Genomic DNA, 108,939 nt, shown 5'->3' with positions numbered 1-108,939 from the left:
CCAAGGTTCAGGGCATGCAGGAAACCCTGGAGTCGCGCAAGAAACTGGTCGACGAGCTTGAGGCCCGCACCAAGGACCTGAACGCGCAGTTGGCCAGCGCGCAGTCCGACTTGCGCACCACCCAGGCGAAACTGGGTGACGAGAACAATCAGGTGCTGATGCGCTACATGGTCTATGGCGGCAGCATCGCCGGCGCGGGCCTGTTGCTGGGCCTGATCCTCCCGTCCCTGACCAAGGGCCGCAAGCGCAACGATCGCTGGTTCTGAAGCAGACTCAGCGCTGTCCTGCATCTACGCGCACCGAGCCCGGCATTCACCCTGCCGGGTTTTTAACGCTCACTGGCAACTTTCCCCCCATGCGCTAGTTTAGTGCGGGGCACCCTCTGCCCACGCTGTCCCCCCATCACAAGAAAAAGAGAAACCGCCCATGAAGTTCGAACCCTTCGCCCAGTCCCTCGTTGCGACGGCGCTGATCCTAGGTCTGCCCTGCGCTCACGCCGCTTCCGTGGCCCCGGCTGCCGCTGAAAACGGCATGGTCGTCACCGCACAACACCTGGCCACCCACGTGGGCGTTGACGTGCTCAAGTCGGGCGGCAACGCAGTCGATGCGGCAGTCGCCGTGGGCTATGCGCTGGCCGTGGTCTATCCCGCCGCCGGCAACCTGGGCGGGGGCGGTTTCATGACCATCCAGCTGGCAGACGGGCGCAAGACCTTTCTCGACTTCCGCGAAAAAGCGCCGCTGGCGGCCACCGCCAACATGTACCTGGACAAGGACGGCAACGTCGTGCCGGACCTGAGTTCCAAGGGGCACCTGGCCGTCGGCGTGCCCGGCACCGTGTCCGGAATGGAAATAGCGCTCAGCAAATACGGCACCAAAAAACGCGCCGAAGTCATTGCCCCGGCGATCAAGCTCGCTGAAAACGGCTTCGCCCTGGAGCAGGGAGACGTTGACCTGCTCGGCACCGCCACCGACGAGTTCAAGGCCGACGCCAAAGACCTCGGCACGATCTTCCTGAACAAGGGCCAGCCGCTTCAAGTCGGCGATACCCTGGTGCAGAAAGACCTCGCCAAAACCCTCAAGGAAATCTCCGCCAAAGGCAGCGACGGTTTCTACAAGGGCTGGGTGGCCAAGGCCATCGTCGATTCCAGCCAGGCGGGGAAGGGCATAATCACCCAGGCGGATCTGGACAAGTACGCGACCCGCGAACTGGCGCCGATCGAGTGTGATTACCGCGGCTACCACGTGGTCTCGGCGCCGCCACCGAGCTCCGGCGGCGTGGTCATCTGCGAGATCATGAACATCCTCGAAGGCTACCCGATGCAGGAATTGGGTTATCACTCCGCCCAGGGCCTGCATTACCAGATCGAAGCCATGCGTCACGCCTACGTCGACCGCAACAGCTACCTGGGCGACCCGGACTTCGTCAAGAACCCGATCAGCCATCTGCTCGACCGCGACTACGCCGCCAAGCTGCGCGCCGCCATTGAACCGCAGAAAGCCGGCATCTCCCAGAACATCAAACCCGGCGTCGCGCCCCACGAAGGCAACAACACCACGCACTATTCCATCGTCGACAAATGGGGCAACGCGGTGTCCGTCACCTACACCCTCAACGACTGGTTCGGCGCAGGGGTGATGGCGAGCAGCACCGGCGTGATCCTCAACGACGAGATGGACGACTTCACCTCCAAGGTCGGCGTGCCGAACATGTACGGCCTGATACAAGGCGAAGCCAACGCCATCGCGCCGGGCAAGTCGCCGCTGTCGTCGATGAGTCCGACCATCGTCACCAAGGACGGCAAGACGGTGATGGTCGTCGGTACTCCGGGCGGCAGCCGTATCATCACCGCCACCTTGCTGACCATGCTTAACGTCATCGACTACGGCATGAACATCCAGGAAGCAGTCGATGCGCCTCGCTTCCACCAGCAGTGGATGCCGGAAACCACCAACCTGGAAACCTTCGCCGTGAGCCCCGACACCCAAAAGATCCTGGAAAGCTGGGGCCACAAATTCGCCGGCCCCCAGGACGCCAATCATCTGGCTGCCATTCTCGTTGGCGCGCCTTCGCTCGGTGGGAAGCCAGTGGGTAATAACCGTTTCTACGGCGCCAACGATCCGCGTCGCAGCACGGGGTTGTCGCTCGGCTATTGATCTGCGCGACAGCCGAGTCACCGGACGGGGCAGGGTGCTCATGGCCGGTGGCGAGGCATTGTGGTGGTTTCGGGCCACACCCTGCGCGTGATTTTGGTTGCGCGCAGGACACCTTGAAGTGTTATGTTATAACTCGCTTTTTACAGGCCTGACATGGGCCTGTCGGTTATCGCGCTTCGAGAGTTCACTGCGTATGCAAACCTTGTCTGTCCCTCTGCAATCTCCCGCCACGTCCATCGCCCACCCCGGCCGCCTGCAATCGATCGATGCCCTGCGTGGGCTGATCATCATCTTCATGTTGCTGGACCACGTGCGCGAGACGTTCTTTCTGCACCACCAGGTCAGCGACCCGATGGATATCCCTAACACCAGCGTCGACCTGTTCATCAGCCGCACCCTCGCGCATTTCTGTGCGCCGCTGTTCGTGTTCCTGACCGGGCTTTCCGCCTGGCTGTACGGCGAACGGCATGCGGGCAAGGGCGCGGTGGCGGGCTTTCTGTTCAAGCGCGGACTGGTGTTGATCGCGCTGGAACTGACCCTGGTGAATTTCGCCTGGACGTTCCAGTTTCCACCGACGGTGATTTACCTGCAGGTCATCTGGGCAATTGGCCTGAGCATGATTGCGCTGTCGGCGATGGTGGTATTGCCGCGCGGTGTGCTGGCGGCGCTGGGGCTGGCGATCATCGCCGGGCATAACCTGCTGGACGACGTGCATTTTACTGTGGGCTCGGCGATGCACATTCCGTGGGCGATTCTCCATGACCGCGGCTGGATCGAGGTCGGCGACAGTGTGCGCTTGCGCACCTCGTACCCACTGCTGCCGTGGATCGGCGTGATCGCCGTGGGTTACGCCGCGGGGCCGTGGTTTGGCCGCGACGCGAATGCGGAGAAGCGCGAGATCAACCTGATAGCCTGGGGTTTTGGCGCATTGGCGCTGTTTCTCGCCCTGCGCGGCATCAACGGTTATGGCGAAAAGCCGTGGGTGGAGGGTGACACAACGGCCCACACGCTGATGAGCGTCCTCAACGTCACCAAATACCCGCCGTCGTTGCTGTTCATCAGCCTGACCCTGGGCGTCGGCTTGCTGGTGCTGGCCTGGCTTGAGCGGCAGCAGGGAAGGCCATGGCTGCGACCGCTGGTGACCTTTGGCGCCGCGCCGATGTTTTTCTATCTGCTGCACTTATACGTGCTGAAGCTACTGTATATCGGCGCGGTCGCAATCTGGGGTAACACCCAGGGCCAATACTTCGGGTTTACCTCGGTACTGGGCCTGTGGGGTTGCGCCGCGGTGCTCACTGTCGTGCTGTTGCCGGCAGTGAGCTGGTTCGCGGCGCTCAAGGCGCGACGCCGGGACATCGCCTGGCTGAAATACTTCTAAGCACGGCCATGCAGGACCGGCTTTAGCCGGGAAGGCGTCAGGCGCGGCGCAGGCTGCGTTCCATACGCGCCAGGCCTTCTTCCAGCATCGGCCGCGGGCAGCCAAAGTTCAGACGCACGAACTGGCCACAGTCCTCGCCGAATTCCAGCCCGTCGCTGAGCGCGACTTTGGCGTGTTCGAGGAAGAACTGCTGTGGGTTTTCCAGCCCCAGGCCGGAGCAATCCAGCCACGCCAGATAGGTGCTCTGGGGCAGGTTCATCGTAATACCGGGAAAGCGGGTTTTGATGGCCTCGGCCAGGTAATTCCGGTTGTCCTGCAGATATGCCACGACCTGTTCCAGCCACGGGCCGCCTTCGCGATAGGCCACTTCGGTGGCTTCCAGGCCCAGGGCGTTGACGCTGTCCACCAGCCCCAGCCGCCCGGCATTGAAACGCTGGCGCAGCTCGGCGTTCTGCACCACGGCGAACGCTGTTTTCAGACCGGCGATGTTCCAGGCCTTGCTCGCCGACATCAGCGTCACGCTGCGCGCCGCGATCTCCGGGCTCAGGGAAGCGATCGGCGTGTGCTGACGGCCGTCGAACAGCAGGTCGGCGTGGATCTCATCGGAAATGATCAGTGCATCGCGCCGCACGCAGGCTTCGCCGATGGCCAGCAATTCGTCGCGTTCGAAGACCTTGCCCAGCGGGTTGTGGGGATTGCTCAGCAGCAGCGCGCCATGGTCAGGCAGCGCGCGTTCCAGCGCCGCGACGTCGGTGGGGTATTCACCCTGAGCGTCAGCATGGAAGGGCAGATCAATGCGCGGCAGTTTCCAGTTGGCCGGCGCGTGCAGCAGCGGCGAGTAGTTCGGCGTCTGGACCAGCACCGCGCTGGATGGCGAAACCAGCGCGTGGAGCGCCATGTTTACCCCAGGCTCGACCCCGGGCAGAAACACCAGATCCTGCGCCTCGATCTGCCAGCCGTAACGGGCGGTGAGATGCTTGACCAAGGTTTCCCGCAACGCTTGCTGGGGCACGGAATAGCCCAGCAGCGGATGCTCCAGACGGTTCTTCAGCGCCTGCACAATGGGCGCTGCCACCGGGAAATCCATGTCCGCCACCCACATCGGCAGCACGTCTTCAGGGTACTGGCTCCACTTTTTGCTGCCGGTGTTCAAGCGCTGAAAAACGTTATTCAGATCCATGTTCTGGCCTGTCCTGCTCGAAAAAAGGGGGATTGTGCCAGAGAATGGCGGCCTGGGTTTGCTGTCGATTTGCGGTTTGTAGGATTACTCCGTAAATGCCGCTGGAACCGTCTCCTTCGTGTCTCCCCCTCTGGAGTCACACTTTGAAATGTCGCATCTTCGCCCGCTTCAGCCCTCTCTCATGGACGAGTTGATCCGGTTTTCTGCAGACCGGTCAGGGGCGCTTTCTCCTGCCAGGGACGCTCATTCATGATCACCGTATTGCCGCCTTTCTTCGATCACAGTCGCCATAAACTGGTTGTCCATCGCCTTCCTTTCTCGCTTGATGTGCTGGCGTTTGAGGGTGAGGAGCAGCTGAGTCAGCCGTTTCTGTATCGCGTGGAATTTACTTCGGTTGAGCAGGACATCGGGGCTGAACGTGTGTTGGGGCGGGACGTGCAGTTCAGTACGCATGCGGCGGCGCATACGTTGCCTGTTCCGATTCGTGGGTTGCCGGTGCCTTCGGTTAAACCGCTGCGCACGTTGCATGGGGTGGTGACGGGTTTCAAGCGGCTTTCCTGTTCTGCTGACGAAGCCAGATACGAGATTACTTTGCAGCCGCGCCTGACGTTGCTGGGTCGAGGGCGGCAGTTCCGGATTTATCAGCATCAGTCGGTGCCGGAGATTGTCGAGAGTATCTTGCGGTCGCGGCATGATTTTGAGGGGCAGGATTTTCTGTTTTCGTTGGTGCGGGAGTACCCGACGCGTGAGCAGGTGATGCAGTACGGCGAGAGTGATCTGGTTTTTATCTCGCGGCTTCTGGCGGAGGTGGGGATCTGGTATCGCTTCACCAACGATGAGCGATTGGGTATTGCGGTCGTCGAGTTTCACGATGATCAGCGGCATTACGTTCGGCCGCGTGTGAGCTTGCCGTTTCGGCCGCAGTCCGGGTTGGGCAGCAGTGGCGCGGACGGGGTCTGGGGGCTGCAGTCCAGTCATGGGGTTGTGGAGCAGAGCGTTCACTTTCGTGCTTATCACCATCGGGATGCGAGTGCGTGGCTGGATGGGGATGTGGACCAGACGCGGGGGGATTCCACGACTTATGGCGAGGCGTATCACTATGCGGAGCCGTACCGGGTATTGGGCGACAAACTGGATCAGGACGAGGATCTGCTGGGGGAAAGCGGGTTTTTCTATGGGCGGTTGCGTCATGAGCGATATCTGAATGATCAGACTCGGCTGAGTGGCGTCAGCAGCAGTGCTTCGTTGGGATTGGCGCAGGTGCTGGCGATTTCCGGTGGGGCGCCCCAGGCGTTTGAACCGGGGGCGGTGATCACTGGATTGAAGCTGCGTGCGGCGCGGGACCGTAGTTTTGATTTGAGCTTTGAGGCGATTCCGTATTCCGAGAGCGTGTGTTTCCGCCCGCCGTTGCTGGCCAAGCCTGAGATCGCGGGCACTGTTCCGGCGCGAGTCACCAGTTCGCTGGCCAACGATCCGTATAGCCACATCGACAGCGAAGGTCGTTACAAGGTCAGCTTTCTGTTCAACCGAGACAGCTGGGAGCTGGGTGAGGAAAGTCTGTGGTTGAGGTTGGCTCGGCCGTATGCAGGCGATACCCACGGCATGCACCTGCCGCTGATCTGTGGGACCGAGGTGGCTGTTGCCTTTGAGCAGGGCGACCCGGATCGGCCGTACATCGCTCACGCGCTTCATGACAGCCGACATCCTGACCATGTGACGCTGCTGCGCAGCGATTACAAACGCAATGTCCTGCGCACGCCGGCCAATAACAAGCTGCGCATGGAAGATGATCGCGGCAAGGAGCACATCAAACTCAGCACCGAGCACAGCGGCAAGAGCCAGCTGAACCTTGGGCATCTGGTGGATGACGAGAAGCTGAAACGCGGAGAAGGGTTTGAACTACGCACCGATGGCTGGGGCGCGATTCGGGCGGCGCGTGGGGTGTTTATCAGTGCGGATGGGCAGACCAAGGCGCAGGGTAAACAGCTCGACATGAGTGCTGCAGTGGGTCGATTGCAAAATGCCGGCGATCAGATGGAAAAGATCTCGGCGGATGCCGCCGTTAGCCAGGCAGACACAGCAGACGTCCTAGCTCAACTCGATCTGCTCAAACAGGATCTGGACGCGCTCAAATCCTCGGTGTTGCTGCTCAGCGCTCCGGACGGCATTGCCCTGACCAGCGGCAAACATCTGCAACTGGCCGCGCAAGACAACCTGATGCTCAACGCGGGCGGCCACACCGACATCAGCGTGGTCAAGAAACTGTTCATGGGTATCGGCCAGGGCCTGAGCCTGTTCGTTCGCAAGGTCGGCCTCAAGCTGATTTCCAACGAAGGCCCGGTTAGCATCCAGGCACAGAACGATACGCTTGAACTGCTCGCTCGCCAGGGAATAAACATCACCAGCACCGAAGATGAAATCCACATCACTGCGAAGAAGCGCATCGTCCTCAATGCTGGCGGCAGCTACGTCGCCATCGAGCAATGCAGCATTGAATCCGGCACCGCCGGCGACTATCTCATCAAAGCCGCGCACTTCGACTTCAGACCGAAAGCCGCGCAGGAGGTTGAACTGCCTGCTTTGCCACCGTTGTTGGATATACCGCCTGAATTGCACGAATTCTGGCCCAGCTTCAGCGGCGGCAACATTCACTACGAGCGGAGCATGATCAAAAATGCTGCGCCAGTTAAACAGCCCGAGCCACTTGAGGAGGAAGAAGAGGAAGAGGAAATCACTGAAGGCATCACTCTGCGCATCGGGCTGTTCTTTGACGGTACGGGTAATAACCAGAGCAATGCGGCGGCGACTGCACAGTGCCGACAATCGGATTTGGACAGCTTCAGCCGTGAAGAGCTGGAGAGCATTGCTGCGACGTGTAAGCAGTATGGGTTTGGAGAGTTTGACGGGAGTGCGTTTAACAGCGCGCCGAACAACAGTTACGGGAATGCGCCGAGTAACGTGGCGCATTTGTATGACTTGTATCCGGATAACACTGCAACTCCCGTCAATAAGGACGCGGAAATCGGTTATATCAGAGCTTATATCGAAGGCATTGGCACCCGCAGCGGTGGCGAGGATGACGTGCTGATGGGGCAAGCTTTAGGGCAAGGAGAGACAGGGGTGGTTGCTCGGGTGAGACAGATGCCAACATCCATCAAGACGCAACTCAGCTTTTTTGAACAAACCAATCCCGGTGTTTCAATCCATAAGATCGAAGTCGATATCTTCGGTTTTAGTCGTGGCGCTGCGGCGGCGCGTCACTGCGCAAATGAATTCCTCAAGGCGGAGTCCGGCATATTTGCCGAAGTGCTCAAGGCTGGAAACTTCGGTCTTATGAGGGGATTTGACGCTTCGACGGGCGTAGCTATCAACTTGATCGGCCTGTTCGATACCGTTGCAGCCATCTCAGATCCTCTACATGGTGACTTCAGTCCTGGCAACGACCTTAATCGTGGCGTTAATCTCTACCTGCCACCCGACTGCGCTCGGCAGGTTATCCACCTTCAAGCACTCGACGAGTATCGAGCCGACTTTTCTCTTAATAACGTCCACCACACGCACCTCCAGATCGGACTGCCGGGAGCGCACTCCGATGTCGGCGGGGGCTATCTCCCACGAGCACGAGAAAAGTTGTGGATGACGCAGCCCTGCAAGGCCAGCGTTCCGACCGGCCAAAGCGTTGAGTCCCACGCGGCCTGGGCCCGTGCAGAGGCGGACGCCAAGGCATTGCGCGAATCAGGCGTTGCCCGCGATGGCTACGTTGCGGTGAAAGCCTGGCCTGCAGCAACTAACCCTCGCGGCAAAGCTGAGCCAGTGATGCAGGACTACTGGATAACAGTGCTGCTCGAACGCCCTGTGCATGGCGAACTGAGCCTGATTGCACTCCGTGTTATGCGTGAACTGGGGATGCGTCACGGCGTCCCGTTTAAGAGCCTGGACGGGCGGCCTGAGCTCGCAATGCCCGACGAGCTCAGGCCTATCGCCAAGCGAATCTTGCAGCGGGTGATGACGGACCGGCTCGTAAGACTCGAACCTGCGCAAGAGGCGTTGCTACGAGCGAGGTACATCCACCTGTCCGCACACTGGACCCCCCGAGGCCCCTTCTTACTTAGCAAGCCGGCACCGCTGAATCGGAGGAATGTGCATCTCAACCTCCCGCAAGAGGGGTATCCAGAATGAAGCGTCTGATCTTAGTGGTTGGGATACTGATGAGTCTTAGTGCCTGTGCAATGAGCCCCTCAATCTCACCGCCCCCCAGATTGCCCTATCCAGCATGGTATGTCGGTCTGGCAGCTCCCCAACATATGGAGGTGTGGGTGGAGACGGTTGATGTGATCGATCAGCGAGGCCTGAGATTTTTTCGAGTGCATGGAGGAGTCGCGAGTTACACCGGTCAGCCAGAGGGCTGGGGAAATGGCGCGGGCAAGTCGAAGCCCATCAACAACGTCGATCTTCCTGAGCGTATCTTTCTGCGCTGGCAATCCCTGGTTGAGCCGCAAGCCTACAAGATTAGTATTCAGATACCGCAGTGGGTGCGCGATCAGATGATCAAGCCAGAGCAAGCATTTTGCTTATGGACAAGCAAATGGGAGGAGGACTATCGCGATGCGCTCACCCTCGGAATGGCACCGGGGGGGATTGTTAAGGTCTGGGTAGGTGGATCTTGTTTGGGATACAGGGAAGTCGGCCGGTACCAAGCTGAAGTCGAGCCGCTCGGTCCCTACCGTGGCGCAAGCAAAGGCAAGTACATCCCGCTTGAACCGGAGAACAAAGCCTACGTAGACCAGCACGGCATTCCCTATGGCAGTTGGTAACTCGGCCATGAGTACTAACAAGGGGCATCACAACACGCGACGGCTAGCGCATTTGCGGCGTTGTTCAAGGCTCTCATTTGCAGACTGGGTTTCCTGAATGAGGCATCTGGTCTTTGCGGTCGGATTGCTGATCAGCCTGAGTGCCTGCGCAACGGGAGGCTTAGTACCCCCTGTCAAGCTGCCATATCCGGCGTGGTATATCGGCTTCGCCGCGCCCAAACACATGGAGGTGTGGGTGGAAAGCGTCGATGTACTGGACACGCGTGGACTCGCATTCTTTAGGGTGCACGGCGGGGTCGCAAGTTATACAGGGAAAGTCGAGGGCTGGCACCAAGGGGTGTCAGGAGGTAAACCCATTAACAACGTTGACTTGCCAGAACAGATTTTCCTGCGCTGGCAGTCACTGGTGGAGCCTCAAGCTTATAGGGTCAGGATCCAGATCCCTCAATGGGTACGCAAGGATATGGTGAGACCGGAGCGGGTCTACTGCCGCGGTACAAAAGAATGGGTAGACGACTACCGTTTCGCTATTACGCTGGGAATGGCTCCGGGAGGCATTGTGAAAGTCTGGGTGGGCGGGCCATGCCTGGGCTTCAAAGAAGTCGGGCGGTATCAAGCCGAAGTCGAACCGCTTGGTCCCTACCGTGGTGCAAGCAAAGGCAAGTACGTCCCGCTCGAACCTGAAAACAAAGCCTACGTCGACCAGCATGGTATCCCTTATGGAAGTTGGTAATACTGCTTCGACATTAAAAGGCCCGGATGCGTCCTCAGTTGCAACTCCCCGAGCCGCTCACCCTAGTGCAATAACTTCACCCGAAACAGTCCCACTCGTCAGTAAGTCATTTCTCTAAACTTAATAGCGACAGCAACAATGCGGGCATGGCCAAACAACTAACCCCCCACCCAACCACCGCAATCAAAGCATCAATCACTAAAACCAGCAACGAGCCTCAAACATGAAAGATATCATTCGCCTAGGCGACCTCACCACCCACGGCGGCGTCGTGCTTCAGGCCTTTCCGCAGACCGACCTGAACGGCAAGCCCATCGCCGGGGTGGGACACAACGTCAGTTGCCCATTATGCAAAGGCATTTTCCCCATCGCCGAAGGGAGCAGCACTTACACAGTCGACGGAATTCCCGTCGCATTAGACGGCATGAAAACCGCCTGTGGTGCGGCGCTTATCGCCAGTGCCCCAAAGGGCGCCGTTACCAGCTGAAACAACCTGCGCGGGTCACCAACGGGCCTCGCTAGAACAATTCAGGGAGATCGACGGCGCAATGCCGTCGATCCTTGTGACGCCCCGCCGATCTAGACCTATTGTGGTCGACTTTCAGTAGTTATCTGAGCTCGAATGAAATGAGAAACCGCCCGTCGGCACATTATCAACCGTTATAAACTTTCAACGCGAAACCATTGGTCGGGTCTATTTCCGCTTTCCTGAATTACATCTTCAGCGATGTCTCTTTATATCTGTGCGGTCTGCTTAGTTGACAGATCGCCGCAATAGAAAGCTGAACTTGTCGTTAAAAACCCTGATACGAAATTAGCCTGAGAAGGGAGTAAGACTATGTTCCTGCACAATAAACGTCTTCAATACACGGTTCGCGTCGCCGAGCCTAATCCGGGTCTGGCCAACTTGCTGCTGGAGCAGTTCGGCGGCGCCCAGGGCGAGCTGGCTGCGGCCACTCGTTACTTTACCCAAGCGTTGGCTGAAGAAGATCCAGGTCGCAAGGATCTGTTGCTGGACATCGCCACCGAGGAACTGAGCCACCTTGAAATCATTGGCTCGATCATCGTGATGCTCAACAAGGGCGCCAAAGGCAAACTCGCCGAAGGCGTGCAAGCCGAGGGCGAGTTGTACCGTGACATCAACGGCGCCGGCAATGACTCGCACATCACCAGCCTGCTGTACGGCGGTGGTGCTCCGCTGGTCAACTCGGCCGGTGTGCCATGGACCGCAGCCTACATCGATACCATTGGCGAGCCGACGGCGGACTTCCGTTCGAACATCGCTGCTGAAGCACGGGCGAAGATCGTCTACGAACGCCTGATGAACGTGACCACCGATCCAGGCATCAAGGACGCCTTGGGCTTCCTCATGACCCGGGAAATCGCGCATCAGATCTCCTTCGAGAAAGCGCTGCACTCGATTCAGCCGAACTTCCCGCAAGGCAAGTTGCCAGGCATGCCGGAGTTCTCCCGCACTTACTTCAGCATGTCCAACGGCGAGCCGAACGTACGTGGCCCGTGGAACAGCGACGCAGATTTCGAATACGTCGAAAATCCAAAGCCGGCAGTCGATGGTGGTGACGGTACCGCTTCGGTCACGTTGAGCGAGGACGACTCGGTCACCCTGACGATGATGAAGGAGCGTCTGAAGTCTGATCTGGAAGCGGACCCGATGACCGGCGCCGACCTTGGCTCGGGTCTGGCTCAGGGTAAAGCTGAGTAGCGCGATAAGGGGAGGGCCGGTACGTAGCGGGCTCTCCGGCGATGTGATCAAGACCACGTACGACATGGAGATTCTGATGAACAAGTTATTGGAAGATTCGACGCCCAATGAAGCCAGCGAGTTGTTCAACGACAACGCTCAGCTGGACTTCACATCCTGTGTGACCCGCTTCGAAGCAGAAGCTGCAACGCTGGGGCGTGGATTCAGAACCGCGTTGTTTGTTCAGCAATTCAAGGCCGGACTGTTGCCGAAGTCCGTAAAAGGGGTTGAAAGACTCCACTAAACCCCGTGGCTTCTAAGTTAGATTCCATAGAAGTGTCCGCTGGCAGGGCTGTCTGATCCGCTACGACTCCATCGATTTTGCCCGCGAAAGCGGGCTTTTTTTTGTCCCCGATCAGGGGGTAAAGTTGGATCCCGGCGCAGCCCCGGCATGCCCCGTCACCCGCAACAGTGCGACGGGCTGGACTGATCCGCGATTACCCGCCACTGTATTGCCTTTCGCGCGTGGGCAATGCGTATTTTCAGGCCTGATGCACATCAGGAGAGGGAGCAGATTTGAATCAGCTAAAACGCCTTGAAAGCGGGATCAAGGGCTTCGACGCACTGCTCAAAGGAGGCCTTGTGGCGGGCGCTTCATACATCATTCAGGGACGTCCGGGGTCGGGCAAGACGATCCTTGCCAACCAGTTGGGGTTCAATCACGTCCGGCAGAACGGCCGCGTGCTGTTCGCCACACTGCTGGCCGAGCCTCACGACCGGCTGTTTCATTTCCTCTCGACGCTGAGCTTTTTCGATCGCCAGGCGGTGGGCCAGAGTATTCAGTTTGTCAGCGCCTTCGACACGCTGGAGAACGACGGTCTGGACGAGGTCGTCAAGTTGCTGCGCCGCGAGATCAGTCGTCAGCATTCCAGCCTGCTGATTCTGGACGGGCTGCTCAACGCACGCTCCAGGGCAGAGACGCCGCTGGACACGAAGCAATTCATCTCCGAGCTGCAGGGCCATGCCGCTTTCGCCGGCTGCACGGTGCTGTTTCTCACCAGCTCGCAACTCGACGATGGCAGTCCCGAGCACACCATGGTTGACGGTGTGATCGAGATGGGCGAAGACATGGTCGGCTCCCGTACGGTGCGCCGGATCAAGATGCGCAAGACCCGGGGGAGCGGCGCGATCCCCGGCGCCCATGAATTCGAGATCAACGACCAGGGCATTTCCATTTACCCGCGTCTTGAATGCATGCTCACCCGAACCGGTGCGATGCCCGAACACCCTCACACCCTCCTGAGCAGCGGCATTGGCGGGCTGGACTCACACATCGGTGGCGGTCTGGTCCGGACGTCGGTCACGCTGATCATGGGCCCTTCAGGCGCCGGGAAGACGTCTCTGGGCATCCAGTTTCTGAGCCAATGCTCTGCACAGGAGCCGGGGCTGTACTTCGGCTTTCATGAATCCCCGCAGCGGGCGATGACCAAAGCGCGTTCTCTGGGCGTGGACTTCACGGCGCTGCAGGCATCGGGCGCGCTGCACGTCGTCTGGACACCGGCATCGGCAGGGCTTATCGACCGGGTGTGCTACGACCTGCTCGACAGGGTGGAGCGGCTGCAGATCAAGCGCGTCTTCATCGACAGTCTCAATGCCCTGAGTCGGGCGGCCACCGATCAGCGTCGGGTGCCGGACGTTCTCGAAACCGTGCTCGGCGAGCTTCGCGCGCGCGGCGTCACGGTAATGGCGTCCTGGGAGGCGCATCGGTTGTTCGACGATCAAACGAGCATCCCGGCGCCTGATGTCTCCGGCGTGGTCGATAACCTGCTGCTCGTCCAGTTCGTTCAGCATCGGACTGAACTTCAACGCCAGGTTTCTATTCTGAAGATCAGAGACAACGCCTACGATCCCTCGCCACTTGAAGTCGTGATGAGCAACGCTGGAATCACCATGAAGAAGGTCTGAGATATGCGATTCGCAACGTGGGGATGGCCAGAACCATTGAGTTGCCTGACCAGGTGCCTGACCCTCGCGACATCGTGGGCCCGCCGGGAAATGGCCCTCTGATGCCAACCATTCTAATCATCGATGACGAATACCTGATTGCCGATATCCTCAGCTTCGCGCTGGAGGACGAGGGCTTTCAGACCATGGTGGCCGGAAGCGGGCGCAAGGCACTGGAGATTCTTGATCGCGAGCGCCCCGACTTGATCATCACCGATTTCATGATGCCCGGCATGACCGGTCTGGAACTTGCCGAGACGATCAAGTCTCGGGACGTGCACATGTCGACGCCTATTATGCTCATGAGTGGCGCCCAGGCGTACATGGGTGCCGAGCGGCCAGACCTGTTTGATGAGGTGATTGAAAAGCCCTTTGATATCGACCAGGTCATCGGCAAGATTCACGCCCTGTTTCAAGCCCGCCGCTAAGCCCGCCTGTAAGGTTCTCGCAGTCCATCGTTATTGCCGTTGAACGAATCGATTCAGCCCAGGGTCGATACTGATAACGCTTATTGAGATGGGCAGTGCAATGAATACCTGGTACAGCAAATCGTTGGGTGAAGGCACCGTCGTCTACCGCCGCTTACGTGTGTTGAACGAACTTCGTCATCAAGTTTGTCCCGACGCTTCCTGCCCCTATTCGCTATACATGGACGCCGTCAGCGCGGAAACCATCGTGTTGTTTGATCCCGAGCAGATTGTGCTGGCCACCGCTTTTGGCGCACTGCCGTGTGGGCAACCCCATATCAATGGGGTTCGGTTGATCGATCTTGAATACCGTCCGCTCCCTGTCACATCCCAAAGTGCACAACTGTTCAGCTCTCCACGCATCCACCCGCAACCCCGGTTCTACGCTGAATACCGCGCGTGACGAGTTGTGCCTTGAATATTCAAGCTGATAACCGACGCAAGCCAGTTCCAGCGTGAGCGGCTGCGTTTGCTGTCAGTGCTGACCCCAGGAGAATCATCATGGCCGTGGCCGTTGTCAGACTGGAAGGTGAAGACATCCCCCTCGAACACAGGCAGTCGGGCGCAACCGCCGTCTTCCGTGTCAAAGATGACGAGGGCGCCGTACTGTATTTCGAAGATGAAGTGGAAGCCGCAAAGTCGGCTGTTGAACTAAGCAATGCCGAGCAATCCTGAATTGGCAGCGGTCTGACAGAGACTTGTGCTCAGTGATTTCTCAACAGGCTTAATATCGCATCGGTGAATTCTTGCGGTGCTTCTTGCGGAACATTGTGGCCCACTCTCGCTATCACCTGCCGCCGGACTGGGCCTGCAAAGCCCCGTACCGCTGCACTGTCCTCGCGTTTCGATGAGACGCCATCGTCTGCTCCCCCCAGAATCACCGTGGGCACTGTGATCAGGGGCTTCTGCGCGAGCTTCTCCTGAATCGCCGCGCAGGCAGGATCGCCCGGCACCAGTCCATAGCGGTGTCGATAAGAATGCACGACCACGTCAACAAAGTCCGGGTTATCAAATGACTGCGCACTTTCAGTGAACGTGGATTCCGCAAATTGCCACGTTGGTGACCATAATTTCCAGAGCAAGTGGCAGAACTCATTTCGATTGGCCGCAAGGCCGGCGCGTCCGCGCTCACCGTGCAGGTAGTACTGATACCAGAGCCGTCGCTCTGTTTCGGGTGACGCAGGTGTGTTGGCTGCAGCGATGTCCTGAATGTTGTAGCCCGGGTCGCAACTGACCAGCCCGGTCACCCGTTCCGGCCACAGCGCAGCCACCACACACGCCGCGCGTCCGCCCCAGTCGTAGCCAGCGAGAATGGCTTTCGGGATATTCAATGCATCCAGTAGTGCCAGCAGGTCAGCGCCCAATGCGGCCTGTTCGCCCGAGCGGGGCGTGGCTGAATCTATAAAACGGGTAGGGCCGTATCCCCTCAGATAAGGCACGATGCAGCGGCAGCCGGCCTGGACAAGCTGCGTCGACACTTCGTCGTACGCGTGGATGTCATAGGGAAATCCGTGGAGCAATACCACAACCGGCCCATCGCCTGGGCCCATGTCGCGATATGAAACATTCAGCACGCCAGCAACTATATTCTTCACGGGAGTACTCCGGCAGACAGCAGTAAGGGAGCCCTGACGAATGCCGGGCTGACGTGTGAGGCGAAGAGGTTAAAACGATCCAATTGCGCGATTGGTAATTGCAGACTAACAAGACAGCAATGATCGAATCACCGATGCCGCGCGACGGGCGCGGGCATCGGGAGATCGGCAACGGAGCGAAGGTTAATCACCTGTCCCCCCGTTCACAGACCCATCAGGAAAGCCAGGATTCGACGGTGTCGGAACCGTGTTCGGCTTTCCATTCTTTCAAGGTCTTGTGATTGCCGCCTTTGGTTTCGACGACTTCACCGGTGTGCGGGTTTTTGTAGACTTTAACGGCGCGGGCTTTGCGAGTGGTCTTCTCGGGGGCAGTAGCGTTCTTGCCCTGTTTGGATCCGGTAGGGTGATCCAGAATCGAAATAATATCTTTCAGGCTCTTATTGTATTCGCCGAGCAGCGTACGCAATTTGCCTTCGAATTCGATTTCCTGTTCCAGGCCTTTATCGCCTTTCATGGCCTCAAGGGCCGCGAGCTGATCGGCAAGGTGACGTTCGAGTTGGCGGTATTCAGCAAGTTTAGACATTGGAACTCCATGTTTCGGTTTGTTGATACTGACGTGCGGCGTTAGCACTGGCGAACATTGGAGCGCACGGTGGTGACTGGTGTGACCGTGGACACTGTAGTGCGAGTGGGTGCATGGATGCCAGTACTAACAGCAAACTTTTCTGCCTTCTTTCCTGCCTTGACTGCAAAGCTGGCAGTTCAAATGGCGCAGGCCGCTTTACAACATCAACGGCCGTCACGTTTCGGCCAGGGCTGCAGGCTGCAAAGCGCTATTCAAAGCAGGCTTCAATGCCAGGCCGCCAAACGAGGTGGTGGGGTCTACATAACGCAGCGCCGATTTAATGTCTTTCCAGCCGACGTAATTCATCAGGCTTTTAATATCCCAGCCGTTAGCGGACGCCCAAGTTGCAAACCCTCGGCGCATTGAGTGACTGCTGTAGAGGTCATCAGGCAACCCGGCGTCTTTAAAGATGCGCCGCAACATCGGCACAAGGCTGTGGGAATTGATGGCTTCCATGGAGAGGTTGCCCCAACGATCAATCCGGCGGAACACCGGACCGTGGGTCAGGCCGGCCACGGTAATCCAGTTGATATAGGCATTGACCGGGCAGAGCGTCTTCAGCGCGGGGGTGCGAAACGTGGTGCCCTCATGCTGGCGGTCGCTTTTGGTGTAATGCAGATAAAAGCTGATGCCTTCGCCCGCCTGGGCCTGGGTGTTGCCGACGTCCAGTCTGGCCAGCTCATCCCCGCGAAACCCTCGCCAGAAGCCGATCAGCACCAGAGCGATAGAGCGTCGGTGACGCATCAATGACTTGTGGTCGCCGCGTGCCCAGGCAGCATCTGCCTCGTTCTCCAGCCACGTCACCGCTTGCTCGAGGTGACGCAACAGCAGCGGCGCCGCCTGTTTGGCTTGCGCCGGGTGGACGACGCGGATGCCTTTGAGCAGCTGCCGCACCGTGGGCGTTTTGGTCGGGTCCGGAAATCCCTGGGTGACGTGCCACTGGGCCAGTGCTGCCAGACGCTGCTTCAGCGTACTGATGGCGTGTTTGTCGGCGTACTCCGCGAGGTAGCGCACGATACCGTCCCCCGTGGTGGGCAGGTAGCCGCCCCAGACCACTTCGAAATGTTCGATCGCCGCCCGGTAGCTGCGGCGCGTGTTGGCGCGGGTTCCTGCTGACAGGTATCGATCTGCCTTTTCCATACATCCCTCGATCGGCGTGACACGGCCGCTTTGCTGGCTCAAATCGCGACCTGAGTTTCTGAAAAGCGATAAAGCACTATTATCGGCTGCTGGCAGAAACATTTCCACACAGCGTTTTAGCTGGTATTGTGACCTGTAATAGCGTGTTACGTAACACGGTACGAAATCGTAGGAGATGGCATGGCACGCGGTGGCATTAACAAGGCGGTAGTGGAGCGGGCCCGACAGGCATTGCTGAGCAAGGGCGCTTACCCCAGCATCGACGCGGTGCGCGTGGAACTGGGCAACACCGGTTCGAAAACCACCATTGCCCGCTATCTCAAAGAGCTGGACGCCCAGGCGCCGGCCGAAGCGTCGTCCCGAGAGCGCATGGGCGAAGAGCTCAAATCATTGGTTGAAAGCTTGCTTGATCGGCTGACGGAGGAGGGCGAGGAGGTCGTCGCCCAGGCCCAGGCGGACTTCGATCGTCAGCGGATAGCCTGGGAGGCCCGACTGGAAGCCCTTGAGCTGGAGCTGAAATCAGCCCGGCACCAGTGCGAATCCCAGCACGCCGCGTTGACCGAGCAGGGCGCCCAGCTGCAAACCACCCATTCTTCCTGGCAGTCGGAACTGACGCGCAATGCCGGTCTGAGCCAGCAGTGCCAGGACCTTGAACGGCGGGTGCAGGACAAAGACCTGCAGATCCAGTCTCTCGAAGAAAAGCATGTCCACGCCCGCGCCGCGCTGGAGCACTACCGCGAGGCCATCAAGGAACAACGCGAGCAGGATCAGCGTCGCCACGAAGCCCAAATGCAGCAGATTCAGCTTGAACAGCGAAAACTTCAGGAGACACTCGTCATCAAGCAGGATGAATCCACGCGCCTGAACCGCGATAACGAGCGCTTGCTCGGCGAAATGCGTCAGCAGGCCCGGGCGCTGGCCGATCAGCATGACCAGACCCATCGCCTCGCCACAGATCTCCGCGAAGCGCAGATGGCCACCGCGAAAGCCGACGGCGCCCGTGAGCAGCTGCAGGAGCAGTTGGCGGCGATAAAAGTGGACAGTAAATCCCTGGCGAAAGCGGTGGCACTGGCCAATGAGCAATTGGCGCACGCCAACCAGCAGATAGCTGCCTTGACCGAAGACAACGACAGCCTGCGTGCTCAGGTGCAGCTCATCATTGCCACACCGCCGCCGATACAGACGTAAGCGACCTGCCGGTCTTCAGCTTGCGGAAAACCATGCCAAACCAGCCCACCCCCGATGTCATCAAATCCGCCAGCCCCTCGACCGTTGCTTTGGCGCGGGGCTCGTTGTTCAAATTTGTGTTCCTGCTGGCAGGCGTGTTTCTGCTGGCCGCTTACCTGTTGGCGTTCCTCGCCCATGACCTCGATCACACCGAGGAGATCGAGAGCGCTTTCTACACCGACAAGGCGGTGCGCTCGCTTCAAAAAACGCTGACCGTCACGACCAAGGATTATGCGTTCTGGGGCGATGCCTACCGTTACCTGCACCTGAGTGTCGACCCCGACTGGGCTTTTGTCCGTCAGAACATCGGGCCGACGCTATTCAGCGATTTCGGATTCCAGGGCGTGTTCGTCATCGATGACACCGGCCGCACGGTGTATGCCGTGGTGGAAGGGCAACTGGAAAAGGTCGATGCCGAGCCGTGGCTGGGCCCTGCCAAGGACGCGTTGCTGGCCAAGGCCCGGGAGGGCGCCGAGACAGAAACCCCGGTTACCGCTTTCATTGACTTGAATGGCACACCCGCGCTGGTCGCTGCAGCCGCCATCACCCCCGGCACCGATCCAAGCGTCGTTCCTGATGGCCGGACGCCCTCGGTGTTGATCTTCATCGATGTGCTGGACGACGCCAAGCTGGCCGTTCTGGGCAAGGAATACGGCGTAGAGGGGTTGCACGTTGCAACGGCCGACGAGCGCGACCAGGTCTCGATCTTTCCGCTGGGCGAGGGCGGTGTCGCCGGCGCCTTGCACTGGACACCACCCAAGCCTGGCCAGCGATTGCTGGCCCTCGGTTTGCCGCTGATTGGCCTGGCCGCCGCGCTGGTGTGCCTGATGACCTGGGCGATCTTGCGTCGCACCACCGCCGCGGCGCGCTCCCTTGATGACAGTTACGCGTCCCTGCAAAAAAGCGAAAGCGCCCTCGCCACCAGTGAAGCGCGCTTTCGTGACGTGGTCGAAGCCAGCTCGGACTGGGTCTGGGAAATCGACAGCGAAGGGCGGTTCACCTACCTCTCTGACCGTTTCGAAAGCGTCACCGGCCTGCACCGCTCGCAGTGGATCGGGGCACTGATGGACGACCTGCTGCAGACCGAGCTCGGCCAGGTGTCCCAGTGGCTGGCGATCCCCAACCGTCGCCCTGACATCACCATTCAGTGCCGCTACCTGGAGACCTGCGGCCGCGAGCGCATCAGTCGTCTGTCGGCGCGTTCTATGACGGCGGGTGGATTCCGTGGCACGGCCACCGATGTCACCGAAGAAGTGGAAGCCCGTCGGCGCATCGAGTTTCTCTCCCAGCACGACGCCCTGACCGGGCTGCCCAATCGGGTCCGCTTGCAGGAGTTTCTGGACGGCAAACTGAAAGCGTTGCCGACCCTTGACCAGCCACTGGTGATGCTGAGCATCGACCTGGACCGCTTCAAGCCGGTGAACGACCTGCTCGGCCACGCCGCCGGCGACCGCGTGCTCAATGACGTGTCCAGTCGGCTGTCCGACTGCGTGCGCCATGGCGATCTGGTTGCGCGGGTGGGCGGCGACGAATTCGTGCTGATCCTCAGCGACGCCCAGACCCAGGACGAAGTCGAATCGCTGTGCCGGCGACTGATCGAGTCCATCGAACGCCCGGTGCAGATCGACGACCAGGAAATATTCGTCAGCGCCAGCATCGGCATCGCCATGGCACCCACCGATGCACGCGAGGCGGCCGAGCTGCTGCGCTACGCCGATATCGCGCTGTATGAGGCCAAGGCCAGCGGTCGCGGCACCTGGCGGTTTTATGCCGGCGACATGAACGCCAAAATCATCGAGCGCAGGCGTCTTGAGAGCGACCTGCGCTATGCGATCAAACACAACGAACTGCGTCTGCATTTCCAGCCACGCTTTCGCATTTCCGATGGCAAGATGGTCGGCGCCGAAGCGCTGGTGCGTTGGCAGCATCCCCAGCGCGGCCTGATTCCGCCGGACACCTTCATTCCCATCGCCGAAGAAAGCGGGCTGATCATCCCCCTGAGCGATTGGGTCATGACCCAGGCATGCAGTGAAGCAGCGCGCTGGCCGAAACACCTGTTCATTTCCATCAACCTGTCGCCTGCCGAATTCAAGCGCGGCAACCTGCCGGCGCGCATTCAGTTCGCCCTCAAAGCCACCGGGATCGAGCCGTCGCGGGTCGAACTGGAGATCACCGAAGGGGTGATGATCGAGGACGCTGTAGGCGCGCTGGACGTCATGCAGACGCTGAAGCAGCTGGGGGTGCGCATCGCCATGGATGACTTCGGCACCGGTTATTCGTCGTTGAGTTACCTGCGCACGTTCCCCTTCGACGGGCTGAAGATCGACCGCAGCTTCCTGACCCGCCTCAGTGAAAGCGAAGGCGACCGCTCCATTGTGCAGGCCATTGTCGGGCTGGGCCGGGCGCTTTCACTGACGGTCACGGCCGAGGGCATTGAAACCGCCGAGCATCTGGCATTGCTGAAGGCAGTGCAGTGCGAGGAAGGTCAGGGGTATTTTCTGAGTCATCCCCTGACCACGTCGGACTTCCACGCGCTGCTGGATGCGAGAAGTGCGGCAGCGGCGGATACAAACGTATAAAGTGCCCGCGCTGTCCCGGCAGCACCTCTTCCATCACACCCGCTGCCGCACCCGGCCACTGTTCATTTCTGGAGGGTTCATGACTCACCCGCGCGCTGTTTTCACCGAAGGCTCGGTGGCCCGGCACGTCATGGTGATGTCGAGCACCAGCGCGTTGAGCCTGCTCGCGGTGTTCCTGGTGGACATCTTTACCCTGCTGTACGTGTCGATGCTCCACGATCCGATGCTGCTCGCGGCGACCGGGGTGGCGAAGGTGCTGATCTTCCTTAACAGCGCGGTGTCCAGCGGGCTGATCATCGCCGCCGCCACGGTGTTGTCCGAGCGGATCGGTCATCGCGCCTCGAAAGCGTCTTCGCGGCTGGTCACTCACCTGATGCTGATGGTGGTGATCGCGTCGGGCGCGGCGGCGGCGTTGCAACTGGCGCTGTTGGTGCCGCTTACTCGCTGGCTCGGCGCGGACGCCAGCACCTACGAAGCCGCGCGGATTTTCATCTGGCTGACCCTGCCGTTCAGCGTGCTGCAATCGGCCATGCAAATGGCGGCGCAGATCCTGCGAACCGCCGGCGACAGCCGCCGCGCCCTGTGCGTGGTGCTTTCGGGCGCGGCGACCCTCGCCCTGGCCGATCCACTGTTCATCTTCGGTTTTGGCCTCGGGCTTGAGGGCGCGGGGATTTCCTATGCGCTGTCGGCGCTGGTGTCCCTGGGCCTGGGCATTTACTGGCTGCGGACGCGCCTGGCGATGCCGTTTTCCATCCGCTGGCGACTGCTGCGTCTGCACACGCGCAAGGTCATGCAGGTCGGTTTGCCGGCGATGGTCGGCAATCTGGCGACGCCCGTGGGCCTGACCTATCTGGTTTCGTCGATCGGCGCCTATGGCACATCGGCGCTGGCGGCGATGTCGGTGATGGACCGGGTCATGCAGTTCGCCTACTGCGTGTTCTTTTCCCTGCCCAGCGCCCTCGCGCCGGTGCTGGGGCAGAACATCGGCGCCCATCGACACGCTCGTGTGGCCAGGGCCATTGGCTTCAGCCGCAAGCTGGTGATCGTCTACGGTCTGTTGGTCTGGGCCGTGCTGTTGCTGGCGGCGAATCCGCTGGCGGACACCTATCAACTGGAAGGCACCGGTCGGGCGATCTTTCTTGCGTTCTGCCACGTCGGCGGCGGCCTGTGGGCGCTGATCGGGCTGGATTTCGTCGCCATCGCGATGTTCGTCACCCTGGGCCGGCCGTGGCTGGTGGCGCTGTTCGCCTGGCTGCGGGCGACGCTGGGGACGGTGCCGTTCGTACTGGGCGGGATTTCTTTGTTCGGCGCGGCCGGTGCGTTCCCGGCCATGCTGACCGGTAACGCATTGATCGCCGTGACTTCGATTACAATCGCGTCCCTGACCGCCAGACGGTTTTTTCAGCGGCGGGGCGCCGCCCAAGCCGTGGCGTGAGCAGGCCAATGCCGGGCTCTGTCAGGCTTTATCCGAATCAACGAGACAAGGTGTTATGACAGACGACGAATCAGGGAATGACTCGCCCGAGGTGGCCTCGCCGAAACGCCGCCGTGCGCCCAAGGGTGAAATGCGTCGCGCCGCCTTGCTCGATGCGGCGACGCTGATCTTCGCCCGCAATGGTTACTCCAGTGCGTCGATGAAGGACGTCGCGCAGCTCGCCGGCATCACCACCGTCGGCCTGCTGCATCACTTTCCGAACAAGGAAGCGCTGCTCAATGCGCTACTGGAGCGTCGGGATCAGCGGGTGGTGTCGCGGTTCAGTGAACTGACCATGGAGATGACGCTGGAAGGGTTCATCAAATTCGTGCGGATGAGCATGAGCTTCAGCGTCCAGGACGCGGCCGAATGCCAGGCGGCGATGGTGCTCAACACGGAAAGCCTGTCAGAGGCCCATCCTGCCTTCGATTGGTACAAGACGCGCTTTCACATCACCCACGAACATGCGCGGGGGCATCTGCAGGCGTTGATCGAGGCGGGAGAGGTGCGGCCGGACATCGACGTGAAGGCGCTCGCTCAGGAGATTTTTTCGGTCATGGACGGTGTGCAGATCCAGTGGCTCAGGGCCCCGGAAGATGTCGACGTGATGGCCGTCTTCGAGGGCTATCTGCGCCGTTTGAAAGCCGACCTTCAAGCTCGTCCCTGAGCTTGAAGTGACTGTTTGAACCCCGACCGGAACGCCGACCGGGTTACCCACTCAGTAGGTTTGCGAAGCGCTGACCTGCACTGCCTTGCGCAGTGGCAGCGGCAGCGGGTTGCTGTCGCGGGTGGTCAGGTGTTCCGGGAACAGCGTGATCAACGTGCGATCCAGCGGCAGGTCTTCGGAGTCCGGCCCTACCAGGATCTTGAACTTGCCGGCGTCGACATCCCAGCTGTCGGTCTTCTCGACGTAGTACGCCAGGGAGCGCGAATCGATCGGGATGCTCACGGTCTTGCTTTCACCCGGTTGCAGGTAAACCTTGGTGAAGCCCTTCAGCTCCTTCTCGGGACGGTCGACCGCCGGGTTGTTCGGGTGGACGTACAGCTGGGCCACTTCGAAGCCGGCCTTGTCACCGGTGTTGGTCACTTTGAAAGTGACATCGACGGTGCTGCCCGGCGCCATGACGTTGGTCGACAGCTTCAGGTCGCTGTAACCGAACGTGGTGTAGGACAGGCCGTAGCCGAACGGATACAGCGGCTTGGCGTGCTTCTTGTCATAACCGCGATAACCCATGTACAGGCCTTCGCTGTAGGTCATTTCGGTCAGCGCATTGTCGCCACGGTAGGCAGCCGGATCCGGGTACGACGCGTAGCTCGGGTTGTCCTCGATCTTCTTGTCAATGGTGATCGGCAGCTTGCCCGACGGGTTGACCTTGCCGAACAGAATCTCGGCCAGGGCCTGGCCGCCTTGCTGACCCGGGAACCAGGCTTGCAGCGATGCGCCGACCTTGTTGGCCCAGGGCTGCATGTCCATCGAACCGCCGCCGTGCATGACCACGATGGTGTTGGGGTTGGCTTTGGTGACAAAGCTGATCAGCTCTGCTTGCTGGTCAGGCAGCTCGAAACCGTGGTCGGAACCTTCGCCTTCGTGCTCGTAGTTGGAACCTGTTGCGATGACGACCGCGTCGTACTTCGACAGGTCCTTCGGTGGACGCAGCGCGGCCCAGCTCATCTGCACGCCAGTCACGCCACCCAGTGCCGGGATGAAGTTGCCCTGAATGCGTTGGTACTCAAGCTTCACCGAGTACGACTTGCCAGCCACCAGTGCGGCGGTTTTGCCCGATGTCGTCAGCGCGTTGACCACGTCGGCAGAGTACGGCGCACCGTCGCTCTGCAGGACCAGCTCATCATTGACCCAGAGTTTGTACGGGCCGTCCGCACGGACCTTGAACACCTGGGCGCCGGAAACGGTCGGCTTGATGGTGGCCGTGTAACGCGCCGAAAACGCGCCTGGGGTCGGGCTGAAACCGGACACCGCGGTGGTGCCGGCGTTGGTTTCGTTGGTGCCGGTGGTCCAGTTGAGGTTCACGCCGGGTTCAACGCGGGTCACGGCCGGACTGCCGGAGAAGCTGGTGTTGGAGAAGTACTCTGCCTTCACGCCGGCGTTGTTGACGTTATTGCTGCCAACCGCAGGCTGATACCAGGCCGAGGCTTTAGGGTTCAAGCTCAGCTCGGACAGGTAGGTGACGTTGGCGCTGCTGGACGCCAGTTGCTGCAGACCGCTCAGCTCGGTGACGTAGCTGTTGGGCGGCGAGTTGGCGGTGCCGAACGGCGACGCAGGCGCCTGATAGGCCCAGTCACCGATGACCGCGATCTTCGCGTCGCGCGCCAGCGGCAGCAGCGGTTTGCCGGCCGCCGTGTTCTCGTTGCGCAGCAGCACGATCGACTCACGCGCCGTGTTCAGCGATGCGCGCTGGCCGTACTCGGGGTGGTCCAGGGTCTTGGCGGTGTTGAGGTTTTCCTGGAAGTCGTAGCTGACGATGGCGCGCAGGTTGCGTTTGACCTTGTCGTCGATGACGTTCTGGCTCAACTGGCCGCTCCACACGTACGGCATCAGGTTGGCTTCGGTGAATTGCAGGCCCGACGGCATGTCGATGTCGGTGCCGGCCCAGGCGCCTTTGAACGCGTCATGGATTGCGTTGAAGTCACTGATCACGGTGCCCTGATAACCCCATTCACCCTTGAGCACGTCAGTGATCAGGTGATGGTTTTCACAGGCGTAATCGCCGTTGATCTTGTTGAAGCCACACATGATCGACGCGACGTTGGCGTTCTTCACCATCGACTCGAAGCCCGGCAGGTATAGCTCGCGCAGAGTACGCTCGTCGACCACCACGTTGACGGCCTGACGGTTGGCTTCCTGTTCGTTGGCCAGGTAGTGCTTGCCGCTCGCCTGAATGCCCTGAGCCTGAATGCCGTTGACCACGGCCGGCGCCAGTACGGCGCCGATGAACGGGTCTTCACCGCTGGCGTATTCCGCCGAGCGCCCGTTGTACGGCGTGCGGTACAGGTTGACGCCGGGGGAGAGCATTTGCTGACCGCCGGAGATCCGCGTCTCGTAGGCAATCGCCAGACCGAATTCCTTGGCGCGGTTGATGCTCCAGGTCGCCGCGAGGGCGGACTGCGACGGGTACTGCGCGCCAAAGGTGGCGTTGTTGACGTGTACGCCCATGGAGGAGTCATAGGCGACGGTGCCTTTGATGCCCCATTTGAGCAAAGACGGGATCATGTGGCCGTCGTTGACGCGGGTGAAGTTGATCTTCTCGGACTGATTCATGTTGTCGAGGATCGAACTGACCCGGGCTTCGACGGCGTTGCCGGTGGCAGGCGTGACCGCCGCCAGTGCCAGGTTGGCTTGCAGCACGCCAAGGGACAGCAGGCTCAAGGCCAGGGTGTGTTTGAAGGCTGACATCGGGAATGCGCTCACTGGTCGCTGACGGTGGCCGGACGGCGGGGTGCGTGGGTCGGTCATGGCTTCTGCACCAGAACCGGCGCGTCACCGGTGTCGACCGGCGCATCGAGCATGGCGGAAGAGGTTTGGGTGGTCGGCACGGCAACCTTGTCGACGCCGGACAACTGGTCGCGCTGTTTCTCAACATTTACGCGAAGTGTTTCTGCCAAGTTCGTTGTTTGGGTGGTCGTGGAGTCCGCCGCAACAGCAGCAAAACTGCAGGCGCCGAAAAGCACGACGCTGCAAACAGACAGCATGGGTCTATTCATCGATTGTTTCTCGATTGATGGGGTGTGGAAAATATAGGAACGCGCAAACCCGCCCCGTGAGAACAGGACGAACGTTAAGTCTGCGGAATCTACTGATTAGTTCAGGGTTTGCAAGATTATTTTTAAATTAGACGAGCGGTGATCGAAAAGGCGCGTTCAAGAGGGTTCCCGAGCAGGACAGAGTACTGGGTGGCAGACTATGAATCACAATTTACCGCAATAGAATCCTCATTTAATCGATTTAAGTGGCGATTAATTGCTAAGAATCACGGATAAACGTGATTTATATTGCTATGTTGAAAACCTAATTGCTATTAGGTTTAGCTTGCTGATAAGCTCTCTCCGCGCTGAGTAATCCTCGACCATTCAGACGACTGCATAGCCGCCTTAGTTGCCGATACACAGTCGCCAGCTATGGCGGTTAATAGCATTCAGTCGTTTATTTATATTCAACTAAAAAGTACGCAAGTTATACGCAAGCCGATTGAAGGCCGTTGGATGAATCATCCACGGCTTATAACGCGTGGGCGTTATTTAATAGCCGCCGTATTCATTAGTTAATCCATCATCCAGACCCATAACCGCCATGCGCCTAAACCCGCTCGACGCCAGACAGTTGCAGATTCCGGACGCCGAGCAGGTCTGCGCATGGCTGTCGGCGAACGCCGGGCTGAAGGCTGCTGATCTGGAGCGGGCGCGGCGCCTGATGGCCGAATCCGAAGGGGCCGGGCTGCTGGCCTTACTGACCCGCCTGGGGCTGGTCTCGGAAACCGAGATGGCCCGGGCCTGGGCGGCGCTGCTGCAGACACCACTCCTGACGCTCGACGCCGCGGCCGACATGCTTGATCCCTTACCGGCCCTGACCGAGCGCTTCATGCGGCATTTCCAGGTGGTGCCCCTGGCGTGGCGCGAAGACGGTCTGCACGTCGCCTCCGCGAACCCATGCGAGCAATACGCCTTCGAAGCCATCGCCTATTGCTGTCAGGTGCCGGTGTGGCTGTCGATCGGTTCGCGCAATGACGTCGACACCCTGATCGAGCGCTATTACGGCCAGGGCCGCAGCGCCATCGGCACGCTGATCGAATCCCTCGACGACCACAACGGCTCGCCCGAAGACATCGAGCACTTGAAGGACCTTGCCTCCGAAGCGCCGGTGATCCGGCTGGTCAACCTGATCCTGCAGCGGGCCGTCGAGCAACGGGCCTCGGACATTCACATCGAGCCGTTCGAGAGCCAGCTGAAAGTGCGGTATCGCATCGACGGCGTGCTCCACGAAGCCGAAGCGCCGCCGTCCAGTTCTTCGGCAGCGGTGATCTCCCGGCTGAAAATCATGGCGCGCCTCGACATCGCCGAACGGCGCTTGCCCCAGGACGGCCGGATCATGCTGCGGATTCAGGGCAAGGAGCTGGACCTGCGGGTGAGCACCGTCCCCACCAGTTTTGGCGAATCGGTGGTGATGCGCCTGCTCGATCGGCAGACCATCAATTTCGATTTCCCCAGCCTCGGGTTCGACGGCGAGCGGCTGGATGCCTTTCTGGCGGTGCTCGAGCGGCCCCACGGCATTCTGCTGGTGACCGGGCCGACTGGCTCCGGCAAAACCACCACGCTGTACACCGCGCTGTCGCGGCTCAACACGGCCGAACGCAAGATCATCACCGTCGAAGACCCGGTGGAATACCAGCTCGAAGGGATCAATCAGATTCAGGTCAAACCGGCCATCGGTCTGGACTTCGCCGGGGCGCTGCGCTCCATCGTCCGCCAGGACCCGGACGTGATCATGATCGGTGAAATGCGCGATCTGGAAACCTGCCGCATCGCCATTCAGTCTTCGCTGACCGGGCACCTGGTGCTGTCGACGCTGCACACCAACAACGCGGCGGCAAGTATCACGCGCTTGCTGGACATGGGCGTCGAGAGCTACCTCATCGCCTCGACGGTCAACGGCATTCTCGCCCAGCGCCTGGTGCGCCGCCTCGACCCGCACACCCGCGAAGCCTTCGAAGCCCCCCAGGCGCTGATCGACGAACACGACCTGGAGCGCTTCACCGACCAGCGTCCGATTCTTTTGTACCGCCCGCGCAGCGATGCGCCCGGCGGCGGTTATCGCGGCCGCAGTGCAATCACTGAACTGCTGGTGATGAACGAAGAACTGCGCAGCCTGCTGATGAGCCGCGCCGATGCCTCGACCCTGGAGCAGGCCGCGCGGCGCGCCGGGTTGCGCACGTTGCATGAGGAGGGCTTGCGTCAGGCGGTGGCGGGAATTACCTCGCTGGAAGAAGTCCTGCGCGTGACCCGAGGCGAATGACATGACGCCGTTCAAATACCGCGCGCTGGACGGTCAGGGCGCTGAACACAATGGCCTGCTGGACGCCGCCGACCGTGACGCTGCCATCGCCTTGCTGCACAAGCGCGGCTTGATGGTCCTGCAGGTCGACCCGTCGAGTCTGGGCGGTCTGCGTCAGGCCCTCGGCCGCGGCGCATTGGGCGGCGCCGCGCTGATGAGCTTCACCCAGCAACTGGCGACCCTGCTCGGCGCCGGCCAGCCGCTGGAACGTTCGCTGACCATTCTGTTGCGCCAACCCGGCCAGTCCCGGAATCAGGTTCTGACCCGCGCGCTGATCGACCGCATTCGCGAGCAGGTCAAGGCCGGCAAGCCGCTGTCCGTGGCGCTGGAAGAAGAGGGCCGGCAGTTCTCCCCGCTGTACATCAGCATGGTCCGCGCGGGCGAAGCCGGCGGCGCGCTGGAAAACACCCTGCGTCAGCTCAGCGAGTACCTGGAGCGCAGCCAGATGCTGCGCGGCGAGGTGATCAACGCGCTGATCTACCCGGCGTTTCTGGTGGTCGGCGTGCTCGGTTCCCTGGCGCTGCTGCTCGCGTACGTCGTGCCGCAATTCGTGCCGATCTTTCGCGACCTCGGCGTGCCGATTCCCTTCATCACCCAGGCGATTCTCTGGCTTGGGCAGTTCCTCAGTGACTTCGGGCTGATGCTGCTGGCCGGCACTATTGCGCTGGTCTGGGTCATCGCCTTGCGATCCCGCGATCCCCAACGCCGCTTGCGACGTGACCGGCGTCTGTTGCGCATGCGTGTGATCGGCCCCTTGCTGCAGCGCATCGAAGCGGCCCGGTTGGCGCGCACCCTCGGCACCTTGCTGAACAACGGCGTGGCGCTGTTGCAGGCGCTGGTCATCGCCCGGCAAGTCTGCAGCAACCGCGCGCTGCAGCAACAGGTCGAGCAGGCCAGTGAGTCGGTGAAAGGCGGCGGCACGCTGGCCAGTGCTTTCGGCGAGCAACCGCTGCTGCCGGACCTGGCCCTGCAAATGATCGAAGTCGGCGAACAGGCCGGCGAACTGGACACCATGTTGCTGAAGGTGGCCGACGTGTTCGACGTCGAGGCCAAACGCGGCATCGACCGCATGCTCGCCGCGCTGGTGCCGAGCCTGACCGTGGTCATGGCGGTGCTGGTGGCGGTGATCATGCTGGCCATCATGCTGCCGCTGATGAGCCTGACCAGCAATATCTGAAACCCGAATCCTTTCAATCAGAGAACCAGACCGATGCGCCCCACGCCGTTCACCGCTGTCACCCGCCGCCAGCGCGGCTTCACCCTGCTGGAGATGCTCGCGGTCATCGTGCTGCTGGGCATCGTCGCGACCATCGTTGTGCGTCAGGTCGGCGGCAACGTCGACAAGGGCAAGTACGGCGCCGGCAAGGCGCAGTTGGCGAGCCTGAGCATGAAGATCGAAAGCTACGGCCTGGACCTGGGTTCGCCGCCGAAAACCCTGCAGCAACTGGTCGAAAAACCGGCCAACGCCTCAGGCTGGGCCGGGCCCTACGCCAAGCCGTCGGACCTGAAGGACCCCTTCGGTCATGCCTTCGGCTATCGCTTTCCGGGTCAGCATGGCCCGTTCGACCTGATTTTCTTCGGTCAGGACGGCCAGCCCGGCGGCGAAGGCTACAACGCCGACCTGGGCAACTGGGAGTAATCGGCGAGCATGAACGCGCCTGGGGCAAGCCGCGGTTTTACCCTGCTGGAGATGCTGGTGGTCATCGTCTTGATGAGCATCGGCATCGGCGTGGTCGGGTTTGGCTTGCACAAGGGGTTGCAGCAGGCCGCGGACCGTCAGTTGCTCGGGCAAATGGTTCAGGCCCTGCGCACGACCCGCAGCGCGGCGATCATCAGCGGGCAGCCTCGGGAGACTTCATTTGATCTCGACCGCCGCACCTTTCAGGCCCCCGGCAAACGGCCCCAGCAATGGCCGGCTGAAGTGGGCGTGCAGCTGAACACGGCGGCGGATCTGAATGCAGCTGTCGCGTTCTACCCGGATGGCAGTTCCAGCGGCGGCAATCTGCTGGTGTTCCAGGGTGAGCGGCGCTGGCGCATCGACATCGGCTGGCTCACCGGCAGCGTCAAGAGCCGTGCTCTGCCATGAAGGCTCGCAACGGTCAGGCTGGTTTCACCCTGCTGGAAATGCTCGCCGCGCTGGTGGTCATGGCCCTGTGCAGTGGCGTGCTGCTGATGGCGTTCGGGCAGAGCGCTCGCTCGTTACAGCAGGTTGATCGCGAGGACCGGCTCAGCCAGGCAGCGCGTTCGGTGCTGGATGATCAGGCCGTCGGCGTGTTGCAACCGGGGCTGAGCAACGGCGTGATGGACGATGGCATTGAATGGGCAATGAACGTCTGGGCGTTGCCCACCGACGCCGGCCAGCCGCGAATGTTGCGGGTGAATGTGATCGTCAGCGAAGGCCGGCGTGAGGCGCGGTTCAGCACCCTGCGGCTGGTCAGTCCTTCCAGGGCGGGCGCCCAGTGAGCAGACGACAAGCGGGTTTTACCCTGCTGGAAATCATGATCGTACTGAGCCTGCTGGCGGTGCTGCTGACACTGGTCGGCGGCGCGCTGGTGGGGGCGAATCGGGCGATGGTGAAGGCCGATCATTACACCTCACGGCTGGATGAGCGGCGGGCGGCCCAGGGCTTTTTGCGTCAGGCCATCAGCCAGGCGCTGCCGCTGGATCTGGCGGAAAACGACCATTCCGGCGCAGGGCTCTTTGTGGGTTCGGCGCAACGCATGCAGTTTGCCGCGACCTTGCCGGGCAACCTGGGCGGCGGCATTCAGTTGCACACCCTGGAGATGTCCGGGCCGGAAGCGGACCGTCGTTTGCAGATCGCTTTCGCCCAGGTTCAGGACAACGTACTGCGGGCGTGGGGTGAGCCCCAGGTGTTGCTTCACGGCGTGAAAGGCCTGTCCTTGAGTTATCGCGGCGTGACGCCAAAAGGTGAGGCGACCGGCTGGCTGGCTGAGTGGCCATGGCCCAACCGTCTGCCCCGCGCCGTGCGCGTCGAGGTGCAGATGGATGGCCCGGTGAACTGGCCCAGCGAAGTCATCGCCCTGCGGCTGGACCTGTCCGGCGGGGCGTCCGGCGCTGTGGCATCTGCAGGAGCCACGCAATGAATCGGCAGCGCGGCGTGGCCTTGTTGCTGGTGCTTTGGGCAGTGGCGACGCTGAGCCTGTTGCTCGGCGGTCTGGCCGGCTGGGTGCAGCTGGAAACCCGACAGGCGTTATGGCAGCGGCAGCACACCCAGGCGCTGCTGGCGGCCCAGGCCGGGATGAACCTGGCGTTGCAGTCGTTGCTGGACCTGAATCACCGACCGCGCTGGATTGCCGACGGCCGCGCCGTGCCGCTGGCCTTCGACGACGCGCGGATGGTGGTCAGCGTCAGCAGGGAGCGCGGCAAGCTCGATCTGAATGCGGCCAGCAACGAGGACATCACCCGGGTCGCCCAGGCCTGCGGCGCCGATCGCGACGAGGCGACCCGCCTGGGCCGGGCGTTGCAGGCACGCCGCGACGGCAGTGCTGCGCCGTTGCGGGTCATCGAAGAACTGCGCCAGGTCCCGGGCATGACCCAACGCCTTTACCAGCGCATGGCCCCGGAAGTGACGCTGTGGAGCGGGCTGTCGCGCCCGGACGCCGCATTCGCCTCGCCGTTGCTGCGCAGCGCCTTGAACCTGCCGCAAGAGACAGCCACGGGCACCGACCCTGGCAGCGTGCTGAGCATCGACAGTCAGGCGCAACTGCCGGATGGCGTTGTCGCCCGGCTTCAGACCACCGTTCTACTGTCCCCATCGGAGGGTGACGCTCAGCCGTATCGGGTGCTGCGTTGGCAAGAATGAATTCACTCCTTTCAGTCCCTGCGCCGCTTCGGGCTTACCTGGGCAATGTTGAACGGCGCTGGCAGGGCAGCGTGGCGCAACGTGTCTGGCAGCTCTGGCTCGCGGAATTGCGAAGCTGCGTGCCGGTGCGTTTGCGTCATCGCTTCAGCGCCCAGGTACCCGTGCAGACCCATCGCTGGCCGATCACGATGCCCGGCCCCGAAGTGCAGGCCGGCGCCCGGCAAGTGCTGATGTTGCCGACCCCTTTGGTGATGATCCATCGCCTGCAATTGCCGACGGCGGCGCGGGATCTCACCGCCGTGGTCGGCTATGAGCTGGACAAATACACGCCGTGTCCCCGCGACCAGTTGCTTTATGTGGTGCGCCAGGACGGCCGCAGCGCCGGGTGGTTGCAAGTCACCCTGATCGCCATCCTCCGCGAGCGCATGAACGCGATTCTGGCGGACTGCACCGCCCTCGGCTTGACGCCGCAACGGGTGGACGTCTGCGCAGAGGACGGCACGCCGCTGGGCATCGACCTGCTGCCCGACGCCGCGCGTCCATTGAACCCGCGCGCAGGCATCGACCGGCGTCGTGTGCTTGGCGGGTCATGCGCCGTGCTGCTCGTGACGCTGATGGGCCTGTGGCTGCACGATCGTCAGCAACGGCTGCAAGGCATGCGCGCCACGGTGCAAGCCCAGAAAGCCGAGGTGGCGCAGGTCCAGCAGCTGCGTCAGCAACTGACCAACACCCTCGGCGCCGCCGATTACCTGAGCCGGCACAAGGCCGCGCGCCCGACCATGGCCGCGCTGATGAGTGAATTGACCGCCTGCCTGCCCGATGACACCTGGCTGGAGCAGCTCGAAATCGACGCTGACGACGTGTCGTTTTCCGGCCAGAGCGTGCGTGCCAGTGCGCTGATCAGCCGCTTGAAAGACTGCCGCAGCCTCGAAAATCCGCAGTTTCAGGGCGTGATCCAGCCCGACGCCGCCAGCGGCAAAGAACGCTTTGCCCTGCACGCACGCCTGCATCAGGAGGTCGCCGATGGGCCGAACACTGACACCCCGTGAACGTCGCGGCGCTGCATTGATCGTCCTCGCGCTGGTGATCGGCGCAGGCTACTGGCTGCTCATCGACAGTTGGTTCGCCGGCCCGCTGCGGGACATGGCCGAAGAGACCGAGCAGCTCAAGTCGCAACAGCAGCGCTACGCCAGCGTGCTGCAACAGCGCGACAGCCTGAACGCAGCGCTGGAAACCGCCGCGCAGGACCCGGCCAGCAGCGCGAGCCTGTTGACCGGCGAAGACCCCAGCGCCGTGGCCGCCGATCTCATGCAGCACGTCGCTGACGTCATCACCGCCCAAGGCGCGAACGGCGCCGGCTGCACGCTCACTCAACGGATGCCTATCACCCCGGAGCAGGACGGCAGCGAGCCGTTTCGCCAGGTCAAGGTCAGCGTCACCCTGGAATGCGCCATCGAGCCGTTGATGGCGGTGTTGCACGGGCTGGAGTATCAGCGGCCGTTGCTGTTCATCGATCACATGAGCGTGCGCCGCGCCAGCAGTGCGCCGGGCAAAGGCGGGGCAGGGCGGCTGGCGGTGCAACTGCTGATTCGCGGCTATTTGCAGCCGGTTGCGGCCAAGGCAACTGCCGAGCAACCCGGCGCCGCCCAGGCCGCCACATGATGCGATTCCCGATAACTCTCGAGCGCGCGCTGATGGCCGTCGCCCTTGTCCTGCTGGTGCTTATTGCTCTGGTGCTCAACGGCACCTGGCAATCGGCGGACTGGCTGCCCGCCGAAGCAAACCATCGCCCGGCGGTCGCAGCTAAAACGCCGGTGTTAGCGCCCGTGGCATCGCCCAGTCTGGCCAACGCCTGGCAAACCCCGCTGTTCAGCGTCGACCGCCGCCCGGACCTGCAACAGCCGGCCAATCAGGCAGCGTCCAGCCTGAGCGGGCTGACCCTGACCGGCGTGCTGCTCGACGGCACGGTGCAGCTGGCATTCATCAAACCGGCCACCGGTCCGGCGCTGAAAGTCCGCCTCAACGGGCCGTTGCCCAACGGCTGGACCCTGCGCGCGATCAGCCCGACGAGCGCCACGTTTGGCCTCGGCGAGCGCACCGAAACCCTCACTGTCCGGCGCCTGCGATTGCCTGCGCCGTCGACCTCACCACCGCTTTCCCTTTCCCGTGAAGACCTCCATGAACCTGCCCCGTAATCATTACATCGGCCGTGCCCGTAGCACCAAACCCGTCGCGACGCTGCGCTCGCCCTTACTGTCCCTGGCGGCGGCCGTCGCCTTGAGCGGCTGCACCACCGCGCCGACGACCCTTGAGCCGGACAACGGCATGCTCCGCGAGGCGCTGGACGGAACCGGAAGCCAACGCCGGCCGGTCGACCCGCGCAGCGAACAAATGCCGGTCCAGGCACAAGCCAGTCCCGCGGACAGCTCGACGGCGACTACCGGTACCCGGCAAATCATCAGGGGCACCCAGCGCTTTGTGAAAACACCGGCGGCGACAGCCGCAACGCCACGCGCGGCGGAAGGCGACATCGTCTTCAACTTCGCCAACCAGCCCATCGAAGCGGTGGTCAACAGCATCCTCGGCGACATGCTTCACGAGAGCTACACCATTGCCCAAGGGGTAAAGGGCGAAGTGAGTTTCTCCACGTCCCGGCCGGTCAATCCGCAGCAGGCGCTGTCGATTCTGGAGACCCTGCTGTCGTGGACCGACAACGCGATGATTCGTCAGGGCAATCGCTACGTCATCCTTCCGGCCAGCCAGGCGATTGCCGGCAAACTGGTGCCGGAAATGGCCGTGGCCCAGCCCTCTGCCGGGTTGTCGGCGCGGCTGTTCCCGCTGCGCTACATCTCCGCCACCGAGATGCAGAAGCTGCTCAAGCCGTTCGCCCGGGAGAACGCGTTCCTGCTGGTGGACCCGGCGCGCAATGTGCTGAGCCTGGCGGGCACCGCTGAGGAGCTGGCGAACTATCAGCAGACCATCGACACCTTCGACGTCGACTGGCTCAAGGGCATGTCGGTGGGCGTGTTCGGCCTGCAACGGGCCTCGGTCAGCGAGCTGATGCCGGAGCTGCAGAAGCTGTTCGGGCCGGACAGCGGCATGCCGTTGGCGGGGATGGTGCGTTTTCTGCCGATCGAGCGGACCAACTCGGTCGTGGCGTTTTCGTCCCAGCCCGAGTACCTGAACGAAGTAGGCACCTGGATTCGCACCATCGATGAGGGCGGCGGCAACGAGCCGCAGCTGTACGTGTACGACGTGCGCAACATGAAGGCCACTGACCTGGCGAAATACCTCAAGCAGATCTACGGCACGGGCGCGGTACAAGAGGAGAGCGCGGCGAAGGTCGCGCCGGGTTTGCGCACGCGCTCGATGTCATCGTTGACGGGGGGCACGTCTGGCGGTCTGGGTTCAGGTAGCGGATTGAATGGCAGCGCCGGTTTGAACAGCAATGGCCAAGGCGGCATGTCCCAGAACGGGACTCAGAACACAGCGACCTCGGACGACGAGCAGGAGCAAGACGCGGACACCGGCAGCGACAGCGGTTCCGACGACAGCACGTCATCGGCCACTGCCAGCTCGGGCAACGGGCAGAAAGGGCTGGACTCGACCACCCGCATCTCGGCGCAGAAGAGCAGCAACCAGCTGCTGGTGCGCACGCGGCCAGCGCAGTGGAAAGAGATCGAAGCGGCGATCAAACGTCTGGACAACGCGCCGCTGCAAGTGCAGATCGAAACGCGGATTCTCGAAGTCAAGCTGACCGGCGAGCTGGATCAGGGGGTTCAGTGGTACCTCGGACGCCTGGCCGGCAATTCCACCAGCACCACCGTCGCCAACACTGCCGGCAGTCAGGGTGCGCTGGGGGGAGGCGGTGCCGGTCTGGGTTCGACCGATTCGCTGTTCTACTCCTTCGTCAGCACCAACCTGCAGGTAGCGATTCACGCGCTGGAAACCAACGGCCGCACCCAGGTGCTGTCGGCGCCGTCGCTGGTGGTGATGAACAACGAAAACGCGCAGATTCAGGTCGGCGACAACATCCCCATCAGCCAGACCACCGTCAACACCGGCACCTCGGACACCACCCTCAGCAGCGTCGAGTATTTGCAGACCGGCGTGATTCTGAACGTCGTGCCGCGCATCAACCCGGGCGGTCTGGTGTACATGGACATTCAGCAGCAGGTCAGCGACGCCGACGACACCGTGACGGTGAACGGCAACCCGCGCATCTCGACGCGCTCGGTGTCGACTCAGGTTGCTGCGCAAAGCGGGCAGACCGTGTTGCTCGGCGGGCTGATCAAGCAGGACAACAGCGAGAGCGTCAGCGCCGTGCCGTACCTGGGCCGGGTGCGCGGGCTGGGCTGGCTGTTCGGCAATCGCAGCAAGTCCAGGGACCGCACCGAGTTGCTGGTGTTGATCACGCCGCGGGTCATCAACAGCAGCAGCCAGGCACGCCAGGTTACTGACGATTATCGTCAGCAGATGCGGTTGTTGAACGGCGCCGGCACGCCACAAGCCCTGCGCTAGACGCTCGCGCAGCTGTAACAAAGTTTTCCGGGGTGCGCAGTGTGGGCGCTAATATGCGCAGGAACGCTTGCGACGGGCGGCTCGGACGTCCCGCTTTCGCCCACTTCCCACACGGGAGCCATCACCGGCCCCAACACGGAAAACCAACAATGATCTTGAGAGTGACTGGGGTGGTGATGGCGATTTTCGCCATTGCCCTGTTGTACATGGGTGCGCAACTGGTGGCCGCCGGCGGCTCGGCGGCGTACTCGATGATTGCCCTCGCGGTATTGGCTTCGGCGGTGCTGCTGATCCTGAAAAGGAAAGCGGCGCTGACGGTGTATGCGCTGTTGATGTGGGGGATTCTGATCTGGATTGTCTACGAGGTCGGCTTCGACAAATGGCAGTGGATCCCGCGCGGCGACCTGTTCGCGCTGCTGGGTCTCTGGCTGGCGCTGCCGTGGGTGGTGCGTCCGCTGTACAAGGCGCAGAACCCGGGCGACACGCGCCGCTTTCACCCGTTTCTGGGTGGCACCGTGGGCGTGATGATGCTGATCGTGCTGGCGGTGATGTTCTACGACCCGTACCCGGTGGCGGGCAAGATCGACACCCCGCAGGCAACCCGCAGCACGGGCGAAGCCGGCAATGACTGGGTCGCTTACGGCGGCACCAACGACGGTCAGCGTTTCTCCAGCCTCGACCAGATCAATGCGGGCAACGTGAAGAAGCTCTCGGTGGCGTGGGAATACCATACCGGCGATCTGCGCGATGCCGCCAAAGACGCCGGCGAGTACACCTTCGAAGCCACGCCGCTGAAGGTCAACAACCGGGTCTATGTCTGCACCGCCCACAACGAAGTGCACGCGCTGAACCCTGAAACCGGCAAGCTGGACTGGAAGTGGGAACCGGAGAAAAACCGCTCCTACCTGCAGCAGCATCAGACCTGCCGTGGGGTCAGCTACTACGCGCCGGCCGCAACGGCTGCGGCCAAGGCCTCGCCGAGCCAGTGCGCCAAACGCATCCTCACCGCCACGACTGACGCGAAGCTGGTAGCCCTCGACGCCGATACTGGCAAACTGTGCAGCGATTTCGGCAACAACGGCGTGGTCGATCTCAGTGCCAACATGGGCGAGATCCGCCCCCACGCGCTGATGCAGACCGCCGCGCCGCTGATTGCCGGTGATCTGGTCATCGTCGGCGGTTCGGTGATGGACAACGGCTACAACGACGGCAACCCGTCGGGGGTGATCCGCGCCTACAACGCCGTGACCGGCACGCTGGTGTGGAATTTCGATCCGGCCAACCCGGCGATGACCCAACTCATCGCCGTCGATCAGACCTACCCGCAGGACACACCCGTGGCGTGGGGCACCTTGAGCGCCGACATGAAAAACGGCCTGGTGTTTGTGCCGTTCGGCAACGCCTCGCCGGACGAGCTGGGCATCAACCGCGACCCGAACAGCAACACGGAAAAATTCCGCGATACGCTGGTGGCCCTGGACTTGAACACCGGTGCGTTCAAGTGGAAATTCCAGTCGTCGAACAACGACCTGTGGGACCGCGATAACCCGTCGCAGCCGACGCTGATGGACGTGGGCAAAGAGGGCAGCAAGCAACCAGCGCTGCTCCTGCCGACCAAAGTGGGCAACATCTTTGTGCTGAACCGGCTGACCGGCGAACCGATTTTCCCGGTCGATCAGGTCAAGGTGTCGACCCAGGGCGGCGTGCCGGGCGAGCATTTCGCGCCGACCCAGCCGGTGTCGAAGATCAACTTCATCCCGGAACCGCTGAGCGAGAAGTCGATGTGGGGCCTGACGCCGTTCGATCAGATGTCCTGCCGCACGACCTTCAACACGCTGCGCTACGACGGCAATCCATGGACGCCGAGTACCGAGCAGGGGTCGCTGATCTTCCCGGGCAACATCGGGGCGTTCAACTGGGGCTCGGTGGCGGTCGACCCGGATCGGCAGATTCTAATCGCCGCGCCGGTGCGTCTGGCCTACACCTATCACCTGATCAAGCGCACCCCGGAAACCGCCGAGAAACGGCTGTTCACCCAGGACGGCACGCCGTACTGGAACGAGAACTTCAACGGTGACTACGCGATTCGCATCAAGCAGTTCGCCTCGGCGCTGGGCGTGCCGTGCATCGCGCCGCCGTGGGGCCGCATGGTCGGGGTTGACCTGACCACCGGCAAAACCGAGTGGATGCGCCGCACCGGCACCACCCAAAACCTCAAGACCAGCTTCCTGCCGGGCCGCTTCCCCATCGGCTTCCCGATGGGCATGGTCGCCCACGGCGGTCCGCTGGTGACGGCGGGCGGCGTGGTGTTCCATGGCGCCACGGCGGACAACTTCATCCGCGCGTACGACATCAACACCGGTGACGTGCTCTGGGAGAAGGAGCTGCCCGCGGGCGGTCAGGCGACGCCTTCGACGTACATGGGCAGCGACGGCAAGCAGTACGTCGTCATCTCGGCCGGCGGGCACGGCTCGCTCGGTACCACGTTGGGTGACAGCGTGATTGCGTTTCGTCTCGATTGATTTGACTGATGTGTGAGAAAGGCCGTGACGCCGTTGTGCGTCACGGCCTTTTTTTGTGATGGCATCCCGCACATTCTTGGGTGCTCACACCGGCCTGTTCCCGGCTGAAGCCGGTCCTACTAGGGATATGCGGTCACCCTGTAGGACTGGCTTTAGCCGGGAAGGCGCCGGATGTCACACCGCTGAATATGTGCCGCTCACACTAGCGTCTTCCCGGCTGGAGCCGGTCCCACTATTGGTATGCGGTCGTGCTGTAGGACTGGCTTTAGCCGGGAAGGCGCCGGATGTGACACCGCTGAATATGTGCTGCTCACACTAGCGTCTTCACGGCTGAAGCCGGTCCTACAAAACTAATATTCAGCAGCATCCCCGTCAGCCCTAAAAAACGATGTCCCGGTAGAACGCTTTCAGCGTATCAACGAACTCTTCGGACAATTTTGTCCGCGTCTGGGCCGGGGCCCACATGACGTAGGTGGGGAAGAGGATCTGCGGCACGAACGGGCGGATGACGATATCGCGATGGCGATAATCCCGGGCCACCAGCGGGTGGGCGAGGGTGATGCCCATGCCCAGTGCCACCATCTCGCAATTGATCGCGCTGTACTGCGCCTCCACGGTCATGACCCGCTCCACGCCCGCCTGCTCGAACAGACCGTCCACCAGCGCGCGGGTGCCGTCACCGTGGCAGAGCGAGACAAAGGTCTCTCCCTCCAGATCGGTGAAGGTGATCTCTTTCCGGCTCGCCAATGGATGAGCCGCCGGCAGCACGCACACCGCCGCCACTTCACTGAGCAACTCGATCTGCTGACTGTCGACATCGCCGGGGTGCACCACAATCCCCACGTCGCAGAACTGCGACTTCACCCATTGCTCGACGGTGGGCGAGGAGTTCACGTGCAGGGAAACCGTCAGCTCCGGTCGCGACTCGGTAAACGCCTTCAGCACCCGGGGAATCATGCTCAGCCCGGTCGACGGCACCGCCGCCACCCGCAAGCGCCCCGTGCCCAGGTTACGGATGTTTTTGGCCGACAGCTTGAGGCTGTCCAGCCCGACGTAGGCCCGCTCGACCTCTTGAAAAAACGCCTGACCCTCCTGGGTCGGAATCAGCCTGACGCCCGCCCGCTTGAACAGGGTCAGCCCGGTGCTCATTTCCAGTTGGGCTATCAGCCGGCTGATGTTGGGTTGCGAGGTAAACAGCACCTCGGCGGCAGCGGTCATGGAACCCAGGCGCATGACGCTGCGGAAGGCTTCGATCTGTCTCAGGTTCACGGCGCGCTCCATATCAAATATGAATAACTAAGGCGGATATCCGTATTTGACCATATGGAGGGGCGGTCGCAATACTCGAACCAGCCACCCATAGCGCACTTGAAGATGCGCCACCCCGCGATGGATTCGCCGGGAGCATGCACGCTGCATGCACGGCCTCGGTTCACGCCGAAGCGACTGACGCATTGTTCGATCTGCCCCACGCACTTCGGAGATAGTCTGTGAATAGCCTTGACCTTCCCTCAGCAGCACGACCGTTTCGTCCCTTCCATCGCAATGCCGTGGCTATTGCCCTGACGCTCGCTGCAATGAGCAGCACGCCGGCCTTCGCCGAGACCACGCTGTACGTGGCCGGGGTCGGCGGCTCTACCGAGCAGATGTACAAGAACCGCGTCATCCCGGCCTTCGAAAAACAGCACAACGTCAAAGTCGTCTACGTCGCCGGCAACTCCACGGAGACGCTGGCCAAGCTGCAGGCGCAGAAAGGCCGTCAGCAGATCAACGTCGCGATGATGGACGACGGCCCGATGTACCAGGCGTTGCAGATGGGCCTGTGCGAAAAGCTCAGCGACGCGCCGGTCTACAAGGACCTTTATCCGCTGGCCCGGCTGAGCCCTGAAGCCACGGGGATTGGCGTGGTGGCGACCGGCATCGGCTACAACGAAGACGCGTTCAAGAAACGCGGCTGGGCGGCACCGGATTCCTGGGAAAACCTCACCGACCCGCGTTTCAAGCAACTGCTCGGCATGCCGCCGGTGACCAATACCTACGGCCTGCACACGCTGGTGGAAATGGCTCGACTGAGGGGCGGCAGCGAAAAAAACATCGACCCCGGCTTCAAGGCGCTCAAGGATGAAATCGGCCCCAACGTGCTGGCGTGGGTGTCGGCGCCGGGCGAGATGGACGGGATGATGCAGAACGGCGACATCGTCATGGCGGTATACGGCAGCGGTCGGGCCGTGGCGTTGCAGGGCACCGGCTTCCCGCTGAAATTCATCTACCCGAAGGAAGGCGGCATCGCACTGCAGGTCGCCGCGTGCAGCGTGACCCCCAACGCGCAATCCGAACTGGCCCAGGCGTTCATTCAGTACGTGCTGTCACCTGAAGTGCAGGAAATCCAGGCGAGGGAGAATGGTTTTGCGCCGGTGAACCAGACCGTCAAGCTGCCGGATGACGTCGCGGCGCGCATGCCGTACGGGCCGGAGAAGGTCAACGCGCTGATCAAGGTCGATTGGGAAACCATCAACCAGCAGCGCAGCGAGTGGACCACGCGCTGGAACCGCACCGTCGAGCGATAGCGGTGGATCTACCGATCCCTTTCGCTGATCGACGTAAGCGCCGATCTTCCCGAGCACCCTTCTGGAGACGCAGGTTCGCCTGCGTGGCACGCCCATGGCATTTCTCACCCTTGAAGGCATCGTCAAGACCTACGGCACGTTCAGGGCCATTGACGGTTTGAACCTGGAGGTCCGGCATGGCGAGTTCATCGCTTTGCTCGGCCCGTCCGGGTGCGGCAAGACCACCACGCTGCAATCCATCGCAGGCTTCGTGCAGCCCACCGAAGGCCGCATCGTTCTCGACGGCCGCGACATCACCCACGTGCGCCCCGAGCAACGTGGACTGGGCATCGTCTTTCAGAGCTATGCGCTGTTTCCGCACATGACCGTGGCGCAGAACATCAGCTTCGGCCTGGAAATGCGCGGCGTGCCCAAGGCCGAGCGCGGCAAGCGCGTCGACGAAGCGCTGGATCTGGTGCGCCTCGCGGGCCTCGGTGAGCGTTACCCGAAAGCCTTGTCGGGCGGTCAGCGCCAGCGTGTGGCGATTGCCCGCGCACTGGCGATCCGTCCGAACCTGCTGCTGCTCGACGAGCCGATGTCCAACCTCGACGCCAAGCTGCGCGAAGAGATGCACATCGAATTACGGGCGATTCAGCGCGAGCTGGGCATCACCACCATTCTGGTGACCCACGATCAGGTCGAAGCCATGACCATGAGCGACCGCATCGCAGTGATGCAGAAGGGCCGCATCGTGCAGATCGACACGCCCTTCGAAGCCTACGAGCGGCCGCATTCGCCCTTCGCGTCGGCCTTCCTCGGCAAGACCAATGCCTTCGCCGGTGCCGTGCAATTGCGCAACGACCGATGCTGTCACGTGCAAGTCCACGACACGCTAATGCATGTGCCCCACGAAGACCGCGCGTTGGGCAATGACGTCAACGTCTACATCCGCCCGGAGAAAATCCGTCTGGTGGCGCTGGGCAGCGGGCGGTTTTCCGGGCGCGTCAGGCTGCGGGTGTTCCTCGGCAATCTGTGGCTGATGGCGGTGGAAAGTCGCCTGGGCCTGGTGCACATGACCCTGCCAAACCTCGGCACGCCGCCGCCGGAGGAGGGCAGTGAGGTCGGGCTGGACTGGTCGGATGACGACCTGCGCCTGCTGGACCGGGAGGTCACCCATGGCCAGGTATGATGCCGAACGGGTGGGCGTGGCGCCGTGGCTGCTGAGCGGGCCGGCATTGCTGGTGTTCATCGCGCTGTTGCTGGCGCCCTTGCTGCTGACCGCCGTGTTGTCGTTGAACCTGTTCAGCGACACCGACGGCGTGGTGCCGAGCTACAGCCTTGGCAATTACCTGGAAGTGTTCAAGGACGATTACTTCCACGAGATCTTCCTGCGCACCGGCGGCATGGCCCTGGCAGTCACGGTGTTGTGCGTGCTGTTGGGCATTCCGGAAACCATCATCATTGCGCGCATGGCGCCGCGCTGGCGTTCGCTGTTCCTGCTGGTGGTGTTGGGGCCGCTGCTGATCTCCGTGGTGGTGCGGACCCTGGGCTGGGCAATCCTGCTGGGCAACAACGGCCTGATCAATGATGCCCTGCAAGCGCTGGGAATCACTGACCAACCGGTGAAAATGCTGTTTACCCAGGTCGGCGTGGTCATCGCCCTGACCCACGTGCTGGTGCCGTTCATGGTCATTGCGGTCTGGGCCACCCTGCAACGGCTGGACCTTCAAGTGGAGTGGGCGGGTCTGTCCCTCGGCGCGTCGCGGCTGACGGTGTTCCGCCGGATCATCCTGCCGCAGATCATGCCCGGCGTGCTGTCCGGCTCGATCATCGTCTTCGCCCTGGCCGCCTCGGCCTTCGCGACCCCGGCGATCATCGGCGGCCGACGCCTGAAAGTGGTGGCCACGGCGGCATACGACGAGTTCCTCGGCACCCTCAACTGGCCCCTCGGTGCGGCCATCGCGATGCTTCTGCTGCTGGCGAATCTGATCATCATTCTGGGTTGCAGCAAACTGGCCGAGCGCCGGTTCAAGCAAGTCTTCGAGTAGCCGACCATGCACAAGAACGGATTTTTCTCGCTGCTGTTCCATGCCCTGTTCGTCACGTTCATCGTCGCGCCGCTGGTGGTGGTGATGGCCATGGCGTTCACCAGCAAGGGCTACCTGTCGCTGCCCACCGAGGGCCTGTCGCTGCGCTGGTTCCGGGCGCTGGCGGACAACCAGGACATGCTCGACGCCTTCGCGCTGTCGATCAAACTCGGCCTGGCGTCGGCGACCATTGCCGCGCTGCTGGCGATTCCTGCGGCACTGGCCATCAGCCGTTATGACTTTCCCGGCCGGGGCGCGGTAACCGGGTTTCTGCTGTCGCCGCTGATGATTCCCTCGGTGGTGCTCGGCATCGCGTTCCTGCGCTTCTTTTCCCTGGCGCAGATCGGCGGCTCGTTCTGGGCGCTGACCCTGACCCACGTGATTGTCGTGCTGCCCTATGCGCTGCGCCTGACGCTGGCCTCGACCATCGGCCTTGAGCGGGACATCGAGCACGCCGCGCTGTCCCTCGGTGCCAGTCGCTGGACGGCGTTCTACCGGGTGGTGCTGCCGCGGATTCGCACCGGTGTGGTCGGCGGCTGGATGCTCGCGTTCATCCAGAGCTTCGACGAACTGACCATGACCGTGTTCGTCGCCACCCCCGGTACTACGACGCTGCCGGTGGCGATGTACAACCAGATTTCCCAGACCATCGACCCGTTGATCACGGCGGTGTCGACGGTGCTGATCGTCGGCACCTTGCTGCTGATGCTGATATTGGACCGAATGGTCGGATTGGACCGGGTCTTGATTGGAGAAGGCAAATGAGCCAGGGCACACAGAGCGTCATTCACTCGGACGTGATCGTCATCGGCGGCGGGCTGGTGGGGACGGCAGTCGCTTACGGCCTGGCCCGCAGCGGCGCCGACACCGTGGTGCTGGACCAGGGTGACGATGCGTTTCGCGCCTCGCGGGGCAATTTCGGTTTGGTCTGGGTTCAGGGCAAGGGCCACGATTTGCCGGACTATTCGCGCTGGACGCGTTCTTCGGCGAGCCGCTGGCCGGACTTCGCCCGGGCGCTGATGGCCGACAGCGGGGTGGACGTGCAGCTGCGGCAGCCCGGCGGCTTCCACATGTGCTTCAGCGATGAGGAGCTGATCGAGCGGCAATCGCGTCTGCAAACCCTGCAGGACGCCCTCGGCGACTACCCCTTTCAGATGCTCGACGCCGCCGACCTCAAGGCGCGCTTGCCCTTGATCGGCCCGTCCGTGGTGGGCGCCAGTTACACGCCCCAGGACGGTCACGTCAATCCGCTGAAACTGCTACGCGCGCTGCACACCTCGGCCCAGGCCAAAGGCGCGCGGTTTTACGGCGGCATTCAGGTGGATCGCATCGACGGTGCAACCGGTGAGTTTTGCGTCACTGCCGGCACTCAACGCTTCATCGCGCCTCGGGTGGTGCTGGCGGCCGGGCTGGGCAATCCGGGGCTGGCCCGCCAAGTGGGCCTGCATGCGCCAGTGGCGCCGAACCGCGGCCAGGTGCTGGTCAGCGAGCGGGTGCGGCCGTTTCTCGATCACCCGACGGTCCATGTCCGGCAGACCGACGAAGGCACTGTGCAGTTGGGCGATTCAATGGAGGAGGTGGGCTTCGACGACAGCACCTCCACCCAGGTGCTCGAAGCCATCGCCCGGCGAGGTGTGGCGACCTTTCCGCTGCTGCGGGAAGTGCGGCTGATCCGTGCCTGGGCGGCATTGCGCGTCCTGAGCCCCGATGGCTTTCCCATTTATCAGCAATCGGCCAGTCACCCGGGCGCCTTCGTGGTGACGTGCCACAGTGGCGTGACCCTGGCGGCCGCCCATGCCCTGCGCATCGCGCCGTGGGTGATGGGCGGCACGATGCCCGACGAGCTCGGCGCATTCGCCGGCGAGCGTTTCCTGACTGACAAGGTGTTTTCCCATGCGCACTGATCCGCTGTTTCAACCGGTCATGAGTGAAGTCAGGTCGACGCGGACTGTCAGCCTCAGCTTCAACGATCAAACCCTCGAGGTGCCAGCGGGCATCAGCGTGGCAGCGGCACTGCTGATGTCCGGCATCAACCGTTTTCGCGCGACGCCGGTGAGCGAATCGCCTCGGGCGCCGTATTGCATGATGGGCGTGTGCTTCGAGTGCCTGGTGGACATCGACGGCGTGCCCAACCGCCAGAGCTGCCTGGTCGAAGCGGCGGACGGCATGCGCATCCGCTCCCAGGAAGGCGCGCGGGACCTGATTTTCCAACCGGGCGATGTGCAGAACGCCAATGTGCAAACCGCCAGTGTGCAGACCGTCGAGGTGCAGTCATGAATGATCTTTTTGGCGGTGTCGTCGACGCGGTGGACGTGGTCGTCGTGGGCGCAGGTGCCGCCGGCATGGCAGGCGCGGTGGCACTGGCCGGGCTCGGTTTGCAGGTGGTGTTGCTCGACGAGCAGGGCAGTCCGGGCGGTCAGATTTATCGCGGCATCACCCTCGCGCCGCTGTCGCGAAGGGATATCCTCGGCGCGGATTACGCCCATGGCAACGTGTTGGCCCAGGCCCTGGCGTCGTCATCGGTGCGTTATGAAAAAGGCGCGGCGGTCTGGCAAGTGAGCCGGGATCATCAGGTCAGCTACCTGCGCGACGGACGCTTGCACACGCTGCAGGCCAAGGCCGTGTTGCTCGCCACTGGTGCCATGGAGCGGCCGTTTCCCATTCCGGGCTGGACATTGCCCGGTGTCATGAGCGCGGGCGCCGCGCAGATTCTGCTGAAGAGTGCCGGTCTCGCGCCGACCGAGCCGGTAGTGCTGGCCGGCTGTGGCCCGCTGCTGTACCTGCTGGGCTGGCAATACCTGCGCGCGGGCGTGCCGATCAAGGCCTTGGTCGACACCACTCGGCCGGAAGATTACTGGCGGGCGCGGCGTCATCTGTTCGCGGCGCTGCGCGCCTGGCCGTACCTGCGCAAGGGCCTGGAGTTGATGCGCAGCCTGCGCAGCGCACGCATCCCGCACCATACGGGCGCCGAGCAACTGGCGATCGAGGGTGACGACGCCGCCACCGCATTGACCTTCACCGTGGCCGGGAAGGCTCAGCGGATCGACGCGCGCTGCGTGCTGTTGCATCAGGGCGTAGTCCCGAACATTCAATTCAGTCAGTCGTTGCGCGCACGCCATCACTGGGACGTCGATCAGTTGTGCTTCAGCCCGGTGGTCGACCCCTGGGGTGAATTGGACGTGCCGGGGATGTTTGTCGCCGGTGACGGTGCCGGCATCGGCGGTGCCCAGGCCGCGGCCCTGCAGGGTGAGTTGGCGGCGCTGGGCATTGCGCAACGGCTGGGCAGGTTCGATACAGGTCAGCGTGATGAACGGGCAGGGCCGCTGCGTGAAAAGCTCGCGTTAAACCTGCGCATTCGGCCGTTTCTCGATGCGCTCTATCAGCCGAAGGAAGCGAACCGCATCCCCGCCGATGAGGTCATCGTCTGCCGCTGCGAGGAAGTCACGGCGGGGGACCTGCGCAAATTCGTCGCCCTGGGCTGCGCCGGCCCCAATCAGGCCAAATCCTTCGGCCGCTGTGGCATGGGGCCTTGTCAGGGCCGGATGTGCGGGCTGACCGTCACTGAGGTGATCGCCAAAGCGCGCGGTGTGTCGGCGGCGGAAGTCGGCTACTACCGTATTCGCCCGCCGATCAAGCCCATCACGTTGGGAGAGCTGGCCGGTGAGTGAGGCGCGGGCAAGGCACAGCGACGTGCTGGTGATAGGCGGCGGCATTCACGGTCTGAGCACTGCGTTGCACCTGGCTCAGCGCGGCGTCGAGGTCACAGTGCTGGAGGCTGATTACTGCGGCCGCCATGCGTCCGGGGTCAACGCCGGCGGGGTGCGCACCCTCGGCCGTCACGACGCGGAAATCCCCCTGGCGCTGTCGTCCCGCGCCCTTTGGCACGACCTCAAGCAGACGCTGGGTGATGACGGCGGCTTCGTACCCAGCGGCCAGCTCAAACTCGCAGAAACCGCCGCCGAACTCGACGAATGCCGACGGCGGGTCGAACACTTGCAGCGCCTGGGTTTCACCCATGAAGTGCTGATCGACGCTCAACAGGTGTTCGAGATCATTCCTACGGTTGCCCGGCATGTGATGGGCGGCATCTGGGTCAAGGATGACGGCTACGCCATTCCCTACAGAACGGTGACGAGCTTTCGGCTGGCGGCGGAAAAGCTCGGGGTGAAGGTGCTTGAAATGACACCGGCCCAACGCATCGAGCAAGGCGGCAGTGAGTGGCAGGTCAGCACGCCCGCCGGGGTGTACAGCGCGGGGCATCTGGTGATCACCGCCGGCGCCTGGGCGCGGGAGCTGGCCGAACAAGTCGGCGAGACGGTGCCGGCCCATCCCGAAGGCCTGATGCTGATGGTCACCCACCGCGTCGCGCCGTTTTGCGCGCCGGTGCTGGGGGCAACCGGTCGCTCGCTGTCATTCAAGCAGTTCGCCAATGGCACGGTGGTGATCGGCGGCAAACTGATTGGCAGCGTGGATTTCCCGGCGCGCCACGGCGAAGTGGATCTGGCGCGGCTCGGCATCAGCGCAAGGACCGTCACCGACCTGTTTCCCCATCTCAAGCACCTGGGCGTCAATCGCGTCTGGGCCGGCGTCGAAGCGTTTACCGCGGATGATTTGCCGGTGATCGGCGCGAGCCGCAAGGCCAGTAATCTCAGTTTTTCCTTCGGCTTCTGCGGCAGTGGTTTTCAGATGGGCCCCGGCACCGGCAAGCGCCTGGCGCAGCAGATTCTCGGCGAGCATTCGGACATTTCGCTGGAGGCGTTCGACATCGGCCGGTTTGATGACGCCCGTTGTAAAACGCCACAGTTCGATATTCGAGCGGCGCCTCTTTAATCGTTCGATAAACCCTTAACACCCTCCCTCCCATCAGGAGTTCACATGCTGGAAATCAATCGCATCGAAACCAACCAACGCATGAGCCGTGTCGTGCAGTGCAACGGCTTTACCTTCCTCGGCGGCCAGACCGCAATGGATCGCACCCTCGACATCAAAGGGCAGACCGCGCAAGTGCTGGAGAAGATCGACAACTACCTGGCCAAGGCCGGCCTCGATAAAACACGGATTCTCACCGCGCAGGTCTGGCTGTCGGACATCGCGGCGAATTTCGCCGGCATGAATGAAGTGTGGGACGCCTGGGCGCCGGAGGGGCACGCACCCGCGCGGGCTACCGTGGAATCACGCCTGGCAGCGCCGGATTTGCTGGTGGAAATCACAGTGGTGGCGGCGGGCTGAGTCAGCCGGCTATGTAAATGCACTGCGCCGGGCCGGGTCTATCCCTGACCCGGCGTTGTCGCTCAAGGGCGGACAGACGCTTCGGCGGAGTTGGTCACCAGGTGATTCTGGGTCGCTCGGCGCTGCTGGGTAATCAGCACCTGGGGCACCGATGAACAGCGGTATTTGATGCCCTTTCTGGTCGGCATCACGGCAACGCTCTCCAGGCATTCTGCGCGGGTCGAATACGCCGTCGGCTGGCTCTCATCCAGACATCCTTCCCCACCGGAACACATAGTCATTACAACCACAAAAATGCTCTTCATTGCTCTCATTCCTTTTTGGCAAATCACGGCGCGGGACAGCGGGTGTGCGGCGATTTTGAGGGGAGGTGATGGCTTGTGGCAATGCGGCGGAGATGCATTTCGTCGGGAATATGACGCTTTCGGGATTTGCTTGAGTTTAGGTGCGGTTTTGCAGTCGGTAATTTGACGCCATCCTTTTTAAAGGGGTTTGCTTTACTCAAGTCTGGCGTCAATTCAATGCGCTGGCGTGGGTCACCAGAACCGTTTTAGAGACCGGAATCTGGCCCGGACTCAATAACGCGCAACCAGTCCCAGCGAGCCTGATAGTCCTGCGCCTTTTTGCGGAACTGCGCCGGTTGCGGGAAGTTCGGGTTCATACGCAAAACCCCCGGTTCGAGCTCATCCAGGCCATGGGGCGCGTAGAGCTCGCCCGTGTCGATGTGCAATCCGACGCAGGTCGAGCAGATGAGGAAGCGGTCAATGCCTTCTTTCGCGGACTGGAGCGGCGGGTAGTCAGTGCCAAACCGGTCTGCGAACCATAGGTGCACGCGCGCCTGATTGCGCAGCTCCACTTTGACGTCCAAGTCCTCAAAGAGCGCCTGCGCCGCGACAATGACGCGGTTCTCTGCCTCCCATGAGAGGTCCTCATCGAAATAGAACACGTCGTAATCATTCACGCCCCATTCGGCGGGACGGTCGGATAGCCGATTCCAGACCGCCTGAAACAGGCAGCCTGCGGTGAGCAGGGTCTGGTTGAGCCCCAGGGATGGCAGCCGCTCGACCAGTTGGGCGTTGATCGGGTTGGAGAGGGCGAGATCGATGAGGCCGGAGGCAGTCAGTGTCATGTGGAGTTCCTGGGTGGGGCAGCTTTGGCAGCGAGTTCAACTCAACATGTTGTATTCAAAAGGTCTGATTTATTTGATCTTGAACACCACTGGCGCCGCTGGCATGCCTTATATGACTAAATGCGCCTGATTTGAACAGCACATCTTATAGGGAGTAGCAGATGCTCATCGTCTTCAGTGGTCTGCCCGGCACCGGCAAGACGACCATCGCCAAGGGTCTGGCCGCGACGCTGGGTGCCGTTTATGTGCGCATCGATGCGATTGAACAAGCCCTTCGTGATTCGGCGGATTTCGCGCGGGATGTGGGTCGCACGGGTTATCAGATCGCCTACGAGGTGGCGGCCAGCAACCTTGGTTTGGGCGGCACGGTGGTTGTCGACTGCGTAAATCCCGTGATGGAGAGCCGGAGAGCGTGGCGCGATATATCTGCTCGCTTCGGTGCTCCCTTGGTGAATCTTCAGGTCATCTGTTCCGACATGACGGAGCATCGGCGCAGGGTGGAGACCCGGCAGGTCGATATCCTGGGGCTGACGCCTCCTGCCTGGCAATCCGTTATGAACCATGACTATGAGCCTTGGGATACAGATCCCTTCACCGTAGACACCGCACTTGATTCCCCGGCAGAGGCGTTGGCAGCGATTGTCGAGCACATTTCAGTATATGAATCCAAAGGCACCTGAATTGAAAAAAGGGGCCTCAACCAAACCGCTCAACCATGAACTCGATAAAGCTGCGGCCTTGGTCTAGGCCTGGCGGTCAGGCAGATGCAGCAGGTTCAACGGATGAGGTGATCAATTACCGTGAAGTCGCCGAGCCGGTCACGCGACAGTCATAAACCAGACGGAAGGCAGGGGGGGGTGACTCAAGTTGTGACGCGCTGGGCAGATAACCGTGATGTCAGTTACATACGCAACATTGTTCAAGGATCGAACCCATGACCCAGCGTCAATCCAGCCCCATTTCCGTTCTCCGCTCTCGGCGCTTTCTCGGGTTCACCCTCGTTCCGGTCGTGCCCGCCGTCGCCTGGATACTGTTCCAGTCAACCTCTCTCCCTAACCTCATCGCGTGCGCGGCGCTGGTTCTCGTCGGCCTCGGCGCAGGCGCCTGGAGTGCTGCTTCCCAGCGTGACGTGGTGCTGCGAGCCACTGCCCGAGCACAAGCGGATCAGTCAGAGGCAGACGCGGCGAGCAACGGCATGACCTCGCGGGTACAACTCGATGAGGTATTGCTGGGCGCCATGCCGATCTGGGCCCGGCAAGTGGAAAGCTCTCGGTATCAGACCGAAGAAGCGATTGTGAATCTGACCAATCGCTTCATCGGAATCGCAGCGCGGTTGCAGGAAACGGTTCAGGCTTCCCAGCGCGCTGCCGGCGAACTCGATGGGCAAACCGCGGACGGGGCGCTTGAAGTGCTGTCCCTCAGCGAAAGCGATTTGAGCCAGGTGATCAACTCGCTCAAGGCCGCTCAAACCAGCCGTGACCAGACCCTGGCCCAGGTGCGCGGCCTCACCGCGTATACCGGCGAACTGCGCACCATGGCCGCCGACGTGGCGGCGATTGCCGCGCAGACCAACCTGCTGGCACTCAACGCGGCCATTGAAGCGGCCCGTGCGGGTGAAGCCGGTCGCGGCTTTGCCGTGGTGGCCGACGCGGTGCGCAGCCTGTCGAGCAAATCCAGCGAGACCGGCCAGCAGATGTCGGCCAAGGTCGACATCATCAATAACGGCATCACCCAATTGGTGCACGCCGCCTCCAGCAGCGCCGATCAGGACAGTCAATCGGTGGCCGCGTCAGAGAACAGTATTCAAGTCGTGCTCGAGCGTTTTCATAACATCACCGGCCGCCTGGCCGAATCCGCTGACCTGCTCAAGCAGGAAAGCCGGGGCATTGGTGACGAGATGACCGAGGTGCTGGTCGACCTGCAATTCCAGGACCGTGTGAGCCAGATCCTCAGCCACGTGCGCGACAACATGGACGACTTGCATGGTCATTTGCGGCAGGCGAACGAGGCCCCGGATCAGGCGACGTCCATTGATGCCCGCCAGTGGCTGGCGCGCATGGACGCCACTTACGCCACTGACGAGCAGCGGCGCACCCATCGTGGAGAGACGCCCGTGCAGCAGAACTCTCAAGACATCACCTTCTTTTAGGAGCCCCTCATGGCGAAGAATGTATTAGTGGTCGACGACTCCAGCAGCGTGCGGCAAGTGGTAGGCATTGCCTTGAAAAGCGCCGGTTACGACGTGATCGAAGCGTGCGACGGCAAGGATGCGCTGGGCAAGCTCACCGGGCAGAAAGTGCACCTGATCATCAGCGACGTGAACATGCCCAACATGGACGGCATCACCTTCGTCAAGGAGGTCAAGAAGCTGGCCAGCTACAAGTTCACCCCGATCATCATGCTGACCACCGAATCCCAGGAGTCGAAGAAGGCCGAGGGCCAGGCGGCGGGTGCCAAGGCGTGGGTGGTCAAGCCGTTCCAGCCCGCGCAGATGCTGGCAGCGGTGTCGAAACTGATCCTGCCCTGAATCCTTGCGCGAGGGAGGCTGCGATGCCGATCACCATCGAAACACTCGACGACAGCACCTGCGTCAGTATTGACGGAGAGCTGACGATCTACTCCGTCGCCGAGCTGGCGGGCGCGCTATTGCCGCGGATGGGTGGGGCGCCACGCCTGAAGCTCGACCTCTCGCAGGTCACAGAAATGGATGGAGCGGGGCTGCAGTTGCTCGCGGTCATCCAGCGTGAAGCCGACAGCACTGGCACGGCGTTAAGCGTCACCGGCCAGAGCGTGGCGGTCACGCAGGCCCTTGAGCTGTGCCGCAAAGCGGCCTCATAGCCAGGGCCCGCCACGCCAGTCCCAGCCACGTTCATTGCACGTTCATTGATAGACAAGGAAGGTCCAGGTGAGCATCAATCTCGACCAGGCATTGCAGACATTCATTGTCGAGGCGCACGAACTGCTGCAGGTGATGGAGCAATCCCTGCTGCAGTTGGAAACCGAGCCCGCTGACCAGGATGCCATCGGCGCGATTTTTCGTGCCGCGCACACCATCAAGGGGTCGGCGGGCCTGTTTGGGCTGAACCCCGTCGTCAGCTTCACGCACATCGTCGAGGACGTACTCGACCGTCTGCGCGACGGCAGTGTGGCAGTCGACACCGGGCTGATCGCGGTGCTGCTCAAGTGCGGCGATCATATGCTGGAGTTGATCAATGTCGTCGCCAGCCGGGGCGAAACGCTCCAGCCTGCGGCCCTGGAGCGTGAAGCGGCATTGCGCGAGGCGTTGAGCACCTATCAGGCCCCGCACAGTACCGGCGACACCGGCGTCCAAAACACCGAAACCGGCTCTGCCGACACGTCAGCCGAGGTGCTCTGGCATATCTCCCTGCGCTTCGGTGTGGACGTGTTTCGCAATGGCATGGACCCGCTGTCGTTCCTGCGCTACCTGGAAACCTTGGGGCAGATCACGCAGGTCACGACCCTCACCGACACTATTCCGGCACTGGACAGCTGGGACCCGGAAAGCTGCTATTTGGGTTTCGAGATCGACCTGCGCTCGACAGCCAGCCACGCCACCCTCAACGAAGTCTTCGACTTTGTGCGTGACGACTGTGAAGTGCGCATCGAGGCCATCGACGAAGCGTCAGACGATGCGGTGTCCACCGGCAGCGAACTGGTTGCCCAGGCGGAGCATGGCCCATTGACGGCTTCGGTGCAGCGGTTACCGGCGGCCAGTGAGACGAAAACCCGGGACGGCAACTACGTGCGCGTCAATGCGGACAAGCTTGACGAGCTGATTAACCTGGTCGGCGAACTGGTGATCGCGAGCGCCGGTGCCAGCCTGTTGGCACGTTCCTGTCAGAACGACCCGCTGCAAGAGGCGACCTCGACGGTATCGGGACTGGTGGAGGAGATTCTTGATGGCGCACTGCACCTGCGCATGATCCCCATCGGCGACACGTTCAACCGCTTCCGCCGCGTGGTGCGCGACATCAGCCAGGAGCTGGGCAAGGACATCGAGTTGACCATCAGCGGTGCAGAAACCGAACTGGACAAGACCGTTGTCGAGAAAATCGGCGACCCGTTGATGCACCTGCTGCGCAACGCCATGGACCACGGCATCGAAAGCGCCGAGGCCCGGCGCGCTGCCGGCAAGGCGGGGAAGGGCCATCTGAGCCTCAACGCCTACCACGACTCGGGCAGCATCGTCATCGAAATCGCCGACGACGGCAACGGACTCAACCGCGAACGGATCCTGGAGAAGGCTCAAGAGCGTGGTTTGGTGGCCAGCGGTGCGGTGCTCTCTGATCAGGAGATCTACAACCTGATCTTCGAACCGGGTTTCTCTACCGCCGAGGCGGTGACCAATCTGTCGGGCCGTGGCGTCGGCATGGACGTGGTCAAGCGCAATATCACCTTGCTGCGCGGCACTGTCGATCTGGACAGTCGCCCGGGGCAGGGCACCGTGGTGCGCATTCGCTTGCCGCTGACCCTGGCGATCATCAACGGTTTTCTGGTCGGCATCGATACATCCACCTACGTGATTCCGCTGGACATGGTTCAGGAATGCATCGAACTGGACGAACACCAGCGCCAGTCGAGCCGCGACCAGGGTTACCTGGATTTGCGTGGCGAGGTGTTGCCGCTGGTGGACCTGCGCGAGCACTTCAGCCACGAAGGCAGCGCCGGCCGACGCCAGAATGTGGTGGTAGTCCGCTACGCCGAGCACAAGGCCGGGCTGGTCGTTGACGACCTGCTCGGTGAGTTCCAGACCGTGATCAAACCGTTGGGCAAGTTGTTTGGCGCACTGCGCGGCATCAGCGGCTCCACCATATTGGGCAGTGGCGCGGTGGCCCTGATCCTCGACATACCGGCCTTGCTCAACCAAATCGTACAACTGGAAGCCCGCACGACTCAGGCGGCTTATTCGCCAACCGTCGTCGCCCGCTGACGTATTCGCAACACCCTGGAGGCTCCACGATGAAATGGTTTTACGATCTCAAAATATCCACCAAGTTGATCAGCTCCTTCCTGGTGGTCCTGGCACTCACCGCGGCGATGGGCGTCTTTGCCATTCATCAGCTGGGGGCCGTGAACCAGGCGGCCCAGGACATCCGGGGTAACTGGATGCCTTCCATGCGTGCAGCGGCAGGCATGCGTTTTTTTGCCGCCAACTATCGCTTGAAAGAGTACCGCTCCATAACGACCGACGTCGCTGAAGAGAAGGCTCAGGCTGAGCGGGAAGCCGCCGAGTCCCGCCAGCAGTTCGAAACCCGCGTGGGCACCTATGAGCAGTTGCTGTCGAACGACGAAGATCGTCAGCTTCTGGCCGCTGCGAAAAGCGCATGGGCCGCCTACCTGGCAACCAGCAATCAGGTGCTTGAACTGTCCCGGCAGAACCAGGAAGACCGGGCACGCGTCTTGCTGAGGGGCGAGTCCAAAACGCGCTTTGATGACGTGACCAACCGCCTGCAAAAAATGGTCGAGCTCAATGACGGCGGCGCAACGGCTGCCGGTGACAAGGGCTCGGCGCTGTATGAAAGCGCGCGCCTTGCGATCATCGTGGCGCTGGTGGCGGCGTTATTGATCGGCTTGGGCCTGGCCGTGTTTATCGCGCGGATCATTTCGCGTCCGCTGAGACAAGCCGCCATCGCCGCCGAGCAGCTGGCCGAAGGCAATCTCAGTGCACCTATCGCACCGGGGACGAAGGATGAAACCGGCATGGTGCTCAACGCCATGCGCAACATGGTCGGCAAGCTGGGCCACATCATCGGCGAGGTGCGTAACGCCGCCGACAACCTGGCCAGCGCCTCCGAGCAGGTCAGTGCCACCGCGCAATCGATGAGCCAGGCCACTAGTGAACAGGCCGCCAGCGTCGAGGAAACCAGTGCCTCGATCGAGCAGATGAGCGCCAGCATCAACCAGAACACCGAAAATGCCAAAGTGACCGATGGCATGGCCAGCAAAGCCGCCAAGGAAGCCACCGAGGGCGGCGATTCGGTGCAGCAGACCGTGGTGGCGATGAAAAAAATCGCCCAGCGCATCAGCATCATCGATGACATCGCCTACCAGACCAACCTGCTGGCCCTCAACGCCGCCATCGAGGCCGCTCGGGCCGGCGAGCACGGCAAGGGTTTCGCGGTAGTCGCGGCCGAAGTGCGCAAACTGGCCGAACGCAGTCAGGTGGCTGCCCAGGAAATCGGCGAGCTGTCTTCCAGCAGTGTGGACATGGCCGAGAAGGCCGGCAAGTTGCTCGGTGAGATGGTGCCGTCCATCAACAAGACCAGCGACCTGGTGCAGGAAATCAGCGCGGCCTCCGAAGAGCAGGCCGCCGGTGTCGCGCAGATCAACACGGCGATGACCCAGCTCAACCAGGTGACCCAGCAGAACGCGTCAAGCAGCGAGGAGCTGGCCGCCACCGCCGAAGAGATGAGCAGCCAGGCCGAACAGCTGCAACAGGCCATGAGTTTCTTCGTGCTGGATTCAACGCCACGGCCCGCCGCTCAAAGCAACAGCGTGGACAACTCCGGCAGCAAGCCGGGCCATCAGCCGCCTCGGGTCAAACCGCAGCCGCCGCGCAAAGCGTTCGCGTACAGCATGGCCAGTGCCCCGGACGAATCGGAATTCACCCGCTTCTGATCACACGAATCGATGCGGGCCTACACGGAGAACGACATGGGCGCAGTGACGACCACTCGGCAAACCGCAGTTGCGGTGGATGAGGACGCGCAGTACCTGACCTTCATGCTCGGCGGCGAAATGTTTGCCATCGGCATTCTGGGGATCAAGGAAATTATCGAATACGGCAGCCTGACCGTGGTGCCCATGATGCCCGCCTTCGTGCGCGGGGTGATCAACCTGCGCGGTGCGGTGGTGCCGGTGGTCGATCTGTCGGCGCGCTTCGGCCGGGCGAACTCCGCGATCACTCGGCGCTCCTGCGTCATCATCATTGAGGCGAGCACCGAGGAGGGACAGGCGCAGGACATCGGTTTGCTGGTCGACACCGTGTCTGCGGTGCAGGAGATTCCGGCCACACAGATCGAGCCGCCGCCCAGCTTCGGCGCACGGATTCGATCGGATTTCATTGACGGCATGGCCAAGGTCGATGGCAAGTTCGTGATTGTGCTGGACGTGGACAACGTGCTGTCCATCGATGAAATGTCCAGCCTTGCCGAAGCCGGTCAGGCACCGTCCCTTGATCTCGACCCGCGTTGAGGCCCGAACATGGCAGACACCGCTTCCATTGATGACCGTGAGTTCGGTCAATTCCAGAGCTGGCTGTACCGCGCGGCCGGCATCAACCTGTCGCCCGCCAAGAAAGCGCTGGTGGCAGGGCGTCTGTTCAAGCGCCTCAAGCATTACGAGCTGCAGAGTTATGGCGAGTATTTCAAGCTGATCATGAAGGACGAGCGCAAGGGCGAGCTGCAAGTTGCCCTGGATTTGCTGACCACCAACGAAACCTATTTTTTTCGCGAGCCCAAGCACTTCGACTTTTTGCGTCAGCAGGTGCTGCCCAAAGCTGCGCCGGGCAAGGTGTTTCGGGTGTGGAGCGCGGCCAGCTCCTCGGGCGAGGAGCCCTACAGCCTGGCGATGACCTTGGCGGAAGGCCTGGGTACCACGCCTTGGGAAGTGGTGGGTTCGGACATCAGTACTCAAGTGCTGGCCAAGGCGCGCAGCGGCCATTACGCCATGGGCCGTGCCGAGACGTTGCCTCAGCCGCTGCTGGTCAAGTATTGCCTGAAGGGCATCGGGCGCCAAGAGGGGACCTTCCTGATCGACAAAACCCTGCGCAGCCGCGTCAATTTTGTCCAGGTCAACCTCAACGAAGCGCTGCCGGCGCTCGGTGAATTCGAGGTGATCTTCCTGCGCAATGTGATGATTTACTTCGACCAGCCGACCAAGGCCCAGGTCGTCGCACGCATGCTGCCGCTACTCAAGCCCGGTGGCTACTTGATCATCAGTCACTCGGAAAGCCTCCACGGTGTTAATGACACCCTGAAGCTGGTGGCGCCATCGATTTACCGCAAGCCATGAAAATGCCCGTCGGCGCCGCCGAAGTGGTATTGGTCCCGGGTCAGGTCAGTTTCGCGACGCGCCCGACGCGCTTGCGCACACTGCTCGGTTCCTGCGTGGCGATCACGTTCTGGCACCCGCAACGGCTGATCGGCGGCATGTGTCACTTCATGCTGCCAGGGCGCCTGCGCCACGATCAGCCGCTGGACGGCCGATATGGCGATGAGGCGCTGGAGTTGCTGCTTCAACACGCCCTCGCCAATGGGACTCACGTCCAGGACTACCAGATCAAGCTGTTCGGCGGCGGCAGAATGTTTCCCGATCAGCCGCGCGACCCGCGCACGCAGGACGTCGCCAGTATGAATATTCGCGCGGCGCTGGCCCTGGCCGAGCGTTACCACCTGCACCTGACTGCTCAGGACATGGGCAGCACCGGTCACCGCACGATCATGTTCGACGTGTGGAACGGCAACGTCTGGGTTCGGCACCAACCAATGGGAACACTTCAACAAGATGCCTACCAAAAAAATCAGCGTACTGCTGGTCGATGACTCGGCCGTGGTGCGTCAGGTGCTGATGGCCATTCTCAGCGACACGCCGGATATCCACGTCATGGGTGCCGCGTCCGACCCGATTTTCGCCATGGACAAGCTCGCCCGGGAATGGCCCGACGTGATCGTGCTGGACGTGGAAATGCCACGGATGGACGGGATCACCTTTCTCAGGAAAATCATGAGCGAGCGGCCGACGCCGGTGGTCATCTGTTCCTCGCTGACCCAAAAAGGCGCGGAAACCTCCCTGCAGGCGTTGTCGGCAGGCGCAGTTGAAATCATCACCAAACCCACGACCGGGTTGAAAAATTTCCTGATTGAATCGGCGGCCGAGCTGGTGGCCGCGATACGCGCTGCCGCCAACTCCAACGTCAGGAACCTGGGAAAGCGCAGCGCCAGCCCGGCGCCTTTGCCAATTCCGGCCGGTAAGTTGACTGCGGATGCGATCCTGCCTGCCGCCAGTGGCCACGCCATGGCACAGACCACTGAGCGCATCGTCGCCATCGGCACCTCCACGGGCGGAACTCAGGCGCTGGAAGCGGTGCTCAAGGCGCTGCCGAGGGTGTGTCCGGGCATTGTGATCGTGCAGCACATGCCAGAGAAGTTCACCGCCTCGTTTGCCGAGCGCCTCAACAGCATCTGCGCGATCGAGGTGCGCGAAGCGCGGAACAACGATCGAATCCTCCCAGGACTGGCCTTGATCGCGCCCGGTGGCAAGCACCTGATGGTCACCCGTAGCGGCGCTTATTATCACGCCCAGGTGATTGACGGCCCGCAGGTGAATCGGCATCGACCTTCAGTGGATGTGCTGTTTCGGTCGGTGGCCAAGTTCGCCGGCAAGAACGCCACCGGTATCATCATGACCGGCATGGGCGATGACGGCGCGCGCGGTCTCAAGGAGATGCTCGACGCCGGCGCCGCCACCGTGGCCCAGGATGAAGCGAGCTGCGTGGTGTTCGGCATGCCCAAGGAGGCCATCAAGCTCAACGCTGCCCAGCGGATCATGCCGCTGGAGCATATTCATCAGGCAATCCTCAACAGTTAGCCTGACCGCTGACCTTCAGCACCTGCCCAGGGAATGACCGATCACGATCGCTCTTTCATGGGCAGACGCTTGACCGAATATGCCCGCTTTTCATCCTCGGAGTTGTAGTAGACGTTCTGTGTCGTGCTGAGGCTGTTATGGCGCAGATCGACCTGCAGATCCTTCATGTCGCGGTGCGGCGCATCGAAGGTCGCCGAGGTGTGGCGCAGCCAGTGCAATGACGCCGCGCGCAGGCGACCGACGTCTTCGTCCGGCCAGTGCTCGGCCTGCATGCGCTGCAGCGCGCGATCAAATACCTCCTGCAGCAGCACGCGGATATGCCGGTCTGACAACCCGGCGCGTCCCCGTTGAGTGGCAATCAGCGGTGTGCTTTCGCGGAAGCCGGGCAGGGGTGACAGGCCCTGGTGCAGACGCCAGCGCTTGAGGTAGTTCTCGACATAGTCGTCACGCACGCTGATCTTGCCGGCTTTATTGCCTTTGCCCACCACGTGATACCACCAGTTCCCGGCGCCGTCCTTACGCAGATCGCCCATGGTGGGCTTCCAGTTGTCGCGGCCCACCAGATCGGAAACGCGGAGGTACATGGAGAATATCGTTGCCACAATGAACAGCGTGCGCTCGTACTTGGCGTCCTCGGCCGCCAGCAACTCGGCGGTTTCCAACACAAAATCCCACTGCAGCGAGGTCAGGATGCGCGTGTCCTGGTTGTCGGTGTTGCGCTCTTTGTATTTGCTCTTTTGTTTTACCGCGCGAAACGGGTTCTGCTCGCAAAAACCTTCATCGATCGCGTGCTGGAAGAAGCTGCCACACACCGCGAAGATCTGCGCGATAGAGCCTTGGGCCAGCCGATACGTGTCCTGAAGAGCGGGCCGGTTTTCTTCCTGCGCGCGCTTGCGTTCTTCCTTGGCGACGGTTTGGCTGAAGGGCCGCCAGTCGGGGTTGAGCACGTAGGTGTCCGTCGCGGTTTTCTTGCGTGCACCGAGGCGGGTGAAGCGGGATTTGACCACTGGACCCACCCACGCCGGATCGGGCGCCAGGCAGAATTCCATAAAGTTTTCAGCCTGGGTGCGGCGCATGGCGAGGAGGGGTGTCCTGGATTTGAGCAGCGTCCACAGCAGCAGACGCTCGACGTGGGTGCGGTAGGAATTGAACGTGGATTCGTTGCCGGCGTAGGACTTGAGAAAGCTGCGCACGGCGCGGTAGCCTTCGATCGCCTGGGTTTCGGCGGGGAATTGCTCCAGATAATCCCGGATCGCCGGAAGCTCTTCCTTTAAGGAACTGAAGTTCAGCTCACCGAACTTCGCGTAGGTTTCGAACAGCGGATGGGGTGACGAAGGCGCGGGCATGGAATTCGCTGGCTGTGAATGCGGAAGGTGCCGGCATGATCGTGCAGGTGACGTGCATATGCAATATCCGGGTCTGACAGTTATCGGATATTGCATTTGTGGGTTGGGGTGTGTTAGTCGGGGTGCCTGCATGGCTCTGGCTTTTGTGGCCTGATTTGGGCATCTCAGGTCATTGGGCTGGTTGTTTCTGTACCGGGGTGCGGTTTTGCGAGGTTTTGGCGAGTTTTGACAAGTTCTGGCGCGTGAATGCGACGGTTTTGCTGACTGTACGGGCGTTGTCAGTCTCGCGTGTATGGGCTGCAGGGCCTGTATTACGGGGCTTTCAGGGAATACTCGGCCGTAATCGAGCTTGGATGTTCGGCTTAAGACTGCCTGAGGTTAAGTGGTTTGGTTGGCTTTCTAAGTGGGCTGTCCTGGTTTTTGGCTGGGGACGGCTGGGCCTGTTGTGACTGGGTATCGCGGGTTCGCTCTTTAAATCCGGGTGATCAGGCACGTGATGTTGGACCGCGTCGTGATAGGTCCTAGGGACTGAGCCTGTGATGTGGTCCGCGGCGCGAGTCATCTGCGCCGGTTAGACATCGGCGCTCAATTGATGCGAGCACCGGCGGTCATTCGGGTGCCAGGCGGTTGCAATGCTTAACAGGTGCCAGTGTGAAGTCAAACTAAGACCTTGCAGGGTGGGCAGTTGCAGCGAACAGTAATCGTGATGGATACGGCCGGGAACCTGGCAATCGATGAAACGCCGAAGTCGAGGGTAAGCGTTGACGTCGCTAGTCAGGCCGCATGCAGAAAGACCAGGGACAGTGGATTCAAGAGGCGGCACATTCGTTTCTCCGTCACACCGCCCCAGCACAGTAATATCCAGTTACGCATAATTTCTGTGACGTTATGGTACTTGCGGCCGCCGGCCAGAATCAGCCGCGGGGAAAATCGCTCCGCGCCCCGCGGATGATTTAGCCATAACGTCCATTATGCGAGGCCCTACCAGCCCTGCAGCGCGCTTTTCCCACCAAACCCTCCCTCGATCCTTCTCAGGTCAAGGGCCGCGTCCCCGGCTTGTCGTGACACGCTCTACCGTCGCGTCAAACGGAGACCCGGAGCGCAGCGACCCCTTTACCAGCCCCAATCCCCTTTAACCTCCGCAAGGGTGCCTGGATGTGCTTCACCGTCCAGGCTCCCGCCGCTCAAGCAAAGGGCTTGCCCCCGGAGGGGCCCTTGATCTATTGGGTCGTGAGGATGTAGCAGGCTCCAGCTGTCTTTCGACCTTGAGCCTGTTTCAGTGCCAAGATCCGCACCATTGCCTGTTGGCACAGGGCTTCTGTGGGCTTCTCAGCGACGATCTGAGGCTTGCCCTCGATCATCATGACGAAAATCCATTTTGCGAACATTGCGCTTCCTGCGGTTTTGGAGCTGATTGGGTGGGGGTGCCTGTAACACCCCCACTTTGGTATGGAATCGCATACTTTTTATGCCACGTGCTGCCTCGATGCCTCTTCCTCGATGCTCGCCAAAAGACCCCCTACCATGCTCCTTGCGAGCGGTTTTAGGTCGTCCGGTAGATCGTTGAAGCGCCTGAACAAAGCCCTCATTTCTGGTGATACGTCCCTGTCTTGCTTCTCCAACAGTATTTCGTCGGTCGAGCATCCGAAAAGCCTTGCCATGATCACCACTTTGTCACCGGGTGGTGCGTTCTTGTCTTTCTCCCACCCTGCGACTGTGTTTTCTCCGCTCTCAATCGCTTCCGCCAGCGTTTTCTGGGACATTCCCACCGCTTCTCGTTTTTGCCTGATGTTTTCGCCGATGCTCATTGGTAGCTCTGCCGCATTGTGGTGATTCATTGACCCTAACTCCTGTATGCCTATACATGCCCGACATATGGTGGCATGTCCCACCAAATAACGCTTGTCACGGCTCCGCGAGATATCGTAGCATCCTCCACATTATTTGGGGGCTTGACAGGATTTCCAATGTTCTACGATTGGACCAAGGCATTTCAGGACTACGACTACGATCTCCCCCGGGTTGGGGAGGTCATCACGCGTCGTTTTGATGCCGGCACCGATGAGCTCTTGTCCACCAGCGTTCCCGCTTTTTTTGCTGAAGGCAGCTATTCGACCAGCTTCCGAATCCACGTTTGTGGTCGCCGCATCACAGTCGATGGCAATCCTTCCAGACTTAACCGTCTCGATAACGTTTTTGGTCTCAAATCTCTTGACGACTGCATGCGTGTAATTAACTCGCTGCTCGCTGAGTATGGTCTGCCACCTATGACCAAGTGCAAGACCATTAAACGTCTCGATGACGGAACTGCTGTTGCTGACGGAGCTGTATTTCAGCGCCTTGACCTCACATCCAATTTTTATGTAGGGCAGGGTAACGAACGAGCTTACCTTCGCGGCATATCTTCTCAGCGTTATCGCAACTCAATTGGTTATCTCTATCCAGACGGCAATACCACTGTTTGGACCCCCAAGGGTGGCGAAAAGGCCGGTCGCCTCGTTTACCCCGGTAATTACGCCAAAGCTGCTGAGCTTGATGCTCATTTGCTTCCCCGCGTTAAACGTACCTTCGGTGAAGACTCCGAAGAATTAGGTTATGTAACGGCACTTCGAGACTGGTGCCGTTCTGTTGGAATGGTCCGGTCAGAAATTAAGTGCCGGTCTGAATTCTTGAAGCGCGAACGCCTCCAGTTTTGGGGCTTGTTTGATGAATCTAAATTAGTGGAAATCCACAGGGGTTTTCTTATGCTCGGTGAAAAGTGCGAGATTAACAACTTCGACCTCCTCACAGTCGCTGATGAGCTTTTGGCGAAAAACATCGTTGACACCCGTAAAGCTGCAATGACCACAGCAGGTTATGCGCATCTTTGGCAGTCTGGACAGTCGTTCAATTTTGAGACTTCAGCCGTTAAGACCCATCGCGCCCGTCTTCGTCAGATTGGTATTGACATCAAGCTTCCTTATGACGGAACTCGTCACGGTGTTGTTTTTATCCGTAACGTTCGCGAGATCGAGCGCAAGTTTGAAAGCTCTGTTCCGGCTTTCTATCGTCATGCGGTAGTTCCCCGTCACCTTCAATTGGTGGCGGCATGAAAAAGGTTCTTCAGCCTGGTCGTGGATTGTCTGCTGTCCAGCGCCGTCAGCTCGAACTAATGGCGATTGTCCGTGCTAATACCGTTTCTCCACTTCGTGCTGAGGTGGACGAAACTTTGCGCCATATGGCCGAGCTTAAAGAGCAGGGTGTAAAGCATGAGCCGCTCAATAAGCTTATCGAAAGCAAGACTGGCACTATTTCAGTAGCTGAATGGATGGGTTTCTAATGTCTCTCTTCGACGTTCTTCTTTTCGTCCCCGTCTTTGCGATCACATTTGCTGGCTTGGTTTTCTTTCAATGAATAAATCCGACTATCAACTGCTGCGCTGGGCTGTGGAGATGCACATTGCTGAGTCCCTTGCTGAATCTAATCTTCTTCACAGCGCTGCTCATGATCTCACTAATCTCGTTATGTGCGAATTTGTACGAGCTATGGCAGCTGCACAAGTTAAGCAAGCTGCCACCAGAAGAACTTTTGTCACGTTTCGACGAGACAAACAATGTATTCCGCCCAGTTGGGCATTTCGTAAACCGGGCACAGACTCCCGACTCCCTCGACATTAAGGAGCATTAAACATGATTCTTCTCCAAGGTTTCGTTCAGGCCGTCATTACTAAGAACGAAGATGTTCAAGGCAAGAACCCGTATGCCGTAGTAGCTATTGACGACCTGTCTACCGACCGCGACGGTATCAGCCACACAACAACCCGCAAAATTATGGTCGCTGGTAACGACTATAAGAAAGGTCTTCACAACGCCTATCGGTCTCTTATCGGCAGCGAGGTTTATGCGCCGGTTCGTATCGAATGTGAACTGTTCAACGGCAAGCCACAAGAACGTTATACCCTGCAGGGTCCAGCCCTGAAGCTTACTTCCCCTGTTGCCACACCGCTTAAGGCAGCAGGAGCGTAATAAGTGTCCACTCAACCCGTTTTGGTGTGCAGCCAGTTTTCCCAAACTGCTGACGGAGTGACGAATTGCACCTCTCAAGCTTGGGTGGACACTTATGTTTTAACGCCTGATGAACAAGCTCAGTTGGAACTTGTAATTCACGGTGGTTTTGATTCGTCAACGTTCTTGCAGTTCTTTGGAGCCACTTTAACGTTGTTCGCAATCGGTTTCGCAGCAGGCATTATCATTTCTCAACTTCGCAAAGCAAAAAGAGGCTAGACCCATGAAACAAGCAATCCGCAAGTTCGCAGTTGTTCCTTCTTTCCGCAAAACCGTAGTAGTTTTCGGTGCCGCCGGTGCTGCCCTGGCATCGCAAGTGTCGTCTGCCGCTGATGACGTTGCCTCGGCTGCCACTGCTGCCATTTCCGCCGCTCAGTCCTCTGGGCTCAGCGTTGGAGGGGCTGTCGTTGCTACCGTTGCCGCGCTGGTCGTCGTTAGCATCGTTCTGGCAATGATCAAGAAAGTTTGATCTGTCGTGATCTGGTCCGCGCTGGCTGGGATTCTCATGGCCAGCGCACTGGTTACTGGTATCCGGTGCGCTGAATATCTCTAACTTCAGCCCCCGGAAACGGGGGTTTTTTTTGCGCCAAATATTCGTTTTACTCTTTCTCTTCATTCTCTCCGGCGCCGCTAGTGCAGAGGACTACTACTGGTCTTCCACTGACGGTACTGGTCACGCTAGTAGTGCTATCGCTGCTTGTAAGCCAACTATGACCAGCACTTATTGGGACGGTCCAGCTCCTGTAACTAGTCTCCAGTGGCAAAGCCCCGGTGAGGCTCGTTGTGTCTACTCCGCGCCATATGGTGCCCAATGGGGCAGCCCTGACAAATATACCGAGCTTGGCGGTGGTGTTGTTCGTCATGGTGACTCCTGTTCTGAAGGCTCCCTATATGATTCAACTACTGGTGCCTGTAAGTCCTCAAAGAAAGACGGTGAACTTTGCGAAGACCAGACCGGAGGTAGTTCTGCCGACCCTATGATTTGGAGTTCCAAGTCAGGTTCCTGTGTTAACTTCACCGACTCAGACGACAATGCTACATGTGGTTATTTGGGCAACCAATCAGGTCCCGGCTCAAGTTATAAAGTTTCTGGCACTTGGGACGGTGGTTTACCCTCTGCGCCTCCCACTTTCGCTTCAGGCGCCACCAGCTGTGAGGTCGGCACCATTTCTACTACCGACTGCGTTACTGATGTTAAAGGCGCAGTTACTTGTAATGTCATAGGCAAGTTCACCGGTAAGGTTAACAACAAATCCAACGTCGTAGATGCTAAGGACGCCGCTTGCCCTGGTGGATCTTGTGACCCAATCCTTCCAACCAGCACAACAAAAAGTGACCCCTGCGTTTACAGCGGTTCGGGCGACTCCGTTTCATGCACTTCTCACACCGAGAGCGCAAAAGAAGGGACTCAGAAATGTGGCACTGTTAACGGCTCCATGAGTTGTTTTACCGTTCCTCCATCCAGCAACGGCATTAAAATTGATTCCACCGTCAAGACAACTCCCGATCCCGACGGCGGCAAAACAGCCGTTAAAACAGACACCGCCACTAAGACCACCTGCACTGGCATTAACAAGTGCAGCACTACCGTCTCAACTACCACGACCACCACGAAAACTAATGGCGCCGGCCAGACAACCGGCACCAAAACCGACTGTAAGGGGACTTGCGGTTCATCGGGCACTGGTATAACTCCCGGCAAAACTTCTGGCAATGGAACTGGTGATGAAGCTTCAGGTGATTGCACAAGCGAGGATTGCGGCTCTGGCGGTGCAGGTGGACTGACTGACCCAGAGAACGGAAACTTTGATGGACAGTCATCTGACTGGGATAAAAAGATCGAGGACGGCAAGAAAGACCTTAAAGACCGCATTGACAAAATGAAGACTGCATTCGACCCACTTTCTCAAGCCAATTTAGGTGGAGGAGGAGGGCAGTTGTTTTGCCCGCCTGCTGTTGAATTCTATGGTCACTCAATCACTTTTTGTTTGGATCAGTTCGCTAGCTCATTGTCATGGATTGCAGCAGCTGTATACGCATCCTGCGCTCTAACCGCGTTATTCATTATTTTCCTTTGAGGACTCTTTATGGACGCAATCATTTCGTGGATGGGCCAAGTCACCCATTTCTTTCAGGCTCAATGGGACTTCATGGATTCGGGCATATACGATTTCATCAAGTCACTGCTCGTCGTTCTTACTAAAGCTGCAATATGGACCGCCATACAGGTGAAACTTGTTGCGCTCGATGTGGCCTACGAGGTTGTTCAGGAAATCCTCACTGATAGCGGTGCTGCTGCACTTGTTAAATCAGCTTGGGCATCCATCCCCGGCAACATTCAGGCAACTTTAGAGTTCTTCAAAATCCCCCAAGGATTGACGTTAATACTCTCCGCAATTCCCACTCGCTGGGCCATGAAATTTGTGCCGGTAGGTTAATCATATGGCTATCAAAATCCACCACGGTCCTAACGGTTCATACAAGACTTCTGGCGCTGTATGGGACGATGCTGTACCTGCTGCAAAAGAAGGCCGCTTAATCATTACCAACGTTCGAGGGATGTCTCGTGAACGCTTCTGTAACGTATTTGATGATCTTCCTGACTCTTTTGACGTGCTCTATATTAGCCATGAATCCGAAGACGGACTCGAACGTATTAGAACTTGGTTTCAATGGGCTCCGCGAAACGCCTTTCTGATCTTCGACGAAGCTCAAGTAATCTTTCCAAGCAACTGGACTGATAAATATCTGGAGCGCTTCAATTATCCGGGTGGCCTTGATGCCGCTAAGGCCGCAGATTTACCTACCAACTGGCTATCAGCCTGGACGATGCACCGACACTTTAACTGGGACATCATCCTTACGATGCCCAATATCAAGTATCTCCACTCTGATATCCGAGGAACCTCTGAGGCTGCTTACCAGCACTCGAATTTGGCGTTACTTGGCAAGACGATGAAGAAACTCGTCGCTAAAGACTATAAAGAGGCAATGCACAGTGCTCAGGACAATAAAGCCCCGACTGATGGTTCTAACATCGTCACTCTTCGCAAGATTGACACGCGAGTCTTTAAGCTCTACGACTCCACAGCAACCGGAGTTCACCGGGACACTATGGCGGGCAAAAACGCGTTCGCGTCTCCGCGCATACTTTTCCTCGGCTTGGTGGCCGCTGCTGTTATTGGGTATGTTTTCTACTCTTCTGGCGGCAACCCGTTTCACAGTCCGTTTGCTCCTCAGGATCTTCCTGCCGGTGCTTCGGCCAATAAGGTGGTTCCTGTTCAAAGTCCTGTCCCGGTTCGTGTTCCTGATCCTGTTCGCTTACCTGATCAGCAAAATCTGCCACCTCCTAGCATGAGTAACGATCCTTTTCATGACTTCGATATCGTCATCAAGGGCAGCTTGGGCAACGAAGAGCGCGGCACCATGTATGCTTTTCAGCTGACAAAAACTGACCGCTCATTCATGCACACAACAGGACAGATGATTTCCTCTGGTTACGGCGTAATTTCCCGAGGCCCTTGCGTTGCAGAGCTGACGTTTCCCGGTGGATCACGAACCGTCGTCTGTTCCGGCTCTATGATGGCCAACGGAGGCGGAGAGCGGCTCGGTTCAGAGCGAGCCGCCGCCGTTGGACAGCCACGTTTTGTCGCCACTCAAGCGCCCGTGCCAGCCGATTCAGCCAGCCAGGCACCACGCAAGGGCGTTAATTACACTGTCGTCAACGACACTAGCCGAGGTCAGCGCACGCTGTTAACCGCACAATGATCACGATGAAAACTGATTACCCAGCCAACGGCATGAGCGATCAAAGCCGATTCAATCCAACGATTGAGCTGCTCGATCTGCACAACAGTCACATCGTCGATTGGAAATGGCATCTTCAGGAAAGCCGGCCGGCTTACTGGTGGCGTTTTCGCTGCTGGGCTTTCACCAGCCTTAGCAGCCCCACCAAGTAGAATCAGAGGGTTCGCATAATTTCTGTGACGTTATGGTACTTGCGGCCGCCGGCCAGAATCAGCCGCGGGGAAAATCGCTCCGCGCCCCGCGGATGATTTAGCCATAACGTCCATTATGCGAGGCCCTACCAGCCCTGCAGCGCGCTTTTCCCACCAAACCCTCCCTCGATCCTTCTCAGGTCAAGGGCCGCGTCCCCGGCTTGTCGTGACACGCTCTACCGTCGCGTCAAACGGAGACCCGGAGCGCAGCGACCCCTTTACCAGCCCCAATCCCCTTTAACCTCCGCAAGGGTGCCTGGATGTGCTTCACCGTCCAGGCTCCCGCCGCTCAAGCAAAGGGCTTGCCCCCGGAGGGGCCCTTGATCTATTGGGTCGTGAGGATGTAGCAGGCTCCAGCTGTCTTTCGACCTTGAGCCTGTTTCAGTGCCAAGATCCGCACCATTGCCTGTTGGCACAGGGCTTCTGTGGGCTTCTCAGCGACGATCTGAGGCTTGCCCTCGATCATCATGACGAAAATCCATTTTGCGAACATTGCGCTTCCTGCGGTTTTGGAGCTGATTGGGTGGGGGTGCCTGTAACACCCCCACTTTGGTATGGAATCGCATACTTTTTATGCCACGTGCTGCCTCGATGCCTCTTCCTCGATGCTCGCCAAAAGACCCCCTACCATGCTCCTTGCGAGCGGTTTTAGGTCGTCCGGTAGATCGTTGAAGCGCCTGAACAAAGCCCTCATTTCTGGTGATACGTCCCTGTCTTGCTTCTCCAACAGTATTTCGTCGGTCGAGCATCCGAAAAGCCTTGCCATGATCACCACTTTGTCACCGGGTGGTGCGTTCTTGTCTTTCTCCCACCCTGCGACTGTGTTTTCTCCGCTCTCAATCGCTTCCGCCAGCGTTTTCTGGGACATTCCCACCGCTTCTCGTTTTTGCCTGATGTTTTCGCCGATGCTCATTGGTAGCTCTGCCGCATTGTGGTGATTCATTGACCCTAACTCCTGTATGCCTATACATGCCCGACATATGGTGGCATGTCCCACCAAATAACGCTTGTCACGGCTCCGCGAGATATCGTAGCATCCTCCACATTATTTGGGGGCTTGACAGGATTTCCAATGTTCTACGATTGGACCAAGGCATTTCAGGACTACGACTACGATCTCCCCCGGGTTGGGGAGGTCATCACGCGTCGTTTTGATGCCGGCACCGATGAGCTCTTGTCCACCAGCGTTCCCGCTTTTTTTGCTGAAGGCAGCTATTCGACCAGCTTCCGAATCCACGTTTGTGGTCGCCGCATCACAGTCGATGGCAATCCTTCCAGACTTAACCGTCTCGATAACGTTTTTGGTCTCAAATCTCTTGACGACTGCATGCGTGTAATTAACTCGCTGCTCGCTGAGTATGGTCTGCCACCTATGACCAAGTGCAAGACCATTAAACGTCTCGATGACGGAACTGCTGTTGCTGACGGAGCTGTATTTCAGCGCCTTGACCTCACATCCAATTTTTATGTAGGGCAGGGTAACGAACGAGCTTACCTTCGCGGCATATCTTCTCAGCGTTATCGCAACTCAATTGGTTATCTCTATCCAGACGGCAATACCACTGTTTGGACCCCCAAGGGTGGCGAAAAGGCCGGTCGCCTCGTTTACCCCGGTAATTACGCCAAAGCTGCTGAGCTTGATGCTCATTTGCTTCCCCGCGTTAAACGTACCTTCGGTGAAGACTCCGAAGAATTAGGTTATGTAACGGCACTTCGAGACTGGTGCCGTTCTGTTGGAATGGTCCGGTCAGAAATTAAGTGCCGGTCTGAATTCTTGAAGCGCGAACGCCTCCAGTTTTGGGGCTTGTTTGATGAATCTAAATTAGTGGAAATCCACAGGGGTTTTCTTATGCTCGGTGAAAAGTGCGAGATTAACAACTTCGACCTCCTCACAGTCGCTGATGAGCTTTTGGCGAAAAACATCGTTGACACCCGTAAAGCTGCAATGACCACAGCAGGTTATGCGCATCTTTGGCAGTCTGGACAGTCGTTCAATTTTGAGACTTCAGCCGTTAAGACCCATCGCGCCCGTCTTCGTCAGATTGGTATTGACATCAAGCTTCCTTATGACGGAACTCGTCACGGTGTTGTTTTTATCCGTAACGTTCGCGAGATCGAGCGCAAGTTTGAAAGCTCTGTTCCGGCTTTCTATCGTCATGCGGTAGTTCCCCGTCACCTTCAATTGGTGGCGGCATGAAAAAGGTTCTTCAGCCTGGTCGTGGATTGTCTGCTGTCCAGCGCCGTCAGCTCGAACTAATGGCGATTGTCCGTGCTAATACCGTTTCTCCACTTCGTGCTGAGGTGGACGAAACTTTGCGCCATATGGCCGAGCTTAAAGAGCAGGGTGTAAAGCATGAGCCGCTCAATAAGCTTATCGAAAGCAAGACTGGCACTATTTCAGTAGCTGAATGGATGGGTTTCTAATGTCTCTCTTCGACGTTCTTCTTTTCGTCCCCGTCTTTGCGATCACATTTGCTGGCTTGGTTTTCTTTCAATGAATAAATCCGACTATCAACTGCTGCGCTGGGCTGTGGAGATGCACATTGCTGAGTCCCTTGCTGAATCTAATCTTCTTCACAGCGCTGCTCATGATCTCACTAATCTCGTTATGTGCGAATTTGTACGAGCTATGGCAGCTGCACAAGTTAAGCAAGCTGCCACCAGAAGAACTTTTGTCACGTTTCGACGAGACAAACAATGTATTCCGCCCAGTTGGGCATTTCGTAAACCGGGCACAGACTCCCGACTCCCTCGACATTAAGGAGCATTAAACATGATTCTTCTCCAAGGTTTCGTTCAGGCCGTCATTACTAAGAACGAAGATGTTCAAGGCAAGAACCCGTATGCCGTAGTAGCTATTGACGACCTGTCTACCGACCGCGACGGTATCAGCCACACAACAACCCGCAAAATTATGGTCGCTGGTAACGACTATAAGAAAGGTCTTCACAACGCCTATCGGTCTCTTATCGGCAGCGAGGTTTATGCGCCGGTTCGTATCGAATGTGAACTGTTCAACGGCAAGCCACAAGAACGTTATACCCTGCAGGGTCCAGCCCTGAAGCTTACTTCCCCTGTTGCCACACCGCTTAAGGCAGCAGGAGCGTAATAAGTGTCCACTCAACCCGTTTTGGTGTGCAGCCAGTTTTCCCAAACTGCTGACGGAGTGACGAATTGCACCTCTCAAGCTTGGGTGGACACTTATGTTTTAACGCCTGATGAACAAGCTCAGTTGGAACTTGTAATTCACGGTGGTTTTGATTCGTCAACGTTCTTGCAGTTCTTTGGAGCCACTTTAACGTTGTTCGCAATCGGTTTCGCAGCAGGCATTATCATTTCTCAACTTCGCAAAGCAAAAAGAGGCTAGACCCATGAAACAAGCAATCCGCAAGTTCGCAGTTGTTCCTTCTTTCCGCAAAACCGTAGTAGTTTTCGGTGCCGCCGGTGCTGCCCTGGCATCGCAAGTGTCGTCTGCCGCTGATGACGTTGCCTCGGCTGCCACTGCTGCCATTTCCGCCGCTCAGTCCTCTGGGCTCAGCGTTGGAGGGGCTGTCGTTGCTACCGTTGCCGCGCTGGTCGTCGTTAGCATCGTTCTGGCAATGATCAAGAAAGTTTGATCTGTCGTGATCTGGTCCGCGCTGGCTGGGATTCTCATGGCCAGCGCACTGGTTACTGGTATCCGGTGCGCTGAATATCTCTAACTTCAGCCCCCGGAAACGGGGGTTTTTTTTGCGCCAAATATTCGTTTTACTCTTTCTCTTCATTCTCTCCGGCGCCGCTAGTGCAGAGGACTACTACTGGTCTTCCACTGACGGTACTGGTCACGCTAGTAGTGCTATCGCTGCTTGTAAGCCAACTATGACCAGCACTTATTGGGACGGTCCAGCTCCTGTAACTAGTCTCCAGTGGCAAAGCCCCGGTGAGGCTCGTTGTGTCTACTCCGCGCCATATGGTGCCCAATGGGGCAGCCCTGACAAATATACCGAGCTTGGCGGTGGTGTTGTTCGTCATGGTGACTCCTGTTCTGAAGGCTCCCTATATGATTCAACTACTGGTGCCTGTAAGTCCTCAAAGAAAGACGGTGAACTTTGCGAAGACCAGACCGGAGGTAGTTCTGCCGACCCTATGATTTGGAGTTCCAAGTCAGGTTCCTGTGTTAACTTCACCGACTCAGACGACAATGCTACATGTGGTTATTTGGGCAACCAATCAGGTCCCGGCTCAAGTTATAAAGTTTCTGGCACTTGGGACGGTGGTTTACCCTCTGCGCCTCCCACTTTCGCTTCAGGCGCCACCAGCTGTGAGGTCGGCACCATTTCTACTACCGACTGCGTTACTGATGTTAAAGGCGCAGTTACTTGTAATGTCATAGGCAAGTTCACCGGTAAGGTTAACAACAAATCCAACGTCGTAGATGCTAAGGACGCCGCTTGCCCTGGTGGATCTTGTGACCCAATCCTTCCAACCAGCACAACAAAAAGTGACCCCTGCGTTTACAGCGGTTCGGGCGACTCCGTTTCATGCACTTCTCACACCGAGAGCGCAAAAGAAGGGACTCAGAAATGTGGCACTGTTAACGGCTCCATGAGTTGTTTTACCGTTCCTCCATCCAGCAACGGCATTAAAATTGATTCCACCGTCAAGACAACTCCCGATCCCGACGGCGGCAAAACAGCCGTTAAAACAGACACCGCCACTAAGACCACCTGCACTGGCATTAACAAGTGCAGCACTACCGTCTCAACTACCACGACCACCACGAAAACTAATGGCGCCGGCCAGACAACCGGCACCAAAACCGACTGTAAGGGGACTTGCGGTTCATCGGGCACTGGTATAACTCCCGGCAAAACTTCTGGCAATGGAACTGGTGATGAAGCTTCAGGTGATTGCACAAGCGAGGATTGCGGCTCTGGCGGTGCAGGTGGACTGACTGACCCAGAGAACGGAAACTTTGATGGACAGTCATCTGACTGGGATAAAAAGATCGAGGACGGCAAGAAAGACCTTAAAGACCGCATTGACAAAATGAAGACTGCATTCGACCCACTTTCTCAAGCCAATTTAGGTGGAGGAGGAGGGCAGTTGTTTTGCCCGCCTGCTGTTGAATTCTATGGTCACTCAATCACTTTTTGTTTGGATCAGTTCGCTAGCTCATTGTCATGGATTGCAGCAGCTGTATACGCATCCTGCGCTCTAACCGCGTTATTCATTATTTTCCTTTGAGGACTCTTTATGGACGCAATCATTTCGTGGATGGGCCAAGTCACCCATTTCTTTCAGGCTCAATGGGACTTCATGGATTCGGGCATATACGATTTCATCAAGTCACTGCTCGTCGTTCTTACTAAAGCTGCAATATGGACCGCCATACAGGTGAAACTTGTTGCGCTCGATGTGGCCTACGAGGTTGTTCAGGAAATCCTCACTGATAGCGGTGCTGCTGCACTTGTTAAATCAGCTTGGGCATCCATCCCCGGCAACATTCAGGCAACTTTAGAGTTCTTCAAAATCCCCCAAGGATTGACGTTAATACTCTCCGCAATTCCCACTCGCTGGGCCATGAAATTTGTGCCGGTAGGTTAATCATATGGCTATCAAAATCCACCACGGTCCTAACGGTTCATACAAGACTTCTGGCGCTGTATGGGACGATGCTGTACCTGCTGCAAAAGAAGGCCGCTTAATCATTACCAACGTTCGAGGGATGTCTCGTGAACGCTTCTGTAACGTATTTGATGATCTTCCTGACTCTTTTGACGTGCTCTATATTAGCCATGAATCCGAAGACGGACTCGAACGTATTAGAACTTGGTTTCAATGGGCTCCGCGAAACGCCTTTCTGATCTTCGACGAAGCTCAAGTAATCTTTCCAAGCAACTGGACTGATAAATATCTGGAGCGCTTCAATTATCCGGGTGGCCTTGATGCCGCTAAGGCCGCAGATTTACCTACCAACTGGCTATCAGCCTGGACGATGCACCGACACTTTAACTGGGACATCATCCTTACGATGCCCAATATCAAGTATCTCCACTCTGATATCCGAGGAACCTCTGAGGCTGCTTACCAGCACTCGAATTTGGCGTTACTTGGCAAGACGATGAAGAAACTCGTCGCTAAAGACTATAAAGAGGCAATGCACAGTGCTCAGGACAATAAAGCCCCGACTGATGGTTCTAACATCGTCACTCTTCGCAAGATTGACACGCGAGTCTTTAAGCTCTACGACTCCACAGCAACCGGAGTTCACCGGGACACTATGGCGGGCAAAAACGCGTTCGCGTCTCCGCGCATACTTTTCCTCGGCTTGGTGGCCGCTGCTGTTATTGGGTATGTTTTCTACTCTTCTGGCGGCAACCCGTTTCACAGTCCGTTTGCTCCTCAGGATCTTCCTGCCGGTGCTTCGGCCAATAAGGTGGTTCCTGTTCAAAGTCCTGTCCCGGTTCGTGTTCCTGATCCTGTTCGCTTACCTGATCAGCAAAATCTGCCACCTCCTAGCATGAGTAACGATCCTTTTCATGACTTCGATATCGTCATCAAGGGCAGCTTGGGCAACGAAGAGCGCGGCACCATGTATGCTTTTCAGCTGACAAAAACTGACCGCTCATTCATGCACACAACAGGACAGATGATTTCCTCTGGTTACGGCGTAATTTCCCGAGGCCCTTGCGTTGCAGAGCTGACGTTTCCCGGTGGATCACGAACCGTCGTCTGTTCCGGCTCTATGATGGCCAACGGAGGCGGAGAGCGGCTCGGTTCAGAGCGAGCCGCCGCCGTTGGACAGCCACGTTTTGTCGCCACTCAAGCGCCCGTGCCAGCCGATTCAGCCAGCCAGGCACCACGCAAGGGCGTTAATTACACTGTCGTCAACGACACTAGCCGAGGTCAGCGCACGCTGTTAACCGCACAATGATCACGATGAAAACTGATTACCCAGCCAACGGCATGAGCGATCAAAGCCGATTCAATCCAACGATTGAGCTGCTCGATCTGCACAACAGTCACATCGTCGATTGGAAATGGCATCTTCAGGAAAGCCGGCCGGCTTACTGGTGGCGTTTTCGCTGCTGGGCTTTCACCAGCCTTAGCAGCCCCACCAAGTAGAATCAGAGGGTTCGCATAATGTATATTATGTTAAATTATGAAACACTTTACGTTGTACATCATTCCAGCCGCTTCTTGACAGCTGGCCTCCAACAGCCCCTGTGATGCCGAATCTTACGTTCTCCAGGTCTTGGCGATCTGAGCGCACGCATCCTCCACCTTGTCATGCCAACTCGTTCTTTCTCAAAATGTCGGTTAGGCCATAACGTCTTTCTCAAGTACCGGGCTCAAGATGCTGGCGAGTTTTCTCGCGGGTGATGGCAACCCTGACGAGCAAACCGGTGACATGCCAGTGAGCATCCGCGCCCTGCTGACGCTAATCCTTCCGCTACCGTTACTTTTGCTTTGTTAGAAACTGCAAATATTCAAGCGCTTGGAACGGCCGCAGTCATCAGTCAGTGAGGGCGTCGAATCAGCGTTAAAGGTGTGCGTAAGTGTTATCCGTTCGGGTAAAGTGGCGCCGCTCGATAATTGGATTCGGGCTTTATTCAATGGAGTTTGTAAGTGAAGTCCTTCAGCAAAATCATCGTTTCTGCAGCATGTGGTCTGGTTCTCGCGGGTTGCACCGGCACCGCCATGAAGACCCAGCAATACGACAGCAGCCAGTACACCGTCGTTGGCCATAGTGAGGCAAGCGCCACTGGCCTGATGCTTTTCGGTCTGATCCCGATTCGTCAGAACGACCGTTTTGTCCGCGCGCAGAGTTACGCCATCCAAGCCAAAGGTGGCGATGCGCTGATCAACACTCAAGTGCAGGAAAAGTGGTTCTGGGCATGGGTTCTGAACGGCTACACCACCACCGTATCCGGTGACGTGATCAAACTGAAAGCCGCTCGATAAGTAGCGCTCGGTTTAAGAGAGCCCGGTTCGCCGGGCTTTTCTGTTTTTAGCGGTTGGAATGTGTGGTGCCGCAGAAGTGTGCGGCGAAAAAAACGGTTTGAATGTTTGTGGTCCTCAATAAGCATTCGGCGGACCTCTGCGCGCCACTTAGTGTGCGCCCGGATCCGACTTCGCTCTGGCGGCTGCTCTGGCCCTGAAGGCGCTAACTTTGGCAATCGTCCCGCAAGCCCTGCCATCCACCCCGCCTTTGGTCATGCCACACCAACGCTTGCTGCCGTTGCGGGTGTTGTCGTAGAAAGCCCAACGGCAATCGCCACACGTTTTAAGTCGCGACCATGTACCTGACGAAATGGCATTGGCTACCGCCGCAAGAATATAGGCAATGTAACTGCCGTCTGCAGGCATCACACAGAGTTGGGACGCCCCCTCCTCCACAGATTTAACGCGAACTGACAGAGAGACGCGCGAGAACCAGGCGTTCAGCAGACCATTCGCCTTATCCAGTCCCTCGCATGACTTACGTAAGTCCGAGCGCAACTCCCGTAGCTGCTCCAAGGAATCCTTATCGGCCGGAGGATGAAGCGAAAGTGCCTCGCGCCAGCTTTCAGCGTCCCTTGCAAGCAGCGGCAGGTCATCCGTTGCCGTGCGTGTCTGGTTTGGAATCGACCACGTGTTAATGAAGCGTCGAACGTATTCGAGATCCCCCGGTGCTGCTTGATGCTGAGGTTGCATCGCCCTCTCCTATTGCAAACGCCATTTATCTAAGTAACCATCAAAATAACATTGACGGTTACGGAGCCTCAACATGATCAAGGAAGTGCAGCCCGAACGACCGTTCTGGCCCCACGATATCCGCAGATTGCTGTGGATGCAGGGTCTGATGAATGCCTCCCATTTTATGACTATCCCACTGCTGGCCCTGTATATGTCGGCGAACCTTCATTTTGGTGCTGCCGCACTCGCGTCGGTGATGTCCGCCAATTTGCTTTCCGCGCAGGTGTTGCCGCTCGCCGCAGGCGCGATTACTGATCGGTTCGGCTCACACAGGGTCATCACCTTGGGCCTCCTGCTGCGAGGCTTGGGCTTTCTGGGTTTCAGCTATTTCGAGGGGGTGAGCGCCTGGGTAGTCTTCGCGGTGATCGCCGGTACCGGTGTCGCATGCTACGAGGGTGGCGTGTATGGCCTCTTCGGCCGGCAACCCAAAGAATCCCACTCAGCCCTCTTCGCGTCCAACAACCAAATGCTGAACGTCGGAGCAGTGGTGGGTCCTACAGCCGGCGGTCTTGCGGGCCTGGCTGATATCCGTATGGCTTTCGGAGTCAGCGCCATTTTGTTCATTACCCTCAGCGTCGTCGCCCACCGGTCGAAATTCGGATCATCAGTGAGCTTCCGAAGGCAGTCCATGATTGAAAGCCTGAAGGCGGCCGCCACACATGCCGGGCTATGGCGGTTGATCGTGGTTTCATTACCGTGGTTTTTCCTGTTCCCACAGCTCTACGTTGCGTTTCCAATGTACGCAGGACAACTGGCCGGGCCTCATGCCGCTTCCGCCATTTATGTCATCAATGGCGTGGCCGGCCTCGCCTTTATCATTCTGGCGAAAGGGTGGATGACGAAAGTAAATCCTGCATCACTGACCACTTGGGCGTATCTGGGGGCGGGAGCTAGCTTCGCCAGTCTCGCTATGCTGCGCGGCATCGAATGGTTTCTGCTGTTTATCGTCGCCTATTCAGTCGTCGAGACCATCCTGTTGCCCACGCTCGAAAGCATGACCGCATCATTGGCAACGGAAGGGAGTCAGGGAACATTCTTCGGAGTGATGAGCGCAGTGGGGGCGCTCAGCGGCGCCGCCGGTTATTACGTGGGTAGCTGGCTCATACTAAACCGCACCCCTGTCGAGACCTGGTTAGCATTAGGGAGCGTAGGGCTTTTGGGATTTGTCAGCTCAGTGCTGTTACTTCGTGGGCCGGAATCCAAGGCGCTTGTCAGCTAATCTGCGCCTTGGCGAGCGGGTCGTTCGCGTGCACCGCGCGTCTACAGGTCCGACTACCTTTATTCCTCACCCAAGAGGTGGATTCCCAAATCATGCCGATCAGGCGCAAGGTGTGGCTTGAGCGTCAGTGCCGGAATTTCATAGTCGCCAGCGTTTTGCCTGCGAAACCGCAAAGGCTGGTCAAGGAACAGATTATCCAGCCGAGTGGCATAGGCTGCGCATATCTGTTCGAACCGATCGGCGTCTGTTTTGCTGGTTTTATAGATCGGGAACGGCGGCATCACAGTGAATCCCGGGTAGAAAAGCACACCGTGCTGGATAGGGAACAGCACGTCATTCAAGGCACCATTGACGCCCCGGCCACTGTAGTGGGATTCCCAACCTCCCATCGTGACCACCAGCATCGCACGCTTGCCCGCCATGCTTCCCTCGCCGTAGCGATCCCCCCAGTGACTTTCGCTGTGTTCGCCGACGCCGTAGGCAAAACCATGGGCGTACACGCGATCAACCCAGCCCTTCAGAATCGCGGGCATGGAAAACCACCACAAGGGAAACTGGAAGATCACGGCATCGGCCCACAGCAACTTGGCCTGCTCGGTCTCGATGTCCGCCGGCTGGGTACCGGCGACAAATACGCGATGGGACTCTGTCGCCGGGTTGAAGGGCTTATCGCTGGCGTAGCCGGGTGCGTCGTCCGGGTCCAGGGCGGCCTTCCAGCGCATCTGGTAGAGATCCGAGACTTGGACGTCATGCCCTGCGGCTGTCAGATGGGCAACCGCAAAATCTCTCAATGCGCCATTGAGAGAGCGAGGTTCGGGGTGGGCATAGATTAGAAGTAGCTTCATTGCGGGCTCCGAGTGGGTTGATGGCCTCACCGTAGCGTCGGGGCTACTATGTTAGAAATGAATTCCCGAAACACATGGTATTTACATGAGCAATAGCTTGCATCGGCTGGATCTCAATCTGTTGGTCACACTGGACGCGCTGTTGGCCGAGCAAAACGTCACCCGAGCGGCGCGATTGCTGAACCTTGCTCAGCCAACTGTCAGCTTGCAGCTAGGCCGTCTCAGAGAGATGCTGAACGATCCGTTGTTGCTGCCTGGCCCTCGAGGGATGTTGCCCACAGAGCGGGGTCGCGAATTGCGTGGACCGCTGCGTGAAGCACTCGCGGCTTTAGAAGGCGCGCTCAGCCCCACTGTGGCATTTGAGCCCTTACTGTCGACTCAAACCTGGAAGGTGGCCGCCAGTGATTACGCCACTGCCGCTCTGGTATGGCCGTCACTCGGGCCGATGCGGCGCCTTGCGCCAAACACTCGATTGGCGCTGCTCAGCAAATACCCGACCGACCTGGCTCATGATCTGGAGAACGGTCGGCTCGACCTGGCTTTGCACATCCGCGATGAAGCGCCGCCGAAGTTACGCCAGCGCTCATTGGTTCACGAGCGCTACGTGCTGGCCGGGCGGTGTGATCACCCGGCGTTGGCGTCCAGGCTAAGCCTCAAAGCGTTCTGCAAGCTTGAGCATGCGGTCATGTCTCCAAACGGAGCGGGGTTCGTAGGCAGCACTGACCAGGCACTTGCTGCCAAAGGTCTGGAGCGGCGCGTCGTCTTGTCGGTGCCCAACTTCAACTCGCTGCTATCCGCATTGGCGCACAGTGATCTTGTTGCAGTTGTGCCTGAAAGGCTGGTAGGTGATGAGCCTGCCCTCCTTGTCCAAGAGCCGCCGCTCAGCATTCCGGGGTTTGAAATGCTCATGCTATGGCCGGAGCGACTGCACCGAGACCCCGCCCATATGTGGCTACGCGAACTCATCGCTTCGAATGTGATTGGGACGCCCAACCCCCAGGTCTGAGTAGTCGATGCGACGACTCAATCCTGCCGGTCGATCAGTCGCAGTCGATCCGACGCTGAACACATGTCAGCGCTGCGACATCGCAACTAACCGGGGAAACGCGGTCGCCTTTCATCACTCTTTGCAGTGGCCGCGCTTTTTCTGATGCTTGGTGCAGTATTTTTTGTCATCCCCATGCAGCCATTTGTCTTGCTGCGCTTTTTCCCAAGGCGACAGACAGGAATTGAAACCGCGTCCCCACCCTTGCCAGTAGCGCCCCTGGAGATGAGCCCGGGCGTCAGCATCCCGCGCCTCATAGCCCGAACCCTGCTCACGAGCTTCGCATCCACGATGAAAACCCTCCCCGTAAGCTCCGGTTAGAGGAACTGTTCGAAACCAGGCGCACCCGGTCAGACACAACATCACAGACATGACAATCCAGGTACTGAGGAACCGTTTGGCCACAAAGCCCTTCCCGGGGAGCGAGAGACGTAGAAGTTGAGATCTACGAATGAGATCACAATGGCATCACTTTGTTCGCCGAGAGGTCTGTGCTATCAGGATATTTAGTGCCGAATGAAAAGAAGGTAAGCATGAACAACACCCGAACTGCATTGGTGACAGGTGCTACCAAAGGGATAGGTTTAGCGCTCAGCTCCCAATTGACCGAGTCAGGATGGGATGTGGTTGGCATCGCCAGGCAACCAATCGATGACTTTCCCGGCACGCTAGTGCTGTGTGATTTAGCTAACGCCCAGAAAACGGGTGAGATGCTTCGGAAACTGCTAGAGCGGACTTCCATTGACGCCGTCGTCAACAATGCAGGTATCGCGACGCCGCAGAGCCTTGAAAAGCTTGACCTTGAGACACTCCACAGCGTCCTTGACCTGAATGTGAGGGCGTCGGTACAGGTCACTCAAGCTTGCCTGCCATCCCTCAAGCAGTCCTCGGCAGGACGCATAGTGAATGTTTGCAGCCGAGCCATTTATGGAGCACGAGATCGAACAGCATACTCTGCCGCCAAAAGCGCTTTGGTGGGCATTACCCGTACTTGGGCGCTTGAATTGGCGCCGATCGGAATCACTGTTAATGCAGTCGCGCCTGGCCCTATAGAAACAGAGCTTTTCCGAGCCACCAGACCAGTGGGGAGTGATGCTGAGCGTCAAATACTATCCACGATTCCGATGCAAAGGCTGGGAACGCCATCAGAAGTTGCCTCTCTGATCACCTTCCTGCTTGGTGAAAATGCATCCTTTGTGACGGGCCAGGTGATCAGCGTCGATGGTGGCGGAAGTCTGGGAGGCAGATAGCGACTTAAGAAGTATAGATAGTCAGCCACCCTCTCATCGCCTTTAGCTCCAAGCGCACCTCCTCCAGCCATGCAAACCAGCGAAGATGTTATGTGAAGATGAATTAAATGAGTTCCTTATCTCTTCCGGGGGACTCGCATCGTAAGCAAATAAACGAGGAGCCTCGGGAGATTCCTGTCCACGCCTTCCTCCCCCCGAAGCTGCTAGCGGGCAGTCATCGGGGGGCAGGCATACCTAAACTTAACGGGAACACACCTGTAGGAGCGTCCCTCACTCTTAACTCAGCGGCGAAAGAGACGGTCCAGAATCAGCAAAGCAATTCCACCAATGGCAACTGCAGCGACTGGTTTCTCTTTAACAAACGCAGAGATGCTGTCCATCGCATCGCCATAGGCTTGGGTCAACTGACCAGAAGCCTGGCGACCGGTACCTTCCGCCTCCAGCTTCGAATCACCAAACAGTTTCCCTACTGCGCTCTGTGCTTTGCCGGCAACCTGCTCTACAACGCCTTCTACCTGTTCGCTCTTCATGATTCACCAAACCTTCGTGTGTGAGTGACCCAGGATCAGCCTGGGATTGGCGCAACGTGCGCAGAATTAGGGGACGGGCGCAGTGATTAGTTCAGCGAGGATGAGCCTCTGGATTCCTCCGCATGACACCCACCACCCCTACCCGTCGCCATCCTGACCGAGACACGGCCTTCGAGAAGGCTACTGACTACTGATTTCGCAACCTTTTAGAACCACAGTGCGACACAACAGTCTGTCCCTACACACCTTTCCATCTCATAGGGATCTTCATGATCATCGTTCACCATCTCAATAATTCCCGCTCGCAGCGCATCCTTTGGCTACTCGAGGAGCTCGCCCTGCCCTATGAAATCAAGCACTACCAAAGAGACGCCAAGACCAACCTGGCGCCCCCTGAACTGAAAGCCATAAACCCGCTGGGCAAATCACCGGTTATTCAGGATGGTCCTCATGTGCTGATCGAATCCGGGGCTATCGTCGATTATCTGATCCGCCGCCACGGCGACGGCCGCTTGCAACCTGACCCGGCCACCGCAACCTATGACGAATATGTGCAATGGCTACATTTCGCAGAAGGGTCGGCCATGCTGCCGTTGATGTTGAGTCTTTATGTCGGGCGCCTTGGGGAAGCTGGCAAGCCGCTGCAGCCGCGAATCGAATCTGAACTGGCCAACTATCTAGGTTACCTGGAGACCGCCTTGAAACTTACTCCCTACTTGTTGGGTGAAGAAATCAGCGGCGCGGATATCCAGATGAGCTTTATTGGCGAGTTTGCAAAGTCCCAAGGCATGCTGCACGACTACCCAGGCATCTCCGCGTGGATCGACCGGTTCCAGGCGCGGCCGGCCTATGTCAGTGCGGTAAAAAAAGGCGGTGATTACAAGTTCGCAAGCTGAGTACTAAGCGCGCAGGCTTGGTAGGCCCTGCCCTGAAAACTTCTCCAGACGCTTCATAGCTCATGTCAGAGCGCAATCGCAGCCATAAAAAAGCCGTCTTACGACGGCTGTTTCAACTCCAACGGGTCATTTAACCAACCAGTTCTCAACCTCGTCGCCGAACTGGCCTTTCCAGGCTTTCAGCAGCTTGTGGTTGCCGCCCTTGGTTTCTACGACCTCACCTGTCAGCGGGTTTTTATAAACCTTCATCTCTCGGGCCTTGCGTGTCTTTTTCTCGGCGGCCACTGGAGCAGACTGCCGACCGCTGGTTCCCTGAGGATCGAGAATGCCGACTATCTCTCTCAAGCTGAAGCCGTACTCACCGAGCAGGCCACGCAGTTTGGTTTCAAATTCGATTTCTTTCTTCAAACCGCTGTCATTTTTCAGGGTTTCAAGTTCGGCAAGCTGGGCTGCGAGCTGTTGTTCAAGTTTGCGGAATTCAGCAAGGCGGGACATTTAAATCTCCAAGGTCGTTTTGATACGACCGATGTTAGCCGAACGCCGGTAATCAGTCATTCGCCTAGGTATATACATTCCGCTTCGAATCCTGACGGGCTGCACCCAACCGTTTTCTCCAGCTTTCTGGCTGAAGCGTTGCTGTAGCCGAGGCGCATCAAGCACAGCGCTCATACGTAAGATAATCATGTGCGCCGGTACCCGTGTGTACAAAGCCAAACCGCTCATACATCAACCTTGCAGGGTTGTTTGCTCGCACACTCAAGCGCAACTGACTAAAGTCCTGACTCTTGGCATCTAGCGCATACGCTGCCAGCAGCGCTGTTCCAACGCCGCTGCGCCTATAACTTGAATCTACATGGATTGTGCAAAGCTCAGCGCAATCGGGCTGCCGAGTCCAAAGTGAGTAACCTGCGAAATGACCGTTCAATAGGGCTATGTTTAGCCGATCGAAATTCTCCACCCAGCATGTCAAGTGCTTCTCAAATTGGGAGTTCCAGGAAGCCTCGTGGTCGGGCTCCCAGGAACGGATATAGCTCTGCTCTCCCCGGTAGATGGCCGGGAGATCGGTGACGACTGCTTGTCTCATTATGAGTGTCATTTCCTGCCCTTGGAGTGTGTCGCCCGTCCGCTCTCTGAGGCTAAAACTTGCTTAGAACGCGGGCTCACTTTGAGCGACGGCGTTCGTTGATGATCACAGGCTCTGCTGTAGCTCTCTACCTTCGGCTGCGGTGATCAATGCTTGAGTGAAGAATTCAACCCCACCCCCGTCATCTCCTCAATCAGCAACACCATCGACGCCGTGTACTCGACATTCGATCGCGTCACAATCTCATAAGGCTCGCTAGTGGACTGAATCGTCAGCGCCAGTTTCACCAACATACCGTGCTCCACCGCCATCTGAGCGACGTCGTTCGGCATGACGGCTACCAGATTCGGATCCTTGAGCAGCAGCGACAACGTCGTGAAGGTCGACGAGGTTTCGATCGCGTAAAGCGGAAAGCTCAGCCCCACCTGGCGAAACTCGCGCTCCAAGGTCAGGCGCATGGGCATGTGGACCGGGAAGACTACCCAGCGACTGTCCATCAAGTCGTCCAGCTGCAGCTTCGGCGCGTGTGCCAGGCGATGCGCCGGATTCGCTACCACCACCAGCGGTTCCTGTGCGCGGAAGCGGGTTTGATAAGCGCCCGGACGTGGGCTCACGCTGGTTCGGCAGATGGCGACATCCAGCCTCCCCTGATCCAGCAAACTCAACAACCGCGAACTGGTGTCTTCGACGATGGAAATCGACAACTCCGGTTGTTTGTCGCGCAGTCGCGCCAGGCTGTCCACCAGCGTCGGCACGGCGCCCATGATGGTGCCGATCGCCAGGCGCCCGCCTTGTCCTTTGAGGATGCCGACCATTTCTTCGCGGAGGTGCTCAAGGTCGGTGTGAATCAAGCGGGCGTAACGAATCACGCAGCGGCCAAGATCGTTGGCCTCCAGACCCTTGCTCGTGCGCTCGAAGAGGCTTGAACCGAAAACCGTCTCGATTTCCTGCAACGCCTTGGTGGCGCCCGGTTGCGACAGCGCCATGATCTCGGACGCCTTGCGCACCGAGCCATGCTCGTCGAGGGCAATCAACAGGCGCAGCTGCTTGAGTCGCAGGCGAGACACCATGGATGAGAAGGACGGCAGCATGGGTATACCTAAAGGTTATCGCTTGGGTCGTAACTCTCATTAGGCAGCAGCAGGCTGGAAATTTAAAGTGGCCTCAACCATAACAACAAGCCGAGGCCTCACCATGCGTTTAATCCAGTTTGAAGATTCCACGGGCCAGCGTCGTGTCGGCGTGGTCGAGGGCGACTCGATTCAGGTGGTCAACGGCACATCCAGCACGCGCACCCTTGCCCTCGCCGCTATTGCCAATGGCCACAGCCTGCAGCAGGAAGTCCAGAGCGCAGGCACCTCACTGAGTGCCGAAAGTTATACCCATCTATTGGACACAGGCTGCGTCCTGCCGCCACTGGACCATGAAGACCCGGCCCACTGCCTGATCAGCGGCACTGGTCTTACCCACCTGGGAAGCGCTTCGACTCGCGACAAAATGCACCAGGAAAAAGCCGACAATCAGGCTGAGATGACGGACACCGCGCGGATGTTCCAGTGGGGCATCGACGGCGGCCGTCCGGCGACCGGTGCTGCGGGCGCGCAGCCTGAGTGGTTCTACAAGGGCGACGGTTCGATTGTGGTACGCCCGAATCAGGCCTTCCAGTCGCCTGACTTCGCCGAAGATGCGGGCGAAGAACCCGAGCTGACCGGCCTCTACGTGATCGGCCATGACGGCAAGCCCTACCGCCTGGGCTTCGCCTTGGGCAACGAGTTCTCCGACCATGTCATGGAGCGCCGCAATTACTTGTACCTGGCCCACTCCAAGCTGCGCAACTGCGCCTACGGGCCCGAGCTGCGCGTCGGTGAGTTGCCCCGGCACCTGGCGGGCACCAGCCGGATCTGGCGCGACGGCAACGTGCTCTGGGAAAAAGAGTTTCTCAGCGGCGAGGACAACATGTGCCACAGCCTGGAGAATCTGGAATACCACCACTTCAAGTACACCCAATTCCTGCGCCCGGGTGATGTGCATGTGCACTTCTTCGGCACGGCCACCCTTTCGGTCGCGGACAACGTCAAAACTCAGCCGGGTGATCGGTTCGAGATCAGCATGAACGAGTTCGGAAAGCCGCTGTGCAACAGCATCGAAGTCGCGCCTTCTGCGTTCAATATTGGAGACGTGAGGTCGCTGTGACAGGTCAGGCCCTGCATCGGGCCTTTAGCAAGGGATGCATTTCATAATAAACATAAGAGTGAGATGAACATGACCACTGGCAATGTACAGGCCGTTACGCCTGCTGCTTCGACGAGTGCCGCGAGCGCCCGTCCCACCACGGTGAGGTGGAGGATATTCCTGCTTCTGCTGCTCCTGTCGGCCATCAACTACATCGACCGGGCGTCGCTGTCCGTTGCGCTGCCGTTGATCTCCGCTGATTTCAACATGACGCCGGCGCTGGAAGGTTTGATGCTCAGCGCGTTTTTCTGGTCGTATGCGCTGATGCAGATCCCTGGCGGCATGCTGCTCGACCGTTTTCAGACCCGCAACATTGTCGGCATTGCCACCATTGGCTGGGGCCTGTTTCAGGCCTTGGCGGGCGGCGCGCACAACTGGATCACACTGCTCATCACCCGCATCGGTCTGGGCGTCGCAGAGTCACCGATCATGCCGGCCGGGGCCAAGCTCAACGGTGCCTGGCTCACGCCCAATGAACGCGGACGCGGTGCGACCCTCGTCGATGGCGGCGCACCGCTGGGCACTGCATTGGGCGCCATCCTCATCGCGGGATTGATCACCTGGTTTGGCTCCTGGCGGATCGCATTCGTCATCGCCGGCGTCGGCACCATGGTCGTAGGCGTCTGGGCGTGGTGGTACATCAGAAACCACCCCAGTGAACACCCCAAGGTCAATGCCGCGGAGCTCGCGTACATCACTGACGCCAATGAGGCGGCCAGGAAAGCAACGGGCGGGCGCAGGGCGATCCTCAAGGAATTGCTCAAGAGCCGTTCCGTGCTGGCCATGTTCGCGGGCTTCGCTTGCTACAACAGCGTGTTTTACGGCCTGCTGACCTGGATGCCGAGCTACCTGCACCAGGCCCATAATCTGGACATCAAGGCCATGGGCGGCGCGACCTTTCTGATCTTCATGTGCGGGTTCATCGGCGAACTGTTTGGCGGCTGGGTGGCGGACAAATGGAAAGCGGCCGGCGGGCAACCCAACACCGTCATGCGCAGCATGTTCGCAGGCTCCGCAGCCATTGCCGCCCTATGCATTCTCGCCGTGGCTTATACCAGCGACGCCATCGCTGTCATCTCGCTGCTGTGCGTCGCGCTGTTTTTCATTCGCTGGTGCGGCATGTACTGGTGCCTGCCCGCGATACTCGGCGGCCAGTCCAAAGCGGGCGTGTTGGGCGGAAGCATGAACTTCTGCGGGAACATGGTCGGCGTGATTGTGCCCATCCTGATTGGCCTGATCGTGCAGTACACCGGTTCGTACTTCCTGGCGCTGATCTTCTTCGTCGTCATGGCGTCCGGGCTGATGCTGTTCTCCAGCCTGATCGATTACCGCGAGCGTGGATTGGCCTGACCTGCCCTCCACGTTCCACTCCCATTGCGCTCACTGAAAAACCGAGGCAATCGTCATGCAGCTCATAACTACAACAGGCAGTGCAACCGCTGCCAGTGCCGTGATCAGACTCAACGTGCTGGACGATGTGTTGATCGCGCGGCAACCGCTGGTCAAAGGTCTGGTGCTTCAAGCCGAAGGTATCGAGGTGCTTGAGCCTGTGCCTTCCGGTCACAAAGTCGCGGCGCGTCATATCGACGTGGGCCAGCCGGTGCGCCGCTACGGCCAGATTATCGGCTTCGCCAGCCAGCCCATCGAAGCGGGACAACACGTTCATGTCCACAACGTCGCCATGGGGGATTTCTCTCGGGACTACGCCTTCGGTGTCGACGCCAAAGGCAGCCCCGACCCGACCGCAGAGACCTTCATGGGTATCGTGCGCGCCGATGGCCGTGTGGCCACTCGCAGTTACATCGGCATTCTGACGTCGGTCAATTGTTCCGCGACTGTGGCGCGGGCGATTGCCGATTACTTTCGCCGCGACATTCACCCTGAGGCGCTGATTGAATACCCCAACGTCGACGGCGTCGTCGCGCTCACTCACGGCGTCGGCTGCGCCGTCGACCCGGGTGGCGAGGCACTGGCCATGTTGCGCAGGACGTTGGGGGGCTATGCCGTTCACCCGAACTTTGCCTCGGTCCTGATGATCGGTCTGGGTTGCGAGACCAACCAGATTCCCGATCTGCTGGCGGCCCAAGGCCTGACCAGCAGCCATTCGCTGCGCACGTTCACCATTCAGGGCACCGGCGGCACGTCGAAGACCATTGCCAGTGGCATCGCCCAAGTGAAGTCATTGCTGGCAGAAGCCAACAACGTCAAACGCGAACCCGTCAGCGCCAGGCACCTGATCATCGGCCTGCAATGTGGTGGATCGGACGGCTACTCGGGCATCACGGCCAATCCGGCCTTGGGCAATGCGGTCGATCGCCTGGTGGCGGCTGGCGGCACCGCGATTCTGTCGGAGACGCCGGAGGTCTACGGCGCCGAACACCTGCTGACCCGTCGCGCCGTCAGCCAGACGGTCGGTGAAAAGCTCATCGCCCGTATCCACTGGTGGGAGGCCTATTGCAAGCGAATGGACGCCGAGCTGAACAACAACCCTTCTGCGGGCAACAAAGCCGGAGGCTTGACCACCATTCTGGAGAAGTCGCTGGGTGCCGTCGCCAAGGCGGGCTCTACCGATCTGGTGGATGTCTACGAATACGCTGAAACCGTCAGGGCGCACGGCCTGGTGTTCATGGACACCCCCGGCTACGACCCGATCTCCGCCACCGGCCAGGTCGCCGGCGGCGCCAACTTGATTGCCTTCACCACGGGGCGCGGTTCGGCGTATGGCTGTGCGCCCTCGCCGTCCATCAAGCTCGCCACCAACAACCGTCTCTGGGAAACCCAGGAAGAAGACATGGACGTCAACTGCGGCGGAATCGCCGACGGCTCCATGACCATCGAAGAACGCGGCGAGTACATCTTCCGCATGATGCTGCGCATCGCCTCGGGAGACAAAAGCAAAAGCGAACAGCATGGCTATGGCCAGAACGAGTTCGTGCCGTGGCAGATCGGCGCCATCACCTAAGACTTTGCATCCCCCGTTGCATCCCCTTCGACACGCGGGTTCCCGTCGTCCGGCACGACGCGGAGCCGCTTCATTCAGCAGGTCTCCCGTCTCGCAGATTCATTACTCATCCAAACAGGAAACCTGACATGACTCAGATGCTCGGTCTGAACTACATCGGTGGGGACAGTGGCCATGGTTTGTAACCCGTACATCAGGCGCTTTGAGCAGTAGGAACAGTATGATGTGAGGCTTCCAGTTCCCGTACGAGCGGCAGTACGTGTTCACCGAAATACGCCACTTCCTCCTGAAAGTGCAGAAAGGCAGAGAGCACCAGATCCACGCCCACGGCTTTCAACGCCACAATGCGCTCCGCAATCTGTTTTGGCGTTCCAATCAGATTCGTTTTAAACCCGTCGTTGTATTGAACCAGGTCTTCAAACGTGGATTTGGCCCAATTACCCTCACCTTCAGGACTGGCCTTACCGGCCTGTTTTGCTGCATCGCCGAACGCATTCACGGCTTCAGGGTCAGCCTGATCGATGATTTCCTGGAGCACCGCGCGCGCTTGCTCTTCGGTTTCGCGGGCGATGATGAAGGCATTGACCCCGATCTTCACTGAATGCCCGTTGGCCGCTGCCTTCGCCCGAATATCATCCACCTGCGCCTTGATACCTTCTACCGTGTTGCCATTGGTGAAGTACCAGTCGGAGACGCGTGCAGCCATGTCCCGGGCCGCGCGGGAACTGCCGCCCTGAAAGATTTCAGGATGGGGCTGCTGAATCGGTTTGGGACGCAGTGTGTAATTGTGGAAGCGATAGAAATCGCCTTTGAAGGTGAAGTTGTCGGTTGTCCAGATGCCTTTCAACGCCTGGATGAACTCTTCCGAACGACGGTAGCGCTCGTCATGCTCCAGCCATGGTTCGCCAATGGCCTGGAATTCACCTTTGAACCAGCCACTGACGATGTTGATCGCCACACGGCCGGCCGTGAGTTGATCGATTGTCGCCAGTTGCTTGGCAACCACGGCGGGCGTCCAGGGCCCGGGAAGGATGGCGGCAATCACCTTGAGTTTCTCGGTCGCCGCCAGCAATGCATGGCTGAACGCAACAGACTCATGCTGGTTATCGGCGCCGTATCCGGCGGTGAAACGGATTTGCGTAAGCCCGTATTCAAAGCCCGACTTTTCAGCAATTTGCGCCAGCTTGCGGTTGTAATCGATGCCCCAGTCGGTGCGCTGCTCGATCTTACTGACGACCAAGCCGCCGCTGACGTTAGGTACCCAGTATGCGAATTTAATTGCGTTCTGACTCATCTACCGATCTCCAAATAGAGCAAGGGAGCCGCCCGGCGTGGTCGCCAAGTACGGTGTGCCCACCTTCCTGCCATGGAAATAGCAGCAACTGTGCCAGTTGTTTATTTACTGCAATTTCAACAGGTTAACGACCGGGTCAGGGGTTTGGATTTGTCGGCCAACACCGTTTTGCTGAACAGGTGTTTCCAGGCAAACAGTTGTGTTTCCCGCACGCCGCGAAACCCTGTCGCAGGGCAGCCAGCGAAACAGCACAACTGTTGATGCATCAACAGTTGTGCCCGCTCATTCAACGGATTCACCGAGAATAATCGGCCCGATATCGTTCGGCATGGAGCATGCAAAGCGGGTGTATCAAAGCCGCCAGCACCGGACAGCTTTCATCATCACGGGATTTCCCATGCCTGACACGCCGAACAATCCGCTTTCTCTGGGTACCGACTACGAAGCACTGGCTAATCGTTTTCGGCCGCTGTTCCAGGACATTGCAGCGGGCACCGTTGAGCGAGAAAACGCTCGTACTCTCCCATACGAACCCATCAAGTGGCTCAAACAGGCCGGGTTCGGTGCTGTTCGGGTGCCCAGGGAATATGGCGGCGCCGGCGCTTCTGTTGAGCAACTGTTCGAGTTGCTAATCGAATTGGCCGAAGCCGACTCCAATATTCCGCAATCCCTGCGCGGCCATTTTGCCTTCGTGGAAGATCAACTGAATTCGCCCCCGACGGCCGAACGCGAGACATGGTTTCGGCGCTTCGTTGAAGGCGATCTGGTGGGTAACGCCTGGACAGAAACAGGGACTGTGAAGCTCGGTGAAGTCATCACCAAAGCGATTCCGGACGGAGCGCAGTTTCTGTTGAGCGGGAAAAAGTACTACAGCACCGGCAGTCTGTTTTCAGACTGGATCGATGTGTACGCGCAGCGCTCGGACAATGGTGCCGACGTTATTGCAGTGGTGGATGCCCATCACGCCGGCGTACAACTAAGCGATGACTGGGACGGTTTCGGCCAACGCACTACAGGCAGTGGGACCTCAGTGTTCAATAACGTTCCGGTTCCCGCTACACACATCATCCCCTTCGAAAACCGTTTTAAATATCAAACCGCGTTCTATCAACTGGTATTGCTTGCCGTATTGGCGGGCACAGGTCGGGCGATAGAACGCGACATTACCCAGCAGATCCGCGAGCGCACACGCGTTTACAGCCACGGTAATGCCAGCCGCGTCCGCGCCGATGTCCAGATCCAGCAGGTGGTGGGCCAAATTTCCGCTCAGGTTTACGCTGCACAGGCCACCACTCTTCGCTCTGCAAGACCGTTGCAGCAAGCCTATGAAGCTCGCTTTTCGGGGAACCCCGAGGCAGAGCGAACGGCAAACATTGCAGCAGAAATCGAAACGGCGAAAGCACAGGTCGTCGTCTCTGACCTCATTCTGCGAGCCGCTACCGACCTGTTCAATGCGCTCGGCGCCTCAGGCATCAGCGTCAATAAAGCCCTGGATCGACACTGGCGTAACGCGCGTACCGTTGCGTCCCATAACCCGCTCATCTACAAGGCGAAGATCGTCGGTGACTGGAGTATCAACGGCACCGAGCCACCCTATGTCTGGCAAATCGGCCAGGGAGAGCCGAAAGCCAGTTGAAAGCACTGTTTCCAGCCAGGGATTTCGATCCCTGGCAGACGACAGACACCGCGGGCTTGCGGCATGAGAGCGGGCAAGCCCGTCACGGTGCCTCATCTTGGCACCGGCCATTATGCGGGTCGTCCCACTGATCAAAAGTCATCCTGCACCTCTCCACCGTTGATCTTGAAAGCTCGGGTTTGCAGATAGACACTTCGGATGAAGTTGTACTTGTCGCCCGTGATGAGTTTTTCAGACTTCAGGTATTGAGCACGTCCGTCGATGATGCTCGCGCCATACAGGCTATTACGCGTAGGGACGTCGCCGATGTAGCGAATCGGGTTGGCGTAGGCATCGGGCAGGATTGCCTGTGCATCGCGCAGTGTGCTTGGGCCCAGAAACGGCAGTACCAGGTACGGGCCGCTACCGACCCCCCAGTAACCGAGGGTTTGACCAAAGTCCTCATCACTGCGCTGTAACCCCATCGGCGTGGCGACGTCGATCAAACCCGCCAGGCCAATCGTGCTGTTGAACAGAAATCGACTCGTATCGACGCCGGCGCTATGAAACTTGGCTTGAAGTAGATTGTTAGCCAGATTCTTCACCTCCCCCAGATTGTTCAACACGTTGTGAATCCCATCCTGGACAAGGTGGGGGGTGACGAATTGATAACCTTGAGCCAAGGGTTTGAGCGCATACGTGTCCAAGGTGTCGTTGAACGAAAACACCGGCCGGTTAAAACCTTCCCATGGGTCCGTGTCCGGATCCGCATGGCAAAGCGGTGAAGCGGTGATCAAGCAGGCGCAGGTGAGCCCTTGAAGGCGACGGCTGAGTGCGGAACGAAAAGCGCACATGTTTATTCCCTAGTGAGTGAAGTAACCCGATTTGATCCGCGCAGGCCGTTCCATCGCTGCAGTTGCGTGTGTGTGCACGTGGCGGCGTCATTTCGACTGAGCCCTCAGTACCAGCCGCCTCCCAGCACTTTGTATAAGGTGATGCGGTTGCTCTGCTCGGTCAGGCGCAGCGTGATCAGGTCTTGCTGGGCGCTGTAGAGCGAGCGTTGTGCATCCAGGGCTTCGAGGTAACTTTTCGAGCCGCCTCGATACAAAGCATCCGAGAGTTCGAAGCTTTTACTGCTGGCGTCGGTCAGCGCCTGTTGCGCGGCGATACGGCGATCCAGCGTGCTGCGCACGGCCAATGCATCAGCCACTTCACGGAACGCGGTCTGCAGGGTTTGCTGATAGGTCTGCACCCGGATGTCACGTTCGACGTTGGCCGAATCCAGAGTCGCGCGGTTACTTCCCCCGTTGAAAATGGGCACGCTGATACTCGGCGCGAAAGTCCAGGCACCGCTGCCGGCTTTAAACAGGCCGGCCAGCGCGGAGCTGGATGAGCCGGCGCTGGCGGTCAGGGTGATGCTGGGGTAGAACGCCGCACGGGCCGCGCCAATATCAATATTGGCGGACCTGAGCGTGTGCTCCGCCGACAACACATCCGGACGCTGTTGCAACAGGCTGGAGGGCAAGCCCGGCGGAATGTCCACCAGCACCGCCGCCGATTCCAGGTGCGTGCCCGGCAACAGCGCCTCGGGCAGGTCACTGCCCACCAGCAGGCGCAAGGCGTTGCGGTCCTGCAGAATCTCGCTCTCATAGAAAGCCACATCGCCCCGTGCCGTTTCGACCGTGGTCTGTGCCTGGGCCACGGCCAACTCCGCAGAGCCACCCAAGGCATAGCTGCGCTGGGTCAGGTCGTAGGTGGCCAACTGGCTGGTCAGGGTTTGCTGGGCCAACAGCAACCGTTCGTTGTCGGCGGCCAACGTCAGCCAGGCCGTGGCCACCTCGGCCACCAGGCTGATTTGCGTGCTGCGCCGGGTCTCTGTCAGTGCCAGGTAGTCTTCCAGCGCTTCGTCACGCAGGTTGCGCACCCGGCCAAACACGTCCAGTTCATAACTGCTTAGCCCCAGCTCGGCGCTGTAATCATGGGCGGTGACTGCGCTGCCGGTGTTGGACAGTCCTCCCGGCGTGCGGCTGTGGGTCCCGCTGACGCTTGCGTCAATGGCAGGAAACAGGTCCGCGCGCTTGATGCGGTATTGCGCCCGGGCTTTTTCGACGTTCAGGCTGGCCAGGCGCAAGTCGCGATTATTGGCCAGCGCCAGGCTCTGCACCTGCGCCAGGCGACGGTCAGTGAAAAACTGCCGCCATTTGATGTCGGCGCTCACCTGACCTTTTGGCAGGCTGGCCGCCGGCAACCATTGCTCGGAGACGGGCGCTTCAGGGCGCTCATACTGCGGCGCCAGATTGACGCAGCCCCCCAGGGCCAATGCGGCCAGCAAGGGCCAGTGTGACTTGATCATGCATCACCTGTCGGGGCAGATTGGATAGCATTGCGTACGCGGCCAAAGCGGCGGCGGATCAGCAAAAAGAACAGCGGTACGAAGAAGAGGCCCAGCACCGTGGCGCTGAACATGCCTCCCAGCACGCCAGTACCGATGGCCTGACGCCCGGCCGAGCCTGCGCCAGTACTCAAGGCCAGTGGCAATACGCCGAACATGAACGCCAGGGACGTCATCAGGATCGGCCGCAGGCGTTGGCGCACCGCGATCAGCGTGGCGTCAATCACGCTGTTGCCCTGCTCTTGCAGGTGCTTGGCGAACTCGACGATGAGGATCGCGTTTTTCGCGGCCAGCCCCACGGTGGTCAACAGCCCGACCTGGAAGTAAACGTCGTTGCTCAACCCGGCGACACGGGTCGCGAGCACTGCACCGATCACCCCCAGGGGCACCACCAGAATCACTGAGAACGGCACCGACCAACTCTCGTAGAGGGCGGCCAGGCACAGGAACACAAACAACACCGAGATCGCGTATAGCAGCGGTGCCTGAGACCCGGACAGCCGTAGCTGATAGGACTGCCCTGTCCACTCGTAGCCGATGCCCTGAGGCAATTGCCCGACGATGGCTTGTACCGCGTTCATCGCGTCCCCGGAACTGACGCCTGGCGCGGGATCGCCGACGATTTCCAGGGACGCATTACCGTTGTAGCGCTCCAGTAACGGCGAGCCATAACTCCACGCACTGCTGGCAAAGGACGAGAACGGCACCATGTCACCGTTGCTGTTGCGCACAAACCAATGATCAAGGTCCGCCGCCTGCATGCGCGAGGAGGCTTGCCCCTGCACATAGACTTTCTTCACCCGGCCCTGGTTGAGAAAGTCGTTCACGTACGTACCGCCCAACGCCGTCGACAGGGTGGCGTTGATGTCGCTGGTGCTCAGGCTCAGGGCGCCGGCCTTGCGGTCGTCAATGCTGATCTTTAGCTGCGGCGCATCGTCCAGGCCATTGCTGCGAACCCCCTGCAAGCGTGGGTCTTTTCTGGCCAGCTCAAGCAACTTTTCGCGAGCCGCCACCAACGCGTCATGGCCGAGGCCACCGAGGTCCTTGAGTTGAAGGTCGAAGCCCGAGCTCTGGCCCAGGCCGCGCACCGTCGGAGGCTGCATGACGAACGCGTCGGCATCACCGATGCTGGACAGCGCCATGGTCGCCCGCTGGGCAATCGAGGCCGCATCCTGGCCGGAGCTGCCACGCTCGGCCCAGTCCTTGAGGCGTATAAAGGCCCGCGCGGTATTCTGGCTGTTGCCGCCCATGCCTAGCCCGCTGATGCTGATCATCGATTCGACTTCGGGCTGTTTGAGAATGTAGTCCTCGAACTGCTTGATCACGCTTTGCGTACGGCTGTCCGTCGCGCCTACCGGCAACTGGATCTGTGCCAGCAGAATCCCCTGGTCTTCGTCCGGCAGAAACGAGGTGGCCAGATTCATGTAGCCCACCGCCATGACCACTAGCACCAGCCCATAAAGCAGCAGGCTCCGTCCCCAGCGCCGTAACACCACACCCACCCACCGTTCATAACCGGCGCTGGCCCGTTCAAAGGTGCGGTTGAACCAGCCGAAGAACCCGCGCTGAACACCCGGCGTCTTGTCGTGATGCGCTTTGAGCAGCGAAGCACACAGCGCGGGTGTCAGGGTCATGGCCACCAATACCGAGAGGACCATGGCCGAGACAATGGTCACGGAAAACTGCCGATAGATAATCCCGGTGGAGCCGCCGAAAAACGCCATGGGGATGAACACCGCACTCAGTACCAGGGTGATGCCGACCAGTGCACTGCTGATTTCACTCATCGATTGTCGCGTGGCAGCCATGGGCGACAGCCCCTCGCCCATCAACCGCTCGACGTTTTCCACCACCACGATGGCATCATCCACCAGCAAGCCGATCGCCAGGACCATGGCGAACATGGTCAGGGTGTTGATCGAGTAGCCGAACAGCGACAACACGCCGAACGTGCCCAACAGCACCACCGGCACGGTAATCGCCGGGATCAGCGTCGCGCGCAGGTTCTGCAGGAACAGAAACATGATCAACACCACCAGCACGATCGCCTCGCCCAGGGCCTTGACCACCTCCTCGATGGACAGGCTCACAAACGGCGTGGTGTCGTAGGCAATCACGTTCTTGAGCTGCATTTCTGCCGGGTAGAACGGCTGCATCTCCTGAAGCTTGGCCTTGACCGCCTCGCCGACGTTCAGCGCATTGGCGCCTGCCGCCAGTTGCACACCCATGGCCGCCGCGGGCTTGCCGTTGAGCGCCGTACTGATGTCGTAGCTTTCACTGCCCAACTCCAGGGTCGCGACGTCGCCCAGCAGGACCACAGCCCCATCACTGTCGGACTTGACCACCACATTACGAAACTCTTCGACGGTTTGCAGTTTGCTGCGTGCGCTGATGGTGGCGTTCAACTGCTGCCCCTTGACGGCCGGCAAGGCACCGAGCTGGCCGGCGGAGACTTCGGTGTTCTGCGCCTCCAGGGCACTGCTGACGTCCGAAGGCATCAGCGCGTATTTTTCCAACAGCGCAGGGTCCAGCCAGATGCGCATGGCGTAGCCTGATCCCAACGTCTGCACATCGCCGACACCGTCTATTCGGCTGATCGAGTCCAGCAAGGTGGTGGAGATGTAGTCACCGATCTGGGTGCCGGTGACACTGGGATCAGCCGACGCCAGCGCGACGATCATCAAAAAGTCCGAGCCGCCCTTGGTCACGGTCAGGCCCTCGCTTTGTACCGTTTGCGGCAGTCTTGATTCGGCTTGTTGCAGCTTGTTCTGCACCTGCATCTGGGCGACATCAGGGTCGGTGCCGGCGGTAAAGGTCAGACTGATGCTGGCGCTGCCGGCCGAACTGCTGGTGGCCGACATGTAGGTCAGGTTATCCAGACCCTTCATCTGCTGCTCGATGACCTGAGTCACCGAGTCTTCCACGGTCTTGGCCGAGGCCCCGGTGTACGTGGCGGAAATCTTGACGGTGGGCGGTGCGATGTCCGGGTATTGCTCAAGGGGCAACTGGCTGATGGACAGACCGCCGCCGAGCATGATCACGATGGCGATGACCCAAGCGAAAATCGGTCGATCAATGAAAAAGTGCGCCACGCTCAACCCTCCTTCACGGGGGTGGACGGTGCGGCTGCCTGATCACTCGCGTCCTGCACCTGCACGGCGGCCCCGGCACGGACTTTTTGTCCGCCCTCGACGATCAACTGATCACCCGTCTTCAAGCCGCCCGTGACCCACCACTGATTACCCACGGCGCGGTCGATGGTCAGTTCACGCTGTTCGACCTTGCCGTCGACCACCAACAACGCCGTGGTCACGCCGCTGGCGCTGCGATTTACGGCTTTTTGCGGCACTAGAATGGCCTGGTCATTGCGCGCCTGTTCCAGCACCCCGCGGACATACATTCCCGACAGCAGCAGGTGATCCGGGTTGGCGAACTCAGCGCGCAGCGTGACGGTGCCCGTGCCCTCGTTGACACTGACACCGCTGACCTTGAGCCGTCCCTCGTGGTTGTAGGTGCTGCCATCGTCGAGTTTCAGGCTGATGCGTGCCTCGCCCTCGCCGCTGGACTGCAAGACGCCGCTGGCCAGGTCACGCTTGAGCCGCAGCAGTTCGGTGGTCGACTGGGTAACGTCCACATAGATCGGGTCGAGTTGCTGCACCGTCGTCAACGCGCTGTCCTGATTGGCCACCACCAACGCCCCCGGGGTCACGGTGGAGGTTTCAATCCGTCCGCTGACCGGCGAGGTGATACGGGTGTAAGCCAGATTGATCCGGGCGGTCTGGACTTCGGCCTCGGCGACTTTTACGTCGGCGGCGGCCGTCAGCAAGGTCGCCTGAGCGTCTTCGTTGTCTTGCTGGCTGATGGCATTGATTTTCACCAGTCCGGCGTTGCGCCTGGCCGTGGCCTGCGCCGAATTGAGCGTGGCGCGGTACTTGGCCAGACTTGCCTGAGCCTGCGCCAAAGCGGCGGTATAAGATGCCGCATCCAGCTGGTACAGCGCTTGTCCGACATTGACATCCGCACCCTCGACAAACAGACGCCGCTGGACGAGGCCACCGACCTGCGGACGAATCTGCGCCACCATGAACGCCTGGGTGCGCCCCGCCAGCTCAGTGGTCAGCACCTGGCTCTGGGGTTTGATGCTGATGACCGAGACTTTCGGGATCACCGCTTGCGGTGCAGGCTCGCCGCCGGAGCAACCGCCCAGCAGAACCAGAATGATCAGGGACAGGAGAACCGCGGCGGTTACCAGGAATTTGGCGAGTATTTTCGTCGACATAGCTGCCTCTGCATAACGGAATGGCTTGAGTCGGCGCCATCGTGCAAGGCAAATGTGCAGGAAAATTGAAGATTGCCCGCCCGGCTTGAATCTTTCTTTGGTCAGGGCCTAAATGCCCCATCCCTTCTTACCGGCCCGCCTCCATGAAGTTGAGTATCTCCACCAAGCTGTTTATTGCCGTACTGGCCGGCGCGCTGCTGGTCATCCTGAGCATGGGCCTGGCGACGGGCTGGAGTTTCGGACGGGGCTTTCTGGGCTATCTCAATGAGCAGGCGCTGGACCGCATGGCGCCGGTGTTACCGCGCCTGGAAAGTGCCTACGCGCGTGAGGGAAACTGGGAGTTCCTGCGCAACCAGCCGGATCGCTGGTTTGACATCATGCGGCCCGAACTCGGCGAGGATCCGGCGAAGAACGACTTGCGCACCCCCCTGGCCTCGGACCTGACGGGGGCCCTGTTTCGCATCGCGTTGCTGGATAAACACAAAAAGCGCGTGAACGGCTACCCCGACATCGGCAACGACGCGCTGTTACGCCCGATCGTGGTGGCGGATGAAACCGTCGGCTGGCTGGCTGTTACCCCGTTCCAGAGCGTGACGGAAGCGGGCGGTGAACGGTTCCAGCAATACCAGTTGCGGACCAGCCTGGTCATGGGGGCCTTTTCGCTGCTGCTGGCGATGCTGATTGCCTGGTGGATCGCCCGCACATTGCTGGAGCCGGTCAAACGGGTGGCCGCCGCAACGCATCGCCTGGCCAGCGGCGACTACGGCGGGCGGGTGGTGGTGGCCTCCAATGACGAAGTGGGTCAACTGGCCCGTGACTTCAATCAGCTCGCCTACACCCTGGAACGCAATGAACAGATGCGTCGCGAGTTCATGGCGGATGTGTCCCACGAGTTGCGCACCCCGCTGTCAGTATTGCGCGGTGAGCTGGAGGCCATTGAAGATGGCGTACGCACCCTCAACCCAGAGTCGATGAAGTCATTGCAAGGTGAGGTCAGCATGCTCAGCAAACTGGTGGATGACTTGTATGAGCTGTCCCTGGCGGATGTAGGCGCACTGACCTACCGAAAACAGCCGTGCGCAGTGGATCAACTGCTGGAGGCCAGCGTGTCGATGTTTCAGGAGCGCTTGAACGCCCGGCAGCTGCGCGTTGAACTGGACCTGCCGTCCCAGCCCCTGGAACTGTCCGCCGATGCCAATCGCCTGCAGCAATTGTTTTGCAACCTGCTGGAAAACACTGTGCGCTACACCGACCCGAACGGGCTGATCCACATCAGGGCCGTCCTTGATCGCGACAACGTATGCATCGAATTCCTGAACTCCGGTCCTGGGGTGTCGGACGAGCAGCTGCCGCGCCTGTTCGAACGTTTCTATCGGGGCGAATCGTCGCGCGCCCGGGCCAGCGGCGGGGCCGGCCTGGGGCTGGCCATCTGTCGCAGCATCGCCCTCGCCCACGGCGGCAGCCTCAGCGCCGCTCACTCGCCTCTCGGCGGGCTTTGGCTGACGCTGCATCTGCCACGGAATATCTGAACCATGACCGACGACTCCCCGATCCTGATCGTTGAAGACGAACCGAAGCTGGCCGCATTGCTGCAGGATTATCTGATCGCGGCGGGCTACCCGACCCGATGCCTGGACAACGGCTTGCAAGTGGTGCCGACCGTGCGCGCCCAGACACCGCGCTTGATTCTGCTCGACCTGATGCTGCCCGGGCGCGACGGTATGCAGGTCTGCCAGGACCTGCGCGGTTTCAGCGCCGTGCCGATCATCATGATCACCGCCCGCGTTGAAGAAGTGGACCGCCTTCGGGGCCTTGACCTGGGCGCGGACGACTATATCTGCAAGCCTTTCAGCCCCCGCGAGGTGGTCGCCCGGGTCAAGGCCATCCTGCGCCGCGGCCCCCAAATGCTGACCAGCGTCCCACCGCGACTGCTGATTGATGAAGCACAACACCGTGCGTCACTCAATGGTGTCGAACTGGACCTGACACGCATTGAACTGCGGCTGCTCAGCACCTTTGCACGTTCAGCTGGGCGGGTATTTTCCCGTGATCAGCTGCTCGACAAGCTCTACTCCGACCACCGCGTGGTCACTGACCGCACGGTGGACAGCCATATACGCAACCTGCGGCGTAAGCTGGAACAGGCCTGCCCGGGTGAGACGCCCATTGAATCGTTGTATGGCGTGGGCTATCGATTTCTGCTCACTGATGCGTGAAGCGTCAGCGAGGCAAATGCCCCTGGCTCAACCTGCGAGGCGCTGGGTCTGCGCTTCAATCGCCGCCATCTCCAATCCCCTGACGACGTTGCTCAGATTGATCAGCGTCATCCAGCGCACCTGATCACCCTTGCCGATGCTCACCAGGCTGCGCATGCGGTCGTTGAGCGAACCCCTGACTCTGACGCTCTGCTCCCAACCCTCGGGATGCTCGGAGGCCGGGTGGGTGAAGGTTTCAATGGAGTCGGTCCGGTTGACCACCAGCCCGAAGCTATTAAGCTCGCCCTTGACCAGCAGTACCCGCTCCAGCGTATTGTCGGGAGGCGTTGCGCCTTCTATCAGACTGCTCAGGCAGACCAGCGGAATCTGTTCGCCACGTAAATTGAAACTGCCCAGCAAATGGGTTTCCTGTTGCGCGAAGCGGACAAAGTGCTCAGGCATATCCAGGATTTCCAGCACTTGGTCCAGCGGAACCACGAACGGCTGAGAGGCCTGGAACACCAGGCACGTCTGGTTCATCTGCGCGAGGCGAGAGCCCAGCGCGTCCTGGATCGGCGGACTGGTCTGGTAGATCCGGGCGAAACTGAGCGTCTCCTGTCGCTCCACCAGCGCGCGATGTTCCAGCAACAGCGCCTGTTCTCCGTTTTCCAGGCCGACGACACCGGCAAAGAGCGCGGGCTCCCGTAACCCATAACGCGGCAACGGCAGGATTTCATGAGCACGCTTGCGCACGATCGAGATCATTCGGTCATAGGTCAGACCGATGCGATAGCCCTCCCGCGAGGTCAACACCAGCAACTGGGTCTGGTTGCGCGCCTGCTCAGTCGCCGGGCATTCAATGCCCAGTATCCGGTTCAGGTTCAAGGCAGGCACATCCACACCACGCCGGTTCACCACGCCCAGGCAATAGTCGCCCCCCAGCTTGCTGGGCAGCATCTCCGGTCGGTCCACCAGCTCGGTGATCGCCTTCGCGTCCACGGCGTAGCGCTTTCCTTCGCACTCGAACAACAGCAAGTGATGCAGCTCTCGGGCGGGGTCCTGAACCTGCTTCTCCTGGTTTACATCCCCGGAGTGCGCAGTCAAGACCTGGGGCAAGCCGCACAGTGCTTGCAGATCGAGCCGATAGATCATTCGCTCACTGTCCAGCAGCGCGAGTTCGGGCAGCAGCGCAACCGCGTTGCCCTCCCCGCTGAGCCGGCACAGATTTCGCGGCTCGACCTTCATCACATCACTGACGCCGCTGACCGCAATGCCCAGGCGTCGACCTTGATGATTGACGATGGCGACCATCTCCAGCGGATCATGAGAGGAGACGTCATGCTCACCGAGCAACGACCGCAGTTCGATCAGCGGCAGCGCCCTCCCGCGCAGGCTGAACATGCCGAGCAGCGCGCCGCCTTGCTGCGGGTGAGGCTGCAGCCGGGCGGGCCAGTTGATCACCTGTTCCAGTGCGTGGGCGTCGATCGCGACTTCCAGCCCGGCAATCTTGACGACCCCAAAAGCCAGGGCGTCGCTCACAGGCTTTCAACCTGGCCTGGCACGCTCAGGCCTTTGCCCAACCCGGTCGCCAGCTTGATACGGTTGAGCTCGCCGATCAGTTCGGCTACCCGCTCAGCCAGATGATGCTGTTCCTGAGTGGCCGCGCCGATGGTCGTCATCGCGCCATTGGTTTTTTCGACACCGGCCACGATCCGCTCGAACGCACTGCCCGCGCTGCGGGAGATCTCGCTGCCGGAATTGATGCGGCGCACCGTCTCCTGAATCAGTTTGTTGATTTTGGTAGTGGCCTGGGAGGATTTTTCAGCCAGCTTGCGCACTTCATCCGCCACCACTGAAAAGCCCAGTCCATGTTCACCGGCCCGTGCCGCTTCGATCGCTGCGTTGAACGCGAGCATGTTGGTCTGGCCGGCGATCGTACTGATCACCTCAATGATTTCCTGGATGTCTTCGGCCGACTTGCCGATGGTGTCCATCGCCGCGGACGCCTCGTTGAGGGTCTGGGAGCCGCGCTGGGCTTCATCCTGGGTAATGCGTGCCTGATCGTTGGCGTCGCCGGTGGTTTTGACCACTTCGGCAATGGCCTGCATCAGGCGGGTGACTGACTCATCCATGGCCTGGGTCTTGGCTTCAATGGCTTCTTCCAGCTCGACCTGGGCGGTAATGTCGGTGGCGAACTTGACCACCTTGTAGGGTTGCCCCACCGCGTTGAACACAGGATTGTAGGTGGCCTGAATCCATATTTTCTGCCCGTACTTGCTGATGCGCATGAAGCGACCTGTGAAGAACTTGCCGCTGCTCAGCGCGCCCCAGAACTCACGATAAGGCGTGGTCTTGACGTACTCGGGTTCACAAAACAGCGAGTGATGGCGGCCCTTCAATTCCTCCATCCGGTAACCCACCAGATCCAGAAAGTTAGCGTTGGCCGAGAGAATATTGCCGCTCAGGTCGAATTCGATCACGCCCTGGGCGCGGTTGATGGCGTTGACCTTGCCTTCGTGCTCCATCGTCCGCAGTTTGGTCTCGGTGACGTCGGTGGCGAACTTGACGATCTTGTAGGTCTGCCCCTGGGCATCAAGAATCGGGTTGTAGGACGCTTGAATCCAGACATCCCGACCGTCCTTGCTCAGGCGCTTGTACTCGTTGGAGTCGTATTCCCCCTTGCCGAGTTTCTCCCAGAACTCGCGGTAAGCCAGAGAAGCCGCGTATTCGGGTTCACAGAACATGCGGTGATGTTGGCCCACGACTTCTTCCAGGCTGTAACCCATGGCCGCGAGAAACTTGCTGTTGGCGTTCAACACATAACCCTCAGGCGTGAACTCGATCAACGCCTGGGAGCGCTCGATTGCAGCGATTTTGCTTTCCCATTCGGCATTGCGATTGCGCACTTCCGTGACGTCGCTGGCAAATTTGACGATTTTGAAAGGCTTGCCGTTGTTGTCCATTACCGGGTTGTAGGTAGCCTGCAGCCAGATCTGGCGCCCGTCCTTGGCCTGACGCTGGTACTGACCGGCGTCAAACTTACCGGTGCCCAGCTTCTCCCAGAACATCAGGTATTCCTTGCTGGTCGCATAGTCGGGCATGCAAAACAGCCGGTGATGGCGCCCACGAATTTCCTCGATTTCGTAACCCATGCAATCGAGGAAGTTCTGGTTGGCGTACAGCACGTTGCCCTGCAGGTCGAATTCGATGACGGCCTGGGAGCGGTCGATGGCGCTCAGGAGGGAGTTCAAGTCAGCGCCGGCCTGGGCAAGTTCGGCAGCAGGGTTTGATCGGTTGTTCATGGGGCAGGTCCGCTAATTGGAGTTGGATGGGCGGGGTTCCTTCCCTGAAAGTAACAAGCAGCAGCTATTCACTTTCCAGCGTTCGAGAGCGTCGCCTGAGATGAAGCTCGGGGAAACTCGGCTCGCGTTGTTCGCTGACCAGGCAACAATCGGCTGGCCTGGCCAGTACAAAACGTGCGTGCTGGCCTATTCGCATCGGCTGCAAATGGGATGAACTTGAGCCCGGGTTGTACATTTATTTATGCATGTACAACGTTGTACCTCGGCAAGTCGACCGGCGGGGGTTGTAGGGTGCCTCGGCAGGCCTTTAACATTTACTGGTTTTTTGAAGCACGTTGAAGGAGACACCGTGTCTTTGTCCCTCTGGCTGCCTACGCCGCCTTAGCGCTACGCCCCCCTCGCAACACGCTGACCGCCCCCTGATTGCGGTCTAATTCTGCCGTGCCTGATTGATCGTCGCGGCGACCCCAAAAACTCTATTGATTACAGACGCACCTGCATGCCTCAGCGTTTGGCGCTGGGCCCCATGCCGTGCCTGCTATGGGTAAATACATGCGCGAACCTATCAAAACCGCCTGGTTATCAAACATCAGGGCGGATGTCCTTGCCGGCCTGGTGGTGGCGCTGGCCCTCATCCCCGAGGCCATTGCGTTTTCCATTATTGCCGGCGTCGACCCCAAGGTCGGTCTTTACGCCTCATTCTGTATTTGTACGGTCATCGCCGTCGTTGGCGGTCGTCCCGCGATGATTTCCGCCGCCACGGGCGCCATGGCGTTGTTGATGGTGAACCTGGTCAAGGACCATGGCCTTCAGTACCTGCTGGTGGCGTCCCTGGTGTGTGGCGTTCTGCAGATAATGGCTGGCTACCTGCGGCTGGGCGAACTGATGCGATTCGTGTCTCGCTCGGTCGTCACCGGCTTTGTGAATGCCCTGGCAATCCTGATCTTCATGGCGCAGCTCCCCGAGCTCACCGGGGTTACCTGGCCGGTTTATGCCATGACCGCGGGAGGCCTGGCGATTATCTACCTCTTCCCCCGCCTGCCCGTGCTGGGGAAACTGCTTCCTTCGCCGCTGGTGTGCATCGTTGTACTCACAGCTGTTTCAATCAACATGGGCCTGAGCATCCACACAGTGGGAGACATGGGATCGTTGCCCGACAGCTTGCCGGTTTTCATGTGGCCTGATGTCCCCCTGACGCTGGAAACACTGTTGATCGTGCTGCCCTACTCTGCCGCGCTGGCCGTGGTGGGGCTGCTCGAATCGATGATGACAGCGACCATCGTCGACGACCTCACCGACACGGGGAGCGATAAAAACCGTGAGTGCAAAGGCCAGGGTGTCGCCAACGTCGCGGCCAGTCTCATCGGTGGCATGGCGGGTTGCGCCATGATCGGGCAATCGATGATTAACGTGAAATCGGGTGGCCGAACCCGCTTGTCGACCCTGAGCGCAGGGGTGTCCCTGCTGATCATGATGGTTTTCCTGGGTGACTGGCTGGCCCGCATTCCCATGGCAGCATTGGTCGCGGTCATGATCATGGTGTCCATCAGCACCTTTAGCTGGGATTCCATCCGCAACCTCAAGGCGCACCCCCTTCCAACCAACATCGTAATGATCGTCACGGTGGTGGTCGTCGTTGCCACAGACAACCTGGCGTTCGGCGTCATCGCCGGCACCTTGCTCGCGGCGATGTTCTTCGCCAACAAGATCGGGCATGACCTGGAGATCACGTCCAGCCGCGATCCTGAACATCGTCACCGCACCTACTACGTATCAGGCCAGGTGTTCTTCGCCTCATCGGACCGGTTCTCCAAAGCCTTTGATCTCCAGGAGCCATTGGCAACGCTGGCCATTGACCTGCGCGAGGCCCACTTGTGGGACGTTACGGCAGTCGCGGCTCTGGACAAAGTGGTGTTGAAGCTTCGCCGTGAAGGCGTGCAGGTGGACGTGATCGGGATGAACCGGGCGACTGCCACCCTGGTGGACCGCTTCGGCATCCATGACAAACCGGGCAGCGTTCATACACTGATGGGGCATTGAAGGCCCGCGATGCGAGCTGTGGCTGTGGCTGCGGAGCGCCCGTCAAGCGCCCGTCCATGCTCCGTTGTCCGGAAAGCCCCGGGGCGATGCGGCGGTACGCGCGTTCGTCCGTTCGAACGACCTGTTGAACTTCACCGCCGCGCCGATACCGAAGATGCTGAACGATCTGCCCGTGGGCGGCCGCTCTCCCGCACAGCCGTACACGCCCTTGCTCGACCCGATGCGGGTCGAACGATGGCCTGACACTTCGCCCCCTTTTCAGGTAATGCACATGGCAGCAAAGGCTCACCTCGGTTTAAAAAATCATGAAGTTCTGGGGCATTTTCTAGACGCAGCTTCGCACCTGACCGGGGCGGCGGGCGCCATACTGATCCTGCAAGACGAAGACCAATGGCACACGGTAGCGACCCACGGCGCCGCACCGCTGGTGCGTCCGGACGAAATCACCGGCGGTTGGCTGAAGATGATGTTGTCCTACGGTGACGTCGTCGACGTAGGCGCAGCGATGCCCGCTGACACCGTACTGCCTGCCGGGCTCGATCAGATTGTCAACGCATCGCTGGTGTGCGTTGCGATCAGGGATTGCAACGCGGTGCTGGCCGGAGCGGTACTGATGACAATCCCGCTGCCCCATACACGACTCAGCGCCGCACACATCTACGGCCTGCAAACCCATGCCGCCGATCTTTACGACGCGCTGAAGATGGACCCGGCCAACGGGGCCGGCGCGTCTGCGGTGATCGAACGTCTGCGATTGCTGGAGTCGGTGGTGGTCAACGCCAAGGACGCCATCCTGATCACCGAGGCGGAACCCATCGATTTGCCGGGCCCACGCATTGTTTATTGCAATCCAGCGTTCCTGACCACCACCGGTTTCAGCCTCGACGAGGTCATGGGAAAGACGCCGCGGATTCTGCAATGCCCGGAGACCGATCGCCAGACGCTGCAAAAAATCAGGGATGCGCTGCAACGGTGGGACCCTGTTGAAGTCGAGCTCATCAACACCCGGCGTGACGGCACTCAGTTCTGGGTGCAGCTCAGCATCGTGC

105 protein-coding genes and 2 pseudogenes are annotated in these 108,939 nt (G+C 59.7%); 80 read left to right on the top strand and 27 right to left on the bottom strand.

Annotated elements, in window-relative coordinates; translation table 11 throughout:
• From QMX88_RS07985 to QMX88_RS07975, 3 genes and pseudogenes are all read left to right on the top strand, one after another.
• Positions 1-266, top strand: a pseudogene (locus tag QMX88_RS07985) (TIGR04211 family SH3 domain-containing protein); the annotation flags it as partial.
• A 160-nt stretch (positions 267-426) separates the two neighbouring features.
• Positions 427-2,154, top strand: a complete 1,728-nt coding sequence (ggt, locus tag QMX88_RS07980) for a gamma-glutamyltransferase (protein ID WP_282367986.1) — start codon at positions 427-429, stop codon at positions 2,152-2,154.
• Positions 2,155-2,347: 193 nt separating this feature from the next.
• Complete coding sequence (locus QMX88_RS07975) at positions 2,348-3,532, top strand: DUF1624 domain-containing protein (RefSeq protein WP_282367984.1); 1,185 nt, start codon at positions 2,348-2,350, stop codon at positions 3,530-3,532.
• A 37-nt stretch (positions 3,533-3,569) separates the two neighbouring features.
• On the opposite strand, the gene QMX88_RS07970 is transcribed toward QMX88_RS07975, so the two are convergent.
• Positions 3,570-4,712, bottom strand: a complete 1,143-nt coding sequence (locus QMX88_RS07970; protein WP_282367982.1) for a MalY/PatB family protein — start codon at positions 4,710-4,712, stop codon at positions 3,570-3,572.
• A gap of 249 nt (positions 4,713-4,961) precedes the next feature.
• Here QMX88_RS07970 and QMX88_RS07965 point away from each other — a divergent pair.
• The 11 genes and pseudogenes from QMX88_RS07965 to QMX88_RS07915 all read left to right on the top strand — a co-directional run.
• A pseudogene (locus QMX88_RS07965) lies at positions 4,962-7,304 on the top strand (type VI secretion system Vgr family protein); the annotation flags it as partial.
• A gap of 72 nt (positions 7,305-7,376) precedes the next feature.
• Complete coding sequence (locus QMX88_RS07960; RefSeq protein ID WP_282367995.1) at positions 7,377-8,891, top strand: T6SS phospholipase effector Tle1-like catalytic domain-containing protein; 1,515 nt, start codon at positions 7,377-7,379, stop codon at positions 8,889-8,891.
• A complete protein-coding gene (locus QMX88_RS07955) occupies positions 8,888-9,526 on the top strand; it encodes a DUF2931 family protein (RefSeq protein WP_282367980.1) in 639 nt (212 codons plus the stop codon). The genes QMX88_RS07960 and QMX88_RS07955 overlap by 4 nt, the downstream gene beginning before the upstream one ends.
• A 97-nt stretch (positions 9,527-9,623) precedes the next feature.
• The gene (locus QMX88_RS07950) at positions 9,624-10,259 is read left to right on the top strand and encodes a DUF2931 family protein (protein WP_282367978.1); all 636 of its coding nucleotides are present in this window, start codon (positions 9,624-9,626) and stop codon (positions 10,257-10,259) included.
• Positions 10,260-10,482: 223 nt separating this feature from the next.
• Complete coding sequence (locus QMX88_RS07945) at positions 10,483-10,746, top strand: PAAR domain-containing protein (RefSeq protein ID WP_282367977.1); 264 nt, start codon at positions 10,483-10,485, stop codon at positions 10,744-10,746.
• 351 nt (positions 10,747-11,097) lie between these two features.
• A complete protein-coding gene (locus QMX88_RS07940; protein ID WP_192131726.1) occupies positions 11,098-11,982 on the top strand; it encodes a manganese catalase family protein in 885 nt (294 codons plus the stop codon).
• A 76-nt stretch (positions 11,983-12,058) separates the two neighbouring features.
• Positions 12,059-12,265 (top strand): hypothetical protein, encoded by a 207-nt coding sequence (locus QMX88_RS07935; RefSeq protein WP_192173883.1) that lies wholly within the window; start codon positions 12,059-12,061, stop codon positions 12,263-12,265.
• Positions 12,266-12,537: 272 nt separating this feature from the next.
• A complete protein-coding gene (locus QMX88_RS07930) occupies positions 12,538-13,926 on the top strand; it encodes an ATPase domain-containing protein (protein WP_282367971.1) in 1,389 nt (462 codons plus the stop codon).
• Positions 13,927-14,027: 101 nt separating this feature from the next.
• Complete coding sequence (locus tag QMX88_RS07925) at positions 14,028-14,393, top strand: response regulator (RefSeq protein ID WP_282367969.1); 366 nt, start codon at positions 14,028-14,030, stop codon at positions 14,391-14,393.
• Positions 14,394-14,493: 100 nt separating this feature from the next.
• Positions 14,494-14,835 carry a hypothetical protein gene (locus QMX88_RS07920; protein ID WP_282367967.1) on the top strand — a complete coding sequence of 114 codons (342 nt, stop codon included), beginning with the start codon at positions 14,494-14,496 and terminating at the stop codon, positions 14,833-14,835.
• A 98-nt stretch (positions 14,836-14,933) separates the two neighbouring features.
• Positions 14,934-15,107, top strand: a complete 174-nt coding sequence (locus QMX88_RS07915) for a hypothetical protein (RefSeq protein WP_192173879.1) — start codon at positions 14,934-14,936, stop codon at positions 15,105-15,107.
• A gap of 29 nt (positions 15,108-15,136) precedes the next feature.
• On the opposite strand, the gene QMX88_RS07910 is transcribed toward QMX88_RS07915, so the two are convergent.
• The 3 genes from QMX88_RS07910 to QMX88_RS07900 all read right to left on the bottom strand — a co-directional run bounded on the left by QMX88_RS07910 (position 15,137) and on the right by QMX88_RS07900 (position 17,792).
• Positions 15,137-15,982, bottom strand: coding sequence for an alpha/beta fold hydrolase (locus QMX88_RS07910; RefSeq protein ID WP_282367993.1), 846 nt, complete (start codon positions 15,980-15,982; stop codon positions 15,137-15,139).
• A 259-nt stretch (positions 15,983-16,241) separates the two neighbouring features.
• Positions 16,242-16,610 carry a histone-like nucleoid-structuring protein, MvaT/MvaU family gene (locus QMX88_RS07905; protein ID WP_282367965.1) on the bottom strand — a complete coding sequence of 123 codons (369 nt, stop codon included), beginning with the start codon at positions 16,608-16,610 and terminating at the stop codon, positions 16,242-16,244.
• Positions 16,611-16,826: 216 nt separating this feature from the next.
• A complete protein-coding gene (locus tag QMX88_RS07900; protein WP_282367961.1) occupies positions 16,827-17,792 on the bottom strand; it encodes a tyrosine-type recombinase/integrase in 966 nt (321 codons plus the stop codon).
• Between the two features lie 180 nt (positions 17,793-17,972).
• Here QMX88_RS07900 and QMX88_RS07895 point away from each other — a divergent pair, with 180 nt between their 5' ends.
• From QMX88_RS07895 to QMX88_RS07880, 4 genes are all read left to right on the top strand, one after another.
• Entirely contained in the window at positions 17,973-18,980 is a 1,008-nt protein-coding gene (locus tag QMX88_RS07895; protein ID WP_282367959.1) for a DNA-binding protein, read from the top strand.
• A gap of 32 nt (positions 18,981-19,012) precedes the next feature.
• Positions 19,013-21,598 (top strand): bifunctional diguanylate cyclase/phosphodiesterase, encoded by a 2,586-nt coding sequence (locus QMX88_RS07890; RefSeq protein WP_282367957.1) that lies wholly within the window; start codon positions 19,013-19,015, stop codon positions 21,596-21,598.
• 79 nt (positions 21,599-21,677) lie between these two features.
• Positions 21,678-23,033 (top strand): MATE family efflux transporter, encoded by a 1,356-nt coding sequence (locus QMX88_RS07885; RefSeq protein WP_282367955.1) that lies wholly within the window; start codon positions 21,678-21,680, stop codon positions 23,031-23,033.
• Between the two features lie 55 nt (positions 23,034-23,088).
• Positions 23,089-23,739 carry a TetR/AcrR family transcriptional regulator gene (locus QMX88_RS07880; protein ID WP_272631967.1) on the top strand — a complete coding sequence of 217 codons (651 nt, stop codon included), beginning with the start codon at positions 23,089-23,091 and terminating at the stop codon, positions 23,737-23,739.
• Between the two features lie 51 nt (positions 23,740-23,790).
• Here the strand turns inward: QMX88_RS07880 and QMX88_RS07875 are convergent, their stop codons facing one another.
• Positions 23,791-26,484: a beta-glucosidase gene (locus tag QMX88_RS07875; protein WP_282367991.1), complete on the bottom strand. Its 2,694-nt coding sequence runs from the start codon at positions 26,482-26,484 to the stop codon at positions 23,791-23,793.
• Between the two features lie 56 nt (positions 26,485-26,540).
• Positions 26,541-26,780, bottom strand: a complete 240-nt coding sequence (locus tag QMX88_RS07870) for a hypothetical protein (protein ID WP_282367946.1) — start codon at positions 26,778-26,780, stop codon at positions 26,541-26,543.
• Between the two features lie 598 nt (positions 26,781-27,378).
• Between QMX88_RS07870 and gspE the strand changes: the two genes are divergently transcribed.
• From gspE to QMX88_RS07810, 12 genes are all read left to right on the top strand, one after another.
• Entirely contained in the window at positions 27,379-29,097 is a 1,719-nt protein-coding gene (gene gspE / locus QMX88_RS07865) for a type II secretion system ATPase GspE (RefSeq protein ID WP_282367944.1), read from the top strand.
• A 1-nt stretch (position 29,098) separates the two neighbouring features.
• Positions 29,099-30,313: a type II secretion system inner membrane protein GspF gene (gene gspF, locus QMX88_RS07860; protein WP_282367940.1), complete on the top strand. Its 1,215-nt coding sequence runs from the start codon at positions 29,099-29,101 to the stop codon at positions 30,311-30,313.
• A gap of 33 nt (positions 30,314-30,346) precedes the next feature.
• Positions 30,347-30,775, top strand: a complete 429-nt coding sequence (gene gspG / locus QMX88_RS07855; RefSeq protein ID WP_282367938.1) for a type II secretion system major pseudopilin GspG — start codon at positions 30,347-30,349, stop codon at positions 30,773-30,775.
• A gap of 9 nt (positions 30,776-30,784) precedes the next feature.
• Positions 30,785-31,222: a GspH/FimT family pseudopilin gene (locus QMX88_RS07850; protein WP_282367936.1), complete on the top strand. Its 438-nt coding sequence runs from the start codon at positions 30,785-30,787 to the stop codon at positions 31,220-31,222.
• The gene (locus QMX88_RS07845; protein ID WP_192173866.1) at positions 31,219-31,599 is read left to right on the top strand and encodes a type II secretion system protein; all 381 of its coding nucleotides are present in this window, start codon (positions 31,219-31,221) and stop codon (positions 31,597-31,599) included. Before QMX88_RS07850 ends, QMX88_RS07845 begins: the two co-directional genes overlap by 4 nt.
• Positions 31,596-32,240, top strand: coding sequence for a prepilin-type N-terminal cleavage/methylation domain-containing protein (locus QMX88_RS07840; protein WP_282367932.1), 645 nt, complete (start codon positions 31,596-31,598; stop codon positions 32,238-32,240). Before QMX88_RS07845 ends, QMX88_RS07840 begins: the two co-directional genes overlap by 4 nt.
• Positions 32,237-32,959 (top strand): general secretion pathway protein GspK, encoded by a 723-nt coding sequence (locus QMX88_RS07835; RefSeq protein ID WP_282367930.1) that lies wholly within the window; start codon positions 32,237-32,239, stop codon positions 32,957-32,959. The genes QMX88_RS07840 and QMX88_RS07835 overlap by 4 nt, the downstream gene beginning before the upstream one ends.
• A complete protein-coding gene (locus tag QMX88_RS07830; protein WP_282367927.1) occupies positions 32,956-34,008 on the top strand; it encodes a PilN domain-containing protein in 1,053 nt (350 codons plus the stop codon). The genes QMX88_RS07835 and QMX88_RS07830 overlap by 4 nt, the downstream gene beginning before the upstream one ends.
• Positions 33,983-34,621: a type II secretion system protein GspM gene (gene gspM, locus QMX88_RS07825; RefSeq protein WP_282367925.1), complete on the top strand. Its 639-nt coding sequence runs from the start codon at positions 33,983-33,985 to the stop codon at positions 34,619-34,621. Before QMX88_RS07830 ends, gspM begins: the two co-directional genes overlap by 26 nt.
• Before the next feature lie 32 nt (positions 34,622-34,653).
• A complete protein-coding gene (locus QMX88_RS07820; RefSeq protein ID WP_282367923.1) occupies positions 34,654-35,154 on the top strand; it encodes a general secretion pathway protein GspN in 501 nt (166 codons plus the stop codon).
• Complete coding sequence (gspD, locus tag QMX88_RS07815) at positions 35,138-37,480, top strand: type II secretion system secretin GspD (protein ID WP_282367921.1); 2,343 nt, start codon at positions 35,138-35,140, stop codon at positions 37,478-37,480. Before QMX88_RS07820 ends, gspD begins: the two co-directional genes overlap by 17 nt.
• Positions 37,481-37,629: 149 nt before the next feature.
• Complete coding sequence (locus QMX88_RS07810; protein WP_282367919.1) at positions 37,630-40,002, top strand: membrane-bound PQQ-dependent dehydrogenase, glucose/quinate/shikimate family; 2,373 nt, start codon at positions 37,630-37,632, stop codon at positions 40,000-40,002.
• A gap of 378 nt (positions 40,003-40,380) precedes the next feature.
• Here the strand turns inward: QMX88_RS07810 and QMX88_RS07805 are convergent, their stop codons facing one another.
• Positions 40,381-41,271, bottom strand: coding sequence for a LysR substrate-binding domain-containing protein (locus QMX88_RS07805; protein WP_282367918.1), 891 nt, complete (start codon positions 41,269-41,271; stop codon positions 40,381-40,383).
• 221 nt (positions 41,272-41,492) lie between these two features.
• Between QMX88_RS07805 and QMX88_RS07800 the strand changes: the two genes are divergently transcribed.
• From QMX88_RS07800 to QMX88_RS07760, 9 genes are all read left to right on the top strand, one after another.
• Positions 41,493-42,569: an ABC transporter substrate-binding protein gene (locus QMX88_RS07800; protein WP_282367917.1), complete on the top strand. Its 1,077-nt coding sequence runs from the start codon at positions 41,493-41,495 to the stop codon at positions 42,567-42,569.
• A 94-nt stretch (positions 42,570-42,663) separates the two neighbouring features.
• Positions 42,664-43,737, top strand: a complete 1,074-nt coding sequence (locus QMX88_RS07795) for an ABC transporter ATP-binding protein (protein ID WP_282367916.1) — start codon at positions 42,664-42,666, stop codon at positions 43,735-43,737.
• Entirely contained in the window at positions 43,724-44,596 is an 873-nt protein-coding gene (locus QMX88_RS07790; RefSeq protein WP_065990802.1) for an ABC transporter permease, read from the top strand. The genes QMX88_RS07795 and QMX88_RS07790 overlap by 14 nt, the downstream gene beginning before the upstream one ends.
• 6 nt (positions 44,597-44,602) lie before the next feature.
• Positions 44,603-45,400, top strand: a complete 798-nt coding sequence (locus QMX88_RS07785; RefSeq protein ID WP_192173856.1) for an ABC transporter permease — start codon at positions 44,603-44,605, stop codon at positions 45,398-45,400.
• Positions 45,397-46,539, top strand: coding sequence for an NAD(P)/FAD-dependent oxidoreductase (locus QMX88_RS07780; RefSeq protein ID WP_282367911.1), 1,143 nt, complete (start codon positions 45,397-45,399; stop codon positions 46,537-46,539). Before QMX88_RS07785 ends, QMX88_RS07780 begins: the two co-directional genes overlap by 4 nt.
• A complete protein-coding gene (locus tag QMX88_RS07775) occupies positions 46,529-46,912 on the top strand; it encodes a (2Fe-2S)-binding protein (protein ID WP_282367909.1) in 384 nt (127 codons plus the stop codon). The genes QMX88_RS07780 and QMX88_RS07775 overlap by 11 nt, the downstream gene beginning before the upstream one ends.
• The gene (locus tag QMX88_RS07770) at positions 46,909-48,303 is read left to right on the top strand and encodes an FAD/NAD(P)-dependent oxidoreductase (RefSeq protein ID WP_282367907.1); all 1,395 of its coding nucleotides are present in this window, start codon (positions 46,909-46,911) and stop codon (positions 48,301-48,303) included. Before QMX88_RS07775 ends, QMX88_RS07770 begins: the two co-directional genes overlap by 4 nt.
• A 22-nt stretch (positions 48,304-48,325) precedes the next feature.
• Entirely contained in the window at positions 48,326-49,465 is a 1,140-nt protein-coding gene (locus QMX88_RS07765) for an NAD(P)/FAD-dependent oxidoreductase (protein WP_282367905.1), read from the top strand.
• A gap of 48 nt (positions 49,466-49,513) precedes the next feature.
• Positions 49,514-49,864, top strand: coding sequence for a RidA family protein (locus QMX88_RS07760; RefSeq protein WP_442969439.1), 351 nt, complete (start codon positions 49,514-49,516; stop codon positions 49,862-49,864).
• A 62-nt stretch (positions 49,865-49,926) separates the two neighbouring features.
• Here QMX88_RS07760 and QMX88_RS07755 read toward each other — a convergent pair whose 3' ends face one another.
• Both QMX88_RS07755 and QMX88_RS07750 read right to left on the bottom strand, forming a co-directional pair.
• The gene (locus QMX88_RS07755; protein ID WP_282367901.1) at positions 49,927-50,169 is read right to left on the bottom strand and encodes a hypothetical protein; all 243 of its coding nucleotides are present in this window, start codon (positions 50,167-50,169) and stop codon (positions 49,927-49,929) included.
• A 245-nt stretch (positions 50,170-50,414) separates the two neighbouring features.
• A complete protein-coding gene (locus QMX88_RS07750) occupies positions 50,415-50,993 on the bottom strand; it encodes a nucleotidyltransferase family protein (protein WP_282367900.1) in 579 nt (192 codons plus the stop codon).
• A gap of 161 nt (positions 50,994-51,154) precedes the next feature.
• Between QMX88_RS07750 and QMX88_RS07745 the strand changes: the two genes are divergently transcribed.
• The 10 genes from QMX88_RS07745 (at position 51,155) to QMX88_RS07700 (ending at position 60,602) form a co-directional block, all read left to right on the top strand.
• Positions 51,155-51,673: an AAA family ATPase gene (locus tag QMX88_RS07745; RefSeq protein ID WP_282367898.1), complete on the top strand. Its 519-nt coding sequence runs from the start codon at positions 51,155-51,157 to the stop codon at positions 51,671-51,673.
• Between the two features lie 254 nt (positions 51,674-51,927).
• A complete protein-coding gene (locus QMX88_RS07740; protein ID WP_282367896.1) occupies positions 51,928-53,142 on the top strand; it encodes a methyl-accepting chemotaxis protein in 1,215 nt (404 codons plus the stop codon).
• Positions 53,143-53,151: 9 nt separating this feature from the next.
• The gene (locus tag QMX88_RS07735; protein WP_065990830.1) at positions 53,152-53,520 is read left to right on the top strand and encodes a response regulator; all 369 of its coding nucleotides are present in this window, start codon (positions 53,152-53,154) and stop codon (positions 53,518-53,520) included.
• Between the two features lie 23 nt (positions 53,521-53,543).
• Entirely contained in the window at positions 53,544-53,831 is a 288-nt protein-coding gene (locus QMX88_RS07730) for an STAS domain-containing protein (protein ID WP_282367884.1), read from the top strand.
• Positions 53,832-53,898: 67 nt separating this feature from the next.
• Positions 53,899-55,944, top strand: coding sequence for a chemotaxis protein CheA (locus QMX88_RS07725; RefSeq protein ID WP_282367882.1), 2,046 nt, complete (start codon positions 53,899-53,901; stop codon positions 55,942-55,944).
• 29 nt (positions 55,945-55,973) lie between these two features.
• Positions 55,974-57,632 (top strand): methyl-accepting chemotaxis protein, encoded by a 1,659-nt coding sequence (locus QMX88_RS07720; protein WP_282367880.1) that lies wholly within the window; start codon positions 55,974-55,976, stop codon positions 57,630-57,632.
• A gap of 36 nt (positions 57,633-57,668) precedes the next feature.
• Positions 57,669-58,208 carry a chemotaxis protein CheW gene (locus QMX88_RS07715; protein ID WP_282367878.1) on the top strand — a complete coding sequence of 180 codons (540 nt, stop codon included), beginning with the start codon at positions 57,669-57,671 and terminating at the stop codon, positions 58,206-58,208.
• A 9-nt stretch (positions 58,209-58,217) separates the two neighbouring features.
• Positions 58,218-59,027 carry a CheR family methyltransferase gene (locus QMX88_RS07710; RefSeq protein WP_282367877.1) on the top strand — a complete coding sequence of 270 codons (810 nt, stop codon included), beginning with the start codon at positions 58,218-58,220 and terminating at the stop codon, positions 59,025-59,027.
• On the top strand, positions 59,024-59,557 hold the full coding sequence (cheD, locus tag QMX88_RS07705) for a chemoreceptor glutamine deamidase CheD (protein ID WP_192173841.1): 534 nt from the start codon (positions 59,024-59,026) through the stop codon (positions 59,555-59,557). Before QMX88_RS07710 ends, cheD begins: the two co-directional genes overlap by 4 nt.
• Positions 59,520-60,602 carry a protein-glutamate methylesterase/protein-glutamine glutaminase gene (locus QMX88_RS07700; RefSeq protein WP_282367873.1) on the top strand — a complete coding sequence of 361 codons (1,083 nt, stop codon included), beginning with the start codon at positions 59,520-59,522 and terminating at the stop codon, positions 60,600-60,602. The genes cheD and QMX88_RS07700 overlap by 38 nt, the downstream gene beginning before the upstream one ends.
• A gap of 41 nt (positions 60,603-60,643) precedes the next feature.
• On the opposite strand, the gene QMX88_RS07695 is transcribed toward QMX88_RS07700, so the two are convergent.
• From QMX88_RS07695 to QMX88_RS07685, 3 genes are all read right to left on the bottom strand, one after another.
• Positions 60,644-61,948, bottom strand: coding sequence for a tyrosine-type recombinase/integrase (locus tag QMX88_RS07695; protein ID WP_282367871.1), 1,305 nt, complete (start codon positions 61,946-61,948; stop codon positions 60,644-60,646).
• A 1,220-nt stretch (positions 61,949-63,168) separates the two neighbouring features.
• Positions 63,169-63,336, bottom strand: a complete 168-nt coding sequence (locus QMX88_RS07690; protein WP_282367869.1) for a hypothetical protein — start codon at positions 63,334-63,336, stop codon at positions 63,169-63,171.
• Between the two features lie 78 nt (positions 63,337-63,414).
• On the bottom strand, positions 63,415-63,786 hold the full coding sequence (locus QMX88_RS07685) for a helix-turn-helix domain-containing protein (protein ID WP_282367867.1): 372 nt from the start codon (positions 63,784-63,786) through the stop codon (positions 63,415-63,417).
• 129 nt (positions 63,787-63,915) lie between these two features.
• Between QMX88_RS07685 and QMX88_RS07680 the strand changes: the two genes are divergently transcribed.
• The 9 genes from QMX88_RS07680 to QMX88_RS07640 all read left to right on the top strand — a co-directional run bounded on the left by QMX88_RS07680 (position 63,916) and on the right by QMX88_RS07640 (position 69,950).
• Positions 63,916-65,040, top strand: a complete 1,125-nt coding sequence (locus QMX88_RS07680) for a phage/plasmid replication domain-containing protein (protein WP_282367865.1) — start codon at positions 63,916-63,918, stop codon at positions 65,038-65,040.
• Positions 65,037-65,267, top strand: a complete 231-nt coding sequence (locus tag QMX88_RS07675; RefSeq protein ID WP_282367864.1) for a hypothetical protein — start codon at positions 65,037-65,039, stop codon at positions 65,265-65,267. The genes QMX88_RS07680 and QMX88_RS07675 overlap by 4 nt, the downstream gene beginning before the upstream one ends.
• A 349-nt stretch (positions 65,268-65,616) precedes the next feature.
• The gene (locus QMX88_RS07670) at positions 65,617-65,952 is read left to right on the top strand and encodes a hypothetical protein (protein ID WP_282367862.1); all 336 of its coding nucleotides are present in this window, start codon (positions 65,617-65,619) and stop codon (positions 65,950-65,952) included.
• A gap of 3 nt (positions 65,953-65,955) precedes the next feature.
• Complete coding sequence (locus QMX88_RS07665; protein ID WP_282367860.1) at positions 65,956-66,210, top strand: hypothetical protein; 255 nt, start codon at positions 65,956-65,958, stop codon at positions 66,208-66,210.
• A 4-nt stretch (positions 66,211-66,214) separates the two neighbouring features.
• Positions 66,215-66,460: a hypothetical protein gene (locus QMX88_RS07660; protein WP_282367858.1), complete on the top strand. Its 246-nt coding sequence runs from the start codon at positions 66,215-66,217 to the stop codon at positions 66,458-66,460.
• Between the two features lie 241 nt (positions 66,461-66,701).
• Entirely contained in the window at positions 66,702-68,069 is a 1,368-nt protein-coding gene (locus QMX88_RS07655) for a hypothetical protein (protein WP_282367856.1), read from the top strand.
• Between the two features lie 9 nt (positions 68,070-68,078).
• Entirely contained in the window at positions 68,079-68,429 is a 351-nt protein-coding gene (locus QMX88_RS07650) for a DUF2523 family protein (protein WP_282367855.1), read from the top strand.
• A 4-nt stretch (positions 68,430-68,433) separates the two neighbouring features.
• Positions 68,434-69,759: a zonular occludens toxin domain-containing protein gene (locus QMX88_RS07645; protein ID WP_282367853.1), complete on the top strand. Its 1,326-nt coding sequence runs from the start codon at positions 68,434-68,436 to the stop codon at positions 69,757-69,759.
• Between the two features lie 5 nt (positions 69,760-69,764).
• The gene (locus QMX88_RS07640) at positions 69,765-69,950 is read left to right on the top strand and encodes a hypothetical protein (protein WP_282367851.1); all 186 of its coding nucleotides are present in this window, start codon (positions 69,765-69,767) and stop codon (positions 69,948-69,950) included.
• 364 nt (positions 69,951-70,314) lie between these two features.
• Here the strand turns inward: QMX88_RS07640 and QMX88_RS07635 are convergent, their stop codons facing one another.
• Together QMX88_RS07635 and QMX88_RS07630 are read right to left on the bottom strand one after the other, a co-directional pair.
• Positions 70,315-70,482: a hypothetical protein gene (locus QMX88_RS07635; RefSeq protein ID WP_282367869.1), complete on the bottom strand. Its 168-nt coding sequence runs from the start codon at positions 70,480-70,482 to the stop codon at positions 70,315-70,317.
• Between the two features lie 78 nt (positions 70,483-70,560).
• The gene (locus QMX88_RS07630; RefSeq protein ID WP_282367867.1) at positions 70,561-70,932 is read right to left on the bottom strand and encodes a helix-turn-helix domain-containing protein; all 372 of its coding nucleotides are present in this window, start codon (positions 70,930-70,932) and stop codon (positions 70,561-70,563) included.
• Between the two features lie 129 nt (positions 70,933-71,061).
• Here QMX88_RS07630 and QMX88_RS07625 point away from each other — a divergent pair, with 129 nt between their 5' ends.
• From QMX88_RS07625 to QMX88_RS07580, 10 genes are all read left to right on the top strand, one after another.
• Entirely contained in the window at positions 71,062-72,186 is a 1,125-nt protein-coding gene (locus tag QMX88_RS07625) for a phage/plasmid replication domain-containing protein (protein ID WP_282367865.1), read from the top strand.
• A complete protein-coding gene (locus tag QMX88_RS07620) occupies positions 72,183-72,413 on the top strand; it encodes a hypothetical protein (protein WP_282367864.1) in 231 nt (76 codons plus the stop codon). Before QMX88_RS07625 ends, QMX88_RS07620 begins: the two co-directional genes overlap by 4 nt.
• 349 nt (positions 72,414-72,762) lie before the next feature.
• Positions 72,763-73,098 carry a hypothetical protein gene (locus QMX88_RS07615; protein WP_282367862.1) on the top strand — a complete coding sequence of 112 codons (336 nt, stop codon included), beginning with the start codon at positions 72,763-72,765 and terminating at the stop codon, positions 73,096-73,098.
• A 3-nt stretch (positions 73,099-73,101) separates the two neighbouring features.
• On the top strand, positions 73,102-73,356 hold the full coding sequence (locus tag QMX88_RS07610; RefSeq protein WP_282367860.1) for a hypothetical protein: 255 nt from the start codon (positions 73,102-73,104) through the stop codon (positions 73,354-73,356).
• 4 nt (positions 73,357-73,360) lie between these two features.
• Positions 73,361-73,606, top strand: a complete 246-nt coding sequence (locus QMX88_RS07605) for a hypothetical protein (protein WP_282367858.1) — start codon at positions 73,361-73,363, stop codon at positions 73,604-73,606.
• 241 nt (positions 73,607-73,847) lie between these two features.
• A complete protein-coding gene (locus QMX88_RS07600) occupies positions 73,848-75,215 on the top strand; it encodes a hypothetical protein (RefSeq protein ID WP_282367856.1) in 1,368 nt (455 codons plus the stop codon).
• 9 nt (positions 75,216-75,224) lie between these two features.
• Entirely contained in the window at positions 75,225-75,575 is a 351-nt protein-coding gene (locus QMX88_RS07595) for a DUF2523 family protein (RefSeq protein ID WP_282367855.1), read from the top strand.
• A 4-nt stretch (positions 75,576-75,579) separates the two neighbouring features.
• On the top strand, positions 75,580-76,905 hold the full coding sequence (locus QMX88_RS07590; RefSeq protein ID WP_282367853.1) for a zonular occludens toxin domain-containing protein: 1,326 nt from the start codon (positions 75,580-75,582) through the stop codon (positions 76,903-76,905).
• Positions 76,906-76,910: 5 nt separating this feature from the next.
• Positions 76,911-77,096: a hypothetical protein gene (locus QMX88_RS07585; RefSeq protein ID WP_282367851.1), complete on the top strand. Its 186-nt coding sequence runs from the start codon at positions 76,911-76,913 to the stop codon at positions 77,094-77,096.
• Positions 77,097-77,600: 504 nt separating this feature from the next.
• Positions 77,601-77,936: a hypothetical protein gene (locus QMX88_RS07580; protein WP_282367849.1), complete on the top strand. Its 336-nt coding sequence runs from the start codon at positions 77,601-77,603 to the stop codon at positions 77,934-77,936.
• A gap of 147 nt (positions 77,937-78,083) precedes the next feature.
• Here QMX88_RS07580 and QMX88_RS07575 read toward each other — a convergent pair whose 3' ends face one another.
• Positions 78,084-78,668 carry a CGNR zinc finger domain-containing protein gene (locus QMX88_RS07575; protein WP_282367848.1) on the bottom strand — a complete coding sequence of 195 codons (585 nt, stop codon included), beginning with the start codon at positions 78,666-78,668 and terminating at the stop codon, positions 78,084-78,086.
• 73 nt (positions 78,669-78,741) lie between these two features.
• On the opposite strand from QMX88_RS07575, the gene QMX88_RS07570 reads away from it, so the two are divergent.
• Entirely contained in the window at positions 78,742-79,929 is a 1,188-nt protein-coding gene (locus QMX88_RS07570; protein ID WP_282367847.1) for an MFS transporter, read from the top strand.
• A gap of 59 nt (positions 79,930-79,988) precedes the next feature.
• Here QMX88_RS07570 and QMX88_RS07565 read toward each other — a convergent pair whose 3' ends face one another.
• Positions 79,989-80,774 carry an NAD(P)H-dependent oxidoreductase gene (locus QMX88_RS07565; RefSeq protein WP_282367846.1) on the bottom strand — a complete coding sequence of 262 codons (786 nt, stop codon included), beginning with the start codon at positions 80,772-80,774 and terminating at the stop codon, positions 79,989-79,991.
• 85 nt (positions 80,775-80,859) lie between these two features.
• Here QMX88_RS07565 and QMX88_RS07560 point away from each other — a divergent pair, with 85 nt between their 5' ends.
• Together QMX88_RS07560 and QMX88_RS07555 are read left to right on the top strand one after the other, a co-directional pair.
• On the top strand, positions 80,860-81,780 hold the full coding sequence (locus QMX88_RS07560) for a LysR family transcriptional regulator (RefSeq protein ID WP_282367845.1): 921 nt from the start codon (positions 80,860-80,862) through the stop codon (positions 81,778-81,780).
• A 572-nt stretch (positions 81,781-82,352) separates the two neighbouring features.
• Positions 82,353-83,069 (top strand): SDR family oxidoreductase, encoded by a 717-nt coding sequence (locus QMX88_RS07555; protein ID WP_282367844.1) that lies wholly within the window; start codon positions 82,353-82,355, stop codon positions 83,067-83,069.
• A 281-nt stretch (positions 83,070-83,350) separates the two neighbouring features.
• On the opposite strand, the gene QMX88_RS07550 is transcribed toward QMX88_RS07555, so the two are convergent.
• A complete protein-coding gene (locus QMX88_RS07550; protein ID WP_133775252.1) occupies positions 83,351-83,599 on the bottom strand; it encodes a CsbD family protein in 249 nt (82 codons plus the stop codon).
• Between the two features lie 269 nt (positions 83,600-83,868).
• Between QMX88_RS07550 and QMX88_RS07545 the strand changes: the two genes are divergently transcribed.
• Complete coding sequence (locus QMX88_RS07545) at positions 83,869-84,495, top strand: glutathione S-transferase family protein (protein WP_282367843.1); 627 nt, start codon at positions 83,869-83,871, stop codon at positions 84,493-84,495.
• Positions 84,496-84,621: 126 nt separating this feature from the next.
• Here QMX88_RS07545 and QMX88_RS07540 read toward each other — a convergent pair whose 3' ends face one another.
• The 3 genes from QMX88_RS07540 to QMX88_RS07530 all read right to left on the bottom strand — a co-directional run bounded on the left by QMX88_RS07540 (position 84,622) and on the right by QMX88_RS07530 (position 86,670).
• Positions 84,622-84,990 carry a histone-like nucleoid-structuring protein, MvaT/MvaU family gene (locus QMX88_RS07540; RefSeq protein WP_282367842.1) on the bottom strand — a complete coding sequence of 123 codons (369 nt, stop codon included), beginning with the start codon at positions 84,988-84,990 and terminating at the stop codon, positions 84,622-84,624.
• Between the two features lie 157 nt (positions 84,991-85,147).
• Positions 85,148-85,579, bottom strand: a complete 432-nt coding sequence (locus QMX88_RS07535; RefSeq protein WP_282367841.1) for a GNAT family N-acetyltransferase — start codon at positions 85,577-85,579, stop codon at positions 85,148-85,150.
• A gap of 146 nt (positions 85,580-85,725) precedes the next feature.
• Complete coding sequence (locus tag QMX88_RS07530) at positions 85,726-86,670, bottom strand: LysR family transcriptional regulator (RefSeq protein ID WP_282367840.1); 945 nt, start codon at positions 86,668-86,670, stop codon at positions 85,726-85,728.
• 103 nt (positions 86,671-86,773) lie between these two features.
• On the opposite strand from QMX88_RS07530, the gene araD1 reads away from it, so the two are divergent.
• From araD1 to QMX88_RS07515, 3 genes are all read left to right on the top strand, one after another.
• Positions 86,774-87,772, top strand: a complete 999-nt coding sequence (gene araD1 / locus QMX88_RS07525) for an AraD1 family protein (RefSeq protein WP_282367839.1) — start codon at positions 86,774-86,776, stop codon at positions 87,770-87,772.
• Between the two features lie 69 nt (positions 87,773-87,841).
• Positions 87,842-89,161, top strand: a complete 1,320-nt coding sequence (locus QMX88_RS07520) for an MFS transporter (protein ID WP_282367838.1) — start codon at positions 87,842-87,844, stop codon at positions 89,159-89,161.
• A gap of 55 nt (positions 89,162-89,216) precedes the next feature.
• Complete coding sequence (locus QMX88_RS07515; RefSeq protein WP_282367837.1) at positions 89,217-90,773, top strand: UxaA family hydrolase; 1,557 nt, start codon at positions 89,217-89,219, stop codon at positions 90,771-90,773.
• 193 nt (positions 90,774-90,966) lie between these two features.
• Here the strand turns inward: QMX88_RS07515 and sfnG are convergent, their stop codons facing one another.
• Positions 90,967-92,067 carry a dimethylsulfone monooxygenase SfnG gene (gene sfnG, locus QMX88_RS07510; protein ID WP_282367836.1) on the bottom strand — a complete coding sequence of 367 codons (1,101 nt, stop codon included), beginning with the start codon at positions 92,065-92,067 and terminating at the stop codon, positions 90,967-90,969.
• Between the two features lie 397 nt (positions 92,068-92,464).
• On the opposite strand from sfnG, the gene QMX88_RS07505 reads away from it, so the two are divergent.
• Complete coding sequence (locus tag QMX88_RS07505) at positions 92,465-93,703, top strand: acyl-CoA dehydrogenase family protein (protein ID WP_282367988.1); 1,239 nt, start codon at positions 92,465-92,467, stop codon at positions 93,701-93,703.
• Between the two features lie 131 nt (positions 93,704-93,834).
• Here QMX88_RS07505 and QMX88_RS07500 read toward each other — a convergent pair whose 3' ends face one another.
• The 4 genes from QMX88_RS07500 to QMX88_RS07485 all read right to left on the bottom strand — a co-directional run bounded on the left by QMX88_RS07500 (position 93,835) and on the right by QMX88_RS07485 (position 100,353).
• Positions 93,835-94,536, bottom strand: coding sequence for an MlaA family lipoprotein (locus tag QMX88_RS07500; RefSeq protein ID WP_282367835.1), 702 nt, complete (start codon positions 94,534-94,536; stop codon positions 93,835-93,837).
• A gap of 104 nt (positions 94,537-94,640) precedes the next feature.
• On the bottom strand, positions 94,641-96,035 hold the full coding sequence (locus tag QMX88_RS07495) for an efflux transporter outer membrane subunit (protein WP_282367834.1): 1,395 nt from the start codon (positions 96,033-96,035) through the stop codon (positions 94,641-94,643).
• Positions 96,032-99,166, bottom strand: a complete 3,135-nt coding sequence (locus QMX88_RS07490) for an efflux RND transporter permease subunit (protein ID WP_282367833.1) — start codon at positions 99,164-99,166, stop codon at positions 96,032-96,034. The genes QMX88_RS07495 and QMX88_RS07490 overlap by 4 nt, the downstream gene beginning before the upstream one ends.
• Before the next feature lie 2 nt (positions 99,167-99,168).
• Positions 99,169-100,353, bottom strand: a complete 1,185-nt coding sequence (locus tag QMX88_RS07485; RefSeq protein ID WP_282367832.1) for an efflux RND transporter periplasmic adaptor subunit — start codon at positions 100,351-100,353, stop codon at positions 99,169-99,171.
• Positions 100,354-100,496: 143 nt separating this feature from the next.
• Between QMX88_RS07485 and baeS the strand changes: the two genes are divergently transcribed.
• Both baeS and QMX88_RS07475 read left to right on the top strand, forming a co-directional pair.
• Positions 100,497-101,882 carry a sensor histidine kinase efflux regulator BaeS gene (gene baeS / locus QMX88_RS07480; RefSeq protein ID WP_282367831.1) on the top strand — a complete coding sequence of 462 codons (1,386 nt, stop codon included), beginning with the start codon at positions 100,497-100,499 and terminating at the stop codon, positions 101,880-101,882.
• A gap of 3 nt (positions 101,883-101,885) precedes the next feature.
• Entirely contained in the window at positions 101,886-102,569 is a 684-nt protein-coding gene (locus QMX88_RS07475; protein WP_282367830.1) for a response regulator, read from the top strand.
• A 27-nt stretch (positions 102,570-102,596) separates the two neighbouring features.
• Here the strand turns inward: QMX88_RS07475 and QMX88_RS07470 are convergent, their stop codons facing one another.
• Together QMX88_RS07470 and QMX88_RS07465 are read right to left on the bottom strand one after the other, a co-directional pair.
• A complete protein-coding gene (locus QMX88_RS07470) occupies positions 102,597-104,087 on the bottom strand; it encodes a chemotaxis protein CheW (RefSeq protein ID WP_282367829.1) in 1,491 nt (496 codons plus the stop codon).
• On the bottom strand, positions 104,084-105,850 hold the full coding sequence (locus QMX88_RS07465; RefSeq protein ID WP_282367828.1) for a methyl-accepting chemotaxis protein: 1,767 nt from the start codon (positions 105,848-105,850) through the stop codon (positions 104,084-104,086). The genes QMX88_RS07470 and QMX88_RS07465 overlap by 4 nt, the downstream gene beginning before the upstream one ends.
• A gap of 552 nt (positions 105,851-106,402) precedes the next feature.
• Between QMX88_RS07465 and QMX88_RS07460 the strand changes: the two genes are divergently transcribed.
• Positions 106,403-107,890, top strand: coding sequence for a SulP family inorganic anion transporter (locus QMX88_RS07460; protein ID WP_282367827.1), 1,488 nt, complete (start codon positions 106,403-106,405; stop codon positions 107,888-107,890).
• Positions 107,891-108,161: 271 nt separating this feature from the next.
• The coding region (locus QMX88_RS07455) for a PAS domain-containing protein (protein WP_282367826.1) at positions 108,162-108,939 on the top strand (778 nt) is incomplete at its 3' end.

The organism is Pseudomonas sp. PS02290 (assembly GCF_029960075.1).
Taxonomy (GTDB): domain Bacteria; phylum Pseudomonadota; class Gammaproteobacteria; order Pseudomonadales; family Pseudomonadaceae; genus Aquipseudomonas.
The sequence above is the reverse complement of the archived record's forward strand: the minus strand, read 5'-3'. Positions and strand labels throughout refer to the sequence as shown.

Bases quoted from the DNA above. Each gene is read 5' to 3' on its own strand.
- ggt (WP_282367986.1), top strand. From the start codon at position 427: ATGAAGTTCGAACCCTTCGCCCAGTCCCTCGTTGCGACGGCGCTGATC.
- QMX88_RS07975 (WP_282367984.1), top strand. From the start codon at position 2,348: ATGCAAACCTTGTCTGTCCCTCTGCAATCTCCCGCCACGTCCATCGCC.
- QMX88_RS07970 (WP_282367982.1), bottom strand. From the start codon at position 4,712: ATGGATCTGAATAACGTTTTTCAGCGCTTGAACACCGGCAGCAAAAAG.
- QMX88_RS07960 (WP_282367995.1), top strand. From the start codon at position 7,377: ATGATCAAAAATGCTGCGCCAGTTAAACAGCCCGAGCCACTTGAGGAG.
- QMX88_RS07955 (WP_282367980.1), top strand. From the start codon at position 8,888: ATGAAGCGTCTGATCTTAGTGGTTGGGATACTGATGAGTCTTAGTGCC.
- QMX88_RS07950 (WP_282367978.1), top strand. From the start codon at position 9,624: ATGAGGCATCTGGTCTTTGCGGTCGGATTGCTGATCAGCCTGAGTGCC.
- QMX88_RS07945 (WP_282367977.1), top strand. From the start codon at position 10,483: ATGAAAGATATCATTCGCCTAGGCGACCTCACCACCCACGGCGGCGTC.
- QMX88_RS07940 (WP_192131726.1), top strand. From the start codon at position 11,098: ATGTTCCTGCACAATAAACGTCTTCAATACACGGTTCGCGTCGCCGAG.
- QMX88_RS07935 (WP_192173883.1), top strand. From the start codon at position 12,059: ATGAACAAGTTATTGGAAGATTCGACGCCCAATGAAGCCAGCGAGTTG.
- QMX88_RS07925 (WP_282367969.1), top strand. From the start codon at position 14,028: ATGCCAACCATTCTAATCATCGATGACGAATACCTGATTGCCGATATC.
- QMX88_RS07920 (WP_282367967.1), top strand. From the start codon at position 14,494: ATGAATACCTGGTACAGCAAATCGTTGGGTGAAGGCACCGTCGTCTAC.
- QMX88_RS07915 (WP_192173879.1), top strand. From the start codon at position 14,934: ATGGCCGTGGCCGTTGTCAGACTGGAAGGTGAAGACATCCCCCTCGAA.
- QMX88_RS07910 (WP_282367993.1), bottom strand. From the start codon at position 15,982: ATGGGCCCAGGCGATGGGCCGGTTGTGGTATTGCTCCACGGATTTCCC.
- QMX88_RS07905 (WP_282367965.1), bottom strand. From the start codon at position 16,610: ATGTCTAAACTTGCTGAATACCGCCAACTCGAACGTCACCTTGCCGAT.
- QMX88_RS07900 (WP_282367961.1), bottom strand. From the start codon at position 17,792: ATGGAAAAGGCAGATCGATACCTGTCAGCAGGAACCCGCGCCAACACG.
- QMX88_RS07895 (WP_282367959.1), top strand. From the start codon at position 17,973: ATGGCACGCGGTGGCATTAACAAGGCGGTAGTGGAGCGGGCCCGACAG.
- QMX88_RS07890 (WP_282367957.1), top strand. From the start codon at position 19,013: ATGCCAAACCAGCCCACCCCCGATGTCATCAAATCCGCCAGCCCCTCG.
- QMX88_RS07885 (WP_282367955.1), top strand. From the start codon at position 21,678: ATGACTCACCCGCGCGCTGTTTTCACCGAAGGCTCGGTGGCCCGGCAC.
- QMX88_RS07880 (WP_272631967.1), top strand. From the start codon at position 23,089: ATGACAGACGACGAATCAGGGAATGACTCGCCCGAGGTGGCCTCGCCG.
- QMX88_RS07875 (WP_282367991.1), bottom strand. From the start codon at position 26,484: ATGTCAGCCTTCAAACACACCCTGGCCTTGAGCCTGCTGTCCCTTGGC.
- QMX88_RS07870 (WP_282367946.1), bottom strand. From the start codon at position 26,780: ATGCTGTCTGTTTGCAGCGTCGTGCTTTTCGGCGCCTGCAGTTTTGCT.
- gspE (WP_282367944.1), top strand. From the start codon at position 27,379: ATGCGCCTAAACCCGCTCGACGCCAGACAGTTGCAGATTCCGGACGCC.
- gspF (WP_282367940.1), top strand. From the start codon at position 29,099: ATGACGCCGTTCAAATACCGCGCGCTGGACGGTCAGGGCGCTGAACAC.
- gspG (WP_282367938.1), top strand. From the start codon at position 30,347: ATGCGCCCCACGCCGTTCACCGCTGTCACCCGCCGCCAGCGCGGCTTC.
- QMX88_RS07850 (WP_282367936.1), top strand. From the start codon at position 30,785: ATGAACGCGCCTGGGGCAAGCCGCGGTTTTACCCTGCTGGAGATGCTG.
- QMX88_RS07845 (WP_192173866.1), top strand. From the start codon at position 31,219: ATGAAGGCTCGCAACGGTCAGGCTGGTTTCACCCTGCTGGAAATGCTC.
- QMX88_RS07835 (WP_282367930.1), top strand. From the start codon at position 32,237: ATGAATCGGCAGCGCGGCGTGGCCTTGTTGCTGGTGCTTTGGGCAGTG.
- QMX88_RS07830 (WP_282367927.1), top strand. From the start codon at position 32,956: ATGAATTCACTCCTTTCAGTCCCTGCGCCGCTTCGGGCTTACCTGGGC.
- gspM (WP_282367925.1), top strand. From the start codon at position 33,983: ATGGGCCGAACACTGACACCCCGTGAACGTCGCGGCGCTGCATTGATC.
- QMX88_RS07820 (WP_282367923.1), top strand. From the start codon at position 34,654: ATGGCCGTCGCCCTTGTCCTGCTGGTGCTTATTGCTCTGGTGCTCAAC.
- gspD (WP_282367921.1), top strand. From the start codon at position 35,138: ATGAACCTGCCCCGTAATCATTACATCGGCCGTGCCCGTAGCACCAAA.
- QMX88_RS07810 (WP_282367919.1), top strand. From the start codon at position 37,630: ATGATCTTGAGAGTGACTGGGGTGGTGATGGCGATTTTCGCCATTGCC.
- QMX88_RS07795 (WP_282367916.1), top strand. From the start codon at position 42,664: ATGGCATTTCTCACCCTTGAAGGCATCGTCAAGACCTACGGCACGTTC.
- QMX88_RS07790 (WP_065990802.1), top strand. From the start codon at position 43,724: ATGGCCAGGTATGATGCCGAACGGGTGGGCGTGGCGCCGTGGCTGCTG.
- QMX88_RS07785 (WP_192173856.1), top strand. From the start codon at position 44,603: ATGCACAAGAACGGATTTTTCTCGCTGCTGTTCCATGCCCTGTTCGTC.
- QMX88_RS07780 (WP_282367911.1), top strand. From the start codon at position 45,397: ATGAGCCAGGGCACACAGAGCGTCATTCACTCGGACGTGATCGTCATC.
- QMX88_RS07775 (WP_282367909.1), top strand. From the start codon at position 46,529: ATGCGCACTGATCCGCTGTTTCAACCGGTCATGAGTGAAGTCAGGTCG.
- QMX88_RS07770 (WP_282367907.1), top strand. From the start codon at position 46,909: ATGAATGATCTTTTTGGCGGTGTCGTCGACGCGGTGGACGTGGTCGTC.
- QMX88_RS07755 (WP_282367901.1), bottom strand. From the start codon at position 50,169: ATGAAGAGCATTTTTGTGGTTGTAATGACTATGTGTTCCGGTGGGGAA.
- QMX88_RS07750 (WP_282367900.1), bottom strand. From the start codon at position 50,993: ATGACACTGACTGCCTCCGGCCTCATCGATCTCGCCCTCTCCAACCCG.
- QMX88_RS07745 (WP_282367898.1), top strand. From the start codon at position 51,155: ATGCTCATCGTCTTCAGTGGTCTGCCCGGCACCGGCAAGACGACCATC.
- QMX88_RS07740 (WP_282367896.1), top strand. From the start codon at position 51,928: ATGACCCAGCGTCAATCCAGCCCCATTTCCGTTCTCCGCTCTCGGCGC.
- QMX88_RS07735 (WP_065990830.1), top strand. From the start codon at position 53,152: ATGGCGAAGAATGTATTAGTGGTCGACGACTCCAGCAGCGTGCGGCAA.
- QMX88_RS07730 (WP_282367884.1), top strand. From the start codon at position 53,544: ATGCCGATCACCATCGAAACACTCGACGACAGCACCTGCGTCAGTATT.
- QMX88_RS07720 (WP_282367880.1), top strand. From the start codon at position 55,974: ATGAAATGGTTTTACGATCTCAAAATATCCACCAAGTTGATCAGCTCC.
- QMX88_RS07715 (WP_282367878.1), top strand. From the start codon at position 57,669: ATGGGCGCAGTGACGACCACTCGGCAAACCGCAGTTGCGGTGGATGAG.
- QMX88_RS07710 (WP_282367877.1), top strand. From the start codon at position 58,218: ATGGCAGACACCGCTTCCATTGATGACCGTGAGTTCGGTCAATTCCAG.
- cheD (WP_192173841.1), top strand. From the start codon at position 59,024: ATGAAAATGCCCGTCGGCGCCGCCGAAGTGGTATTGGTCCCGGGTCAG.
- QMX88_RS07700 (WP_282367873.1), top strand. From the start codon at position 59,520: ATGCCTACCAAAAAAATCAGCGTACTGCTGGTCGATGACTCGGCCGTG.
- QMX88_RS07695 (WP_282367871.1), bottom strand. From the start codon at position 61,948: ATGCCCGCGCCTTCGTCACCCCATCCGCTGTTCGAAACCTACGCGAAG.
- QMX88_RS07690 (WP_282367869.1), bottom strand. From the start codon at position 63,336: ATGTTCGCAAAATGGATTTTCGTCATGATGATCGAGGGCAAGCCTCAG.
- QMX88_RS07685 (WP_282367867.1), bottom strand. From the start codon at position 63,786: ATGAATCACCACAATGCGGCAGAGCTACCAATGAGCATCGGCGAAAAC.
- QMX88_RS07680 (WP_282367865.1), top strand. From the start codon at position 63,916: ATGTTCTACGATTGGACCAAGGCATTTCAGGACTACGACTACGATCTC.
- QMX88_RS07675 (WP_282367864.1), top strand. From the start codon at position 65,037: ATGAAAAAGGTTCTTCAGCCTGGTCGTGGATTGTCTGCTGTCCAGCGC.
- QMX88_RS07670 (WP_282367862.1), top strand. From the start codon at position 65,617: ATGATTCTTCTCCAAGGTTTCGTTCAGGCCGTCATTACTAAGAACGAA.
- QMX88_RS07660 (WP_282367858.1), top strand. From the start codon at position 66,215: ATGAAACAAGCAATCCGCAAGTTCGCAGTTGTTCCTTCTTTCCGCAAA.
- QMX88_RS07655 (WP_282367856.1), top strand. From the start codon at position 66,702: ATGACCAGCACTTATTGGGACGGTCCAGCTCCTGTAACTAGTCTCCAG.
- QMX88_RS07650 (WP_282367855.1), top strand. From the start codon at position 68,079: ATGGACGCAATCATTTCGTGGATGGGCCAAGTCACCCATTTCTTTCAG.
- QMX88_RS07645 (WP_282367853.1), top strand. From the start codon at position 68,434: ATGGCTATCAAAATCCACCACGGTCCTAACGGTTCATACAAGACTTCT.
- QMX88_RS07640 (WP_282367851.1), top strand. From the start codon at position 69,765: ATGAAAACTGATTACCCAGCCAACGGCATGAGCGATCAAAGCCGATTC.
- QMX88_RS07635 (WP_282367869.1), bottom strand. From the start codon at position 70,482: ATGTTCGCAAAATGGATTTTCGTCATGATGATCGAGGGCAAGCCTCAG.
- QMX88_RS07630 (WP_282367867.1), bottom strand. From the start codon at position 70,932: ATGAATCACCACAATGCGGCAGAGCTACCAATGAGCATCGGCGAAAAC.
- QMX88_RS07625 (WP_282367865.1), top strand. From the start codon at position 71,062: ATGTTCTACGATTGGACCAAGGCATTTCAGGACTACGACTACGATCTC.
- QMX88_RS07620 (WP_282367864.1), top strand. From the start codon at position 72,183: ATGAAAAAGGTTCTTCAGCCTGGTCGTGGATTGTCTGCTGTCCAGCGC.
- QMX88_RS07615 (WP_282367862.1), top strand. From the start codon at position 72,763: ATGATTCTTCTCCAAGGTTTCGTTCAGGCCGTCATTACTAAGAACGAA.
- QMX88_RS07605 (WP_282367858.1), top strand. From the start codon at position 73,361: ATGAAACAAGCAATCCGCAAGTTCGCAGTTGTTCCTTCTTTCCGCAAA.
- QMX88_RS07600 (WP_282367856.1), top strand. From the start codon at position 73,848: ATGACCAGCACTTATTGGGACGGTCCAGCTCCTGTAACTAGTCTCCAG.
- QMX88_RS07595 (WP_282367855.1), top strand. From the start codon at position 75,225: ATGGACGCAATCATTTCGTGGATGGGCCAAGTCACCCATTTCTTTCAG.
- QMX88_RS07590 (WP_282367853.1), top strand. From the start codon at position 75,580: ATGGCTATCAAAATCCACCACGGTCCTAACGGTTCATACAAGACTTCT.
- QMX88_RS07585 (WP_282367851.1), top strand. From the start codon at position 76,911: ATGAAAACTGATTACCCAGCCAACGGCATGAGCGATCAAAGCCGATTC.
- QMX88_RS07575 (WP_282367848.1), bottom strand. From the start codon at position 78,668: ATGCAACCTCAGCATCAAGCAGCACCGGGGGATCTCGAATACGTTCGA.
- QMX88_RS07570 (WP_282367847.1), top strand. From the start codon at position 78,742: ATGATCAAGGAAGTGCAGCCCGAACGACCGTTCTGGCCCCACGATATC.
- QMX88_RS07565 (WP_282367846.1), bottom strand. From the start codon at position 80,774: ATGAAGCTACTTCTAATCTATGCCCACCCCGAACCTCGCTCTCTCAAT.
- QMX88_RS07560 (WP_282367845.1), top strand. From the start codon at position 80,860: ATGAGCAATAGCTTGCATCGGCTGGATCTCAATCTGTTGGTCACACTG.
- QMX88_RS07555 (WP_282367844.1), top strand. From the start codon at position 82,353: ATGAACAACACCCGAACTGCATTGGTGACAGGTGCTACCAAAGGGATA.
- QMX88_RS07550 (WP_133775252.1), bottom strand. From the start codon at position 83,599: ATGAAGAGCGAACAGGTAGAAGGCGTTGTAGAGCAGGTTGCCGGCAAA.
- QMX88_RS07545 (WP_282367843.1), top strand. From the start codon at position 83,869: ATGATCATCGTTCACCATCTCAATAATTCCCGCTCGCAGCGCATCCTT.
- QMX88_RS07540 (WP_282367842.1), bottom strand. From the start codon at position 84,990: ATGTCCCGCCTTGCTGAATTCCGCAAACTTGAACAACAGCTCGCAGCC.
- QMX88_RS07535 (WP_282367841.1), bottom strand. From the start codon at position 85,579: ATGAGACAAGCAGTCGTCACCGATCTCCCGGCCATCTACCGGGGAGAG.
- QMX88_RS07530 (WP_282367840.1), bottom strand. From the start codon at position 86,670: ATGCTGCCGTCCTTCTCATCCATGGTGTCTCGCCTGCGACTCAAGCAG.
- araD1 (WP_282367839.1), top strand. From the start codon at position 86,774: ATGCGTTTAATCCAGTTTGAAGATTCCACGGGCCAGCGTCGTGTCGGC.
- QMX88_RS07520 (WP_282367838.1), top strand. From the start codon at position 87,842: ATGACCACTGGCAATGTACAGGCCGTTACGCCTGCTGCTTCGACGAGT.
- QMX88_RS07515 (WP_282367837.1), top strand. From the start codon at position 89,217: ATGCAGCTCATAACTACAACAGGCAGTGCAACCGCTGCCAGTGCCGTG.
- sfnG (WP_282367836.1), bottom strand. From the start codon at position 92,067: ATGAGTCAGAACGCAATTAAATTCGCATACTGGGTACCTAACGTCAGC.
- QMX88_RS07505 (WP_282367988.1), top strand. From the start codon at position 92,465: ATGCCTGACACGCCGAACAATCCGCTTTCTCTGGGTACCGACTACGAA.
- QMX88_RS07500 (WP_282367835.1), bottom strand. From the start codon at position 94,536: ATGTGCGCTTTTCGTTCCGCACTCAGCCGTCGCCTTCAAGGGCTCACC.
- QMX88_RS07495 (WP_282367834.1), bottom strand. From the start codon at position 96,035: ATGATCAAGTCACACTGGCCCTTGCTGGCCGCATTGGCCCTGGGGGGC.
- QMX88_RS07485 (WP_282367832.1), bottom strand. From the start codon at position 100,353: ATGTCGACGAAAATACTCGCCAAATTCCTGGTAACCGCCGCGGTTCTC.
- baeS (WP_282367831.1), top strand. From the start codon at position 100,497: ATGAAGTTGAGTATCTCCACCAAGCTGTTTATTGCCGTACTGGCCGGC.
- QMX88_RS07475 (WP_282367830.1), top strand. From the start codon at position 101,886: ATGACCGACGACTCCCCGATCCTGATCGTTGAAGACGAACCGAAGCTG.
- QMX88_RS07465 (WP_282367828.1), bottom strand. From the start codon at position 105,850: ATGAACAACCGATCAAACCCTGCTGCCGAACTTGCCCAGGCCGGCGCT.
- QMX88_RS07460 (WP_282367827.1), top strand. From the start codon at position 106,403: ATGCGCGAACCTATCAAAACCGCCTGGTTATCAAACATCAGGGCGGAT.